Origin of the sequence: Streptomyces sp. IBSBF 3136 (assembly GCF_036815105.1) — a bacterium.
GTDB lineage: Bacteria > Actinomycetota > Actinomycetes > Streptomycetales > Streptomycetaceae > Streptomyces.
Window position 1 is genome coordinate 1 of record NZ_JAJSZC010000005.1, and the last position, 115343, is coordinate 115343.

At 70.2% G+C, this 115343-nt stretch carries 95 protein-coding genes and 15 pseudogenes (1 of these 110 running past the window's edge); 49 read left to right on the plus strand and 61 right to left on the minus strand.

Annotated elements, in window-relative coordinates; all coding sequences use genetic code 11:
- Window positions 1-291 precede the first annotated feature (291 nt).
- The 4 genes from V7E45_RS01765 to V7E45_RS01780 form a co-directional block, all read right to left on the minus strand.
- Window positions 292-1227: a M56 family metallopeptidase gene (locus V7E45_RS01765; protein ID WP_333772251.1), complete on the minus strand. Its 936-nt coding sequence runs from the start codon at window positions 1225-1227 to the stop codon at window positions 292-294.
- 15 nt (window positions 1228-1242) lie between these two features.
- Window positions 1243-1620 (minus strand): BlaI/MecI/CopY family transcriptional regulator, encoded by a 378-nt coding sequence (locus V7E45_RS01770; protein WP_333772252.1) that lies wholly within the window; start codon window positions 1618-1620, stop codon window positions 1243-1245.
- 229 nt (window positions 1621-1849) lie between these two features.
- A complete protein-coding gene (locus V7E45_RS01775) occupies window positions 1850-2491 on the minus strand; it encodes a class I SAM-dependent methyltransferase (RefSeq protein WP_333772253.1) in 642 nt (213 codons plus the stop codon).
- Window positions 2492-2576: 85 nt separating this feature from the next.
- A complete protein-coding gene (locus V7E45_RS01780; protein ID WP_333772254.1) occupies window positions 2577-3779 on the minus strand; it encodes a permease in 1203 nt (400 codons plus the stop codon).
- 208 nt (window positions 3780-3987) lie between these two features.
- On the opposite strand from V7E45_RS01780, the gene V7E45_RS01785 reads away from it, so the two are divergent.
- Window positions 3988-4641: a hypothetical protein gene (locus V7E45_RS01785; RefSeq protein WP_333772255.1), complete on the plus strand. Its 654-nt coding sequence runs from the start codon at window positions 3988-3990 to the stop codon at window positions 4639-4641.
- 589 nt (window positions 4642-5230) lie between these two features.
- On the opposite strand, the gene V7E45_RS01790 is transcribed toward V7E45_RS01785, so the two are convergent.
- On the minus strand, window positions 5231-6058 hold the full coding sequence (locus tag V7E45_RS01790; protein WP_333772256.1) for a ZIP family metal transporter: 828 nt from the start codon (window positions 6056-6058) through the stop codon (window positions 5231-5233).
- 566 nt (window positions 6059-6624) lie between these two features.
- Between V7E45_RS01790 and V7E45_RS01795 the strand changes: the two genes are divergently transcribed.
- Complete coding sequence (locus tag V7E45_RS01795; protein WP_333772257.1) at window positions 6625-7065, plus strand: hypothetical protein; 441 nt, start codon at window positions 6625-6627, stop codon at window positions 7063-7065.
- Window positions 7066-7208: 143 nt separating this feature from the next.
- On the opposite strand, the gene V7E45_RS01800 is transcribed toward V7E45_RS01795, so the two are convergent.
- The 6 genes from V7E45_RS01800 to V7E45_RS01825 form a co-directional block, all read right to left on the minus strand.
- Window positions 7209-7421, minus strand: coding sequence for a hypothetical protein (locus V7E45_RS01800; protein WP_333772258.1), 213 nt, complete (start codon window positions 7419-7421; stop codon window positions 7209-7211).
- A 439-nt stretch (window positions 7422-7860) separates the two neighbouring features.
- Window positions 7861-8796 (minus strand): YcxB family protein, encoded by a 936-nt coding sequence (locus V7E45_RS01805; protein ID WP_333772259.1) that lies wholly within the window; start codon window positions 8794-8796, stop codon window positions 7861-7863.
- A 213-nt stretch (window positions 8797-9009) separates the two neighbouring features.
- Window positions 9010-9351, minus strand: coding sequence for a hypothetical protein (locus V7E45_RS01810; RefSeq protein ID WP_333772260.1), 342 nt, complete (start codon window positions 9349-9351; stop codon window positions 9010-9012).
- 143 nt (window positions 9352-9494) lie between these two features.
- A complete protein-coding gene (locus tag V7E45_RS01815; protein ID WP_333772261.1) occupies window positions 9495-9893 on the minus strand; it encodes a hypothetical protein in 399 nt (132 codons plus the stop codon).
- Between the two features lie 16 nt (window positions 9894-9909).
- Window positions 9910-10239: a helix-turn-helix domain-containing protein gene (locus V7E45_RS01820; protein WP_333772262.1), complete on the minus strand. Its 330-nt coding sequence runs from the start codon at window positions 10237-10239 to the stop codon at window positions 9910-9912.
- Window positions 10240-10385: 146 nt separating this feature from the next.
- The gene (locus V7E45_RS01825; RefSeq protein ID WP_333772263.1) at window positions 10386-11180 is read right to left on the minus strand and encodes a carbon-nitrogen hydrolase family protein; all 795 of its coding nucleotides are present in this window, start codon (window positions 11178-11180) and stop codon (window positions 10386-10388) included.
- 509 nt (window positions 11181-11689) lie between these two features.
- Between V7E45_RS01825 and V7E45_RS01830 the strand changes: the two are divergent.
- Window positions 11690-12004, plus strand: a pseudogene (locus V7E45_RS01830) (transposase); the annotation flags it as partial.
- Here the strand turns inward: V7E45_RS01830 and V7E45_RS01835 are convergent.
- The 6 genes and pseudogenes from V7E45_RS01835 to V7E45_RS01860 form a co-directional block, all read right to left on the minus strand.
- Complete coding sequence (locus V7E45_RS01835; RefSeq protein WP_333772264.1) at window positions 12001-12336, minus strand: hypothetical protein; 336 nt, start codon at window positions 12334-12336, stop codon at window positions 12001-12003. The pseudogene V7E45_RS01830 and the gene V7E45_RS01835 sit on opposite strands and share 4 nt — an antisense overlap.
- A 174-nt stretch (window positions 12337-12510) precedes the next feature.
- Window positions 12511-12916 (minus strand): annotated as a pseudogene (locus tag V7E45_RS01840) (IS701 family transposase); the annotation flags it as partial.
- Window positions 12917-13626: 710 nt separating this feature from the next.
- A complete protein-coding gene (locus V7E45_RS01845) occupies window positions 13627-14118 on the minus strand; it encodes a DUF1877 family protein (protein ID WP_333772265.1) in 492 nt (163 codons plus the stop codon).
- Between the two features lie 80 nt (window positions 14119-14198).
- On the minus strand, window positions 14199-14984 hold the full coding sequence (gene istB / locus V7E45_RS01850; protein ID WP_333772266.1) for an IS21-like element helper ATPase IstB: 786 nt from the start codon (window positions 14982-14984) through the stop codon (window positions 14199-14201).
- Window positions 14981-16610, minus strand: a pseudogene (gene istA, locus V7E45_RS01855) (IS21 family transposase). The gene istB and the pseudogene istA overlap by 4 nt, the downstream one beginning before the upstream one ends.
- Window positions 16611-16764: 154 nt before the next feature.
- On the minus strand, window positions 16765-17259 hold the full coding sequence (locus V7E45_RS01860) for a polysaccharide deacetylase family protein (protein WP_333772267.1): 495 nt from the start codon (window positions 17257-17259) through the stop codon (window positions 16765-16767).
- A 128-nt stretch (window positions 17260-17387) separates the two neighbouring features.
- Between V7E45_RS01860 and V7E45_RS01865 the strand changes: the two genes are divergently transcribed.
- From V7E45_RS01865 to V7E45_RS01885, 5 genes and pseudogenes are all read left to right on the plus strand, one after another.
- A complete protein-coding gene (locus V7E45_RS01865) occupies window positions 17388-17816 on the plus strand; it encodes a hypothetical protein (RefSeq protein ID WP_333772268.1) in 429 nt (142 codons plus the stop codon).
- A gap of 288 nt (window positions 17817-18104) precedes the next feature.
- Window positions 18105-21530 carry a choice-of-anchor D domain-containing protein gene (locus V7E45_RS01870; protein WP_333772269.1) on the plus strand — a complete coding sequence of 1142 codons (3426 nt, stop codon included), beginning with the start codon at window positions 18105-18107 and terminating at the stop codon, window positions 21528-21530.
- Between the two features lie 286 nt (window positions 21531-21816).
- A complete protein-coding gene (locus V7E45_RS01875; protein ID WP_333772270.1) occupies window positions 21817-23034 on the plus strand; it encodes an alpha/beta hydrolase in 1218 nt (405 codons plus the stop codon).
- A gap of 483 nt (window positions 23035-23517) precedes the next feature.
- Window positions 23518-23612 (plus strand): annotated as a pseudogene (locus V7E45_RS01880).
- Between the two features lie 270 nt (window positions 23613-23882).
- Window positions 23883-25025, plus strand: a complete 1143-nt coding sequence (locus V7E45_RS01885; protein WP_333772271.1) for an acyl-CoA dehydrogenase family protein — start codon at window positions 23883-23885, stop codon at window positions 25023-25025.
- A 301-nt stretch (window positions 25026-25326) separates the two neighbouring features.
- Here the strand turns inward: V7E45_RS01885 and V7E45_RS01890 are convergent, their stop codons facing one another.
- The 14 genes from V7E45_RS01890 to V7E45_RS01955 all read right to left on the minus strand — a co-directional run bounded on the left by V7E45_RS01890 (window position 25327) and on the right by V7E45_RS01955 (window position 36742).
- A complete protein-coding gene (locus V7E45_RS01890; RefSeq protein ID WP_333772272.1) occupies window positions 25327-26088 on the minus strand; it encodes a 3-oxoacyl-ACP reductase family protein in 762 nt (253 codons plus the stop codon).
- 58 nt (window positions 26089-26146) lie between these two features.
- Complete coding sequence (locus tag V7E45_RS01895; protein ID WP_333772273.1) at window positions 26147-26788, minus strand: HAD family hydrolase; 642 nt, start codon at window positions 26786-26788, stop codon at window positions 26147-26149.
- Window positions 26785-27771 (minus strand): AfsA-related hotdog domain-containing protein, encoded by a 987-nt coding sequence (locus tag V7E45_RS01900; protein WP_333772274.1) that lies wholly within the window; start codon window positions 27769-27771, stop codon window positions 26785-26787. The genes V7E45_RS01895 and V7E45_RS01900 overlap by 4 nt, the downstream gene beginning before the upstream one ends.
- Before the next feature lie 128 nt (window positions 27772-27899).
- Window positions 27900-28262, minus strand: a complete 363-nt coding sequence (locus V7E45_RS01905; protein WP_333772275.1) for a hypothetical protein — start codon at window positions 28260-28262, stop codon at window positions 27900-27902.
- 57 nt (window positions 28263-28319) lie between these two features.
- Window positions 28320-28736 (minus strand): nuclear transport factor 2 family protein, encoded by a 417-nt coding sequence (locus V7E45_RS01910; RefSeq protein ID WP_333772276.1) that lies wholly within the window; start codon window positions 28734-28736, stop codon window positions 28320-28322.
- Window positions 28737-28841: 105 nt separating this feature from the next.
- Window positions 28842-29603: an enoyl-CoA hydratase/isomerase family protein gene (locus V7E45_RS01915; protein ID WP_333772277.1), complete on the minus strand. Its 762-nt coding sequence runs from the start codon at window positions 29601-29603 to the stop codon at window positions 28842-28844.
- Between the two features lie 45 nt (window positions 29604-29648).
- Entirely contained in the window at window positions 29649-30236 is a 588-nt protein-coding gene (locus V7E45_RS01920) for a biotin/lipoyl-containing protein (protein ID WP_333772278.1), read from the minus strand.
- Between the two features lie 8 nt (window positions 30237-30244).
- Window positions 30245-31267, minus strand: a complete 1023-nt coding sequence (locus tag V7E45_RS01925; RefSeq protein WP_333772279.1) for an alpha-ketoacid dehydrogenase subunit beta — start codon at window positions 31265-31267, stop codon at window positions 30245-30247.
- On the minus strand, window positions 31264-32295 hold the full coding sequence (pdhA, locus tag V7E45_RS01930; RefSeq protein WP_333772280.1) for a pyruvate dehydrogenase (acetyl-transferring) E1 component subunit alpha: 1032 nt from the start codon (window positions 32293-32295) through the stop codon (window positions 31264-31266). The genes V7E45_RS01925 and pdhA overlap by 4 nt, the downstream gene beginning before the upstream one ends.
- 140 nt (window positions 32296-32435) lie before the next feature.
- Window positions 32436-33395 (minus strand): beta-ketoacyl-ACP synthase 3, encoded by a 960-nt coding sequence (locus V7E45_RS01935; protein WP_333772281.1) that lies wholly within the window; start codon window positions 33393-33395, stop codon window positions 32436-32438.
- Complete coding sequence (locus tag V7E45_RS01940) at window positions 33392-34456, minus strand: AfsA-related hotdog domain-containing protein (protein WP_333772282.1); 1065 nt, start codon at window positions 34454-34456, stop codon at window positions 33392-33394. Before V7E45_RS01940 ends, V7E45_RS01935 begins: the two co-directional genes overlap by 4 nt.
- A gap of 2 nt (window positions 34457-34458) precedes the next feature.
- Window positions 34459-35655, minus strand: a complete 1197-nt coding sequence (locus V7E45_RS01945) for a beta-ketoacyl-[acyl-carrier-protein] synthase family protein (protein WP_333772283.1) — start codon at window positions 35653-35655, stop codon at window positions 34459-34461.
- Complete coding sequence (locus V7E45_RS01950; RefSeq protein ID WP_333772284.1) at window positions 35652-35915, minus strand: acyl carrier protein; 264 nt, start codon at window positions 35913-35915, stop codon at window positions 35652-35654. Before V7E45_RS01950 ends, V7E45_RS01945 begins: the two co-directional genes overlap by 4 nt.
- Window positions 35916-36133: 218 nt before the next feature.
- Window positions 36134-36742 (minus strand): TetR/AcrR family transcriptional regulator, encoded by a 609-nt coding sequence (locus V7E45_RS01955; protein WP_333772285.1) that lies wholly within the window; start codon window positions 36740-36742, stop codon window positions 36134-36136.
- Between the two features lie 87 nt (window positions 36743-36829).
- On the opposite strand from V7E45_RS01955, the gene V7E45_RS01960 reads away from it, so the two are divergent.
- Window positions 36830-38263, plus strand: a complete 1434-nt coding sequence (locus V7E45_RS01960; RefSeq protein ID WP_333772286.1) for an MFS transporter — start codon at window positions 36830-36832, stop codon at window positions 38261-38263.
- A 652-nt stretch (window positions 38264-38915) separates the two neighbouring features.
- Here the strand turns inward: V7E45_RS01960 and putP are convergent.
- Window positions 38916-42500, minus strand: coding sequence for a sodium/proline symporter PutP (putP, locus tag V7E45_RS01965; RefSeq protein ID WP_333772287.1), 3585 nt, complete (start codon window positions 42498-42500; stop codon window positions 38916-38918).
- Between the two features lie 865 nt (window positions 42501-43365).
- Window positions 43366-43965: a hypothetical protein gene (locus V7E45_RS01970; protein WP_333772288.1), complete on the minus strand. Its 600-nt coding sequence runs from the start codon at window positions 43963-43965 to the stop codon at window positions 43366-43368.
- 44 nt (window positions 43966-44009) lie between these two features.
- Between V7E45_RS01970 and V7E45_RS01975 the strand changes: the two are divergent.
- The 3 genes and pseudogenes from V7E45_RS01975 to V7E45_RS01985 all read left to right on the plus strand — a co-directional run.
- Window positions 44010-44683 (plus strand): annotated as a pseudogene (locus V7E45_RS01975) (IS5 family transposase); the annotation flags it as partial.
- A 1-nt stretch (window position 44684) separates the two neighbouring features.
- Window positions 44685-44858, plus strand: a pseudogene (locus V7E45_RS01980) (IS701 family transposase); the annotation flags it as partial.
- Window positions 44859-44910: 52 nt separating this feature from the next.
- A complete protein-coding gene (locus V7E45_RS01985; protein WP_333772289.1) occupies window positions 44911-45102 on the plus strand; it encodes a hypothetical protein in 192 nt (63 codons plus the stop codon).
- Between the two features lie 307 nt (window positions 45103-45409).
- Here the strand turns inward: V7E45_RS01985 and V7E45_RS01990 are convergent, their stop codons facing one another.
- The 7 genes from V7E45_RS01990 to V7E45_RS02020 form a co-directional block, all read right to left on the minus strand.
- Window positions 45410-48547, minus strand: coding sequence for an FG-GAP-like repeat-containing protein (locus V7E45_RS01990; protein ID WP_333772290.1), 3138 nt, complete (start codon window positions 48545-48547; stop codon window positions 45410-45412).
- Window positions 48548-49210: 663 nt separating this feature from the next.
- The gene (locus V7E45_RS01995; RefSeq protein WP_333772291.1) at window positions 49211-49540 is read right to left on the minus strand and encodes a hypothetical protein; all 330 of its coding nucleotides are present in this window, start codon (window positions 49538-49540) and stop codon (window positions 49211-49213) included.
- A gap of 40 nt (window positions 49541-49580) precedes the next feature.
- Window positions 49581-50117, minus strand: coding sequence for a hypothetical protein (locus tag V7E45_RS02000; protein ID WP_333772292.1), 537 nt, complete (start codon window positions 50115-50117; stop codon window positions 49581-49583).
- 219 nt (window positions 50118-50336) lie between these two features.
- A complete protein-coding gene (locus V7E45_RS02005) occupies window positions 50337-51338 on the minus strand; it encodes a DUF6424 family protein (protein WP_443055903.1) in 1002 nt (333 codons plus the stop codon).
- Window positions 51339-52023: 685 nt separating this feature from the next.
- Window positions 52024-53583 carry a hypothetical protein gene (locus tag V7E45_RS02010; protein WP_333772294.1) on the minus strand — a complete coding sequence of 520 codons (1560 nt, stop codon included), beginning with the start codon at window positions 53581-53583 and terminating at the stop codon, window positions 52024-52026.
- Between the two features lie 135 nt (window positions 53584-53718).
- A complete protein-coding gene (locus tag V7E45_RS02015; protein WP_333772295.1) occupies window positions 53719-55851 on the minus strand; it encodes a hypothetical protein in 2133 nt (710 codons plus the stop codon).
- A gap of 435 nt (window positions 55852-56286) precedes the next feature.
- Window positions 56287-57174, minus strand: coding sequence for a helix-turn-helix transcriptional regulator (locus tag V7E45_RS02020; RefSeq protein ID WP_333772296.1), 888 nt, complete (start codon window positions 57172-57174; stop codon window positions 56287-56289).
- A 125-nt stretch (window positions 57175-57299) separates the two neighbouring features.
- Here V7E45_RS02020 and V7E45_RS02025 point away from each other — a divergent pair, with 125 nt between their 5' ends.
- Both V7E45_RS02025 and V7E45_RS02030 read left to right on the plus strand, forming a co-directional pair.
- Window positions 57300-58685 (plus strand): MFS transporter, encoded by a 1386-nt coding sequence (locus V7E45_RS02025; protein ID WP_333772297.1) that lies wholly within the window; start codon window positions 57300-57302, stop codon window positions 58683-58685.
- A 440-nt stretch (window positions 58686-59125) separates the two neighbouring features.
- Window positions 59126-59899, plus strand: a pseudogene (locus V7E45_RS02030) (IS701 family transposase); the annotation flags it as partial.
- Window positions 59900-60061: 162 nt separating this feature from the next.
- Here the strand turns inward: V7E45_RS02030 and V7E45_RS02035 are convergent.
- On the minus strand, window positions 60062-61513 hold the full coding sequence (locus V7E45_RS02035) for a PucR family transcriptional regulator (protein ID WP_333772298.1): 1452 nt from the start codon (window positions 61511-61513) through the stop codon (window positions 60062-60064).
- Window positions 61514-61616: 103 nt separating this feature from the next.
- On the opposite strand from V7E45_RS02035, the gene V7E45_RS02040 reads away from it, so the two are divergent.
- From V7E45_RS02040 to V7E45_RS02070, 7 genes and pseudogenes are all read left to right on the plus strand, one after another.
- On the plus strand, window positions 61617-63149 hold the full coding sequence (locus V7E45_RS02040) for a purine-cytosine permease family protein (protein ID WP_333772299.1): 1533 nt from the start codon (window positions 61617-61619) through the stop codon (window positions 63147-63149).
- Between the two features lie 80 nt (window positions 63150-63229).
- Window positions 63230-63631, plus strand: a complete 402-nt coding sequence (locus V7E45_RS02045) for a nuclear transport factor 2 family protein (protein ID WP_333772300.1) — start codon at window positions 63230-63232, stop codon at window positions 63629-63631.
- A gap of 16 nt (window positions 63632-63647) precedes the next feature.
- Window positions 63648-65087, plus strand: a complete 1440-nt coding sequence (locus V7E45_RS02050; protein ID WP_333772301.1) for a gamma-aminobutyraldehyde dehydrogenase — start codon at window positions 63648-63650, stop codon at window positions 65085-65087.
- Between the two features lie 976 nt (window positions 65088-66063).
- Window positions 66064-66189 (plus strand): annotated as a pseudogene (locus tag V7E45_RS02055) (acyl-CoA dehydrogenase family protein); the annotation flags it as partial.
- 16 nt (window positions 66190-66205) lie between these two features.
- Window positions 66206-66818, plus strand: a pseudogene (locus V7E45_RS02060) (acyl-CoA thioesterase); the annotation flags it as partial.
- Window positions 66819-66823: 5 nt separating this feature from the next.
- Window positions 66824-67804, plus strand: a complete 981-nt coding sequence (locus V7E45_RS02065; protein WP_333772302.1) for a cation diffusion facilitator family transporter — start codon at window positions 66824-66826, stop codon at window positions 67802-67804.
- 40 nt (window positions 67805-67844) lie between these two features.
- The gene (locus tag V7E45_RS02070; protein ID WP_333772303.1) at window positions 67845-67982 is read left to right on the plus strand and encodes a hypothetical protein; all 138 of its coding nucleotides are present in this window, start codon (window positions 67845-67847) and stop codon (window positions 67980-67982) included.
- Here the strand turns inward: V7E45_RS02070 and V7E45_RS02075 are convergent.
- A pseudogene (locus tag V7E45_RS02075) lies at window positions 67961-68162 on the minus strand (phosphatase); the annotation flags it as partial. The gene V7E45_RS02070 and the pseudogene V7E45_RS02075 overlap by 22 nt on opposite strands.
- A 426-nt stretch (window positions 68163-68588) precedes the next feature.
- Here V7E45_RS02075 and V7E45_RS02080 point away from each other — a divergent pair.
- A complete protein-coding gene (locus V7E45_RS02080) occupies window positions 68589-69431 on the plus strand; it encodes an MBL fold metallo-hydrolase (protein ID WP_333772304.1) in 843 nt (280 codons plus the stop codon).
- 242 nt (window positions 69432-69673) lie between these two features.
- Here V7E45_RS02080 and V7E45_RS02085 read toward each other — a convergent pair whose 3' ends face one another.
- A complete protein-coding gene (locus V7E45_RS02085; protein ID WP_443055905.1) occupies window positions 69674-70243 on the minus strand; it encodes an MmyB family transcriptional regulator in 570 nt (189 codons plus the stop codon).
- Between the two features lie 68 nt (window positions 70244-70311).
- Between V7E45_RS02085 and V7E45_RS02090 the strand changes: the two genes are divergently transcribed.
- Window positions 70312-70491: a hypothetical protein gene (locus V7E45_RS02090; protein WP_333772305.1), complete on the plus strand. Its 180-nt coding sequence runs from the start codon at window positions 70312-70314 to the stop codon at window positions 70489-70491.
- Between the two features lie 112 nt (window positions 70492-70603).
- Entirely contained in the window at window positions 70604-70933 is a 330-nt protein-coding gene (locus V7E45_RS02095; RefSeq protein WP_333772306.1) for a hypothetical protein, read from the plus strand.
- A gap of 305 nt (window positions 70934-71238) precedes the next feature.
- Here the strand turns inward: V7E45_RS02095 and V7E45_RS02100 are convergent, their stop codons facing one another.
- From V7E45_RS02100 to V7E45_RS02115, 4 genes are all read right to left on the minus strand, one after another.
- Window positions 71239-72276 (minus strand): LacI family DNA-binding transcriptional regulator, encoded by a 1038-nt coding sequence (locus V7E45_RS02100; RefSeq protein ID WP_333772307.1) that lies wholly within the window; start codon window positions 72274-72276, stop codon window positions 71239-71241.
- A gap of 91 nt (window positions 72277-72367) precedes the next feature.
- Entirely contained in the window at window positions 72368-73198 is an 831-nt protein-coding gene (locus V7E45_RS02105; RefSeq protein WP_333772308.1) for an ATP-binding cassette domain-containing protein, read from the minus strand.
- The gene (locus V7E45_RS02110) at window positions 73195-74208 is read right to left on the minus strand and encodes an ABC transporter permease (RefSeq protein WP_333772309.1); all 1014 of its coding nucleotides are present in this window, start codon (window positions 74206-74208) and stop codon (window positions 73195-73197) included. The genes V7E45_RS02105 and V7E45_RS02110 overlap by 4 nt, the downstream gene beginning before the upstream one ends.
- Window positions 74209-74348: 140 nt before the next feature.
- On the minus strand, window positions 74349-75371 hold the full coding sequence (locus V7E45_RS02115; protein WP_333772310.1) for a sugar ABC transporter substrate-binding protein: 1023 nt from the start codon (window positions 75369-75371) through the stop codon (window positions 74349-74351).
- 227 nt (window positions 75372-75598) lie between these two features.
- Between V7E45_RS02115 and V7E45_RS02120 the strand changes: the two genes are divergently transcribed.
- The 4 genes from V7E45_RS02120 to V7E45_RS02135 all read left to right on the plus strand — a co-directional run bounded on the left by V7E45_RS02120 (window position 75599) and on the right by V7E45_RS02135 (window position 80087).
- Entirely contained in the window at window positions 75599-76564 is a 966-nt protein-coding gene (locus V7E45_RS02120; RefSeq protein WP_333772311.1) for a carbohydrate kinase family protein, read from the plus strand.
- A 226-nt stretch (window positions 76565-76790) separates the two neighbouring features.
- Window positions 76791-79352: a GH32 C-terminal domain-containing protein gene (locus V7E45_RS02125; RefSeq protein WP_333772312.1), complete on the plus strand. Its 2562-nt coding sequence runs from the start codon at window positions 76791-76793 to the stop codon at window positions 79350-79352.
- A 35-nt stretch (window positions 79353-79387) separates the two neighbouring features.
- Window positions 79388-79681: a putative quinol monooxygenase gene (locus V7E45_RS02130; RefSeq protein ID WP_333772313.1), complete on the plus strand. Its 294-nt coding sequence runs from the start codon at window positions 79388-79390 to the stop codon at window positions 79679-79681.
- A 262-nt stretch (window positions 79682-79943) separates the two neighbouring features.
- Window positions 79944-80087, plus strand: coding sequence for a hypothetical protein (locus tag V7E45_RS02135; RefSeq protein WP_333772314.1), 144 nt, complete (start codon window positions 79944-79946; stop codon window positions 80085-80087).
- Window positions 80088-80235: 148 nt separating this feature from the next.
- Here V7E45_RS02135 and V7E45_RS02140 read toward each other — a convergent pair whose 3' ends face one another.
- From V7E45_RS02140 to V7E45_RS02150, 3 genes are all read right to left on the minus strand, one after another.
- A complete protein-coding gene (locus V7E45_RS02140) occupies window positions 80236-80379 on the minus strand; it encodes a hypothetical protein (RefSeq protein WP_333772315.1) in 144 nt (47 codons plus the stop codon).
- Between the two features lie 147 nt (window positions 80380-80526).
- Entirely contained in the window at window positions 80527-80811 is a 285-nt protein-coding gene (locus V7E45_RS02145; protein ID WP_333772316.1) for a hypothetical protein, read from the minus strand.
- Between the two features lie 536 nt (window positions 80812-81347).
- Window positions 81348-82004: a class I SAM-dependent DNA methyltransferase gene (locus V7E45_RS02150; protein ID WP_333772317.1), complete on the minus strand. Its 657-nt coding sequence runs from the start codon at window positions 82002-82004 to the stop codon at window positions 81348-81350.
- A gap of 279 nt (window positions 82005-82283) precedes the next feature.
- Here V7E45_RS02150 and V7E45_RS02155 point away from each other — a divergent pair.
- Window positions 82284-82388 (plus strand): annotated as a pseudogene (locus tag V7E45_RS02155) (adenosylcobinamide amidohydrolase); the annotation flags it as partial.
- Between the two features lie 202 nt (window positions 82389-82590).
- Here the strand turns inward: V7E45_RS02155 and V7E45_RS02160 are convergent.
- Both V7E45_RS02160 and V7E45_RS02165 read right to left on the minus strand, forming a co-directional pair.
- A pseudogene (locus tag V7E45_RS02160) lies at window positions 82591-82779 on the minus strand (CU044_2847 family protein); the annotation flags it as partial.
- Window positions 82780-83033: 254 nt separating this feature from the next.
- Window positions 83034-83225, minus strand: coding sequence for a peptidase inhibitor family I36 protein (locus tag V7E45_RS02165; RefSeq protein WP_333772318.1), 192 nt, complete (start codon window positions 83223-83225; stop codon window positions 83034-83036).
- A gap of 354 nt (window positions 83226-83579) precedes the next feature.
- Between V7E45_RS02165 and V7E45_RS02170 the strand changes: the two genes are divergently transcribed.
- The 10 genes from V7E45_RS02170 to V7E45_RS02215 all read left to right on the plus strand — a co-directional run bounded on the left by V7E45_RS02170 (window position 83580) and on the right by V7E45_RS02215 (window position 93905).
- Window positions 83580-83747: a hypothetical protein gene (locus tag V7E45_RS02170; protein ID WP_319145885.1), complete on the plus strand. Its 168-nt coding sequence runs from the start codon at window positions 83580-83582 to the stop codon at window positions 83745-83747.
- Between the two features lie 195 nt (window positions 83748-83942).
- Entirely contained in the window at window positions 83943-85526 is a 1584-nt protein-coding gene (locus tag V7E45_RS02175) for a radical SAM/SPASM domain-containing protein (RefSeq protein ID WP_333772319.1), read from the plus strand.
- Window positions 85527-85690: 164 nt separating this feature from the next.
- Window positions 85691-87574 (plus strand): carbamoyltransferase C-terminal domain-containing protein, encoded by a 1884-nt coding sequence (locus tag V7E45_RS02180; RefSeq protein WP_333772320.1) that lies wholly within the window; start codon window positions 85691-85693, stop codon window positions 87572-87574.
- 34 nt (window positions 87575-87608) lie between these two features.
- Window positions 87609-88511 carry a phytanoyl-CoA dioxygenase family protein gene (locus V7E45_RS02185; RefSeq protein WP_333772321.1) on the plus strand — a complete coding sequence of 301 codons (903 nt, stop codon included), beginning with the start codon at window positions 87609-87611 and terminating at the stop codon, window positions 88509-88511.
- Window positions 88504-89787, plus strand: a complete 1284-nt coding sequence (locus V7E45_RS02190; RefSeq protein WP_333772322.1) for an MFS transporter — start codon at window positions 88504-88506, stop codon at window positions 89785-89787. The genes V7E45_RS02185 and V7E45_RS02190 overlap by 8 nt, the downstream gene beginning before the upstream one ends.
- Before the next feature lie 3 nt (window positions 89788-89790).
- On the plus strand, window positions 89791-90726 hold the full coding sequence (locus V7E45_RS02195) for an NAD(P)/FAD-dependent oxidoreductase (RefSeq protein ID WP_333772323.1): 936 nt from the start codon (window positions 89791-89793) through the stop codon (window positions 90724-90726).
- A gap of 43 nt (window positions 90727-90769) precedes the next feature.
- The gene (locus V7E45_RS02200) at window positions 90770-91687 is read left to right on the plus strand and encodes an Inducer of phenazine A (RefSeq protein WP_333772324.1); all 918 of its coding nucleotides are present in this window, start codon (window positions 90770-90772) and stop codon (window positions 91685-91687) included.
- A gap of 11 nt (window positions 91688-91698) precedes the next feature.
- Window positions 91699-91887, plus strand: coding sequence for a hypothetical protein (locus tag V7E45_RS02205; RefSeq protein ID WP_333772325.1), 189 nt, complete (start codon window positions 91699-91701; stop codon window positions 91885-91887).
- 1 nt (window position 91888) lies between these two features.
- On the plus strand, window positions 91889-93754 hold the full coding sequence (locus V7E45_RS02210) for a carbamoyltransferase family protein (protein ID WP_333772326.1): 1866 nt from the start codon (window positions 91889-91891) through the stop codon (window positions 93752-93754).
- On the plus strand, window positions 93732-93905 hold the full coding sequence (locus V7E45_RS02215; protein WP_333772327.1) for a hypothetical protein: 174 nt from the start codon (window positions 93732-93734) through the stop codon (window positions 93903-93905). The genes V7E45_RS02210 and V7E45_RS02215 overlap by 23 nt, the downstream gene beginning before the upstream one ends.
- Window positions 93906-93925: 20 nt before the next feature.
- On the opposite strand, the gene V7E45_RS02220 is transcribed toward V7E45_RS02215, so the two are convergent.
- A complete protein-coding gene (locus tag V7E45_RS02220) occupies window positions 93926-94549 on the minus strand; it encodes a class I SAM-dependent methyltransferase (RefSeq protein WP_333772342.1) in 624 nt (207 codons plus the stop codon).
- Window positions 94550-95978: 1429 nt separating this feature from the next.
- Here V7E45_RS02220 and V7E45_RS02225 point away from each other — a divergent pair.
- The 8 genes and pseudogenes from V7E45_RS02225 to V7E45_RS02260 form a co-directional block, all read left to right on the plus strand.
- Window positions 95979-96182, plus strand: coding sequence for a thiazolylpeptide-type bacteriocin (locus V7E45_RS02225; protein WP_319145826.1), 204 nt, complete (start codon window positions 95979-95981; stop codon window positions 96180-96182).
- Window positions 96183-96229: 47 nt separating this feature from the next.
- Window positions 96230-96409 carry a thiazolylpeptide-type bacteriocin gene (locus tag V7E45_RS02230; protein ID WP_319145827.1) on the plus strand — a complete coding sequence of 60 codons (180 nt, stop codon included), beginning with the start codon at window positions 96230-96232 and terminating at the stop codon, window positions 96407-96409.
- 232 nt (window positions 96410-96641) lie between these two features.
- The gene (locus V7E45_RS02235; protein ID WP_333772328.1) at window positions 96642-99491 is read left to right on the plus strand and encodes a lantibiotic dehydratase; all 2850 of its coding nucleotides are present in this window, start codon (window positions 96642-96644) and stop codon (window positions 99489-99491) included.
- Entirely contained in the window at window positions 99488-100651 is a 1164-nt protein-coding gene (locus V7E45_RS02240) for a hypothetical protein (protein WP_333772329.1), read from the plus strand. The genes V7E45_RS02235 and V7E45_RS02240 overlap by 4 nt, the downstream gene beginning before the upstream one ends.
- Window positions 100648-102807: a hypothetical protein gene (locus V7E45_RS02245; protein ID WP_333772330.1), complete on the plus strand. Its 2160-nt coding sequence runs from the start codon at window positions 100648-100650 to the stop codon at window positions 102805-102807. Before V7E45_RS02240 ends, V7E45_RS02245 begins: the two co-directional genes overlap by 4 nt.
- Window positions 102804-104780 (plus strand): YcaO-like family protein, encoded by a 1977-nt coding sequence (locus tag V7E45_RS02250; RefSeq protein WP_333772331.1) that lies wholly within the window; start codon window positions 102804-102806, stop codon window positions 104778-104780. The genes V7E45_RS02245 and V7E45_RS02250 overlap by 4 nt, the downstream gene beginning before the upstream one ends.
- A 7-nt stretch (window positions 104781-104787) precedes the next feature.
- On the plus strand, window positions 104788-106536 hold the full coding sequence (locus tag V7E45_RS02255; RefSeq protein ID WP_333772332.1) for a thiopeptide-type bacteriocin biosynthesis protein: 1749 nt from the start codon (window positions 104788-104790) through the stop codon (window positions 106534-106536).
- A gap of 463 nt (window positions 106537-106999) precedes the next feature.
- Window positions 107000-107196, plus strand: a pseudogene (locus V7E45_RS02260) (IS481 family transposase); the annotation flags it as partial.
- A 152-nt stretch (window positions 107197-107348) separates the two neighbouring features.
- On the opposite strand, the gene V7E45_RS02265 reads toward V7E45_RS02260, so the two are convergent.
- From V7E45_RS02265 to V7E45_RS02275, 3 genes are all read right to left on the minus strand, one after another.
- A complete protein-coding gene (locus V7E45_RS02265; RefSeq protein ID WP_333772333.1) occupies window positions 107349-107840 on the minus strand; it encodes a hypothetical protein in 492 nt (163 codons plus the stop codon).
- 92 nt (window positions 107841-107932) lie between these two features.
- Window positions 107933-108397 (minus strand): hypothetical protein, encoded by a 465-nt coding sequence (locus tag V7E45_RS02270; RefSeq protein WP_333772334.1) that lies wholly within the window; start codon window positions 108395-108397, stop codon window positions 107933-107935.
- Between the two features lie 28 nt (window positions 108398-108425).
- The gene (locus V7E45_RS02275; protein ID WP_333772335.1) at window positions 108426-108584 is read right to left on the minus strand and encodes a hypothetical protein; all 159 of its coding nucleotides are present in this window, start codon (window positions 108582-108584) and stop codon (window positions 108426-108428) included.
- Between the two features lie 1151 nt (window positions 108585-109735).
- On the opposite strand from V7E45_RS02275, the gene V7E45_RS02280 reads away from it, so the two are divergent.
- The gene (locus V7E45_RS02280) at window positions 109736-110626 is read left to right on the plus strand and encodes a hypothetical protein (RefSeq protein WP_333772336.1); all 891 of its coding nucleotides are present in this window, start codon (window positions 109736-109738) and stop codon (window positions 110624-110626) included.
- Between the two features lie 1045 nt (window positions 110627-111671).
- On the opposite strand, the gene V7E45_RS02285 is transcribed toward V7E45_RS02280, so the two are convergent.
- From V7E45_RS02285 to V7E45_RS02295, 3 genes are all read right to left on the minus strand, one after another.
- Window positions 111672-112058 (minus strand): fic family toxin-antitoxin system, toxin component, encoded by a 387-nt coding sequence (locus V7E45_RS02285; protein WP_333772337.1) that lies wholly within the window; start codon window positions 112056-112058, stop codon window positions 111672-111674.
- Complete coding sequence (locus tag V7E45_RS02290; RefSeq protein WP_333772338.1) at window positions 112055-112351, minus strand: DUF1778 domain-containing protein; 297 nt, start codon at window positions 112349-112351, stop codon at window positions 112055-112057. Before V7E45_RS02290 ends, V7E45_RS02285 begins: the two co-directional genes overlap by 4 nt.
- A gap of 381 nt (window positions 112352-112732) precedes the next feature.
- Window positions 112733-113599 (minus strand): hypothetical protein, encoded by an 867-nt coding sequence (locus tag V7E45_RS02295; RefSeq protein WP_333772339.1) that lies wholly within the window; start codon window positions 113597-113599, stop codon window positions 112733-112735.
- Between the two features lie 298 nt (window positions 113600-113897).
- Here V7E45_RS02295 and V7E45_RS02305 point away from each other — a divergent pair.
- Window positions 113898-114362: pseudogene (locus tag V7E45_RS02305) on the plus strand (glycosyltransferase); the annotation flags it as partial.
- A 171-nt stretch (window positions 114363-114533) separates the two neighbouring features.
- Here the strand turns inward: V7E45_RS02305 and V7E45_RS02310 are convergent.
- Window positions 114534-115205 (minus strand): enoyl-CoA hydratase-related protein, encoded by a 672-nt coding sequence (locus V7E45_RS02310; RefSeq protein WP_333772340.1) that lies wholly within the window; start codon window positions 115203-115205, stop codon window positions 114534-114536.
- Between the two features lie 119 nt (window positions 115206-115324).
- Window positions 115325-115343 (minus strand): annotated as a pseudogene (locus tag V7E45_RS02315) (hypothetical protein); its annotated part runs 345 nt beyond the window's last position; the annotation flags it as partial.

A 115343-nucleotide genomic window follows, 5' to 3' on the forward strand; every position in this document is an offset into this window, starting at 1 on the left:
GCCCCCCCCCCCCCCCCCCCCCCCCCCCCCCCCCCCCCCCCCCCCCCCCCCCCCGGTTCGTCTCTCCTCAGCCTTCCCCGCCTTGACCAAGGGCCGGACCGGGCCCGCGCTGCCGGCCTCATACCCGGCGTCATCCCTCAGCGGTCGCGCCGTTCCTCGGAGGGACCGGCCATGGGCCGTTCCGCAACGGCATGCCCAGCGAGGTCAGACACCGCCCCGGACACGACCCCGTCGGGCCGGCACTCATGCCGAGCCGCCTGGGACCATTAGACGGTTCCCGACGGAGAGCGGTCAGCGCGTAGACAGCTGCGAGGCGGCGGTCCGGGCGTGCATGGCGGCCTCGAACAGCCGCTCCGTGTCGTGCGCTGTGACAGCCAGGCTCGCGCAGCAGGCCGCCATGAGGACGGCGAACACCGCTATCACACCGTGAGGGGAGCGCATCGGCGGAGCCAGCAACGCCTTGACACGCTGGGGCACCGGTCCACCAGTGGCGGCCAATGCCGTCTCCCGGATCCGGCTCGACGCCAGTGCTGCCCGGGCGATCGCCTTGGCGACGACCCGGCGGTCCCCCACCACGGCGCCGGCTTCCTCATCCGCCCACCGCTCCACTGCATAAGCTCCGATCTGCTCCACCGGCCGCAGCAGCGGGTTCACCACCGCCGTCAGGTGCAGTACCAGAGAGAACAGATGGTGCCGATGCCGTAGATGCGCCCGTTCATGAGCGAGCAGGGCCCGCCGCTCCGGTCCGTCCAGCAGCTTCAGCATCCCGGAAGAGACGACCACCCGCCCAGGCATGCCGAGCACGGCGTATGCCGCCGGTGTCGGATCGTCGACCACGGCCAGGTCGCCACCCGCGGCGATGTGCCGGCACTCCCGCCAGGCATCCACCAGCGCACGGCCCCGGCGCCATGACGCCACGGTCAGGCTCACCACTACGAGAAGCACCACTGCGGCACACACGGCGGCGACCTTCCGGCTCACCGGGTCCTCCGCCGCCAGCACTCTCACCGACCAGGCCCCTTGCGCCGCCACCAGCGGCACCTGACCTACCGCGGTGAAAGCCAGAATCGCAAGCTCCGTCACCCATGTGCCCGCAGCCACGAACGCCGCGCACACCATCGCCCACGCACCAAGGCGTGGAGGCACCCGACGCCCCACCCAGGGCGCCACCAGCGCCAGGGCGGTGCTCACCAACAGCGGCAGATACATCGGCACCGGCCAGAACACGCCTCACCCCCCGGGTCAGTCGCCGTGCAACAGTTGGTCGAGCAGCTGCTCGTCCTCCGGCGACAGGTCCGACACGAACCGCGCCAGCACCGCGGCACGATCCCCGCCCTCGGCCAGCAGCGAGTGCATCCCAGCCGCCACATGTCCGGCCTGGTCGTCCACGGGCACATACACGTGGCTACGCCCCTCCCGCTGCCGGGTCACCATGCCCTTGTCGCACAGCCGCGTCAGGATCGTCAGCACCGTCGTATAGGCGGCGCCGGGCACCTGTTCCTGAACCACAGCCGCGGGCACCGGACCGCCGGCCGACCACAAGGCGGCCAACACCTCAGCTTCCAGCTCGCCGCGTGCACGCCGCCGGGCCTCCCCCCGGTCGTCCTTACCGCCGCTCACCTGGCACCTCCCTCATTGCTTCGGCCAGGTTGTCCTCGATCCCACAAACTACTACGAGACGTAGAGAAGCAGCCATCCGGATCGCGAGGCGCCTCCGATGAAAGCCGCACCCGCCGAGGCGCCAGAGGTCAGCCGTCCACCGGTACCAAGCGCCAGACGTCGCGCGGGAAGCTGCCCGGCGGAGCGCCGCAGACCTCGCCCGAGAGGGGCTGCGCGCCTCTGGTGTGTGTCAGCGGATGCGGCGCAGGACGGCCCAGGTACCCCAGCCGGCTTCGGACTCGGTCGCCTGCCAGGTGCCGGGCAGGGCTGAGGCGACGTCGGGCGCAGGCAGGTAGAGCGGGCCGTCGCTGCCGAGCTGGTTGATCCAGAGCAGTGCTCCGTCGTGCGCCAAGACGCGGGCGGTCTCTGCGGGGAACAGCAGCATGTCGATCGCGGCGATGACGGTGACGGAGGAGTCGGGCAGCGGCAGGGTGCTTGCGTCGGCCTGCACGCGCGCCGGTGAGCGGCCGTGGGCTTGCTGCAGCATGCGCAGTGACAGGTCCGCACTGATCACCTGCGGGAAGGTGGTGCTCAGCAGGGGGGTGAACAGGCCGGTGCCGGAGCCGAGTTCGAGGCAGGGGCCCGTAGGCAGTGGTCCGCCGCGGGTGAGGGCGTCGCGCAGGGGGTCGTCGCGGCCGGTGGCGCGGGTGGTGTCCCAGTCGGTGGCAAGCTGGTCGAATTGCGCGGCGATGAACTGGGCGGTCTCGGTCGTCCAGGGCCGCCGACCGGCGGCCAGGTCCTGGGCGAAGGCCCGGAAGATGTCGGCGGTGCCGGGCGGCGGGATCGGTTTGCCGTCTGGGCTGGGCAGGACGCGCGGCAGGGTGGCAGTCACGGAACTACTCCAGCACGCCGGCGGTGGTTCACAAATCGGCCTGTGGGCAGAACTGGTCCTCCACCCACGGGTGGAGAGCCACGCTTCATTGGTGGTGCCCGCGGTGCGCGTTCCCTGCTTGCCCGTGTTGCAGGTGCCTGGTGTGATCGTGGCCGTTGTCGGGTGAGCCGCCCATCATGCGGAGCATGGACAGTCCGCCGGTGCGCAGGAAGCGCACCAGGAGCACCGCTGCCAGGAGGAGGAAGGCGATGTTGAGCCAGGTGGTGTAGTTCCAGCTCACGCCCTCCATGGGGATCTTGGCGTCGGCCCGGTCGGGGATCAGGCCGAGCCCGCCGAAGGCGAATTCGACGATGTACCCGGCGATGACCATCGCGAGGTAGAAGGTGCCGAGCAGGAAGGCGGCCGTCTTGGCGCCGTAGTACTTCCGGTAGATGTTGAGGATCGGCAGGATCAGCAGGTCGGCGAAGATGAACGCCACCACGCCGCCGAAGCTGATGCCGCCCTTCCACAGCACCACCGCCAGCGGCACGTTGCCGATGGAACACACGAATGAGGCGATCGCTACCAGCGGGCCGACGATCGGGCCCCACAGCTTGGCGGCGAGAGGGTGGCCGTCGAAGAAGAAGGTGCGCCAGAAGGAGTCGGGAACCCAGGCGGCGATGGCGCCGGCGATGAGCAGGCCAACGACCAGGTCGCGCAGGATCGCCGCCCACTCCATGACGAAGACGTGCGAGGTCGAGGTGAAACCCTCGCGGGAGAACAGACGCCGGGCGAAGGAGCCCTCACGGTGAACGGACATGTCCATCGCGGCGTGCCCCTCCATCGAGCCGGCGACTCCGCGTTCAGCCTGCTCGCGGGCACTGCGGAGGAGCTTGTCACGCAGGAAGATGCGGAACAGCACCGCCAGCAGGACGATCATGATCGGGCCGCCGACGAATTCGGCGGCGGTGAACTGCCAGCCCATCAGCAGGGCAAGGATCACGCCGAGCTCGACGACCAGATTGGTGGACGCGATCTCGAAGGCCATGGCGGCGGTGAAGTTCGCGCCCTTGCGGAACAGCGAGCGGGCCAGCGCGACGGCCGCGTACGAGCAGGATGAGGACGCCGCGCCCAGGCCGGCGGCGACGGCAAGCGTGCGGGGCCGGTCGTCGCCCAGGAGCGAGACCACGGTGGACTTGCGGACCACGGCCTGGACGACAGCGGACAGGGCGAAGCCCAGAATCAGGGCCCAGGTGATCTCCCAGGTCATGGACCCGGCAATCGACAGTGCGTGCAGTACGGCGTGCATCTGTGAAGCCTTCCTCCAAGGGGGCGGCCCCCTGCCCGCAGACACGCCCTCGGTGGGGTGTGTGTCCGTCGGGCCGGGTGCGGGGCGCCTCCGTGTGGGCGGCGCCCCGCCGGGGTTCAGCCGACGCGCAGGGTCAGGGCGGCGGTGCGGAGAGACGTGCAGCGCACCGGTCTCCTGGATTGTCAGGGGCGGCTGCTTTCATGACGCCATGAGTACCGTGCGCGAGACCGCTGCTCTCCTCCCCGACCCCGCCCGGCTTCGTACCCATCTGCGTGCCCTGGCCGCCCTGGACGGGGCGATCGGTGACGATCCACAGTTCTGCCAGTACACCTTCCACGCCGATTGGAGCCCCGGTGTCGAGGCGGCCCTGATGGACAACGGCTCCGGAGACGACTTCGCCGTCCTCTTCACCCCGGCCGGCGTGCTCATACGCGGCTTCGACCACGAGTCGCAGATGAGTCCGTACGCCACGGACGACGAGCAGGTCTGGCCCGGTGTCATCGACGAGGTGCCCACGGCGCTGCGCCCGCTTCTGGACGAGCCCGCCTTCCACGACGAGGGCCTCGACGCCCCTCGGGTCACCGCCTGCCTGTGGCAGGCGAACGGCGACACCGCCTGGCGCACCGGCTCGGTCATCGCCTTCCCCACGGGCAGCGAAGACCCGGACGGCTCCGGCTTCCTCTTCCACCTCCTCACCGACCGCTCCCCTGAGACCGTTCAGGCATGGTTCGAGGACTACTACGAACGCCCCGTTCCCCTCGACGCCGTCCGCCACGTCCTCGCCGGACACCCCCTCACCCCTGCGGTCGCCAAGGCACTCAACCCGGCCGCCCACCTCCCGGACAGCGCCGCCGCACAGTGACCATGGAGCGACGACGACACTGAACGAGAGGGTCAAGCTTGCCGCCCCCGCCATCATTCAGGCCCGTGCATGCTGCCCGCCGCCTGCGCAGCAGCGTGGAGCCTGTCGGTGACGGCATCGGCCCGGGCCAGCGCGGCGCGCGTGGCCTGCCGGTGCCGTGCCGCCGCGCGTGGAGGGCGCGGCGGATGGTGCCCACCCGGATTCGCGGCGGCCATGGCCCGCTCGCGCTGGCAGTCGTCGCGGGCCGCGTCACGCCAGTGCAGAGCACGGCGCAGCTGGGACTCACGGATGATCGCCGCCGTGCTCGGCACCGTTACTGTCGCCTCGGAGGGCCCGGGGACGGCCCAGGATGATCACTTGCCACTCATCGAGGCGGACCCTGACCTGGTGCTTGTCCGCGTGCCAGAAGACCTCACCCGTGACGATGACCCGAGGACCGGGAGGTCCATGCCCTGCGGCGTGGATGTGATCTCCGCCGGCGCTATGGCGTTCGGCACGCCATCTGTACGGAAGAAGACGCCGAAGGGCTGCCAACCGATGACCTCGCCGGTGGGCTGCGCAGAAGGCATTGGGGGTGAGACTTCGCGTCTCAGGCGCCTGCGGCCGTGACGATCGCGTCGGTGGCGAAGCCGAGCAGGAGGCCGAGGAGGATGCACCATGTGGTGAGGGTCTTGAGTCCGGTCTTGCGGGCGACAGCCAGCAGTTCGATGACGACGTAGAGGATGGAGCCCGCGGCAAGGCCGAGGAAGGCGATCGAGAGCGTGTCGTTGACCAGGTGCTGGCCGACGAGAGTGCCCAGGAAGGTGGGACCGCCGCCGATCAGGCCGAGCCACAGCAGGCTGACCCAGGAGGGGCGTTCGCCCTCAGCGGCGAGCGGGGCGACGATCCCGAAGCCCTCGGTAGCGTTGTGCAGGCCGAAGCCAATGATCAGCAGCAGGGCGAGGGAGAGTTCCCCCTGGGCGGCGGAGTTGCCGATGGCGATGCCCTCGGCGAAGTTGTGCAGGCCGATGCCGGTGGCGATCATCAGCGCGAGCGATGCCGCCTGGCTGCGGGTCTTCGGCGCCAGCTCGATGGATGCGGCGGCACCCGGACCCGCGGGCCGGACGGTGGCCTCGCGGCGGCGGGCGATCCAGCCGTCGTAGTGAACGAGCCCGGCAAGTCCGATCGTCAGACCCGCCACCAGGGTGAAGCTCCCGGACGCCACGGTCCCCCAGGCGTGGTTGCCCAGCGCCTCGTCGACGGGCTCCCAGGCGTGGGTCAGTACGTCCCAGACGAGGAAGATCAGGATGCCGATGGCGACGGCATTGAGGCCGGCCTTGAGTCGGGGTGTGGGTGTGCGGAGGCGTCCGAGAGGGAGGCCGAGGTAGATGGTGAAGCCTGCGATGGCTCCGAGCAGGGCGATATTGCCGCTGGACATGGAAACTCCGGTCTGACGTGCACAGGATGCCCTCAGAAGTTAAGACAGGCAAGGCTTACCTAACAAGCGGCAGGTGATGGGCTTCAGCAAAACTTGGGGAAGTCATTGCGCGTTCCATTCCGTCGAAGCACGAGCAATCCCGCCAAGCTCCGCTTGCGTATCTCCTCCGTGGAGGACACACCTCCCGGGAAAACAGCATCCGAGGGGTTTCGCCCATGTGGATGGGCGATGTTCTTCCCCGGCGGGACTGGATCACGCTTCGCCGACCGGCTTGGGGGCCCTCGGCGACGCCTTGCGGAGCCGCGCGTTCGAGTTCACGGAATTCGAGCTGTGGCCGGTGACGCGCGAGGAGGCGGCTGACACCCTCGGCACCTCCCGTAAGCTCCCGACATTCCGGCTGGACACATGGGTGGTCGTCTGCCTGTTACAGGCTGGCCCCGCCCTCATTGAGGCCGTACTCACCGAGAAGGACAGCCAGGGAGCGACAAGACCACGACGGCGCTTCCCCCCCCAGCGGCCGGCGCCCCGACCGGTCTCCTCCACGCATGAGAACAGCTGGAGTCACCATGAACTCCACATCCGTCACCGACGTCAGTTTGCGAGGGCTGGGAGTCTGCTGCGCCATCGGCAACGTGGTGTTGCACGGTCTCCTCGTGCCCGACCACCTTGAGGAGAAGTTCTACATCGGTGTCCTGTTCGCCTTGGGCAGTGCTGTCATGCTGGTTGTCGCGGTGGGGCTGGTGGCCATGAGGCGCCCGATGGTTGCCTGGCTGACGGGGGCCGTCGTCAGCCTCGGCATGATCGTCGGCTTTTTGCTGTCACGTACCGTCGGCCTTCCGAACGGCTACTACGAGTCAGGCTGGGAACCGCCGTACGGCCCCCTGTCCTTGATTGTCGAGGGTCTGTTCGTCGTCGTCTTCCTCGCCTGGCTGAGGGAGGTGGGGACGCGCCGTACCGCCTTGCGGCCGCCGAAGGCAGCGGACCGCGTGCGCACCGCACCCAGGTAGCGGGAGTGGATGCGGTGACCTTGAGCGTCGTGTGGTCGTTGCTCCTGGGCCAGGTGTGCTCAGTCGGTGATGGCGGGTCGCCGGCCACCTGCCCGGCATGACCCCCACGCGCTCGGCCAAGGGGGCTACGGCCACCATCACCCTCACCATCGGCCCCGATCTGCTGCCAGGGGCCGTCCTGTCGTGCTGGTGCCGTTCAGGACGGTGATGTGCACGGTGCTCGCGGGAGCGGGCAGCTGGGCCGTGAGGTGCTTGAGATCGGCTTTGGTCGTCTCCTTGTCGTGGTTGATCGCGGTGGACAGCTGTCTTGCGGCGGGCTCCTGCCAGGTGACGTCGGACAGGCGCCTGACCACCACCCGAAGCAGAACAGACTGACACTCGTCCCCTCGAGCTTGCGGCTGCGTTCCAATCGCGCACAGCGGTCTGCGGATGCAGTCGCGCCGACGACCCTCCCGGAACGCGAACGCGCTGCGTCATTCGCGTTCGACGTTTGGAGATGTGCCGGACTTCTTGGACGGGTCTGACACGGGGCGCCGGGCTCCGAGAGACTGAAGCTGCTCCCGGCAGCGGGCCTGAGCGAAATGCCAGCCGCCCGGGCCCATCAGCCAGTAGGCGATTGAGGAGTTCAGATGCCCTTGCGCAAGTGATGGGGATTCCTGAAAACGACCAGGGGCTCACTCGGTCCGGCTCTCAACGGAGGTTCAGTGAGCGGCGGGCCGCACAGCTGACTGCGCGGCTTCTGCGGCCCGCCGCCGAGAGATGATCTCCGGGCCGGCTTGGAAACCGTGGCCCCGCTCAGAGGTGGTAGCAGACGTAAGAGCCCTCGGGCCCGCGGGCGATCCGCTCCGAGCCCCAGCAGTGGAGCATCGGCCCAACGCGGTACAGGACGGCGCCACCGGCCAGCAGGACAAGGACGGCGAGCACGGCGGTCACGATTCGCATGGCAGGCATCCGCCGTACGAGCCACCAAGCCCCTGCGGCCGCAAGCGCCCCCAGCCCCAGCATGACGGCCGATACCGGGGCGGTGTTGTTCTGGATTCCGGGAAAGCGGTCCGGGTGCGCGGCATGTTGGACGGCGACGAAGGCGAAGAAGAACAGCAGCAGCCCCAGCAGCAACAGTCCCACAGAGCCGACCCCGCGGCCGACGGCCCGCCCCCGGCTCCGTGGGACTCCGGGCGCCTCGGCGTCGTCCGCGCGCACGAGCCGCCGGTCGAGGACCGCACGGAGCCGGTCCACGTCCTCCGGGCCCGCCACGGCCCGCTTGGGCAGGACGGCGAAGCCGACGGCGGACTTGTCGGCGCTGAGAAGCACGAACAGCTCCGGCGTCTCGGCATAGCGCGAGTAGAGGTGCCAGTCGTGGCTGGCCGAGCTGTGCGCGGTGGTGAGCCGGACCCCGGTGTCGTCGACCGTCCCGCAAATGTCCCCCTGCCGTTCGGCGAGCCGGTGAAGGCGGCGCGCCTGCAACCACGGCACCGCAGTCATGAAGACGCCGAAGACCACCACCCCCGCATACAGCGGCCACGGTGTGTCCCGGTGGCCGGAGCCAGCCGACGACAGCAGGGCGCCGACGGTCGTGACCGCCACCGTCCAGACCAGCGCCCCGCGCTGAAAGCGTCCCGCGCCGGTGCTCCTCGCGCGTGCCCGCAGCGCGGACGCCAATTCGCCGGCGGTCGGCCGGTAGGCCAGCTCCACCGGTCTCTCGGCCGCGTCCGTTTCCCGGCCCTCGGTCATGTTCCCTCCCCGGTTCGGTGATCAACCGGATCGTAGAGGCTTTCCCAGCCGCTCCGGCGACCTGGCGGTGGTCGGCGTCCGCGGTCGCAATGTCCTGACCGCTACTTTGCGGCTGGTGTCTGCGGTAGGACCCCGGGGCTGTGATCCCCGTGGGTTCAGGAAAACCGAAGGCCCTTCAGCCTGAACCCACGGGTCCACCGATGTGCTTCAGGCCTAGCGGCTGGACCACTCCAGCAGCACCGGCTGGATCTCCCCCAGGTAGGCCCATGCCGTGTGCCGGGAGCGAGGCTCGGACCGCGGGCCACTGTCGAGGAGAGTGCGGATCCAGGCGTCGACGGCGCGATGGACGCCCGGGGGCATCCCGTCGAGTTTCCGTTCCAGCCACCGGTCGATGGCGGGGGCCCTGTCGTCGGTGAACAGGCCGAGATGGTCGAGGACTTCGGCGGTCCTCACGACGGGAAGCCCGCGGACGCGCAGGGCCGGGAAGAGCTCGGAGTACCGGATCGGCTCACCTTCCCGGAAGCCGGACAGCACGATGACCAGGGCTCGGTTCACGTCGCTGGCGATCCAGCGGCTCCAGCCGCGGGCCTCCCCAAGCGCCCGAGCAGTCTGCCGGGCCCGGACCAGCCAGGGGTTGGCCAGGTCGGCATGGAGTTCCCGGTCGAACCGGCGGAAGTCCCGAGTGGCAGTGAACAGCGTCAGTTGCGTCGAGTCGACGTGGTGATCACGCGGTGTGGTTCGGGAACCGGCGGCGGCTTCAGTACGCGCCGGCCGGCCTTGCCGACCCGGGGCCCGCCGTTCTTGGGCCGCTGAAGGTTCACGAAGAACAGCTGCTGGCAGGTCACCCGCCGCAGGTACGGCTTGATCACCGACGCCTTGCCGCCGGCCTTGATCGCCCAGGTCGCCTGAGCCCTGCAGAGGCGGCAGTAGCCGTGCTTGCCATCGACCGGGACCTGCCGCCGGCAGCCGACGCACTCGCCGACGGCGTGCAGCTGGCCGTAGGTATAGCAGCCGCGGCAGAACCGGCCGGGCAGCTGACCCCAGGCGAAACAGCCCGAGCAGGAGGCCGCCGGCTTGTTCTCGCTGATCTTTCCCATGGTGATGGTGACCAGGTCACATCGGCGGCAGGGATCGGCCGTCGCGGCGCTTGGGCACGACGGCCGGGGCCACCACCGAGCCGGTCGTGGCCTCCTGGATTCCAGCCTGCTGACCTGGGCGGCCGACCTTCCCGGGCTCGGGAATCAGCAGATCGCCGATCTCGCATCCGAGCACGACACAGATCACGTCCAGGTCCTCCAGCTTGAGGGAGACCGGATGGCCGGACCACAGGCCGGACATCTTCCCGGCCGAGATCACCAAGCCGTGCTCGGCCAGGCTCCGCTGGAGCTCGGACGCCTTCCAGATCCCCTTGTTCGCGGCCGTCAGCCGCACGTTCCACTTCATCCCATCAGTCCTTCCAGCCGCCTCGCGGCCCGCTGCTGCCCGGACACCCAGGCGTCCTCGACCCGGGTCTGCTGGACGTCTAGTGGTGGGCTCGGGTATTGGAACCCCCCGAATGCCTGCCTGCGGGCAGCCGCCCTTGGGCCGGTCTAGATTGGTATGCCCTGTCCTTCGTAGGCCAGCCTTAGCAGGTCTTGCCGCCGCTGGCCGAGGTACCAATTGGCAGCCTGGTCAAGGTCGATGGTTGTTCTGATGACGGCGGTGCTGCCGGAGGTCACCTCCGCGAGGACCTCTCCTCGCGGCGAGATGATCATGCTGGGGCAGTGCTGGTGAGGGTCCGCGACGTTCGCCGCCAGGACGAACCGCTGGTTCTCTGCTGCGCGACTGATGAGGTGGCTTCTCCAGACTCCTGTTGGCTCGGCTGTATTGACTGCGTGGGTGAGGTAGATGAACGCCTGTGCCCCGCTGCTGGCAAGGTGCTGCCATTGCTCGGGAAAGCGGATCTCCCGGCAGATCTGGACACCGAGGCTGACTGGCCCGCCGGCCATCGGGATGGAAAGCGTGGAAAGGTGCGTCCCGGCTTCCAGCCTGCCGCGTTCGTTCATCGCGAGGTTGATCTTCCGGTAGATCCACCTCTCGCCGTTGGGTGAAAAGTAGACGGCGGCGTTGCTCCAGACTCCCCGGTCAAAGAGCAACGTGCCGCAGAACAGATGCACGGCGTTTTCCTGTGCCAGGACAGCAACTCGGTCTGTGGCGTGCGACAGGGCCAGAATGTCGAGGTTGCCCAGGGCTGAGAGGTCCGACCCGTAGCCGGACAGTGCGCCCTCGGGCAGGACGACGATGTCGTCGGGCCGGGCCTCGGCCAGGACCTCGGAGATCAATTCCAGATTCCGCTCGACGTCCCACGTGATAGGGAACTGTGCGACCGTTAGCGATACCTTCATGAATCCTTCTTCCGGCGGCTGACCTCGGCTGCGTAGGCAGCCCAGTCTCCTGCGGCGGCTCGCTGCCGTTTGACGGCGACGGCGATGTCGATGCCGAGCGTGCGTGCGAGGACCGCGGTGGGCAGTTCGGTGGCGAGTCGGAACAGGGCAGTTGAGCGGGTCTCTGCGAGCCGGATGCCGAGTTTGCGGAGACGTTCGCCCGTGGCCCAGACCCTGATCGGGCGGCCGGGCTGACCGCCGGGGAAGGGCCAGGGTGAATCCGTCCGAGCGAGAGCGGCATGGCTGCGTCGGACAGAGACTTGCTGAAGGGCCAGGTCGGCGACAGGGCCGGGCAGGTCGACGGGGACGGCGCCGAGGCGGAGGCGGACGGCTCCGTCGGTCTCCTCGATGTGGTCGACGGTGAGCCGGGAGATCGCAGCGGGCCACTGGGCACAGAGGAGCAACAGCAGGCCGGCGAGGCGGTCTTCGGACTTGAGGGTGTTGTCGTGGAGCAGACGGCGGGCGGTGCGCCCGTGCGAGGCAAGCGCGGCCGGCCCCGGCACTGCCCTGATGTGGTGCTGGCCGACCGCGGCTACGACCATGACAAGTACCGCCGCCTGGTCTGGGACCTCGGCGCGAAGCCGCAGATCGCCCGCCGCGGGACCGAGCACGGTTCCGGCCTGGGCACCCAACGGTGGGTCGTCGAGCGAGCGTTCGCCCACCTGCACTGGTTCCGCCGCCTGCGCATCCGCTGGGATATACGCGATGACATCCACGAAGCCTTCCTCAGCCTCGCTTGCAGCATCATCTGCTGGCGACGGCTGAAGAAGCTCCGGCCGCGTTAACGTGCGTTGTCCTGGGCGGCCCTGAAGCCGCGATCTTGGACCACCGGGAAGACTTGCTGTGTGGTGGTGATCCAGGCGTCGATGTCGGCATGGGACGACCTGATGGCGTTGATCAGCGCCTCGATCACGTCCAGCTTCGGCTTGCCGACGTTCAGGCTGAGCTCGTCCATCGACACCTCTTGGTACGACATGACCAGCTGCCACCAGAACCGCATGAGGAAGCGGCATTCCTGCGGGTCACGGTCGTCTGCGAGGCGATCGTGAACGACCCTCTGGACGCGCCGCCGCTGCTCATTGTCACGAAAGCCGTGGTTGAGGTCGGTCAGGGTCACGTCCGTACAGTAGCAACCGCGTTCGTTCACGGCCCCTGAGTTAGCTCTCAAGTGCTCGCAGAGCATTCCGTCAGGAGTTCTAATACTCCAGCAGCGGTTCGTGTCCTGAGCTGCCTTTTCGGTAGTGGCAGTGGCGGGCGATGGCTTGGTGGCGTCTTCTCCAGGCCGACCACTTCAGTGCGTGGGTGACGGGATCGCGGTCGGCTCGTGGGTGGGGTAGGAGAGCGTCCAGCAGTCGCCGTATCTCTGCCACGGTGAGCGGGATGAGGGCTGATCCGTTTCTGCAGCCCCCTTTGCGGTCTCGTTGTCGGCCTGGGCCGCGAATGCTGTCAGGAAGGCGTGGGCGAGCATCACCAGGGTGATGTGCCGGTACCAGCCGATGTAGCGGCGGACCTCGTACTGGTCCAAGCCGCATTCGTTCTTCGCGGCCTGGAAGCACTCCTCGATCGCCCCCGGAGCCGGCGATCCGGACCAGCTCGGCCAACTCGATGCCGACGGGCGCGTAGGCGAGGCAGTAGGCAAGCTCGCCGCGGTCGGACAGGCTGCGGGGGGCCATCACCCAGCGGTGATGGGTCGGCGGATCGGGGTCGAAGATGAGGTCGGCGGGCAGCTTGATGGCGGCCCAGTCGTAGACGCGCGGGCCTTTGGCGCCGTCGCCGCAGGACAGTCGCTGCCAGGCATCGGCAGGGGCGTTCTCGATCGAGCTGCACCACCGTGACGCCCCGCCTCTCGCCGGACGACGGCCGCCCGCTGGGCCTACCAGCTCCCCTCGCGCCGGACGGGACACTCACGGCACCAACGCGGGGATCGCTGCCTCCGGCGCGCTCCGCCCTGGTGCGCACCGGGCCAGACCCAGCGCGGCACTCGGCGAACGCCCCGCGCGCGCGGCGCCACCGGAGCCAGCCGACAGTAACTTTGACGCAGCAGCCCCACCGGGCTGCCCTTCGAGCGCATCCCGCGCCGCTCCGTCGGCCCATCTCTCCCCCGCGCCCGAGGACACGGCAGCCCGCCCTGCGGGTGCCCCCGGCCCACCCGCTGCCCAGAATCCGGCCGACCTCGCAGCGGATGCGCCAACTGGGCCGCAGCGCCGAGCAGGTGGTCGCCCCCGGCATCGTGAGCCTGTGCCGTCAGGCCTGGGGCTAGCGCTCCGTGTCGCGGCGTGAAACCGCTTGGCGTTATCGGCGCGAATTGGCCCCACTTCTCCGGCCCGAGTTGGCCCCAGCGAGAAGAAGCGACGGGGAATCTTCCGGCCTGAAGTGGCCCCGGGTTCCGGCTTGAGCTGGCCCCGGCCTACTGGTCGACGGTGAAGATCGCAGCATGGCCGTTCTGTGCTGCTGTGCGGTAGAAGTTCTTCAGTCCAGGCAGGAAGGCCTGCGTGTATGCGAGGTCCTCGGCATCAGCCACACCCTGGTAGTCGTCGAACGTCAGCGTGGCGTATCGGTCACTCAGCCACTGGTTGTCCAGGGCTTCCAGGGCTGCCGCGACCTCGCGAACCTGGTCCGCGGCGACATAGCAGACGATGTAGTCGTCGCCCTGATGCAGGGGAACTCCTCCGAGAATCACGTGCGACAACGGGTACTGGCCGTTCTCGAAGGCAAGGTCGCCGTCGGTGAAGCACCGGTGCAGGGCATCCCAGGACTTGTCGAGCTCGAAGAGATGGTCCATGTCCCATCGCTCTTCAACCTCTTCGACCAGTGCGATGACCTCGTCATCGCCGTGGCAGGCCAGGACGCGTTCGGCGTCCTGGGCATCCAGGGCGAAGATCACCGCGCGAGCTGCCATTGTGTCCTCCCACCGCCGCGACGATTTCGCTGGGCGTGATCCAACCACACGACGGCCCCCGGGCTTGCATGCACGTTCTGCTATCGGCCGGCCTGCTGCTTGGCCCTGGTCTGGGCGAGGCGGTAGGACTCGGTGCCGGTCTCGATGATGGTGCCGTTGAAGGTCAGGCGGTCGACGATGGCCGCGCAGAGCCGAGGGTCGGTGAAGGTCTTGGTCCAGCCTCCGAACGATTCGTTCGAGGCGATCGCAACACTGTTCTTCTCCTCCCTCTCCGTCAGGACCTGGAACAGCATCTCTGCGCCGCGGCGGTCCAGTTCGAGATAGCCAAGTTCGTCGATGCAGAGCAGGTCGACGCGCCCGTAGCGGGCGATGGTCTTGGTCAGCTGCTTCTCGTCGGCGGCCTCGACAAGCTCGTTGACCAGGCGGGCGGCGAGCGCGTAGCGGACCCGGAAGCCAGCCATCGCCGCGGCAGAGCCGAGTCCGATCAGCAGGTGGGTCTTGCCGGTGCCGGAGTCGCCGATCAGGCAGAGCGGCTCGCCCTTCTTGACCCACTCGCAGGTGGCGAGGTTGTTGACCAGGGCCGGTGTGACGTTGGGATTTGCCGAGTAGTCGAAGTCGGACAACCACTTCGACCGCGGGAAGCCGGCCGCGCGGATGCGCCGCTCGGAGCGGCGGCGGTCGCGGTCCTCGCACTCGGCCATCAGCAGTTCGGCGAGGAAGCCCCGGTAGGACAGGTGCTCGCGTTCGGCTCGGTTGACGGTGTCGGCGAACTGGGCCCGCATGGTCGGCAGCCGTAGGACGCGGCAGGCGGTGTCGATGGCGGCATCGGAGGCGGGCTCGGTCAGGGTGTGGTGCGGGCCGGTCATCGCGGGTCCCTTCCGGGTCGGTGTTGCAGGAGCTGGTCCCAGCGCTCAAGCGCTGGGAGGGGACGCTGGTCGGGTGGCAGGCGGGCGGTTCTTCGTTCGGTCAGGCTCGGCAGCGGCAGCTCGGGTGGGGTGACCGGTTCGGGCAGCGGGACGGAGACCGTGACGGTCGGGGACCGGCCTTCGCTCTCGGCGGCCTTGCGTGCTTCCAGCGCGACAACGTCCGCGGTGCAGGCTCCGGCGGCGAGGGCGGCCTGGATGCCGGCGACGACGTCGCGGTGCTGCAGGTGCCGGTGCAGCAGCAGGACGTGGACCAGGGCTTTCGTGCCGTCGCTCTCGCCGAGGGTGTGCTTGGCCGCCGACCAGAACGCCTCGTGTGCGGGGGTGAAGGTGCCCGCGCGGCGGGCCTGGTCCAGGGCTTCGGAGCCGGCCAGGGCTCCGGGCTTGGCCAGCAGGACCTCCAGGAAGTGGTCCAGCACGACCCGCTCGGCGCCCTTCGTGGTCAGACGCGGGTGGCGGGCGATCTCGGTGCGGCCGTGGAAGACGACGACCTCGTTCGAGCGGAGCAGGACGTGGACGGTGCGGCCGATGTAGCGGACTGGGACCGAGTAGCGGCAGACCCGGACGGCGACCATGCCGTAGCGGTCGACGCGCGGGTTGAAGGCCAGACCGGTCTCGAACGCCTCGCCTGGCAGGGGCAGCAGGAGCGGGGCCTCGTGGGTGAAGTCCTGGCCGATGGTTCGGATCCGCATGCCGATCCGCCGGTTCTCCTCGGCCTGTTCGAACGCGATGAAGGCCTCGTTGAGCTCGCCGAGGGAGTCGACGCGCGGGACCGGGGTGAGGTAGTTGCGGCGCCAGTAGCCGACCTGGCCCTCGACGCCGCCCTTCTCGTGGGCGCCGCGAAGTCCCGGCTCGCAGTAGAAGGGGGTGATCGAGTAGTGCTGGCGGAAGTCGTGCCAGCGCGGGTGCTCGTCCCGTGAGCGGCTCTTGCGGATCACCCGGGAGACCGCTGGTGAGAGGTTGTCATACCGTATTTGGCCTGCGGGTATGCCGCCCAGGGTGGAATGCGTGGACGTGGCCGTCGAGGAATGCCTCCTGTCCGCAGGAGGTTGTGATCCGGTGGATGGCCTTGCCGGAGTAGGCGAGCCGGAGCGCGAACAGGTAGCACTTGGTGCGTTCACCGGCCAGGTCGACCCATGCCTCGCCGAAGTCGACCTCCGCGTCCATGCCGGGCTGGTTATGCCGGATCACGAACCCCGCAGCCGGTGCGGCCCCGGCGGCCTCGGCGATCTCCTGCCGTCGCTGATGGACGTAGTCCCACACGGTCGAGTAGGCGATATCCGCCCCGAGCTCCTGCTGCAGCCTGGCTAGGATCCGCTGGACCGTGTGCCGCTGCTTCGGCGGAGCCTCCAGATCGTCCAGCAGCCACTGGTCGATCGTCTTCTTGAACGGCTCCAGCCGCGGCGAATGCCGACGCGGTGTGCGCCGCGGCGGCGGCACCGCCGAGCACAGGGCTTCGCGCACCAGCCGCCGGTGGACTCCGTACTTCCGCGCGAGCGCGCGGACCGACAACCCCTCCCGCCACGAGTCCCGGCGGATCAACAGGAACAGCTCTTCCTTCGAGGACACCACCCGGCATCGCCCCCTCACGGAGACCTACACCGAGCGTCCCAGCCCCACGTCGAGGGTGGGGCCAACTCAAGCCGGAACAACCCCCGAACGCTCCCACGCGCCCCGCCGGTGGAGCCAACCCGGGCCGGAAAACTGGGGCCAACTCAGACCGCTAACGCCAACCGCTGCTCATGGGCACGGAGAAGGCCGCTGGAGCTTCGTTGGTGCCGAGAATAGGTGTCGGTCCAGGGGCACCGGATGGGGCCCGACCGCACGGCAATTCTTTCGGCGGCCGGCGTTGGGGTGGCCGCTCTTGGTTGCCAAGGCCATGACCCGCGGCCGCGATCCTCTTGACCGCCTCGGGGTGCCGGTCGGCGAACTCGCCGGTCAGGAAGAAGGCGGCAGGCGTGTGCCGGCGGGTGAGCTCGCCCAGGACGCGGTCCAGGCCGGCGTCGTTCCAGGCCGCGTTGAACGTCACCGCGACAACCCGCTCACCGGTGTGGAAATCGCGGTTCTCCGAGCCGAACAACGCCCGTACGCCGTCCCCGTCCGCAGGTGCCGCAAGGCGCTGCGAGACAGGCTCGGCCAGAGCGGCCGCGGGCCCCGGCACCACTTTCCACCGGACGGTGAACAGCCCGGCGGCGACCATGAGCAGGCGGCGGGACACACGACGGCGTGAGACGGCCAGAGAACACATTTCCATGCCACCGCCATCGGCCGTCCAACGCCCGCCCCTGAGCCCGACCCCTTGGAGCCCGCGCCTCACCCGTGTGCGGGCGGGCGGCGTCTTGAGATGTGACCGCTGTGGTCGACGGCCGGGTGTTCCCGAAGCCCGACTTCGCCAAGCAGTCCTCCGGCATGACCGACTCACCGACCGCGGCCGTCGACGCCGCAGGGCGAGTGCAGTTCTTCTACCGGGGCACGGATCAGGCGGCCTGGCGTGGAGGCCAGACCGAGGACTACCAGACCTTCACCACCGCCGCCTCCCTCGCCGGGCAGATCCTGAAGCGGCCCACCGCCGCCCTGGGCTGGGACTTGCATCCCTTGGGGGGCGTCGGCCCCGCTGCGGCGTCCGCAGGGGACGACGGAAGGACAGCCGCCATCACCGCGCACGCCACCAACCACCTCCACCAAGAACCCACATCGAAACCCTCACCTCCGGCGGCGGCCAGAACGGCGGCCGCGAGACCGGCGGTGAGGGCGAAGGACACCACCTGCGGCTAGGGCGCGGCGCAGGGCCAACCCGAGGTTGGCCTGGGCTGTGGCTTCCAGACGGCGGTCACCTGTTTGCTCGAAGCGGATCACCGCGGCGAGGGCGTCGGGATCCTCGGCTGAAATCGACACCTGGTGTGGCGCGGTGACGAGAGACTGCCTGGTGCCTGGCTGGGCACACTGCGCTGCGGCGCAGTCGTGCCGGAGCGTGGCCTCCGGTGGCGGTGGTCCTTTCCGAGCGTCACGCTGGAGGTAAGGCCGTCGTGGCGGACGGCACATGATGCCCGTAGCCACGCGGATTTGGGCGAGTATGGCGGAGGGCATGCCATGACTCAGCATGCGGCCATCGAGATTGCCGTCAGCAAGCGTTTGCACGAGGTGCGCGGGCTGGCGAAGATGAGAACAGACGGGGTGCTCGACCGTGAGGGCTTGCTGGAGGCGCTCCTGCAGATCGAGACACTGGAGCGCGACGCCCTGCGAATCGCCGGCTTCGGTGGTGGCGGCGCCGGCAGTGCTCCGCTGGTTGCAGCGCAGTGGCAGCAGGTGGGACCGGCACCGATCCGCGAGAACCTGGGCACCGGACTGACCCCGGTGGCGGGCCGCGTCTACGACATAGCCATCGACCCGCGCGGCAGCAGCGATCAGACCATCTACGCTGCCACGGTCGGGGGCATCTGGAGGAGTCTCGACAGCGGCGCCACGTGGGCGCCCAAGACCGACCGCCTGCCGTGGAACCAGATGGGAGCGGTGGCCCTCGACCCTGTCAATCCGGACATTGTGTATGCGGGAGGCGTCTTCACGCCTGGCCCGTCGCTGTTCCGCTCGGTCGATGGCGGTGAGACCTGGAGCACGATCGGCGGTAGTGCCATGCTGGGGGCCACCGTGATGCGGATCGTTCTCCCCGCCCCGGGGGTGGTTCTGGTGGGCACCTTCATCAACGGGCTCTACCGCTCCGTCAACGATGGTGCCACCTTCGGCAACAACGCGGGCAGCTTCAACAACAACGCGCCCATCCTGGGAGGCGTGCTGTCGGACCTGCATCTCGACACCACGTCGCCGAGCACGGTGTATGCGTGTATGAGGGGGGTGGGCATCTTCAAGTCCACCGACTCGGGCGTCACCTTCCCCACCAATCTGTTCGCCAACCCGGGTGCGCCGGCCGCAGGGACCTACGCCACCGTCACCATGGCGCAGTCGAGGAAGCCCAACAACAACACCCTCTATGCCACGGCCTCCACGTCGAACTCCTGGGTGGGGTTGTTCAAATCGACCAGCGACGGCCATACCTGGGCGCTCAAGCCGGCCGCCGCGGCGGCCGCCGCCGGTGGACAGTTCGGCTTCGACCAGACCATCGGCGTCGACCCGCAGGACGCCAAGCGGCTCTACCTCGGACTCCAGGAACTGCACCTGTCCGCCGACGGGGGCGACAGCTTCGCGCCGGCAGCGGTGACCGCGGGCAAGGTGCACGTCGACCACCACGCCATCACCTTCAGCCCGCAGTCCCACTGGGGCCCGTCGCCCACCCGCCTGTATGTCGGCACCGACGGCGGCACGGCGGTCAGCGGCGACGGCGGCAGCACCTGGACCAACCTCAACGAGGGGGTCGCCACGCTCCAGGTCGTCATGGGCGGCCTCGACATCGGGCGGCACTCGGCGGTCAACAGCGGCTACAGCTACGCCGGCTCCCAGGACAACGGCACCACTCAGCGCGCGCCCGGCATGCCGGGCAACGACTGGGTGCATCGCCTCGGCGGCGACGGCGGCTGGGTGGCCGTAGATCCCTACGCACCACTCTCCGTCTTCGGCGCCGTCAACGACGTTTATCAGCGCAGCACCGACGGCGGCATGACGTGGACCAGCGCGGCGGGCATCACTCCTGGGGTCAACGCCATCGCTGTCGACCCCAGGGACGGCAGCCGGGTCTACGTCGCCGGCGGACCGCGGGGCGACTGGGGCACGCAGTTGCTGCAGAGCACGGACCACGGCGCCAGCTTCACCAGCATCCACACCTTCCCCGACGGCATTCTGAGCATCGCACCCGTGTACGGCAGCAACGGCGAAAGCGTGTGGGTGGGGCTGCTCAACGGCTCAATGTGGCGAACCGACAACGCCCTGACGGGTGCCGCGTCGACTTGGACCTCGTACTCGACCGGGTTGCCCACCGGACGCGGCCCCACCAGCATCGTGGTCGATCCCTCCAACACGCGGCGCGTGATGGCAGGTTACTGGGGCGCCTCGGGGATCGCGCCGCCCAACCGCAGCGGGCACATCTACCTGACCACCGACAACGGCACGACCTGGACCGACGCCAGCGGCACCGACGGCGGCCCCGTGGCCACCAACCTGCCCGACCTGCCTGTCTTCAGCGTCGCCATGGACCCGGGCTCGAGCAACGGCCTGTTCGGCATCACCAACTCCCCCAGCCTGATCATCGCCGTCGGCCTGTCCGGGACCGTCATGACATCACCCGACGGAATCACCTGGACGGCACGGGCCTCGAACGCCTACGACACGCTGGCCGACGTCGTCTGGACGGGCTCCCAGTTCGTCGTGGTCGGCCTGGGCGGGACCATCCTCACCTCGCCGGACGCAATAAGCTGGACCGCACGCAAGGCGGGACCCTCCTGGGAGGCGCTGCAGGGCGTGGCCTGGTCCGGCACGGTGCTGGTGGCCACCTCGGCATCGGTCGGTACGGTCTACCGCTCACCCGACGGCGTCACCTGGACGCCGGTCACCAACGCGGCCCCCCAGGCGCTGCTCGACATCACCTGGGGCAACGGCCAGTTCGTCGCGGTCGGCTATTCCGGCACCGTGGTCACCTCGCCGGACGGTCTGGCCTGGACCGCGCACGCCACCCCGACCGCGGCCGACCTCGTCTCCGTCGTCTGGTCGGGCACGCAGTATGTGGCCACCGGCATCGGCACCATCCTGACCTCTCCGGACGGCAACACCTGGACGGCACGCGTGTCACCGACCCCCAACGAGATCAACCAGGTGGCATGGTCCGGTGCGCGCTTCGTCGGCGCGGTCAACACTGGTGAGGTGGTCACCTCGCCGGACGGGAACACTTGGGCACTGCTGGCAACCGGATCGGACAACCGGCTCAACGCGATCCTGGCAATGGGCTCGCAGTTCATCACTGTCGGCGACTTCGGCACCGTGCTCACCTCCGCCGACGGGTCGGCGTGGACGGACCACAGCATTCCCCTCGTGCCGCCCACGCTGATCTGCGGAAACCAGACCGGCGTGCTGTTCAGCACCGATGACGGTGCGACCTGGCGCGTGCTCGGCGTCGGACTGCCCACCACGCCCTGCGTGTCGCTCGCCCTCGACTCGTCGCGCACGCCGTCGCTGCTGCGGGTCGGCACCGAGGGCCGCAGCGTCTTCGAGCTGGTCGCATCCCTGGGCCCCCGGGTCGCCGTGGTCGCCAATCTCGGCTTCGCGAAAGTGGCGGTGGGCAGCTCGGCCACCCTGGTGGCCAGGGCCTTCAATGCAGGATCGGCACCCCTCAGTGTCACCGGCTTCTCGAGGGCGTCGGGCAGTCCAGCCTTCTCCCTCAGCGGCGGACCCGGCTTCCCCTTCACCCTGCAGCCCGGCCAGGAACAGGACCTCACCGTGCGCTTCCAGCCCACCGCAACTGGGATCGCCACCGCGATCTTCCAACTGGCCAGCAGCGATCCCGGCAACCCCACCGTGTCGGTCCGCATGAGCGGCACCGGAGTCTAGACCCCTCGTGCGCCCCGGGAGGTGACGCGGCCGAACACTCCGGCTCCTCGTGCAGGCGCCGAAGCACCCACCGATCCCCTACGAGCACGGCAGCGCAAGGCCCGCGCACCGCCGGCTGCAGCCACCGCCATGAGGCATTCCAGACACTGCCCGGACTGGTTCCCGGCCTGCATCGCAGCCGGCCCGACCAGCAGCGCTTGACGATCTACCGCACCCACTCCCCCTACCACCCGGTGGCGGCAAGTGACGCTCCCCCACCGGACAACCGCCCTCCCAGGGCGAACACATGTCGGAGGTGACCATGCCGAACATCAACCCCGTCCACCCCACGGTCCATCACATATCGACGATCCCAGCGAACGCCACCCAGCCGGTGAACCTCTTCGTGCGGGAATACAAGGGCACCGGATCCGGCGGCACCTCAAAGCCGGTCCTGATGCTCCACGGCAGGAGCGTCCCGGCCCTCCCCGGCTTCGACCTCGTGCTCCCTCCGCACGGCGGCTCAGCACAGCCGGACACCAGCTATAGCTGGGCACAGGCCCTGGCGGGCAAGGGCTACGACGTGTACATCATGGACCTTCAGGGATCCGGACTCTCCCCCCGCCCGCAGATGGACGACCAGTGCAACGCCAACCCTGCCCAGAGGGGCCTTCTGAGTCCCAACCCCGGAACGGGAACTTGCTCATCGACGGCCACCTACGCCCATCAGCTGGGCAACTCCCAGAGCGAGTGGGACGAGTTGGGCACCGTCGTCAAATTCATCCGGGCACGGTGCAACAACCAGAAGGTCGCGTTTATCGGCTGGTCCGCGGCTTCGTTCGTCATGGGCCCGTACGCCCTGCAGAATTCCGGCGACGTGACGAGCTTGTTCCTTCTCGCGCCCATGTTCCCCCCGGACGGCCGATGGTCGAAAAACACCGCCGCACCCTTCGCGCCCCCGCCCGGCACGGGCCTGCCCACACAGCCTGAGTCCACCCCGCCGGCCGTCTTCGGCTTCCCGATGAACCTGACCAGCAAGGCAGGACTCCAAGCCACCATCAGCGACAAGGACCTGGCCGACCACGTGTGGCAGGCCATCATGGACTGCGACAGCATCGGTCAGAAGTGGGGCGGCCCGATCGCGGGATCACCCGAGGGCATCATGCGGTGGCGCAACTCCTACTGGTGGGGCTGGAACACCAGCACCGTGCCGCACGACTCCACGCTCGGCAACGCCATACCCGTGTGCATCGTCTACGGAGATCAGGACAAGACAGCCAACACCCCGGCGGAGCTGGGGTCGAATCTGCACTTCTCCGTTCCCAAGCTCTACGAGGGGATCCCCGGCACAGACAAGTTGATGTTCCGTGTCGAGGGCTGGGACCACAACCCGGTCTGGGACCGTCAGGGTGCCAAGATCCTGCAGCACATGTCCTGGAAGTGGCTCGACGACAAGAAGGTGTACGGCGTCGACAGCGGAAGCTGGTTCAGGGACGCGGACGGAGTGCTGGCGCAAGTGGAGTGAGATCCGGGACACGGTGATCGCCGGGGACACCCGCGCCGCTCCGGTGCCGGAACCTGGCCCACGGTTGACTTCCTACTACCCGAGTTGCCGCGACACGGCTGCTGCCTCCTCATCGAAGGCTGCGGCCTTGTCGTTTTGGCCGTCCTCGCGCAGGAACTCACCCACCGGCCAGTGCGTTCAGGAGACGAACGTGGGCCCGTAGACTGCAGCTCATGCGCGAGCATGGCCGGCCGGTGCGCAGAGAGCAGAGTGCGGCTGCCTCCGATGTCAGTGAGCGTTTGATTCTCGGTTGTCTGTTTCATTTGGCTTAGCTGTCACGCCAGGTGGGGGTGTTCTCGTGGGTGAGTCGGCGGGTCATGAGGTTGATGGCGGAGCATCACTGTGCCTACTGCGTGAACACCCTGCCGTCAGCGCCGCGTCAGCGCTGCCTGCCAGTCTTTTCCGTGTGAAGGCAACGGGGCACCAACCCGGGGCCGGAAACGAGGAGAGGTGCCCGGAGTGGTTGATCGGGGACCAGCGAGCGCGTCTCAAGGTCGGACCTTTCGAGGTCCACGCAGGTTCGAATCCTGCCCTCTCCGCCGACCGGCCCGTCCAGCCCGCCGTGTCTGCACGACTGCCCCGTCCAATGGCCTGGTCTCCGGCGCAGGTTCCGGCGGTGCGCACGCCGAGCATCAACGACGTTGATGGATGGACTGAAGAACTGCTCCAGGACGTGCCGTACCTCCGGCGAGGCCGACTCTCCGATGCTCAAGACCTCCCGCGTCCAGGGAGTGAGCCGCGACGTCAGCCGTACGAAGCGGTGTTCGGCAGGTGAGGCCGGCTCCGCACGTCCTTTCCGGAGGTTTCCCGTGCGTTCACTCGACACCGCCCGCTCCGTGTGCGAGCGCCTTCACCCCTGGCTGCTCAAGGAGCTTGAGCAGAGCCCCTACCTCGAACGCGAGCGGCCCGGCAGCCCGGCCGTCGACCTGTTTCGCATGCATGGCGGAGTCGGCCTGCTGATACCCGGGAGGTACGGGGGCCACGAAGCCGACCCGCTGGACGCGCTCCGGGTCCAGCTGGCGCTCGGCTCGGTGTCGCCCTCGCTCGTCGCAGCGGTCTCCATGCACCACTTCGCCGTCGCGATGCTCTCCTCGCTCGCGGCCAAAGAGGGTCGGCTCACCGACGAACAGAGCGCGCTGCTGCACCGGATCGTGCCAGAACAGTTGGTGCTGGCCTCGGGCTGGGCCGAGGGCCGCAGCGCCCGGAACGTCCACGAGCCCGCCGTGGTCGCACGCCCCGTGGAGGGTGGGTTCCTGCTGTCCGGCGCCACGAAGCCGTGCAGTCTGTCGCGTTCGATGAACCTGTTCGTCACGAGCGTCGACATCCGTGGCGGCAGGGGCTCCGGGCCCGAGCCGGCGCTCGCTCTGGTGGCCGCGGACGCGCCCGGATTGAGCGTGCGCCCGTTCTGGGCCAACGCCCTGCTGGGAGGCGCGGAGAGCGACGAGGTGCGGCTGACGGGCGTGTTCGTGCCCAGCGGCCTCATGGTGCGGGCAGGTGCCGACGCCCCCACCCTCCTCGACGACCTGCGGTCGGCCGGGTTCGTGTGGTTTCAGATACTGATCTCGGCCGGCTACGCGGGTGGCGCTATGTGGCTCGTGGAGCAGGTCCTCGACCACCAGCGCGGCACCGCGGCGGAACGGGCCAGGCTCACCGTCGACATGGAGGCCGCCGTCGCGCTCCTCGAGAGCGTCGCCCGGGCGACGGACCCCGCTCCCGGCGACGAGGACTCGATGGCCCGCATCCTCGTGGCCCGCTACACCGTCCAGAACGCCCTGCCGGACATCGCGTCGCGCGCCCTGGAACTGCTCGGCGGCATGCCGTTCATCTGTGGCAGCGAGCAGGCCCAGGTCGCGGGGGCCATGCGCGCCCTCGCCTTCCACCCGCCGTCCCGCTCCGCGAGCGCGGAGTCGCTGCTCAGGTACTTCGACTGCGGCTCCCTGGGGCCGGCCTGACCCGGCCGGCCCCAGGGAGCCGTGCCGGCCCCACCACTGCCGCCGGGTGTCAGGCACCACGGTGGGCGTCCCCGGCGAGCCCCCGGTTCCGGCAGCCGCTTGTCGAAGGCGCTGCCCTTGGCGGTGCCGGGAGCGGTGCGTCGCCACCTCCTGCTGCACCGCTTTTCAGGGTGCGTGGTGTGCCGTTCGACGTGCCGGCGACGGGGCCCGTGTGCGTGGCGAAGCCAGGCGGCGGCTTCCCGGACGGTGACGGGCCGTCGCGCGGGACCACCCGATGGAACTCGCGCCGCCTGCCTCCGCGTCACGTGATGCTGAACGCCGACGCCGCGATGCCGCCGTCCACCGTCAAGGTCTGTCCGGTGACATACGACGCGTCGTCGCTCGCCAGGAACCGAACGCAGGCCGCGACCTCCTCGACGCGTCCAGGTCGTCTCATCGGTACCTTCGTGCGGGCCGAATCCTCGAAATGCCCTACTTCACGCGTGAGGTCGGTGCGAATGAGCCCGGGAGCGACCGCGTTCACCGTGATTCCCTTGGGTGCCATTTCGACGCCCAGGGCCCGGGTCAGGCCGGCGAGGCCCGACTTCGCCGCGGCGTAGTTCGCGGCGCCGGGCAGGGCCTGCTGGGCGAGGATCGAGGTGACGTTGATGATGCGGCCGTGCCGAGCCCGCACCATCGGTCCCAGGGCGCGCGCCGAGGCATGGTAGGCGGCCGTCAGGTTCACGTCGAGCACCTGGCGCCATTCGTCGTCGTCCATGGCGAGCAACAGGCCGTCGGCGCGGATACCGGCGTTGTTCACCAGGACGGCCACCCGCCCGAAGCGTTCTTCCAGCGTCCCGAAAGACCGGTCGAGCGCCTCGGGATCCCGTAGATCGCAGGCCACTTCGATCGCCGTGCCGCCCGCGCCCCCGATGTCGGACACGACCGATTCCGCGGCTTGGCGATTGCGGAGGAATCCGACCGCAACCGGCCGCCCGGTGGCGGCGAGTGCGCGTGCCACGGCCGCGCCGATGCCTCGGGAACCGCCGGTCACGAAGGCACAGCCGACGTGCGGATCGACCACTTCCTGCTCTCTTTCCTCAGCTCTTCGGGTCACGGGTGGGCTCGACGTCACGTGCCGCTCACTTCGGCTGCTCGCCGATCAGCCGCGCCAGTTGTCCGGCGGCCGATCGCGCGTCGGTGAAGTGAATGGCGTGCCAGCCCGCGGCCTGTGCGCCCGCGCAGTTCTTCTCCGCGTCGTCGATCAGCACGCAGGCTTCGGGCGGTACCCCAGCCCGGCTCGCCGCCAGCTCGAATATCTCGGCACCCGGTTTGCGGCATCCCACTTCGAAGGAGAGGACGACGTGATCGAACAACTCGTCGACGTCGACCATGCGGCGCCACCGTTCGTCCCAGCTCGGGACCATGTTCGACATCAGGCTCACCCCGACACCGCGCCGGCGTAGCGTGCGCAGCGTCTGGACCCACTCGTGGTTGGCCGGCCGGCCGTCGAACCAGGCTTCGCCGAAACTGCTCACTCCGACTGGCCTGCCGAGCGCTTCGGAGACCATGTGCAGCCATGCCGGTTCGTCGATCATCGGCGTGTCCAGCGGCTCAAGGAGGTCCGAGGTGCCGAATCGGGCGCTGACGGTCCGTACCGCACCCATGAACTCCTGCGTGGTGAGGCCGTTGTCCACGCAGAACTTGGCGAGGCTTTCCTCGATGGGAGGGGTGAGGACGCCGCCGAAGTCGGTCCACACCGTCTTGACCGGGTAGGCGCTCATGATTCCTCCACACCGCGGGTCAGGGTCACGCCGATCTCGGCGACCCTTTCACCCCCTTGCTCGATGGCAACAGGGATCTCGTATGCGCCGGTCCCGGACGCGGGCAGCGCGGCACGGACGGATACCGGCGCGTCCAACTCCACGAACTGGGTGAACCGTCCGGCGAGCCGGGTGAGGTGCCGGCCGCGCAGGGCGTGTCCGGGGGTGTCCATGGCCGACGTGATCAACTGCCGGGCGGCCTCGGTGAGTACGGACATGGTGACGTGGTCGTAGGGGTGGTCGAAGAGCGCACGGTTGGCCAGCGGCAGCGCAACCCGCGCCGACATCTCCCCCGCGTCGTGCGCCAGGTCGGCGAGGACCACGTTCAGGGGGTCGCGCCGGCCCACGATGTGCGGCTGGGCCAGCCCGGGATCCGGCCGGTAGACCAGGTCCGATGTCCACGGCGGTGGGGTGCCGCGCTGCGCCGTGCGCAGCATTTCCTGTTCCGCGTGGTCCAGGAATCGGCCCTTGGCCTGGAGGGTCGCGACCTGCCGGTCGCCGGCGAAGACGCGCTGTTTGCAGATCCCGGCGCGCGGGCGGCCGCGGCGCACGCGGGTGAAGGGGAACTCGCCGGCGATGCGCAGATCGGTGATGGGCTCGTCGCTGGGCCACGCGGCCGGCTCGGCGACGTGCAGATGCCAGTCCTCGGGGATCGCGACAACGTTTGCGTCGACGCCCAGTTCATGGGCCGTCGCGGACCCCGCCTGCCTGCAGATCTCCATGATGAGCAGCGGGTCCACCGTCATCGCCGGCTCGTGGTCGTTGTAGTACGCGTGGTAGGCCGGGAGTTGTGCGGCCAGGGCCACGCGGCCGTCTCCCAGTGCGCGGACGTCGGTGATGAACACCTCGGACACCGCTGACCGGTGCACTCGACGGCGATCGATCGTGCGGTCGAACGACAGGGCGACATCCTCGTCGAGCCGCCACTCTGCTGGGTCTTTCACGACACTGACTTCCGTCACGCCCGGTGTCACCTCTCACGCTGCTGGAATCGTAGGAATCTCGACACGGCACGGCGCCGCGCATGGGAGGGGGAGCCCCGCCGCAGGCGCGCTGCGGCGGGGCTCACGGATCACACGCCGCCGTACATGTAGAAGGCGGTGATCCGCCCCTCGTCGTCACGGACGTAGAAGTCCCGGCCGGAGCGAAGGACGTTCCCGTTGGGGGCCGTGATGGTCCACTCCTGGTAGATGCCGTTGTCGTTCTCCACGGTTTTCCCGTAGTTGAAGGCGACACCGGCCCCCTGGATCTGATCCCGATTCACCCGGGCCATGTTCGCCACGATCTCGTCGCGCCCGGTGAACTTGAGGTTCTCCCCCGCGATTCGGTGGACGGCGGACGGCGCGAAGACCCTTTCCGCCAGGGCGCGGCGCTGCTCGTCGTCGTGCGTCTGCCAGGCCATCAGCAGGGTGTCCATGAGCTCTTTGACGTCCATTCGGTTTCCTCTTCTTGTGGTGTGCGTCTTCCTCGTACTGCGGCGAGTTCGGCTGCCTCAGGCTGTGGCCGCGTAGAACCGCTCGAGCATCGGGACGTCGGTCAGGTGGGTGTCGATGGTGGTGATGCGCCCGGACCTGACCGTGAAGACCAGCGCCAGCCATTCGTCGAGCAGGAGGGGCTTCTCGGCCGTGTTGTGGATGGTCGCGACGATGCTGCGGCTGCCGATGTGCAGGTGCTGCGGGTCCGTGGTGAGCTGTGCGGCCTCGATGGCCTGGGCCCGCTCGACCACCGCCTTCGGCCCTACCGCGTCGCCGGAGATGCGCGAGCTTCCGGGCAAGGACCAGACCACCTCGGGGTCGAGCAGTTCGGCCACCCGGTCCCAGTCCTTCCGCCTCGCGGCGGCCAGCATCTCCCCGACGACCGCGGCGTCCTTGTCGGTCACGACGGCGTCGTTCTCAAGGTTGTGCGACATGCGCAGCGCCCCTTCTGTTCATCACTTGTTCACTGGATTCGTTTCCCGCGGTGCTGCCGGCGGGTCAGATGCGCCGGCGCGTCAATGGCGCCGGGGGTCGGGTCATCACGCGCTCCCGAAGGTGGGCAGTTCGCCGCGGCGGCGGGCTGCCAGCGCATGGCGCATGTCGTCGGTGAGCATTCCTTCGGCGAACACGCGGTGTTCGTTCCTCATGTGCTCGGTGAGCGTCGCGAAGGCCGAGTCACGCACCAGTCGTTTGGCCGCTGTCACGGAATGGCGGGCGCTGCGGGTGAGGCCCGTGGCAACCTCAAGGGCGTGCTCGTGCAGGTCCGCGGCCGGAACGACCGTGGTGACGAGCCCCTGGGCGTGCGCCCGCGCCGCACGGATGACGGGCTGCTCCAGAAGCAGCTCCAGGGCCTTTGCGGGGCTCAGCACCCTGGGCAGCAGCCAGCTCATCCCTCCGTCGGTCGACGAACCCAGCGCGCCGTAGCCGAAGTTGAACTTCGCCCGGTCGGAGGCGACCCGCACGTCGCAGGCCAGGGCCAGGGAGAATCCGGCGCCCGCGGCCTGGCCGTGCACGGCGGCGATCACCGGGCAGGGCATCGTGTACAGGTTCTCCACGAGCGTCGCCAGCACTTCGGTGCGGCGCAGCCAGTGTGCGCGGACCGCGTCGTCGGCATCGCCGAGCACTGCGTCGAACTCGTCGAGCGGGCCGCCGAGCGAGAAGTGCGGGCCCGCACCGGTGAGGATCACCGCGCCGACCTTGTCGTCTCGGGCGAGCGCGGACGTCTCGCTCACCAGCGCGTCCGTCATCTCGATGTCGAGGATATTGTGACGCTCCGGCCTGTTCATGGTCAGCACGACCACGTCGCCGAACGAGTCACGGCGCACGGCCGACCCCTCAGTCATGGCTCACCACGACCTGGTGCGCGGTGAAGGCCTGGTTCGTGCGCAACTCGTTTTCTCCTGACCTGCGGTGGCCGCGGCGGCACGGACGTCGTCCTTCGTGATCACACCGCCGTCGCCGGTGCCCGTGACGTCCCTGAGCTCCACACCCAGCTCACGGGCGAGCCGCCGTACGACGGGAGCCGCTGTGACGCGCCCACGCTGCTGCCCCTTCGCGGGCAGCCGGCGGGCCGGGGGGTCGGCCTCCCCGGTGGCCGGTGCCGGGATCTGACCGACGAGGTGGGTGGTGCCGCCCGCGGGCGGCTGCTGGCCCCGTGGCCCGATCACGGACACCAGCGGTGCGCCCACCGGGACCATCCCGGTGACGTCGGCATGCAGCACGGTGATGCGTCCCCGGTACGGCGAGGGCAGTTCCACGGTCGATTTGACCGTCTCGACCACCACCACCGGCTGGTCGATCTCGACCATGTCACCGACCGCGACCAGCCACTCCACGATCTCCGCTGAGACCAGGCCTTCGCCGAGGTCGGGCAGGAGGAACACACACTCGGTCGTGGCCTCGCTCGCCGTCCCGGCCGTGTCACGTGTCGTCATCGGGGCGCTCACGCATCCTTGAATGTGGCCGCGACCGCGTCCAGGACCCTGGCGACGGTCGGCAGGTGGAACCGCTCCAGTTGGGGAGGCGGGTAGGGGATGTCCAGGCCGGTGACGCGCCGCACCGGCGCCTCCAGGTAAGCGAAGCAGCGTTCGGTCACGCGGGCGGCCACCTCGGCGCCGAAGCCGCCGAAGCCGGACGCTTCGTGCACCATCACCGCGCGGCCGGTACGCATCACCGCCTCGCACACGGTGTCTTCGTCGAACGGCACGAGTGAGCGCAGGTCCACGACGGAGAGGTCGTAGCCGTCGGCCGCCGCGGCATCGGCTGCCGCGAGTGCGATCGGCAGCGCGGGCCCGTAGGCGATCAACGTGGCGTCGGTTCCGGTACGGCGTACGACCGCCCGGCCGATGGGCTCGACCTCGGCGGTGAGGTCGACGTGGGCGGTCTCCCAGTACAGCCGCTTGGGTTCGAAGAACAGCACGGGGTCGGCGCCGTCGATCGCCTGCCGCAGCATGCCGTAGGCGTCGGCGACGGTGGCGGGTGTGAGCACATGCAGGCCCGGCGTGTGCGCCGCGTACGCCTCGGACGAGTCGCTGTGGTGTTCCACGGCGCCGATGCCGCCGCCGTAGGGGATGCGAACGACGACCGGGGCCGGCAGGGTGCCCCGGGTCCGGTTCCGCATCTTCGCCAGATGGCTGACCATCTGCTCGAAGGCCGGGTACGCGAACGCGTCGAACTGCATCTCCACGACAGGCCGGGCGCCGTAGAACGACATCCCGATCGCCGCGCCGAGGATGCCCGCTTCGCAGATCGGGGTGTCGAAGCAGCGGTGCTCGCCGAACTCGGCCAGTAGACCGTCGGTCGCGCGGAACACACCGCCCAGGTGCCCGACGTCCTCGCCGAAGACGACCACGCGCTCGTCGTCCCGCATCGCGTCGCTCAGCGCGGAGTTGATGGCGGTGACCATCGAGACGGCTGGTGCCGTCGCCGGCGCCGTGGCGATCTGGGCTGTCGTCTCGGTCGTCATGCGATCCCCCTCTCGGCGAGTTCCCGTGCCTGCTCCAGCAGTTGAGGCGTGGGCCGGGCGTAGACGTGCTCGAACATCTCGGCGGGCGCAGGCCTCTCGTAGCGGGTGACCTCCTGCCGGGTCCGTGCGGCGAACTCGGCGGCTTCCTCGTCGATCGCGCGCTGCGCGGCGTCGTCGAGGAGGTCGTGGGCGCGCAGCGTCGAGGCGAGGCGGGCGACGGGATCCTTGTCCCGCCAGGCCAGGGGCTCGGCGGGGTCGCGGTAGCGGGAGGGGTCGTCGGCGTTGGTGTGCGGTGCCATGCGGTAGGTGAGCGCTTCGATCAGGGTCGGTCCACGTCCCGCCCGGGCCGCGTCGACGGCGTTCGCCACGGCCCGGTGGACCGCGCCGAAGTCGTTGCCGTCGATCTGCAAGCCGGTGATCCCGTAGCCCGCGGCCTTCGCAGCCAGCGCTTCGGCTCGGGTCTGCTTGGCAAGGGGCACGGAGATCGCGTAGCGGTTGTTCTGCACGAGGAAGACCACCGGCGTGTCGTACACCGCCGCCAGGTTCACGGCCTCGTGGAAGTCGCCCTCGCTGGTGGCCCCGTCGCCGCACAGCACCATCGCGACCACGTCGTCCCCGCTCAGCCGCGCGGCCATCGTCAGTCCGACCGCGTGGGCGGCCTGTGTCGCCAGTGGCGTGCAGTGCGGTGCGGTGCGGGTGACCTTGGGGTCGTAGCCGCAGTGCCAGTCGCCGCGCAGCAGCGTCAGCGCCTCTCCGGGTCCGACACCGCGGCTGACGACGGCCATCGAGTCACGGTAGGTGGGAAACAGCCAGTCGGTGTTCCGTAACGCCGTCACGGCGCCGACCTGGCAGGCTTCTTGACCCAGCGACGACGGGTAGACGGCGAGACTGCCCTGCTTCGCCAGGTTCGTCGCCTGCTGATCGAATCGGCGGCCGATGACCATTTTCCGGTAGCCGCGCAGCAGCACGGCGTCTTCTTCACTTGCCGGCGGCGACACCATGGTGGTGGCCGCGTTCGAGCTGGTCATTGCACTCCACTCCTCGATGAGGTTGGACGCAACACGGATCCCCCGTGTCTGTACGGAAATCGATGGGCCTCGGGGCCAGGGGCGTGCAGGGGGTGAGGAGCCGGTTCCGCAGAACCGGTGCCGGACAGGGGCCGTGCAGGTCACACGTGCCTGCACGCCTTCCACCCGATCACACCGGCGCCCCAGGTGAATCCGGCACCGAAAGCGCCGAGCACGACGGTGTGTCCCGGCTTGAGCCTGCCGTCGTCCTGCGCTCGGCGAAGGGCGAGCGGAATCGAGGCCGCTGATGTGTTGCCGAATTGATCGACGTAGGAGGCGGCGCGCTCGGGGCTGAAGCCCAGCTGCCGGACGACCGCCTGGAGGATTCTGCTGTTCGCCTGGTGGCAGACGAGCAGGTCGACGTCGTCCTGGGTGATGTCGTGCGCGGCCAGGGCCGATTCGACCTCGTCGGTCATGGCCTCGACCGCGGAGGCGTAGACCTGGGCGCCGTCCATGCGGACGGCTCTGTCCTCATGGTCGACGTACAGGGCGTCGGCGTACTCGGCCGCGGACCCGAACGACAGGAACGGGAGGCAGACGTCGCACACGGCACCGCGCTGCGCCTCGACCAGGACGGCTCCGGCGCCGTCGCCGAACAGTACGGCGGTGTTGCGGTCGGCCGGGTCGGTCAGGCGGGACATGGCGTCCGCGCCGACGACCAGGATGCGGTCCGCCGAACCGTGGCTGACCCGCGAGATCGCGTAGTCCAGTGCGTAGAGGAACCCGGTGCAGGCGCCGTTGACATCGACGGCGCCGGGCGACCCGGCGCCGATCAAGTGGCCGACGACCGGTGCGAGGCCGGGCGACAGCCGGTCGGGCGTGCTGGTCGCCGCGACGACGAAGTCCACGTCCGAAGCGCCGATGCCGGCGTCGTCGAGCGCTTGCGTGGCCGCGGCGGCGGCGACTTCGGCGAGCCGTTCACCCGGCTGGAGGTGGTACCGGCGGCGCACGCCGGTCCGGTCGAGGATCCACTCGTCCGAGACCCCCAGGTCCGCAAAGGCAGCATTCCCGACCGCCGTGGCAGGCAGGGCCGCACCCACTCCGGAGACGACGACGCTCATGGCAGCCTCCCTTCCGGTGAGTTCTCGGTCCCGATGGACACCCGGAACGTGCATGTCGATGTGATCCGCGCGCCCTGACGTGCTACGACGGTGATCTCGGCGCCCGCGTCGCCGGCGCCCGCGGTCTCGGCCGCGGCCCACGACACGATCCGCAGGGCGGGCGGCGTGTCCAGCTCCGCGAAGCTGGTGAAGTCCAGTGCGGCGTCATGCGTGTGGACGCGGTCGACGGGAGTACCGGAGACTTCGGCGAAGGAGAGCACGGCCAACTGCCGGGCGCCCTCCGCGATCATCATGCCCGGATAGTGGTCGAGCGGGCGGTCGAAGAAGGTGGGGGGCGTCCGCGGTACGAGCAAGCAACTCGCTTCACGCGCAGGCCCGGTGACCTGACCGATGAAGACGTTCTCCGGGCATCGCCTGCCGACCCTCTGCGGCCGCTCAGGAATGACGCGGCCCACGGGCGCGTCAGGTCGTCTCCGCCCGTCCTCGCCCCTCATCGCGCTGTACGTCTCCGGCGCCAGGAATCCGACCAAGCCGTCGCACCGGGCGAGGGGCCGGCCGTCCACGACGCAGTGGACCGGCCCCGCTGCGGCATAGGGAACACCGGATACGTTACGACGAACCAGTTCCTCGGAGAAGACGATGACCGCATGCTCGGCACTGACGGCCGCAGCCGGTTCGCTGATCCGGAGGTGCACGGTGCGCAGCACGAACTGGTGGGTCAGCGGAACGCCGAGCAGGGTGTGCGCGATGACTTCGACGCCTTGCCGCATGAACTCGGCGAGGTGCAGCGCGTCGTACCGGTCGATCACCGAGTCACTGAAATAGGGGTGCGCCCTCGGCAGGGTGCCGACCGCGGTGAGCATGCCGGTGCCCTGGTGGCGAGCGACGTCGTTGATGAAGACGTCTTCGCCGGACTCCTTGTGCGCGTACCTCCGGTGGACGGTCGTGGTGGTGTTCAGGCCGAGCTTGTCGGGTGTGTACGCCGGCCACGGGGGTGCGGCGGTCGCTGCGCGGCCGGGCACCCGGTGGGCGGGGCGAGTGATCTGTCGAGTGGTCTGCACGTTCAGGCCCCGATCACGATGGTGACGTTGTGGCCGCCGAAGCCCATCGAGTTAGTGAGCCCGATGCACCCCTTGTCGGACGGTTTCAGCGCGAGCGCGGCCCGCACGTGCGTGAGCGGGCCGAGCTCCTCGTCCGGCTCGGTGAGTCCGTGGGTCGGCGGTGCGGTCCGGTACCGGAGCGCCTGAAGGGTCGCGATGGCCTCGACCGCGCCCGCGGCACCGAGCAGATGCCCGACGTAGGACTTGGTGGAGGAGATCGGGATACCCGCCAGAGCGTCCCCCAGTGCGCGGTGCAGCGCGGTCGACTCCGCGGCGTCGTTCAGCCGGGTGCCGGTGCCGTGCGCGTTGATGTACGCCACGTCCCGCGCGTCGATCCCGCTGTCCGCGAGCGCCGCGCGGACAGCGGCCGCGGCGAAGGCGCCCGACGGTTCCGGGGCCGTGACGTGGTGGTGATCACTGGTCACGCCGTAGCCGAGGATCTCCCCGAGCACCGGGGCGCCGCGGGCCCGGGCGGTCTCCGCCTCTTCGAGGACGAGGGCGCCCGCGCCTTCGCCGAGAATGAACCCGTCCCGTGTGCGGTCGAAGGGCACCGACGTCCCGGTCGGCGACAGTGCTCCGCTGGAGGTGAACATCGCCTGGGTGAAGTCGCTCGTCGCTGCCTCGGCACCACCGACGATGGCGGCGTCGGCCTCTCCTGAGCGGATGACCCGGGCGCCGGCGACGATCGCCTGTGCTCCGCTGGAACAGGCGGTGGCCAGGGCGGAAGTCTCGCCGGCGAGACCGAAGCGCATCGACAGGTGAGCCGGTGCGGCATTGGCCATCAGCAGCGGGACCGTCAACGGCGAGACGTACTCCGGGCCTTCTGTCCGTAGGACATTCAGCTGGGCCTCCAGCGTGTGGAGCCCGCCGATCGCGGTGCCGACGACACAGTGCACCCGCTCGGCGGGGGCGGGCGGAGCCTCGCCCCAGCCTGCCTGCCGGACGGCCTCGTCCGCGGCCGCGACCGCGAGCTGGCAGAACCGGTCCATGCGTAACGCCTCGCGCCTGCTCAGCACCTTCATGGGGTCGAAGTCGGCGCATCGGCCGAGTCCGTCGGCGATACCGCTGTCCCCGCGTACGGCACCGTGGTGGAGTGCTTCGGCCCCGGCTCCGAGAGGGGTGACCGCTCCGATTCCGGTGACTACGACGCGCCGCCTCACACTGTTTCCGCGCGCTCACAAATCACGGACAGCACGTCCGAGATCGTCACCGTGTCGACGAAATCACCGGGCTTGACGGGTATACCGAGCTTCTTCTTCACGGTCTGGCTGAGTTCCACGACGTCGAGCGAGTCGAGGCCGAGGGTGTCCAGGGTGTCGTCGAGGGACACGTAGTCCTTTTCGACGCCGATGGATTCGATCTGGTTGATCACGAACTCTTGGATGCGCTTGCGGTCGTGCGTGTGGGAATCGGTCGGCACAGTACTCTCCCCGTAATTCACCGTGTGCTCGGAGCGCGCTCTGCGGCGCGCTCTTACTGGAGCCCTGATCCGCGAATGAGGTGCCGCCCGGCAGCTGAGGTGCCGTCGGCGACTGAGGTTGACAACGTCAACCAACATCCACTGTGACGCTCGGGGTTGACATCGTCAACCAGATGCACTGTGACGCTCGTCACTCACTCGGTGGCGAAAGGGAGCCCTCAGCCCTTCACGGCGACCCAGTTCCGCAGGGCCAGCGCGACCAGGTCGGGCATGCCTTCGACGCCGTCGACCGTGCGCGGCTCACGGAGGCGGCGCGAGAGCGTGAGGTCCACCAGGCCGTGCAACGCCGCCCACAGCAAGGTGCCGGCCTCCCGTACGCCACCGGCGGCGAGTACGCCGTCACCCTTCGCCTCGATGACGAGGGTGCAGAGAACCTTCGCGCACGCGTCGGTGGCGCGCTCGAGCTCCTCGCTCGGAGTGTCGATCGCGATGTCGCCGAACATGAGGCGATAGTGGGCCGGCATCTCCCTCGCGGCCCGCACGTAGGCGATGCACGCCCGGTACAGCCGCGTCCCCCCTGCGGCCTCGTCGTCCGCCCCGTGCCGCATCGCCTGGGTGAGACGGTCCATGCTCCGCGCGGCCACCGCGCTCAGCAGATCGTCCTTGTCGGAGAAGTGACGGTACGGCGCGGTCCGTGACACGCCCGCCGCCGCGCCCACCGCACGCAGGGTCACATACTCCGGGCCCCCGCGCGTCAGCAGCGCGCTCGCCGCCTCGACCAGCGCGGATCGGGCACCACCCGTGCCGCCTCGACTGATTGTTCCCACGCGGCGAACTTTACCCAGGTTGACGCTGTCAACTTAACGGTCCTACAGTGGCGCTCCCGGCCTCGACCACTGCAGGAAGGGCTTTCTATGAACACCCCTCAGGGTCACCCCCGTCGGTGGGTCATCCTCGGCATCATGTGCTTAGCGCTGGTGATCGCGTCTCTGGACATGCTGATCATCACGATGGCAATCCCGTCGATCAGAACTGAACTCGGCGCGACGCCAGGGCAGTTGCAGTGGACGGTGGACGCCTACTCGCTGGCCTTCGCCGCCCCGATCCTTTTCGCCGGTGCGCTCGCGGACCGGTACGGCCGCCGGCGCGGCCTGCTCACCGGGCTGCTGGTGTTCCTCGCCGCCTCCGCGGCGGCCGCATTCGCCGGTTCCGCGGAAACACTCATCGCGGCCCGTGCGGGCATGGGCCTGGGCGCGGCAATGATCATGCCCTGCACGCTCGCGATCCTGGGCCAGGTCTTCCCGCCCCATGAGCGGGCCAAGGCGATGGGGATCTGGGTCGGCGTCGCCTCGCTGGGCATTCCGCTCGGCCCGATCGTCGGTGGCCTCCTCCTGGAGAACTTCTGGTGGGGCTCGGTGTTCCTGATCAACATCCCGATGATCGCCGTCGCGGTCGCCGGATGCCTGATGCTCATCCCCGAATCCCGCAACGAACGCCACACCGGCCTCGACCTGCTCGGCCTCGTACTCACGGCCGTCGGCTCGCTCGCGCTCATCGACTCCATCATCGAGGCCCCTTCCCACGGCTGGGCCTCGCCGCGCACACTGACGCTCCTCATCGGCGGCGTGGCGGTCCTGGGTGCCTTCATCTGGTGGGAGCGGCGCACCAGCAGCCCGATGCTCAGCCATGCCGTCTTCCGGGACCGCCGGTTCGGCGGACCACTCGTGACGATCTCGACCGTCTTCTTCGGGGTCTTCGGCAGCCTCTTCGTCGTCACGCAGTACCTGCAGTTCACCCTGGACTACCGTCCGCTGACGGCGGGCCTGCACATGCTCGGGATGTGCACGGTCATGTTCATCGCGCCGATGGCGCCGAAGCTGGTGCAGCGGTTCGGACTGGGACCGGTGTCCGCGTTCGGCCCCTTGCTGGTCGCCGTCTCCATGGCGGTCCTGGCGTTCGGAGGCGAACCGTCCAGCCTGCGGATCATCATCTCGCTCGGACTTGTCGGCTTCGGCATCGGCTTAGGCGCCCCGACTTCGGTCGACTCGGTCGTCGGTGCCGCTCCGCCGGAGCAGTCGGGCGCGGGCTCGGCGGTCGCCGACGTAGCGATGAACCTCGGCGGGGCCCTGGGCATCGCCATCATGGGCGCCGCGGCGAGCACGACGTCGACGGGGGCCCTGAAGGACGTGACGCCACCGATGATCGCCGGTGCGTGCGTGGCCGCGGCCGGTTCGCTCGTCGTGGCCGTGATCCTCCCCCGCGGCCGTATGCAGACGGCGGCCCCCACGGAGGCCGTCCCGACTCAGGCCGAGCACGGCGAGACGCCGCTCATCGCCGACCAGGCTTGAACTCCATAGGGGGTGGCCCGGGCGTTCGCCACGGCGAACGGGACCATGCGCAGGGTGAGTCAGCGGTCAGTCAGAACCGTTCAGCAGTTCCTCAGCCCGGTCCCTGGCCGCGGCCACCTCTCCATGGCAGATGCCTCTCTGGGTGCTTGGCTGAAGCCGGTCATGCTGCCAGAGCGGCGGGGCTCGACGAGTTGGCCGCGCAGAAGTACCGCATGGCCGGGTCTGAGTGGGCACCTGCGTATGAGACCCGCGACGGTGGACAGAACGGACACCTGCGGTCGAGGCTGGATGCATTGCCCTGGCTGGACCCCAGCGACAGCCCGGTCCCGCTTGCGGCACCCTTGAACGAGTGCGGACGGTCCCCGCCGGAGGCGGCGGGGAGACGCCGTTCCTACATCACTGCGTCTGAGCAGAGTGCCATGTTCAGAAGGTCAGCCATGAACGCGGAGCACGCCCGATGCATCCCTTGCTCGTTTCTCTGCCTCGACTGCAGACGCAGCTGGGACGGTACGTACGACATCGACGTGATCGTGGACGAGCATGGCAGGATCGCCCCCGTCTACCACCTTGACGGGAGGCAGTCGCCTCGCTGCCCCGCCTGCCGGGGCCATCAGATCCGCGTTGAGCGGCGAAGGCCGATTCGTCCGCCGGGCTAGCTCGGCGGTCCAGCCGTAATGATCTGTTCCGTCCAAATGATCTTCCCGGTTTTCGTGTACCGAGTGCCCCACCGGCGGGCCATCTGGGCGACGATCAGCAGGCCCCGTCCCCCCTCGTCGGTGGTCCGCGCGTGGCGCAGCCGTGGAGCGGTGCTGCTGGCGTCGGACACTTCGCAGATCAGGCCGCGGTCCCTGATCAAGCGCAGGCAGACCGGTCCAGCCGCGTGGCGGATCGCGTTGGTCACCAGTTCACTGACGATGAGTTCCGTGGTGAACCTCAGATCGGGGATGCCCCACTCGGTCAGCTTCTGCGCCGCGAGGTCGCGGGCGTGCGCGACGGCAGCCGGGTCGGTGGGAAGGTCCCATGAGGCGACGCGGTCCGGGGCCAGGATGCGGGTGCGGGCGAGGAGCAGGGCCGCGTCGTCGGCGGGCGGGCCCGTCAGCAGGCTGTCGATCACTCGTCGGCCGGTCTCCGCCAGGGTGGGCAGGGGTGCCGCGACAGCATCGCCCAGCAGTGAGAGTCCGTCGTCGATGTCCCGGTCGACGGATTCGATGAGGCCGTCGGTGTAGAGGGCGATGAGGCTGCCCTCTTCCAACTCGGTCTCGATGGCCTCGAAGGGAAGGTAGCCGAGGCCGAGTGGGGGTCCGGCGGGCAGGTCCAGGACCCGGGCGGCGCCGTCCGGAGCGACGATCATCGGGGGAAGGTGACCGGCCCGAGCCATCGTGCACAGCCTGCTGACCGGGTCGTAGACGGCGTACAGGCAGGTGGCGCCCAGGAACGCGGTGCCCGTGGCCTCGCCCTCGGCCTCCATGGGGGCATCAGTGTCGTGTGCTCCCATGAGGCCGATGACCAGGTCGTCCAAATGTGCCAGCAGTTCGTCCGGGGAGAGGTCGAGATTGGCGAGCGTGCGTACGGCGACGCGCAGGCGTCCCATGGTCGCCGCCGCGTTGATTCCGTGCCCCGCCACGTCCCCGACGACCAGGGCGACGCGTGCTCCGGAGAGCGGAATGACGTCGAACCAGTCGCCGCCCACACCGCTCGGGGCATCGGCCGGTAGGTACCACGAGGCCACGGCGAGAGCGGACCCTCCGGACAGGTCTTGCGGCAACAGGTAGCGCTGCATGGAGCGGGCGGCAGTGCGCTCGCGGGTGAAGCGGCGTGCGTTGTCGATGCACACCGCCGCGCGCGAGACGAGTTCCTCGGCGAGGCGGACGTCACCGTCCTCGAAGGGGCCCAGCCGCCGTGACCGGGCGAACGTCGCCACCCCCAGGGTGACGCCGCGCGCCCGCACGGGGACCACCATGACCGAGCGGAAGTCGTAGTCCAGGAACGAGGCGCCCAGCGTCTCGTCCACGGTCACCCACGGACTGTTGGTGCGGTCAAGGATCCGTTCGACCAGGGTCCTGCTCTCGAGCAGACAGCGGGTCACGGGCGTCGCGGGCGCACGTCGGACTGTCTCCCCCACCGCCAGTGACGCCTCGGGGCAGCCCTCGCGGACCGACTGCTGGGCCGCTCGGCGAATCACGGGCGCCATGCCGATCGGCCCGGGTGTCGGCTCCTCGCCCCTGATGACCGCGTCCAGCAGGTCGACGGCGACGAAGTCGGCGACGGCCGGCACAGCATCGTCGGTCAGTTCCTGAGCGGTCCGCGTGACGTCCAGGGTGCTGCCGATGCGCGCGGCGGCGTCATTGAGCAGAGCCAGGCGTTCCTGCGCCCGCCAGCGCTCGGTAACGTCGATGATCATGTACCAGATGCCGACGTTCCGGTCGTGGCGGTCCTTCATCGCGAAGAAGGAGGCGGAGATCGCGCGGCTTCGGTCGTGCACCGTGTAGCCGGCACCGCGGTACTCGTAGTCCATCACCGGCGTGCCGGTCTGCAAGACTTCGCGCATCTTCTCCTCGAAGGCGTCAGCCTCGGCCTGTGGCAGGATCTCGGCCATCCGCCGCCCCAGCCGCCGCTTCAGCGGGATCTGGCGGTCCAGTGGCTCGTTCACCCAGACGTAGCGCAGATCCGTGTCGAGGACGGCGATGCCGACCGGTGCGTGGCTGAGGAATGGGGTGAGCATCAGCTGGCTCACCCCGCCGCCCGGCATCCGCCAGAAGGCTCGTTTCGGAGGCCGGCCGACGAACCTGCCGAAGATCAGTGCCGCGGCTGTGGCGACCAGGACGCCCGGAATCATCTCGTAGATGCCGGACCAGAAGGGGCCGTGCAGCGGCTTGACCACACGCCACAGGAGCACCGTGACCGCGCCGGACACGATCCCGGCCATGGCCCCCGCCCAGGTCATACGCGGCCAGTACAGCGACAACAGGACCACCGGGCCGAACGCGGCTCCGAAGCCCGCCCAGGCATAGCCCACAATGCCCAGCAGCCCGCCTCCCCTCAGCGCGATCAGGGAGGCCACCAGGGTCACGAGGACGACGGCGGCGCGCCCCACCCACATCAGTGCCTCGTCCGGGGCGCGCCGCTTGAGGAACGCGTGGTAGAAGTCCTCCGTGAGGGCGACCGACGACACAAGTAGCTGACTGTCCGCAGTCGAGATGATGGCGGCGAGGACCGCGATCAGCATCACACCGGCGCCCCACGGGCTGAACAGGGTCCGGCTGAGAGCGATGTACACCGTCTGCGGGTCATGGAGCGGCGTGCCGAACTGCGCGATGCCCAGCAGGCCGACGAGCGTGGCGCCGGCCAGCACCACGACCACCCAGCCGGTCTCGATACGACGGGCAGCGGGTACGGCACCGGTGCTGCGGATGCCCATGAAGCGGGCAAGGATGTGCGGCTGCCCGAAGTAGCCGAGGCCCCACGAGAGCAACGAGATGATCGCGACGGCGCCGAGCGACCCGCCGCCTCCCGACCACCGTCCGTTCGCGAAGTCGACCTTGGCGCCCATGTCCAACAGGCCGGGTGTCTTGCTGTTGAGGGAGTCACGAAGCGCTGCAAAGCCACCGAACGTCGCGATACCGACGACGGGGAGCACCAACAGGGCGAGGAACATCAGCGTGGCCTGCATGACGTGCGTCAGGCTCACGGCCAGGAAGCCGCCCAGGCACGAGTAGACGACGATCACCAGGGCGGTAAGGGCCACCCCGAGCCTGAACCCGGCACCGAAGATGTGTCCGAACAGCAGCCCGCCGGCCACCAGCCCACTGGCCACGTAGACGGTGAAGAACACCAGGGTCACCGCTGCGGAGACCATCCGGAGCATCCGTGTGCGGTCCTCGAACCGCTCCTCCAGATAGGCCGACAGGCTCACCGCGTTCCCGGCGCGCTCGGTGTAGGTACGCAGCCTCGGCGCGACGAACAGCCAGTTGAAGTAGGTGCCGAGCACCAGTCCGACCGCGATCCAGCTGGCGCCGACGCCTGCTGCGTACACGGCTCCGGGGAAGGCGAGGAACAGCCAGCCGGACATGTCGCTGGCCCCTGCGGACAGGGCGGCGACGAATGCGGGGAGCCTGCGGCCCCCCAGGGCGAAGTCGGCGAACGTGCGGGTACGGCGGTACGCCCAGACACCGGTTCCGACCATGACGGCCACGTATACGAGGAACGTGGCCACGATCGGCGCACTCAAATCGGACATACTGCCTCGCCTGCGAGGTTCATGAGCACGGGCGCCGCCGATGCGCGCCCGACAGTCGCGGCCCTCCAGGGGTAAATGTACAGATTCCGGTTATCGTCGGCGGCCGGTGCTGCCCGCGCTGTCACGGCCACTCCGTCACTCCGAGGTCGACCCTCAACATAGGCAGCCCGATCAAGAGCAGTGTCGTCGTTATGTATGCCCATGTCCGGTCGGAGTGTCACTCCATACCGTCGCCAAGGCCGTCACCTGCTGGGCACACACTGGGCCGGCGCGCATAGACGGCGGCACGGTCGCTGGAAGCGCTCGCACGGGGCGGCGCGCCTGATGCTCAGCCGCCGCTGAGCCCGGCTACCTTCTCAGGCCCCCAGCCCGGCGGTACGCCCTTCGACAACAGCCCGAGGGCCGGGTGGCCCCGGGGTCGACGGCCTTCCTCGTGGTGGCAGAGGCGCTCATGATCGCGGCGGTGCTGCTGGGGCCTCGTCGTCGAGCGCATCACCGCGTTGCAGAGCGCCGCGCTCGGCGCCCCCGTCCCCGTCACACCTCTCGCCCAGGCGTGAGGCAGTGCCCCCGTCGGTAGTCTGTGAGCGGGGAAGAGGCCCTGGGGCGCGGACGAACGCAGGGCGGTCCCCCGGCGCCTTGACTGCCGGGGGGAGCCTTAATGGAGCCGAGCCCCCATAGGGCTGCGCCGCAGACCTCCCCTGCAGTCCTGAGTCCATGGGCCAGCCTCCCTGACGCCCGTCCATCAGGTGAGCACCCGGCCAGGAAGCGCGGCCGCGGACGGGCGCGGCCCGCTCATGGCTCCGGCTGATGGTCAGCCCAGGTCCTCAGGGTGCCTCGGCGCGGGCAACCGAGGCGTGAGATGGTCTCACGGTCGTCCAGGGGCGGTCGGCTCTGGGGCGTCGGCGGCGGGTAGACGTATTGCTTGGGAGAGTGCGACAGGCTGGGCCGGTAGGAGGGGCAGCGGGTCGACGCCGTCTGTCGGCTCGCTGTTCGAGGGTTCTCCCTGGGGCTGGACCGACATGACGACGACCACCTGGTAGTCGCCGGGGTGCTTGTCCACGTCGGACCATGTGGTGCCGGGGCAGAGGCCGTCGATCGGCAGGGTCCCCGTGTACGGCCGTCGGCCGACGGGATACCCGAGGGCTCCCCTGCCGTCCGGGTCCTTTTCCGCTGCGGGCTTGTGACGGCCGACGATGACGCCTTGCTTGAGCAGGAGGGCCGTGGGCGGGACCTCACCGATCGGCAGGCTCAGCATCTGCTTCCGGTCGTCCGAGGTGATGCTGTAGCCGGTCTGCAGCTCGGAGCCCTCGCGTCGCAGGGATGTGACCTTCAGTTGCAGAGGCTCGTCGGGGCCACTGACGACGACGGGGCGTTCGACGGTGCTGCCGCAGGGCAGGGAGCGGTCCTGTTCTTTCAGTGACGGGCTGGTGGTGGTCGGGGCAGGGTGGGCCGGATCGGCGTTCACCGCGTCCGACTGGCTCCCGCATGCGGCGAGGGCGAGCAGCAGGGCGGGGACGGACTGGCGTGCAGTGGCGTGACCTGCCCGAACGGTTCGGCCCGTGGAAAACCGTCTACGAACGCCACCGCCTGTGGTCGGGCGACGGCACCTGGGAACGCCTTCTCCAGGAGGTCCAAGCTGCGGCAGATGCAGCGGGCGAGATCGACTGGGACATCTCGGTCGACTCCACCAGCGTCCGCGCTCACCAACACGCGGCCGGCGCCCGCACCGATCGGCCCCCGGCACCGTCATCAAAAGGGGCCGAAATGGTGGAGCACCAGGGCGATACAGCGTGGCAGAGCCTTCTGGGCCGCCTGGTGGAGGTGGTGCTGGAGGTGAGGCACTGGGCCGCTCGCGCGGCGGGTTCACCAGCAAGCTCCACCTGAGCGCGGACGGACGCTGCCGCCCCCTTTCCCTGATCGTCACGCCAGGTCAGCGGGCGGACTGCACCCAATTCATCGCCGTGCTGGAGAAAATCCGTGTTCCCAGACCTGGCCTGGGACGACCACGCAAGAAGCCGGACAGCCTCACTGCCGACAGGGCATACAGCAACGGCCCCGTCCGCAAGTACCTACGGCGCCGGGGCATCCGCCACACGATCCCGGAGAAGACCGACAGCCAGGCCGCCCGCCTGCGCAAGGGCTCACGCGGCGGACGGCCACCTGGCTTCGACGAAAAGCAGTACGAAGATGCGCCGGCGGATCGAGCACGACTACCGCGAACTCAAACGCGGCCTGGGCCTGCACCACTTCGAAGGCCGCACCTGGCGCGGCTGGCACCACCACGTCACCCTCGTCACCGCCGCCCAGGCATTTCTCACCCTCCGGCGGCTCGACCCAAAAGCCCAGATGCCGGCCTGACCCTCTACCAGGTCCTCGACGTCCTCGATTACCTCCCGAGGGGGACGAAGCCATGGCCAGTTGGAACCGGTACATCTCAGGCAACGCAGGGCGCTCCAGCGAGCGGCGGCAACAGGTATGCGCTGGTCACGCGCTCAAGTTTGCCGAGAAGCACGATCTGAAGCTCACCGAAGAGGTGCGGCGTGCGGCCGAGGGCAAGTGGGACGACACCACAGACAGTTCGCGCCCGCATTGCGGCGAATAGACGATAGCGCCCGAGCGGCCCGCAGGAGCTTGAGCAGCAGCCGGTGACGGAGTCCCCGGCGGGGGTCCCGACAGCCGGCCATTCCGTGGATCGAGCCTGCATGTGTCCCACCCGACACGCGGGACGGTGTCTGGGCAACCGGCGGAATGCGCTGGTCAGCAGGTACACCGGACTGTCAGAGATCATTTCCCGCGATAAGAGCGGTCGTTTCCCGCCTCGCATGTCAGGCTGCTCCGGGCTCGGCCCCGAGCACGGCGTCGCCCGGCACCCGATGATGCCGGGCCGACCGTGCGGGGCTCGGGTGTCGTCACACGACGGCCTTGTAGCCCTTCCAGCCCGTGGCGATCTTCGTGCGGCTGCCGAACGAGCCCTTGCCGTTGCCGTTGTAGCGCCACACGGTCCCGGAGGTGTCCCGGGCCACCAGGTCCGCGTGACCGTCGCCGGTGAAGTCGCCGACGCCGACGACCGCGTTGTAGGAGGAACCCCAGTCGCTGAACACCTTGACCCGGGCTCTGAAGCCGCCCGTGCTCGTGGTGTTCGCCTCATACCGCCACAGCTCGTCGGACTTGTCCTGGACGAGGAGGTCACCGCGACCGTCGCCGTTGAGGTCCCCGACGCCGACGATCTTCTTGTAGCCGGTCCAGTGGGAGGCGATCTTCGTGCGGGCGGAGAGCTTCCCGTTCTCCAGGCCCTTGAAGAGGTAGACGTCTCCGGTCGAGGACTGGCGGCCGATCAGGTCGGGACGGCCGTCGCGGTTGACGTCGCCAGGGGAGGTCAGGACGTCGTACGCGTTCCAGCCGGAGGTGCCGAGCGAGGTGTACGGCGTGGTGGGCGTCGCGGCCTTGCCGCAGGCCGGGCGGTAGGCCCGCAGAGCGGCGCCGGTGCGGACCAGCACGTCGTTGCAGTGGTCGCCGCCGAGGTCGCCGAACGGCACGAACTGGGCGGTGGACGGCCAGCCGGCTCCGGAGACCTTGCCGCCCAGCGTGCCCGTACCGGTGCCGCGCTGGATGGTCAGGGAGCCGGAGGAGCTGAGCGTGAGAACGTCACCGACCCCGTCGTTACCGGCGTAGTCGCGCGGTGCCGCGGCTCCGGCCGTCACCTTGACGTCTCCGGAGAGGGTGAGAGCGGCACCCTGGCCGTCGGCGGGCCGGGCGGTGAGGGTCCAGGTGTAGGTGCCGTTGGTGACGAGGCGGCCCGCGCTGTCCTTGCCGTCCCAGGCGGCCGTCAGCAGACCACGGGCGGCGGCGCCGGACAGCGTGCGGACGGTGACGCCGGACGCCTTCTGACGGATCGTCACCTTCCAGTCGGCGGCGGGCTTGGACAGCCACCAGGTGCCGGACCAGTGCGCGGCTCCTGAGGCGACCGTGGCGTCGACGGCCGTGAGCGGGGATGCCGGAACACCGGTCGGTACGACGTGCACGCGCTGGTCGCGGTCGGCGTAGGCCACGCCGCCGCCGAATCGGTCCACGGTCCAGCTGGTTCCGGCCTCGGTGTAGTCCCGGCCGAGGTCGGTCCAGTCGGCGAGCTTGCGGCTCGGCAGGTCGGTGTGACTGCCGTCGGCCGGCAGCCCGTTGTGCAGGTCGAGCAGCGTCAGCCCGCTGTCCGACTGGGTGCCGGGAACGCGCTCGACCAGGTATCCGTCACCGAGCAGGACCTGGCCGTCCGGGGCGGTGGAGGTGCGCTTGGTCGTGCGGTCATACAGGCCCAAGCCGTGCACATCCCCCCAGGCGTCCTCGCAGACCCAGTACACGAAGCGGCCCACGGCCTGGAGGTCGGACGGGGTGCAGCCGTTGCGAGTGGTGAAGGACTCGACGGCGGTCCCCGCGGGCAGCCGGGTGCCCGTGACCTTGCCGCCGCTCGCCGCGCCGCTCCACAGGGTGTTCCCCCACACCGCCGCAGCGACCCGGTCGCGCTTGAGCAGGACCTTGCCCGCCCCGACGGTGGCGAACTCACCGATGTACTGCTTGCCGGAGGAGGCGCCGTCGACGACGGCGTACCGCCCGGAAAGGTCCGCGAGCTGCGGGGAGTCGTCGCCGGTGTCGAGGGTCGGACCCCAGTCGGCGACGCCGTTGGTGCGGAGCATGGTCAGGCCGGACTCGGTGGCGTCGCGGCGGCCGTGGTGGCCGGTGCCGTCGGCGAACATCCGGATGCAGCGGGGCGTGGTCTCGTCGCAGAAGCCGTCCCGGCCGCTGACCAGCCCGTCCACGGTGGTCCGGGTGGGGCTCGGGGCGCCGCTCGTGGTGAGCCAGGTGCTGCGGTAGGCGCCGAGGATGGTGTTCGGCTCGTAGAGCGTGCTGTTGTCGGCCGTGCTGAGGATGCCGCTGCCGAGGGAGAGACCGTGGATCTGCGCGGGCATCGGCTGCACGGCGGTCAGGCGGCTGCGGGTGACCGAGCCGTCGGCGCCCTGGGCGACCCGGTACACGCCCCAGTCGAGGTCGCCCTGGTCGACGTGGTTCGCGGCGCCCGCCACGAGGACGGAACCGTCCGGAGCTTGGACGAGCTGATGGGCGGCCGGGTCCATGACCGTGGTCGAGGCTGTGTCCGAGCCGTCGGAGGTGAGCGCGAACAGGGGCTGGCCGCGATACTTGTTGTCGCCCGGCGCCATCGGCTCGACGCCCAGCAGTACAGAGCCGACGACGCCGTAGGTGGCCTCGTACGACAGCGAACTCGTCTCGAGGGTGCGGGGCTCCGCAGCCAGGTCGGCCCGGTCGAACACATCCGCCTTGCCGCGTCCCGGGCGCAGCCGCAAGACCGAGCCGGGGCTCAGCCGGAAGCCGGTCACCTCCCAGCCCTCCTGTGGGCTGGGACGGTCGGGCAGCGGGTCCGACGCGCCGGTGGCGAGGTCGACGATGCTCCAGTGACTGCCGTCGTCCGTCTGATAGCGCAGGATGACGGACCGTGCGTCGCCGTCCTCTACTCGGATGTCGGCGGCGCCGCCGGGAAGTCCCGTCACCGGCGTCTCCCGGACCTCGCCGTTCTCGATCCGCCGGAGCTGATAGGCGTCCGGGTTGCCGGTGACGTTGCTCGTGCTGGTGAGGACGGTGTCGCCGAAGGTGCCCTGGTACGCGTGGTACTCGGGCACGGGTACCACGACGGTGCCGCCCGAGGTGCCGGCGCCCCAGCTGAGCGTGACCTGGCCGTTCTCCTCCGAGTAGAGGGCGACGGTGTCCGATCCGTCTCCGTAGTAGCCGGGTTGGAAGGAGACATCCCCGCGGTAGGAGCCGTTGTCGATGTCGTACTGGAGCGGGACCGGCATGCGCTGTTCTAGCGCGGTGGTGGTGCCGGTGGCGTAGTCCGTCCACAAGAACCGGTCGTCGTCCTCCTGCGCCCACAGGAAACCGCTGGTCCCGGCGTTGAGTATCCGGGTGAACCGGGGGACCGCCCGCGCGGCGGCGGGCAGGACAACGCCCTGGGCGGAGGCCGTGGGCGCAGCCGGCGCCGCCACCGCAGGCGTCTGGGCGAACGGGAGGCCGAGGCTCAGCGCCGCCACGAGGACGGCCGCGGTTCGTCGTGCCGAGCGTGGGCCGAGGTTGGGTCTGTGCTGACGTGGGCCGAGTTGGGCCACCGTTCCTCCAGAGGGCAGGGGAGGCATGGGCAGGAGGTACGGCAACGCCCTGGCATCCCCTCCGGCCCCCCGGCCGCTCCCCCCACGCGTGTGCGAGGAGGCTACCAGCATGGACATGACGTTCTGATCTCGCTTCCGTGGAGCGGTCCAGTTCCCGGCGGCGTTGAGCCGGGCAAGGCCCAATGGCCGCCGCCCTGTGCGCGCTCCTGCTCGCGGCCCGCACCACGCCCGCATCGACACTGGGGCGGGCCGTAGCAGGGCCTCGGCGTCTTCACGGTTCCCGTCTCTCTCCTGCCACTTGGCCAGCTGGGCCAGGGCTCGGCCGTGGCCGGCGTCGGCGGCGGGCCGTAGCAGGGCCTCGGCGCCCTTTCGGTCCCCGGCCCTCTCCCGTAATTGGGCCAGCCGCACCAAAGGGTTGTAGTTGCCGGCGTCCGCAGCTCGCAGGCCCAGATGGTGTTCCCACTGGAGACCGTGTTTGTAGTGGGCTGCTTCGGCGAGATGGCCGAGGTCGTCGCCACTGGTGAGGTGGGTGTGGGCGGCGTGTCAGAAGGATGCGGGCGGGCAGTGGGGGTTTACGGAGGGTGCGGCCGTGCTGTTCGAGGTAGTCGGCGAGCCGGAAGAGCTGACCTGTCGGCGTCGCCTTCGGCACGGCGGTCGGCGGCGGGGTTGCGGGCGGGCGGTGCTGGGGACGATCGCGGATACGGGTGAGGGGGCTTGTTTGCCATGGACCGGTCGGGCCAGTTCGGCGTAGGCAGTCTCCGCCCAGTCCTCGTTGAGCTGCTGGTAGTCGACCTCGGCCAGGTAGTCGAGCGCGGCATCGCTCAGGAAGGCCTGGGGCAGATGCAGGCCGACTCCCAGGCGCCGGGCGTCCATGGCCGCCTCCAGGATGGCTCTGGCACCGGGTGAGCCGTCTTCATACCATCGAAGTAGCAGGGGCGCCGGCCAGATCCTGAGCCACACGGCCATGATCGTCGGCTCGGGACAGGGCATCAGCCAGCAGAGCCTCGCCCGCCTCCGCCAGGGCTTGCGCAGTGGCCAGCGCCTCCTGGTCGAAGGTGTCCGGGACCCGAATACGCCGTCCGCTGAGCAGTTCGCGGACGCGGCTGTGCGGATCGGGCCGGCCAGGTTCGGGAAGGGCGGTGTAGCGGTCGGCGTACTCCGGCCACAACGCCCCCAGGACCAGGACCGGCGCCCGCTCCTCGATGCTGAGCAGGTGGTGCACGGCGGCCGCGATGCGCTCACCACAGGCGGGATCGCCGAGGTAGTGCTGGGCTTCGTTCAGCCAGACCATCGTGCGTGGTCCGACCCTGTGCAGCTCCTCCAGCGCGGCGTCCGTCCGGGTCGGGTCGAAGGGATGCCACAACCGCCACCCTCGCGCGGCCAGCGGCTGCACGGCCTCCCAGCACGCCCGGGTCTTGGCCGTGGAGGACGTACCGACAAGCACCACCATCCGGCTGCTTCCCGAGGTCGCCTCCCGGACGGCGTCGGCCAGCACCCCATCGTGCTGTCGCGGCACATACCCCGAAAAACACCCGCCCCGGACAAGGCCGTCGGGACGGCCGGCAGCGGCCGGCAGGATACCGGTGCGTCAGTGCGTCAGTGCGTCAGTGCGTCAGTGCGTCAGTGACCCGACCCCGGTGATCCGATGACCCGGTGACCCGGTGACCCGCTAGGGGGAGCTTCGGCCGGCGTGCCGTCGTGCGGGGGGCGACAGCGGGCCGGAGGCGGTGCGCCGGCCGGGGGCGACCTGCTGGGCGAAGGCCTGCAGGGCCACGTCGCTGTTCGCCGGCAGGACGGCCATCAGGCCCCGGTCCTGGGCCTCGGCTACCGTGGGGGCGGCGGCGCTGCCTTCCGGGACGAAGGTGAGCCGGACGTGCCCGTCACCGGAGCCGCGCCGATCCACCGGCGCGACGGCGCCGTGGGTGCCGTCGGGCAAGGTCACCCACAGCTGGAAGTCGTCGTATCGGACGAAGTCGGCGCCCTTCACCGGCCAGGGGTAGTGGTGTTCCCCGGGCACGCTCGGCAGGATGCCCTGGTGGTTGCCGTGGCTCAGCGGCACGCACGAGTTGAACAGGGAGTCGGTCCACGCCTCGACCCCGTCGGCGTCCTCGATCGGCGTGCGCAGCAGGTCCTCGGCGCGCTCGTAGCCGAGGTCCGCGAGCGCGGGCAGGGTGAGCGGGAAGGCGTCGACCAGATCGGCGGCGTCCTGCCGCAGCCGGTCCACCTTCGCGGGATCGGCGCAGAACTGCATGCTCCACTCGATGCCGACCCGGGCGCGGTACATGAGCCAGCTCCGGGATCCCTTGACCCACAGACTGCCGCCGTGGTGCATCTCCCAGCGCTCGGAGTTCTTCGCCCCCTGCTGCGCGTCCACGGGCCTCGGCCCGTACGGCAGGTCAGTGTCCTCCACGGCGTGGAGGATCTTGTGGGCCGTCTCCTTGGCGGCCCGGAATTGTGACGATTCAAACCGCTTCGGATGTTCGACGAGGCGGATCTTCCACGGATGGTTCTCCGATTCGAAGCCGCCCGGCCGGGGTTCGGGGTGGCCCATGGCTGATCTCCTTGGCTCGGCCTCACGGGCCGGCCGCCGGCTCGCGGGGCGGAATCCCCCTGCGTCCATCGTGCTCCTCGCACCGGCCGGCCGCGACCCGGGCGACGCTGCTTCCCGCACAACTCATCTACCCACAACTCTTGTTGACGCTGTGTGACTTCCCATCGCGGACGGTCGTGGAAGCCGGACGCGACCGGCGCCGGCAGTCCGGTTGCGGGGCATTCCGGGCGAAGTAGCCTGGAGTTGATCGGCCCTGCCTGATCTCGAGGTAGGCGATGTTTCTCCGATTGCTGCGGCGTCGTGAGCCGCACCGGCTGGTCCTTCTCGGCAACGGCCGTCTGATCCGGGGCTTCAGCGGCGAATTCTACGACGGTCACGGTTACCAGTCCTGACTCCGGTCACGGCGAACCCTTGGAGGAAGTGCGGTGACAGAGGACGCCGATGCCCTGACAGCCATGGCGAGGACCCAAGTTCGACGAGGCGCAGTTAGGCGAAGGCGCGTGCCGTGTCGCCGGCGTCGAGGAGGGCGGGGGCGGTATCGGTGGCGGCGCTCGGCGGTCAGTTCGGTCACCACGTCCCGAACCTTCTCTGAGCCACCGCGGCGAAGGTCGCCACCCCCGGCACGTAGGTGGTGGCCGCACCGAGCCGACGAGCGAGCCCCGCGTGCCGGCACACGCAGGGACTCCCCCACCGGGTCGTCCAGTACGGCGGCGTCATCGGTGCGCGCTGTGCCGTTCGCCGCCGTTTCCTCTGCGCTCTTGGCCCCAGAGTGTCAGGAGCACTCGCGCGCCAGACACCGGGTCCTTTACCGCGTCGTGTAAAGCGTCGGGTGGGGGACGGAGTCCTTGGGGACGACCGTGATCGGGACGGGCTTGTGGATGGGGCAGCCATCGCGGATGTGAGGATCGGTGAAGCTGAAGTGGCCGCTGGCGGCGTCGACGGCGTAGAAGTCGGTCAGGTTCGGGATGCGCGCGGCCACATCGGCGGTGCTGGGGACCAGAGCCTGGGTCCCCTGCCTGGCCGGCTTGGGCTGCGCCGATCCGCCGGGGGCGCTGTCCAGGGCGAACCTGGTCGCGTAGACGGCGGTGAGGAACGCGTCGTGGTTCAGGATCGCGTAGCCGGTGACCAGTTCGTCCGGGTCGAATTTGAGGGACAGGTACGCCTGGTGGAAGGGCTTGAATCCGGCCGGTGTTCCGACGGTGTTCCGGATCCAGGACGCGGAATCGGTCGCGGAGGCGTCCACGATGGTGATGCCGTGGGCGCTGAGATAGTCAGGGAACTTTTTGTCCTGGCCTGCGCCCCAGAGTCCGGTCGAGCAGGTGAAAACGATGATGGGGCCGTCGGATGCGCAGACGCGTCCGGCGAGTGCTCTTGCCAGGGCGGGCAGGTCGCGGCTGCGTCCGGCGTAGAAGATGGACTTGGCGTGAGTGCCACAGACGTTGGTGACGGCCGCCCTGAAATCCTGCTCGGTCCCGTCATCTGTTGCGATGGTCTTGCCGATGAACGAGACGCGCCGCCCGTCGATCTGCTTCCTGAACTGGGACTCCATGCCCTCGGCCAGGGTCCTGGAGAAATTGTCGTTCTTGCTGTCGAAGACCAGGTAACCCTTCTCCAGTTCGGGACGTTTTTGGGCGAGGAGGCTGAATTCCGCCTTCAGCGCCTTGGCGGAGTCCTCGTTGGAAGGGGAGATCTTGTAGAAGGAGGCAGCCTTCATGTCCGTCGCGGAGATCACTCCGCCGATGGTCGGAATGTGCCGGTCGGAGAGTGCCTGTGCGGCGTCCCTGGTGGCCTTGACGCTGATGCCGAGTCCGGTGACGGCGACGAGCGGATGGTCCCCGCCCGTCATCCCGGCGAGCTGGTCGACGACCTTGTTCCAGTGGGTCTCGTTCCTGCCCTCACTGGCAAGAACGAGCTGGAAGTTCGGGCGGTGGCTGCCCGCGATGTCGACCCGCTGGTTGTTCGGAAGACCTGGGCACTCATTGGCGCGGCACTGAGCCGTGTAGGCGCCTTCGAGGCTCGCCCTGATCTGGTCGATGGGCAGGGCGGTCGAGTCGTCTCCCTGCATCGGCGTCAGGAGCGCGACCTTCACGTAGGGCACATGGTCGGGACCGTCCCAGAGGGCGGCGACCCGTCGGTTCTCCTTGGCGATCTTCGCGACGATGCTCGTCAGTTGGTGGTCCGGCCGGCCCTTGGCGTCGAGTTGGTCGTCGAAGGGGTACGCCGCGGTCTCCATGACCCCGACGCATTCACGGTCGCTGTCCGGGCCCACCCAGTGAAGCCCCGGAGTGTTCGTGGCGCAGAGATTGTCCGACCGCGTCACGAAGTACACCGCGACACCGATGACCATCACGAGCACCGTCGTCATCGCGATGTACTTGGGGCGTTTCCACCAGGGTGGAACCGGAGTGATGGATCCACTCGGAACGAAATCCGGCTCGGGGCGAAAGGGCATGGTCGTGCCTCCTGCGTGGTTCAGGGAACAACAAGCCGACGGAGCGGGTCAGTTGAATTTTTCGGCCTCTACCGAGAGGCTCCCGTGGCCCGAACGGTCGGCGACCGCTGTGAAGCCGTCCGCGATGAGATTCCTCAGAGAGTGCGGTCCGGCGACCGGGATTCTGTTGCGGGCGTCGCCCGCGAGGCACAGTGCGGACACGAGCAGCGCGAGAGCGTACTTCAGAGAATCGGGCCGGAACCCGGTAGTCTCGGCCAGTGTCCGGGCTCGCGTCGACGCCGTCTCCCCCGCCGTCGAATACCGCAGCGGCGCGCCGGTGATCGTGTACAGCTCTCGCATCCACTCGTCGAGAGCCACGGGCTGAGCGATCAGACCAGCGGCCAGGTGGTCGACGACGGGTTTCACCTGCTCCTGCGCAAGTGCGTGGTACTGCACGTCCAGCGTCCGACGGTTGTCTGTCGCCTTCTGCTGCAAATACGTATGGACACTGTCCCAGCTGTCCAGACCGGCAGGCATATGTGCGGTGCCTGGCCGTGCGTCCGCAAGCCGGGTCAGGAGCAACAGCCGCAGCCATGGGTGCAGCACGCGCCCACGAGCGGCGGCCGCGCCGGGGCCGCCCGCTCCTCCGGGACCGCGGACTCCACCGCGGGCAGCCGCGTCCTGCGCTTCCGCGTCGACGACCCACAGGCGCGGCTCGAGCGCTCGCGGAAGTCCGTGACGGAACTCGGGAGAGAAGGAGTTCAGCAGGCCCGAATCCCAGGCCGTGGGGTAGTCCCTTGCTGCCGCCCACAAGGTCAGCGCCGCCTGCTGTTCGTCGTCAAAAACGTCGCGCATCAGATGCGCGAGAGCCGCCTCGGCGGTCACTCCGGTCGGTGCCGGGCCGGGATCGCCCCCGGGTGGGCGCAGCAGGCTGCGGGTCACTTCGGTGAGGGTCCAGCGGGCGGTCGCCTCGCCGGCCACGGCTCCGAGGAGCAGGGCGGCGCCCTGCGCGTGGCCGCCGGTAAGGCCGTGGACGAGGGCGGGAATGTCGGGGAGTTGACCCCTGACGACCGGTTTCATGTCCTCCACGACGTCGGGCCCGAGGTCTCGCAGGCGAACGCAGTAGAAGTCCCACTCCGTCTGGTCCAGCGGTTTGCCCCGCAGAGGGAACCAGTTGTCGAACGACGCCTCGTCCGACCACCGCATCTGCACTCTCTCGAAATCCTGCGACGAGGGACCGGGAACGGCGTTGGAGTCCGACGCCGTCCCGAAGACGACGAGAGGGTCGGCGACGGTGCGGTCCTCCGCCCGTATCCCGGCCAGCAGATCGAGGAAGTAGCGGCCGCCGGGGTGGTCGACGTCGTCGAGCAGGGCCGCGGGTCGTGTGGTGTCGTACGCGCGTGGATACGCTGCCCGCAGGTCCGCGAGGAACGCCTTGATCATGGTCACTTCGACGTGTTCCTGGTCCTCCTCGAAGTCGCTCCGGCTGCGGTCGTGCAGCATCCTGAGTTCCGAGAAGGGGTCCCCGCCGTTCCCGTACCAGGTGAGCGGGGACCATCTCGTCAGCGGAACCGGGACCAGCGGGGCCAGCCGCAGCGCACTGTTGATGGCGCCCAGGAAGGGGACCGTGGAGAAGAAGACCCGGATGAGGGTTTCGACGAGTTCGCTGATTCCGGGGACGCGCGCGTCCAGTTCGCGGGGCTTGAGCAGCGCGGTCCGCAGTTGCCGTTCCGCGGCCCTGGCGTCCAGGGGCAGGGCATCGAGGGCCAGAGTGACCAAGCCGATCGCGAGCCGTGGGAAGTACAGCCGTGGAAGTCTGGGAACCGGACGGCACAGCTCTCCGGCAAGCTTGGCGACGATGTCACGAGGCTTCATGTCGCCGATGGCGGGCAGTCGGACGAGAGCGGTGGGGCGCTCCTTGCCGCTGTCGGCGAGCCGGCGCAGAAGATGGCTCTTCCCGCTGCCGCGCGATCCGAGGAGAAGGACGACGGGCAGGTCCCGTTCGGGAAGGGTGCGCGGGGTGGGCCGCTGATAGGGCACGCTTCGAAACTGGTCGAACAGCGCCTTCGCGCCGGTGCGTTGTGGCGCGTGGTGTTGCTGCACATGATGTTGCCGCACGTTCTGTTGTTCCCCCGGTTCGCGAACTGTCCGGTGCTGCTGCCTGGGCAGACGATCTCTGCCCAATCCGCAGTCGCCGTGCACCGCCCAACCACATTGGGCGGCAAGGGATTTGGGAGTTGGGGGGAAACGCCCAAGTCCTGTGCGGGACGCGTGGTTGGTCGCTAAGGTACCCGTGCTTCGATCAGCGGTCGGGGGGCGGGGCAGCGTGCGGGAGAGGTGCGGCGGCCGGAGGCCGGTCCTGTTCGCCGCCGGCCGCCGCCGAACGCTACGGCCGGCCGGCGAACGCCCGAAGGCCGGCGGCGGTCGGGCGGACTGAGAACTCCGAACGGGAGCCGGGTCCTATCCTCGGGCGGTACCCCCACTCAGCCGCCGGATCGACGCACCAGGAACGGTCGCTCCGCGGTCGTGGCAGGCCACGGTCAGCGGCTGCGTTCGCTCATCGGCCGCCCGTTGACTCATGCCTGGCTGGTCTGGGACGTTCAGGACAGCGAGTGGTTCTCCGACTGCCCAGTCCTGCTAGCTGTTCTGTCTCCGAGAGGGTGAGACGGGCGCCGTCTCGCCGGATCCGACGGACGGGCCGGAGGCGAGGTCGAGGAGCGTCATCTTGTCGTGGTCCGGGCTGCCCGTCGGCGCCATGTAGATGATGAGGCGCTGGCCTTGTGCCCGGTTGAGGGACAGCCCTTCGTGCGAGAGCGTCATCGTGCCGACCTCCGGGTGTCGGAGCATCTTCTCGCCGTCGCCGATCGTGTGCACCTCGTACCGCTCCCAGAGCCGGTTGAAGTCGGGGCTCTTGACGATTAGCTCACCTACGAGTGCGGCGAGATCCGGGGCATCCGGATCGCTGCCGGCGATCGCCCGCAACTGGGCGACGCACCCCTTGGCCTTCTGTTCCCAGTCCACCCACAGCTCGCGGGCAGCTGGGTGCAGGAAGATGTACCGTACGGTGTTCCGCTGCCGCTCCGGCCAGTCGGCGATGCCGTGGAGCAGCCGCAGCCCGCCGGGATTGGCCGCCAGCAGGTCGTTGGTGCGGCTCACGACGTACGCCGGGTTAGGCCGGAGCGTCTCCAGAAGCTGCGTGACGGTCGGACGGACCCGCCGTGACGGCAGGGGACGGGGCTCGGGTGCACGCCGCGCCGCGCGCACCGCCAGCTCGTGCAGGAAGCCGCTCTCCTCCTGGCTGAGGCGGAGCGCGTCGGCCAGCGCCTCGACCACGGAGGGGCTCGGATGGGTCTCCTTGCCGCGTTCCAGACGTATGTAGTAGTCGATGCTCACCCCGGCCAGCGCCGCCACCTCCTCCCGGCGCAGACCCGGCGTACGGCGCGTGCCGGTTCCGGCGGGCAGCCCGACGTCTGCCGGGCGTACGTCGCCACGGCGAGCCCGCAGGAACTTCCCGAACTCGGTCATGCCGTCATTCTGCCAGCGTGTGATCAGGGGTCCAGCCCGAAGCCTGGCCCTGTTGCACCCACCTCTGGCGCACCCCGGAAGATCACGGTCTGCCTCGCCCTCGCGAGCCTCACCAGCCTGGACGGATGACCACACTTGAACCAGCCCGCCCTTCACAGGACGCCCGGCAACGCACGGCCGCACCGAAGCTGATCCTGGCGACCACGTTCATGGGCATCTTTCTGCTCAACCTCAACACCATGGCGATGAACGTGGCGCTGCCCGGGATCGGGCGGAACTTCGGCGGCAGCACGGCGGGACTGCAATGGATCGTGGACGCCTACACGCTGATGTTCGCCGCACTCCTGCTTTCCGCGGGCGCGCTCTCCGACCGCATAGGGGCGAGCCGCGCGTTCGGCGCCGGCGTCGCGGTCTTCACGGTCGCCTCGGCGGCCTGCGGACTGGCGCCGGGGCTGGGCGAGCTGATCGCCGCCCGCCTGATCCAGGGGAGCGCGGCGGCGATCATGCTGCCCTCCTCGCTGGCCCTCGTCCGGCAGGCCTTCCCGGATGCGGCCGAACGGACACGGGCCATCGCACTGTGGACCGTTGGCGGAGCCGTCGCGGTTGCCGCCGGCCCGGTGGCCGGCGGGGTGCTGTCCAGCACTCTGAGCTGGCGGGCGATCTTCGTCGTCAACCTGCCCGTCGGCATCGCCACCCTCGCGGTGTTGACCCGCGCGGAGCGCTCGCCGCGCCGTGCCGCGCCGCTCGATCCGTACGGCCAGCTCACGGCGATCGTCGCGCTCGCGGCGCTCACCTCCGCGGTGATCGACGGAGGGGAGAACGGCTTCGGCGAGCCCGTGGTGCTGGGCTGCCTGGGGCTCGCCGCAGTGGCGGCGGCCACGTTCATCATGATCGAGGCACGTACCGTCGCGCCGTTGGTCCCGCTCGACCTCTTCCGTTCGCGCACGGTGACGGTTTCGGTCGCGATCGGCTTCGTCGTCAATGCCGCGTTCTACGGGCTGGTGTTCGTGCTGAGCCTGTTCTTTCAGGACGTTCTGAACCTGTCCGTCATGGCCGCGGGGCTGATGTTCCTACCGATGATGGCCGTGATCGCCGGAGCCAACCTGGCCTCGGCCAGGGCTGCGGCACGCTTTGGGCCGCGGATGCCGATCGCCATGGGACAAGCGATCTTCGCGCTGGCGATGTTCGGCCTGCTCTGGATCGACGAGGGCACCAGCAGACCAGTGATCGCGGCGATGCTCATCCCGGTCGGCCTCGGCCTAGGTTTCTTCGTACCTTCCCTGACCGCCATCCTGCTGAACGACATCGCCGCAGATCGGGCCGGAATGGCCGCCGGGATCCTGAACTCCTTCCGGCAGACGGGCGGCGCGCTCGCCGTGGCCGTCTTCGGAGCCTTGGTCGCGGACCGGGGTGAGTTCATTGTGGGTCTGCGGGTCGCCTTGTGCGTCGCGGCTGTGATGCTGATAGCCACCACGGCCGCGGCCCTCATGCTGCCGCGCGGCCGTAGCTGACGGGATGGTGACGGGGATGTCTGGCGCGGGGCCCGGTAATGAACTCAGCCTAGGGAGCCGGGCGGCGCACGGCGTTAGCCTCGATGTTTCGTGACGGGGCGCGTGAGCAGCATCAGGTAACGATCTACGGTCGGCGGCCCCGTTGCCGGCCAGGGCGAGGAGCAGGACCCACCACACCGAGATCGCTGGCATCCTCCACCCCTGTCTGCCGTGCGCCAGCTCGCCACCGCGCCCGTGTTTGCCCCGCTGACGACGGGGGGAATCGAGCATGCCAATGATGGAGCCGGCCCACCGCCGGCCCTTCCTGGATCGGGAGATCCATCGGCGGCCTCGGTTTCGACACAGGTTCGCGGACGGCGTCCCGCTCAACCGTAGGGAGCTGCCCCTAGTACTCCAGTCAGAAATCGTTGCCTGAGCTGGTCGGTTTCGTTGTGCAGGTCATGGTGGGGACGGATGAAGCTGGTTTGGGGGCTAGGGAGTTGGAACTGGTCTTTGCGCGGGTTGCGGGCCGGTTCTCAAGGGTGGACCTGCGGCGGCGGATGCGGGACTACGTGCGTGGTCTGCTGGCTCCGCTGGAGAGAAAGAACGGCCGGCAGCTTGCCGAGTACGCAGGTCACCGTGGGCCGGCAGGCTTCCAGCATCTGCTGAACGGTGCGGCCGGGGACGTCGACGCGGTCCGGGACGACGTGCAGCACTACGTCGCCGAGCGCCTCGGCACCCCGGACGGGGTCCTGATCGTGGACGACACCGGCTTCCTGGAGAAGGGCACCGCGTCCGCCGGGGTGCAAAGGCAGTACTCGGGAACGGCCGACCGGACGGAGAACTGCCAGATCGGTGTATTCGCCGCCTACGCGTCGGCCAAAGGCAGGGCACTGGTGGACCGGGAGCTGTATCCGCCCAAGTCCTGGACCTCGGATGCGGACCGGTGCCGGGCGGCGAAAGTCCCTGACAGCCGCGCCTTCGCGACCAAGGGCGAGCTGGCCCGCGCGATGATCCTGCGGGCCCTGGCCTCACCCCTGCCGATCGCCTGGGTGACGGGCGATTGCGCCTACGGACAGGAATGGCGCATGCGCCGCACCCGGGAAGAAGCCGGTGTCGGCTACGTTCTGGCCGTGCCGAAGTCACAGCATCTGCACGCTCCCTTCGGCCGTATCGACCCGGCCATCGCCGATGCCCCCGGCGAGGCATGGGAACGCCACTCCTGCGGCGACGGTGTCCGATTGACCGTGATCGCCACAGCGGGATCATGCCATCCACCTGGCACGACACCTCACCCGCTATCACGCACCAACTCGTAAGGCGGCCATCACACCCACCATCCATCCCCAGCACACCGAACACCCAACCCGAGGACCACTCCCCCCATCCGGGCTTGTTCAGTCGGTGAGGCCCAGCGCCCCCGCTGCCTGAATCGCCAGCCAGACCTCGGCCAGGGCCTCCGTCGATGTCAGATCGCGGTCGGCAAGAGCACCGAAACGGCGCAGCCGGTAGGCCAGGGTGTTGGGATGGATGTGGAGCGCCGCCGCGGCCGTCTCGGTACGGCGGTCGCGTTCCATCCACGTGCGGGCGGAGACGAGCAACCGCGAATCATGGGCCTCGTCATAGCGCAGCACCTCGCCGAGCACATGCTCGACCAGCGCGGCCAGGGCAGCGGGGTCGTCCGGCAACCACCGACCCGTCGAGTCATCGCCGTAATGGACGACGGGGCGGCCCGACTCCACGGCCTTGGCCACCGCCCACAGCGCCTCGCGCTGGGCGACCTTCAGCGCGGCGCCCGGCAGGAAGGGGCGGCTGATCCCGGCTGCGACGGCGGGCAACCCACCCATGGCCGCTGCCAGTTCCGGTGCCCCCAGGACGTAGCGGTCCTCCCCCCGGGTGAGCAGCAGATGGGGTTGGTCCTGCAGACAGGACAGCAGCGCCGCGTCGGTGGTGTGGCGCACCACGAGGAGTACGGTGTCCCCCTCGATCGCATGCCGGGCGAGCCGGCGGCGCGCCGCCTCCGGGTCGAGCACCTCCTGCAGTAGTTCGGCCAGTGTCTCCGCGCCCTCGCGGCGCAGCGTCTCGCGCTCGTTGCGTACCATCGCCAGCCGCAGCGCCGCCACCGTGGCGATGTGTTGGACGACGGCGAGTCCCGCGGGCTGGGCGCCCTGACGCTCGTATGCGACCAGAAAGCCCGCCGGGCCGCCGGGCGCGGGCACCGGGAGGACGAATCCGCCGGGGATCGTCGGCGGGGCGTCGGTGGAAGCGGGCAGGACAGCGGGATCCGGCACGGGAACGCCGGGCAGGAGCGGGTGGCCCTGCGGTGTACAGAGATAGACGTCGTAACCCGACAGGCCTTCGAGACGGCGGAGAAGTGTCGGCGTGTCGAGATCCTCGGCGACCAGCCAGCGCAGCGCGCCGAAGACCTGGAGCTGCGCGCCCAGCCGGTGCCGAGCGTCCTCCTGGGCCGCGGCCGCGACTTCCTGGGCGACCGCGATGAACGGGACGGCGAGCGGCACTTCGAGGACCGGGAAGCCCCGCTCCTCCGCCGCCTGGAAGAACGCATCGTGCAGCGGGGGCATGTGCAGCTGCGCGGAGAGGGCGAGAGCGGATACCCCGGCGTCGTCCAGCCGCTCCAGGTAGGCGCGCTGACCGGCCGCAGTACGGGGGACCGCCAGACCCGCCGTCATGATCACCTCGGCGCCCAGGAGCCAGGGCGTCGGATCGGCGAGCTCGCTTGCGTGCGCCCAGGAGACGGACCGGTCCAGACCGGCGCTGCCGGCCTTCACGGAGAGCTGGAGCGCCGGGAAGGAGAGCAGATCGCCGACGGTGAGTTTGTTGTTCGCCACACAAAACAGCGTACGGCTCTGTGGCAAACACAATTGTCGCTGGTCATCCGCAGGCCCCACACTGTGCACCCTCGCCCCTGCATGACCGGAAGGTGAAGCACCTATGACGACCTCGGTAACCGAGATAGAGACCTATGGTGTCGAGCGGATCCCGGACCAGGACCGTTCAGCCCGCCCGATCGATCTGTTCCGGCTCGCCTTCGGCGGTGCCAACACTTTCGCGACCTGTGTGCTGGGCGCCTTCCCGATCCTTTTCGGCCTCTCCTTCTGGCAGGGTCTCGCGGCGACCGTCCTCGGTCTCGTGGCGGGTGCGCTTCTACTGGCCCCGATGGCGCTGTTCGGCCCCGCCAACGGCACGAACAACGCTGTCTCCTCCTCCGCGCACCTGGGCGTGCACGGCCGGGTCGTCGGCTCGTTCCTCTCCCTGCTCACCGCCATCGCGTTCTTCTCGATCTCGGTGTGGTCCTCGGGGGACGCGCTCGTCGGCGGCGCGCACCGGCTCGTCCACGTCCCCGAGTCGGACGTGACCTACGGCATCGCGTACGCGATCTTCGCCGGGCTCGTCCTGGTCGTCTGCATCTACGGATTCCGGTTCATGCTGCTGGTCAACAAGATCGCGGTGCTGGCGGCGTCGGCCCTCTTCGTGCTCGGCGCCTTCGCCTTCGCGGGCGACTTCGACCCCGGTTACGCAGGAGCCTTCGCCTCCACGGCCGACCCGCTGTTCTGGCCTTCGTTCATCGGCTCCGCGCTGATCGTGCTCTCCAACCCGGTTTCCTTCGGCGCGTTCCTCGGTGACTGGTCCCGCTACATCCCGGCCGGGGCTCCGCGCCGCCGGGTGATGGGGGCCGCGTTCCTCGCCCAGATCGCCACCCTGCTGCCGTTCCTCTTCGGCCTGGCCACCGCGTCGATCATCGCATCGAAGGCCGAGAGATACGTCGACCCTGCCGCCCCCAACTACGTGGGCGGACTGCTCGCGATCTCACCGGGCTGGTACTTCCTGCCGCTCTGCCTGATCGCCCTGATCGGCGGCCTCTCCACCGGCACGACGTCCCTGTACGGCACGGGGCTCGACTTCTCCAGCGTCTTTACGCGCTTCAGCCGCGTCCAGGCGACCTTCTTCATCGGTGCCCTGTCCATCGCGTTCATCTTCGCCGGCCGCTTCGCGCTCAACCTCGCGCAGTCCATCTCCACCTTCGCCACGCTGATCATCACCTGCACCGCACCGTGGATGATCGTCATGACGCTCGGCTATGTCACCCGGCGCGGCTGGTACGACGCGGAGGCACTGCAGGTCTTCAACCGCCGCCAACGCGGCGGCCGCTACTGGTTCACGCACGGCTGGAACTGGCGCGGCATGTCCACCTGGCTCGTCTCCGCCGTCGTGGCGCTCCTCTTCACCAACCTGCCCGGCCAGTTCGTCGGCCCGCTCGGCGATCTCGCGGGCGGCACGGACATCTCGCTGCTGGTCGGCCTCACGCTCGCGATCGTGCTGTACCTCGCCCTGCTCGCCGTGTTCCCCGAACCGCGCGCCGTGTACGGACCGGCCGGACCCCGATTCGTGCGGGCGTCGGATGCCCCGGTGCCGCCGATCACCGGCACCGAGGAGACCGTCACCGAGCCCGCCGTGGCCCGCTGAGGCCTTGCCGTCACTTACCGTAACCGAACGCCTGGCGTTCCGGCCCCCGACCGCCGAACGCCCGTGACCAGGAGCCGTACATGAGCACCACCACTGTCCAGGAGGTCCGGACCGCCGCAGACGCGCTTGTCGCCGCCTTCGCCGAGGGCCGTCTCGACGACTACTTCGGCGCCTTCTCCCCCGATGCGACCTTCGTCTTCCACACCACCCCGCAGCGGCTCGGCTCCACGGCCGAGTACCGGGCGCTGTGGCAGCAGTGGGTGGAGCAGGACGGCTTCCGGATCCTCGGCTGCACTTCGTCCGCACAGCTGATCCAGCACTTCGGCGACACCGCCGTCTTCAGTCACAACGTCGAAACCCGGATCGCCACCCATACCAGCCAGGAGACGGTCCACGAACGGGAGACCATCGTCTTCACCCGCGCCGACGACGGCCGCTGGGTCGCCGTCCACGAGCACCTGTCCGCGCGTAGCGCCGCCTGACCAGGAGAGACGTTCCATGAGCACGACCTTCCGCAACTTCATCGACGGTGCGTTCGCGGACGCCTCCGACGGCCGCACGCTCGACGTGGTGGACCCCACCACTGGTGACGTCTACGCGACTTCCCCGCTCTCGGGGGCCGCGGACGTGGATGCTGCGATGGCGGCCGCGGCCTCGGCGTTCCCCATCTGGCGCGACACCACACCGTCCGTACGGCAGCGCGTACTGTTGAAGATCGCCGACGTGATGGAGGCACGGGCCGACGAACTGGTCGCCGCGGAGAGCCGGGACACCGGCAAGCCGCTCCACCTCACCCGCAGTGAGGAACTCGCCCCCGCAATCGACCAGATCCGCTTCTTCGCGGGCGCGGCACGCATGCTGGAGGGCCGCTCGGCCGGCGAGTACATGGAGGGGATGACCTCCATCATCCGCCGCGAGCCGGTCGGTGTGTGCGCCCAGGTCGCGCCATGGAACTACCCCCTGCTGATGGCGGTGTGGAAGTTCGCCCCGGCTCTCGCGGCGGGCAACGCCGTGGTCCTCAAACCCTCGGACACCACCCCGGCCTCCACGGTTCTGATCGCCGAGATCATCGGCGGTGTCCTGGAGGAGTTGTCGCTGCCCCGCGGAATCTTCAACGTGGTCTGCGGTGACCGTGAGACCGGCCGTCTGATGGTGGAGCACCCGATCCCCGCGATGGCGTCCATCACCGGTTCTGTACGCGCCGGCATCCAGGTCGCCCAGAGCGCGGCCAAGGACGTCAAGCGGGTGCACCTGGAGCTCGGAGGCAAGGCCCCGGCGGTGATCTTCGAAGACGCCGATCTGGCGAAGGCGGTCGAGGACCTGGTGATCGGCGGCTTCTTCAACGCCGGGCAGGACTGCACGGCCGCGACCCGCGCCCTGGTCCACGAGTCGGTCCACGACGAGTTCGTCGCCGCCCTCGCCAAAGCCGCGGCCGACACCAGGACCGGGTTGCCGGACGACGAGGACGTGCTGTACGGACCGCTGAACAACGCGGGCCAGCTCGCCCAGGTCAGCGGCTTCATCGAGCGCCTCCCCGAGCATGCCAGGATCGAGGCGGGCGGCCACCGGGTCGGCGAGCAGGGCTACTTCTACGCCCCGACCGTGGTCTCCGGCCTCCGACAGGACGACGAGATCATCCAGAACGAGGTCTTCGGCCCGGTCATCACCGTCCAGTCCTTCACGGACGAGGCCCAGGCCGTGCGATACGCCAACGGCGTTGACTACGCGCTGGCCTCCTCGGTGTGGACCAGAGACCACGCGCGGGCGATGCGGATGTCGAAGAACCTCGACTTCGGCTGTGTGTGGATCAACACCCACATGGTCCTCGTCGCCGAGATGCCGCACGGCGGGTTCAAGAAGTCCGGCTACGGCAAAGACCTCTCCGCATACGGCTTCGAGGACTACACCCGGATCAAGCACGTCATGACGTCGCTCTGACGTCCAGCAACACGTCGGCCGCCCCGGTCCTGCCCGGAGCGGCCGACGTGCCCACACCAACCGACCCGGTCTCCAAGAGCAGGTCACGGTGCTCGGAGGCCACATGGGGCGTCGCGCCGTCCCCGCGGTGGATCAGCAGCGGCTCCATGCGCTCGATCCACATCGGGTGAGCGCGCACCGAGCGCGGCACCGACACCCGGATGCCCGTCTGCGCCGTGGCCAGCGGCGGCAGCCAGCGCAGGCCATCGCGAAGCGGTCCGCGAGCGCGCCAGCGGCCCGGATCGGAACGAGGGACCGGCTTGGCGGGCCCTCCCCGACTCCCCCCGAGTAAGCACGCTCGCCTAACCCTGGACTCCTGGACCGCCACCATCGACGATCAAGGCCTTGCCGCTTCGGCCCCGCTTCCAACGCGGCGAGGAGGGCTGGTATCTCACCAGCGGCGGACATGCCTTCAACCGCCGCGCCTCCTGCTGAGCGGACGCCAGCGCAGGCGGCCGCAACCGATCACTTCCCGTCAATCCCCGTACGCGGGCGAATGGTGCCGAGTAGGTGGGAGTTGTCGTCCCGGTGGTCTCCCCCGTTCCACCGGGACGCTTTCGTGTCGGCAGCCGCGCCTCTGCTGGATGCCGCCGACCGGTTCAGAGCCAGTCGCTGCATCTCCCCGCGATGTACGTGCGAATGATGATCCGGTTCCGTACGGTTTCAGTTCCCGGCTCTGACGGGGCGACCGGGACTCGGCGGTCCGACGCTCCGATCACAAGCCGCGCGGGACCGCCATCGATGGTCGCGGCGAGGGGCCGTAGGCTGGCCATGCCGATGCGCCAGGTACAACGCCTGGCCCTGTGGGGCCCGGCGAGCTGAGGCTGGGCCCCACGCCACTTCTTCAGGCCGGGGCTTGTCGCGGGCGTCGCCCTTCAGCCTGCCGACGTCGGCTGGAGCCCCAGCCGCTGCCTGCGCCCCGAGGCCGTCCGTCCAGCTCCAGCTGCACGGCGGCTACGGCTACATGAACGAGTACCCGATCGCCCGTCTGTACGCCGACAACCGCGGCAACCGCATCTACGGCGGCACCAGCGAGATCATGAAGGCGATCATCGCCAAGGACCCGTGGGCCGCATCCGCGCCGGGTGGTCGCCGTCCAGCACGGGCAGCCGATCTTCCATCTCTCGGCGTCCTTCCAGACATACGGGGATGGCCTTGACCACCGGGCCCCCATGCCCTCCGCGCCGGACCCGGCGACCCTGCCCACCTCCCAGGAGCGGCTGCGCGGCTACCACCATCTCGCACCCGAGGTGGTGGAGCGGTTCCTGGAGGTCCGCGAGGCGGTCGACTGCGCTGGTCGACGAGCCGCCGTACGGCAGGTTCGGCGAGCCGCGCGAGCCGCACTCCCAGGTCTGGTTCCGCACCAACGGCAGGCTCGAAGGCGCCATCGACGAACCGCTGCTGCACGTCGTCCTCGCCACGTACGTCTCCGACATGACACTCCTCGACTCGGTCCTGCTCGCCCACGGCCGCGGCGGCCAAGCGGTCGGCGACGTCGTCGGGGCCTCGCTCGACCACGCGCTGTGGTTCCACCGGCCGTGCCGGGCCGACGAGTGGCTGCTGTACGACCATGAGTCCCCGTCGGCATACGGCGGCCGCGGCCTCGGTCAGGCCCGCATCCACACGCAGGACGGGCGCCTGGCCATCTCGGTCATCCAGGAGGGCGTGATACGGGTTCCGCGGGAACACTGAGGGACATGGCGAAAGCTCTGCACTCGGACCGGCGGGACACCGACGTCGGAAGTACTTTCACGGTCGTCGTCGCCGCCCTCGCCAACCTCGGCATCGCTTTGGCCAAGGTGGTGGCCGGCCTCATCAGCGGCTCCAGCGCCATGCTCTCCGAGGCCGCGCACTCGCTCGCCGACACGGTCACCGAGGTGTTGCTACTGACGGCGCTCAAGCGCAGCCGGAAACCCCCCGACGAGGACCATCCCCTCGGATACGGCCCCGAACGCTACGTCTGGGCGCTGCTCGCCGCGGTCGCCACCTTCGTCGGCGGCGCGGTCTTCTCCCTCTACGACGGCATCCACACCCTGACGAGGGGCGAGACGCTCGGTGACCCGCGGGTGTCGTACATCGTCCTCGCGGTCGCCTTCGTGCTGGAGGGCTTCTCGCTGCGGACCGGGGTGCGCCAGGCGCGCGGTGACGCGGACCGCCGCGGAATGTCCTTCCGGCTCTATCTCCGGCACACGCCCGACACCGCCGTGAAGGCGGTGGTTCTGGAGGACTCGGCTGCGCTGATCGGCCTGGTGCTGGCGGCGGGCGGTTTGCTGGGCGGGCAGCTCACGGGATCCGGGGTCTGGGACGGCATCGCCTCCCTGTCCATCGGCGTGCTGCTGCTGTTCGTCGCCTGGGTGCTCGGCCGGTCGAACGTGGAGCTTCTCATCGGGCGGCCGCTGCCCCGGCCGGTGCGGGAGCGGATCCGGGCGGAACTCCTGCAGGTGGAGCACATCGAGGCGGTACTGGAGCTGACGACGCTGGTGCAGGCCCCGGGAGAGGCCCTGGTGGCGGCCAAGGTCGACTTCCGTGACCTGTCGACCGCCGCCGAGGTCGAGTGGGCCTGCGAGCGGGCCGAGCAGCGACTGCACGAGGCGTTCCCGGCGGTGTGCCGGGTGTATCTGGACCCGACGCCCGGGTATGCGCAGCGGCGCTCCGAGGGCCTGAACCCCGGTTCGTGAAAACGGCTTGGAAGCGCTAGGCGCGCACGGGGATGAGGCCGTGACAGTCATCGCGGAGCCGTGGAACTGGCAGGGCGGGCGAATTCGGGACGCCTTCCTGGACGCCGTGCGGACGGTCGCCGACCTCGCGGCCGACCCCGCTGTCGCCGCCGCGTGGGGGTCGTTGCAGCCCGCGTAGCCGACGGAGTCGACGCCGTGCCGCCCCGCGGGCCCTACCCAGCCGTGGCCGGCGACGACCAGGTCGGGCAGCGGGCGGCCCTCGCGCTCCCGGCCCGTGAGGATGGCACGCATCGGCTCGCCGGAATGGGTGGTGCCACAGCGTGGCCCCGTGCTCCAGCATCGGCACGTCCGCGAAACCACGACCCGTCGAGCGAAGCGGAGCATCTCCAGGCGGGACGATTCATTCATGGGTTCGATTGGAGGAGCCGAGTAGAGCTGGCTTCGATTGCGGAGCCGAGGCAGCGTCGTAGTCGCGTTCAGTGGTACCGATGCTGCTCGTGCCGTGGTGGTGACCGTGCGGAGCCCTGGGAGGCTATGGGGGTCGGTGAGCTTCGTCGTGATCACGGGACCCTCTGGCGTTCCGGATTGGCTGGCGAGCAAGATCGTGTGTAGGTCAGTGCCTCCTTGGAGATCGGCGATGCAGGGCACAGTGGTACCTCCGCTGGGACCCAGCTACTGTCGAAAGCGCCTGAAGTTCGAATTCAGAACATTTCGGGACCGTGGCCCCGGCCTCATTTTGTTGGCTGGCCTGGCCGCTGTACGCGCCGAGACCGCGGGAGTCGTGATGACCGCACTCGCCTACACCGTCCACGTCGCTCCGTCGAAGCCGGCGGTGTCCGACGACCTCCCACCGGGCGAAGAGCGGCGGATGTGGTCACCGACATCGTCGACGCTCATCCACGGCGAACGCGACGCGGTGCTCGTGGACCCGTTGCTGACCGTGGACGAATCGCGCCGCCTGGCCGACTGGGTCGTCGCGAGGGGCAAGAACGTCACCACGATCTTCGTCACGCACGCGCACGGCGACCACTTCTTCGGGGCGCCCGCAGTACTCGACCGCTTCCCACAGGCTCGGCTTGTCGCCGCACCGGACGTCGCGGCCCACGCGGGGGCGCAGTGGGGATCCGCCTGGTTCGACGGTGTCTGGCAGCCCCGCTTCCCCGACCAGCTCCCCGACCGGCACCTCGTCCCCGAGCCGCTGCCCGACGGCCGGATCGAGGTGGAGGGCGAGGAGCTACGCGCGATCGAACTCGGCCACACCGACACCGACGGCACGAGCGCCCTGCATGTGCCATCTCTCGGCCTGGTGGTCGCCGGCGACGCCGTCTACGGCGACGTCCACCTGTACCTCGGTGAGGCCAAGGGCAACGGCACGGCGCACTGGCTGCGCGCCCTCGACGTGATCGAGGCACTGCGCCCGAGCGCCGTAGTCTCCGGCCACAAGCGCGACGGCGATCCAGACAGCCCCGACGACGTGGGGCGGACCCGCCGCTACATCGAGGACTTCACGGCCGCGGCGGCGACGGCCAAGGACCACACCGACCTTTACACGTCGATGCTCCGCCTCTATCCCGACCGCGTGAACCGCGGCGTGCTCTGGAACTCGGCCAAGACCGCGCTCTCCTGAGGATTCCCGGCGCCGCCCTCATCCGGAAACGGGTACGTGTGCGTCGTCAAGGCGCCACTCATGGACCCGTGGCGTCCGCGTGCATCTGTTGCCGAGCGGCGCTTCGCAACTGGGCGGGATCATTCGGTCGAGAGTCAGCTGACCGGTCGGCGTTAACGGGCAGTCAAGGAACAAACGAGGGGGACGCAGAGCCGGCCGCTTCGGACGGCGAGCGGCTCCCCGTTCAAAGTGTGCAGCGCAGTTCACGTCCAGCGCGTGCGTTGCCACCGTTGTTTACGCGAGGCGTTCGTGAAGGTCGGCTTGCGACTGGTTCGGAGTGGCGGCCCAGGTGGCCAGGAGGCGGAGGGCGTCGGCGCTGGGCTGTTGGGAACGGCGGTGTAGATCACGAGGGTGAGGCTGGGGTCGGAGTCCAGGGACATGGTCTCGAAGTTCAGCTCCAGGTTTCCGACGGCCGGATGATGGATTTTCTTGGGTCCGGTGCGGTGTTGCCGGACGCTGTGCTCTGCCCAGTGTTTCCGGAAGATCTCGCTGCGGGTGGACAGCTCCCCGATGAGGTTGGTGAGGTCCGTGCTGTAGGGGTTTCGGTCTGCCTCCCCACGGAGCATTGCGGCGACGTCGTTGGCGGCCTTGTCCCAGTCGGGGAGCAAGTCGCGGGCGGCTGGGTCGAGGTAGAGGAACCTGGCGATGTTGGCGGGGCGGCGCGGGTCCGCGAGGAGTGGGGCATACAGGACCTGTGCCAGGTCGTTGGGGGCCAGCAGGTCCTGGCGGTCGTTGTGGATCCATGCGGGTGCGTCGGTGATGGCGTCCCACATGTTCTGCAGGGCGGGCCGGAGGCGCGCTTCGCCGCGGTGCGGCGGCGGGCCGTAGTGGGTGGGCAGGTGTGCCGGGCGACCTCGAACAGGTACTGGCGTTCGGCGTCGTCGAGGTGGAGGGCGCGGGCCACGCCGTCCAGGACGCTGCTGTCGGAGGCACCCGAGAGATTGCCTCTCTCCAGTCGCAGGTAGTAGTCGACCGACACACCGGCCAGCATCGCGGCCTCTTCACGGCGCAACCCAGGTGAAGCAGGGGCTGCTGGAGGTGGCTGTTCAGGGCGGCCGGCGCCGACGCATCGGCGATACCGCCAGCCGCCAGTCACCAGCGGCGGCGACCGCCTCCGACCCGGGAAAGTGATCATGAAGCAGACGACTCTTGGCCATTCCGAAGTCTCCGGCATCGGCCTGCGCACGATGGACACGTCTTCCCGCCCCGCCGACGGCGGCAGCGGCACGTGCTACATCGTCATCGGAGCGGGAGCGATCGGCAGGACCGCCCGGCGCGCGCCTGATGTCGGCATTCCGCACGGCTCGGCGCAGCGGTGCGCCGAGGCCATCCCTGACGAAGGCGGGTCCCGGTCGCGAGGCAGGTACTGGCGTTACCTGGAAGGCCAGGCACTGCCACCGGACAGCGAAACGAGATTCCCTGGAGACGGCTGTTCAGCCGGTGACATCCGGTGCAAACCATGACATGGGGTGTCCGAGCAGCAGCGCCGCCCGCGGCGTGCCGCAATCGGCGGCGGCCGTGTCCGCGGTTCGCTTGATCCGCTGCACAGGTGTTGTGAAAGCGCCCGCTTGGGGCGGTGGACACGAGACCGTGGTGGAGTGATCCGTAACCTCCAGCGTCTGCTCGCCCCTGCGTCCCAGCCGCCGCCACACCGAAGCGTCCCGCGCCGCGGCGTGGGACCCGCAGGTGCGGGGAGCACTCGTCGGGCTGGATCCGTGGCCGTCCTCGCCGACCGGCTGGACAGGGAGAAAAGAGGTAAGCGGGCTTGTTACCCCTCCTGCAGCAGCTGCGGGGCAAGCTGCTGCTCCCCCGACCCGCGCACGATCAGTCGGGTGGGGACGGTGATGGTGCGGACGCGGGAGCGGTCGCCGTCGAGGCGGGCCAGGGCGGTGGTCGCGGCTGCTCTGCCGATTTCTTCGGGGTCCTGGGCGACGACGGTCAGGGCCGGTTCGAGTACTTCGGCGAGCGGGACGTCGTCGAAGGCGACGAGGGCCACGTCCTTGCGTTTGGTGCGGGCGAGTTCGGTAACGACCCCCAGGGCGACGATGTTGTTGCCGGCGAACAGGGCGGTGGGGGGATCGGCCAGGCTCAGCAGCTCGGCGGTGGCGATGGCGGCCCCATGCTGGTCGTGCGCGTTGGTGAGCAGGGCACGGTCGTAGGGGAGGCCGGCTTCGTCGAGCGCCGCACGGTATCCGGCCAGGCGCTCGCGGCGGGTGTAGAGCCTGGTGGGGAGATCGCCGACGAAGCCGATGCGCCGGTGGCCGTGGTTGATCAGGTGGGTGACGCCGGCCTGGGCGCCGGCTCGGTTGGAGCTGACGACGCTGTCCGTGGACAGGCCCACCCCAGGCCGGTCAAGAAAGACGACGGGCAGGCCCGTGGCGCGGTGGGGCCTGAGGTGTGCGTGGTCGGCGCCGACGGACGGCACGACCATCAGGACGCTGACGCGGCGGGCGAGGAACTTGTCCGTCAACGCGCGTTCGCGGTCCGGGTCGTCCGCGGAGGAGCCCATGAGCAGGGTGAGGCCGCGGTCGCGGACGGTGTCCTCGATACTGCGGGCCACGGCGCCGAAGAAGGGGTTGCCGAGGTCGGGGATGACCAACCCAATGGTGGTGTCGGGTCCACCGACGCGGATGTTGCGTGCCATAAGGTTCGGCTGGAAGCCGAGCCTGGCCACGGCGGCGAGCACCTGCTCCCGGGTCTTGGCTGATGCGGGGCCGTCCTCATTGAGGACGCGGGAGACCGTCTTGGCGCTGACGCCCACTTCCCGGGCCACGTCTGCGAGGGTGGGGCGGCGATTCGCTGCCATGGAGTAAACAGTCTCCCCTGCTCGTCGGTTCCGGCCGCGGTGGCACGGTGTGTCGCCCCGGCCGGCCGGAACCCATGAGTGTGGTCGTAGGTCAGTTGGCCTTGACTCCCGCGGCCTTCGCCGCCTGGGAGTCCGCTACGACGGTACCTCCCGCCTCATCGACGGTGAGCGCTCCGGTCATGATGGCGACGACTTCGGCCATGGAGTAGTCGGAAGGCTTGATCACGGCCGCGCGCTTGCCGAGGCGGTGGACGTGGATGCGGTCGGCGATCTCGAAGACGTGCGGCATGTTGTGGCTGATCAGGACGACCGGCATGCCCTTGTCCCGGACGCGGCGGATGAGGTCGAGGACCTGTCCGGACTCTTTGACGCCGAGGGCGGCGGTGGGTTCGTCCATGACGACGACGCTGCGGGCCCAGGCGACGGACCGGGCGACCGCGACGGCCTGCCGCTGCCCGCCGGAGAGGGTCTCGACCGCCTGGGTCAGCGAGCGCAGCCCGATCTTCAGGTCGGCCATGTGCTCGGCGGCCTCCTGGCGCATGCGCTTCTTGTCCAGCATGCGGAAGACGCTTCCCAGGACGCCTGGTCGGAGCAGTTCGCGTCCCAGGAACATGTTCGAGGCGATGTCCATGGAAGCGGCCACGGCGAGGTCCTGATAGACCGTCTCGATACCGTGGGCGCGGGCGCTTTGCGGTCCGGAGAAGGTGATGGGCTGGCCGTTGAGGCGGATCTCGCCGGCGTCGGGGGTCAACGCGCCGGTGAGGGCCTTGATCAGGCTGGTCTTTCCGGCGCCGTTGTCGCCGATGACGGCGAGGACCTCGCCGGGCATCAGGTCGAAGTCGGCGCCGTCGATGGCGGTGACGTGTCCGTACCGCTTGACCAGGCCGCGGGCCTGCAGCACGGGGGTGGTGGTCGCGGTCATCGTGCCTTCTTCCGGGAGATCTGGTCGACGGTCACCGCCAGGATCACCAGGACGCCGGTGATCAGCGTCTGGTAGATCGAGGCGACGCCCATCAGTTGCAGGCCGTTGCGGAACACACCGACGATGAGGACGCCGATGAAGGTGCCCAGGACCGAGCCGCGGCCGCCGAAGAGGCTGGTGCCGCCGAGGACGACGGCGGTGATGCTGTCGAGGTTGTCGGTCTGGCCGGCCTGGGGGTCGCCGACTCCGGTGCGGGAGATGAGCAGGAGGGCGGCGATGCCGTAGAGCAGGCCCGCCACGGTGTAGACGCCGATGGTCAGGCGGGAGGTGCGGATGCCGTTCAGGCGTGCCGCTTCGGGGCTGTTGCCGAGCGCGTAGACGTGCCGGCCCCATCCGGTGCTGCTCAGGGCGTAGGCGAGGAGGAGGAACAGGCCGATGGTGACCAGCGAGCCGTAGGTGATGTCGGTGTTGCCGAGCGGGAAGGTCTTCCCAAGAGCTGTCAGGGGTCCGGGCAGGCTGGTGACGGTCTGTTCTTCGGAGTAGATGTGGGTCAGTGCGAACGCCACGTTGAGCATGCCGAGGGTGACGATGAACGGCGGCAGCGGGATCTTCTGCACCAGCGCTCCGTTGAGCAGCCCGAAGCCGCCGCAGACGACCAGGCCGAGCGCGATGGCGGCGAGCGGTGGCAGGGAGCCCTCGGCGGCCATTTTGGCGATCATGATGCTGCCGAACGCCATCACGGCCCCGCATGACAGGTCGATGCCCGCGGTGAGGATGATCAGGGTCTGGCCGATGGCGAGGGTGCCTACCACCATGACCTGCTGCACGATCAGCGAGAAGTTCCCGCCGGTGAGGAACTGGTCGGTCGAGAGCGAGAAGAAGGCGCAGGCCAGGAGAAGGGCGACCAGCGGGCCGGTGGTCGGCTGCGTGAGCAGTCTGCGGGCCGTGCTCGGTGCGGTGAGCCCGGCGTATGGCTTGGACGTGTCCGGGGGCGTGGTCGTGGCTGTCATGCGAAGTCCTTGTCGGAAGACAGATGTCCTTGTGCGTCCGCGTCGGAGGACAGGGGAACAAGGGGGCGGCCGTCCCCGGTCAGGGAAGGAGGGACGGCCGCCGCGCGGAGTCGTGCGGTGTCGTACGGCCCGGGGGCGGCTCAGCCCCAGCAGTGCTCCAGGCCGTAGCCGGTGTCCTTGGCCGTGACGCCGGTCTGCGTCTTGTCGGTGATCAGGGTGACGCCGGTGTCGGTGTAGCCCGACGCCTTCTTGCCGTCCTTGGCGTACGTCACGACGGCCTTGACGCCCTCGGCGGCCATCTTCAGCGGGTATTGCTGCGACGTCGCGGCGATCTTGCCGTCCTTGACCGCCTGTGTCCCGGTGCAGCCACCGTCGACGGAGACGATCAGCACGTCCTTCTCGCGTCCCTTGGCCTTCAGCGCGGTCCAGGCGCCCAGCGCGGCGGGCTCGTTGATGGTGTAGACGACGTTGATGTCCGGCTCCTTCTGGAGGCAGTTCTCCATCGCCGTCTGGCCCTTGGCCTGGTCGCCGCCGGTGTCCTGGGAACAGACGACGGAGGAGTCGCCCTCCTTGATGCCGAAGCCCTTCAGGAAGCCGTCGTGGCGCTGGACGCCGACGGACACGCCGGGCGCGAGGTCGAGGGTGGCTATCTTGGCGGCCTTGCCCTTCATGGCGGTCTTGGCGTACGCGCCGATCAGCTCGCCGGCCTTGAGGTTGTCGGTGGCGAAGAGGGCGTCGACCGCGCTCTGCGGGTCGGTCGGTGTGTCCAGCGCGATGACCAGGACGCCCTTGGCCTTGGCCTTCTCGATGGCCGGCACGATGGCCTTGGAGTCGCTCGGGGTGATCAGGATGCCCTTCACCCCGGAGGCGACCATGTTCTCGATGGCGGTGACCTGGCCGGCGTTGTCCCCGTCGAACTTGCCGGCCGCGGTCATGAGCTTGACGCCCTCGGCCTTCGCCTCCTTCTCCGCGCCCTCCTTCATCTTCACGAAGAACGGGTTGGTGTCCGTCTTGGTGATCAGGCCGACCTTGACGTCGCCCGAACCGGTGCTGGACGAGTCCGATCCGGAGCCGGAACCGCAGGCCGTCAGGGTGAGCGCCGCGACGCCAGTGACAGCGGCGGCTCTGAGGAGTGAGGTGGACAGGCGGGTGGTGCGAGACATGTTCGACTCCTGAGGGATAGCGAGCGGCACGGGGCGGGATCAGGACACATGCCGCCCGGGATGTCAGCGTTGACTTATGTCATCGTTGACACTGCTTGCCGAGGATGATGGACTCCGGCTCCCGGCAACGTCAATGCCTTGCGCGAGACACAAGTCCGTAACGGCCGCGGCGGATGCCCGGTCCGTGCCCGCTTCCCCGCCCGTGCGTTCGCAGAGAAGAGCCGCCCATGAGCAGCCCACGCCAGATCACCGTCCTGGGAGAGTGCGTCGCGGACGCGTTCACCGAACCGACGGGCACCTCGAGCGAACTCGCGCTGCGGGTGCTGCCTGGCGGCGGACCTGCGAACACGGCTGTGGCCCTGACCCGCCTGGGCACCCCGGCGCGTTTCCTCGCACGACTGTCCGGCGACGTGTTCGGCCGTCTGTTCCGGGCTCACCTGGAGTCCTCCGGGGTGGACCTGACGGGCGCCGTCGCGGCCGCGGAGGCCAGCACACTGGCCGTGGCGGAGCTGGACGAGCGGGGGCAGGCCGCGTTCTCCTTCCACGCGCAGAACACGGCCGACTGGCAGTGGACAGCCGAGGAGCTGGCGGGGGTGGACCTGTCCGGGACCGCCTGCGTGCACAGCGGTTCCCTGGCCCTGGTCCGGGAACCCGGCGCGGCGGTGGTAGAGGACTTCCTGGCCGCAGCGGCTCCCCGGGCCACCATCAGCATCGACCCCAACGTCCGGCCGCTGCTGGTGGATCCCGAGGTCTACCGTGGCCGGCTGGCGCACTGGTGCGCACTGACGGATGTGCTGCGGCTGAGCGAGGACGACCTGCAGCTCCTGCTGCCGGGCACACCGCCCGAGCAGGCGTGCGACACCTGGCACGCGGCCGGGGCACGGCTCGTCGTGATCACGTTCGGTGCCGACGGCGTCCTGGCCTCGCTCGACGGCGAACGCATCGTGGTGCCCGCCGTGCCCACGAGCGTCGTCGACACGGTAGGGGCGGGGGACTCCTTCACCGCCGGGCTGCTGCATCACCTGGCCGCCCGTGGACTCCTCGGCGGCAGGCTGACGCATCTCCGTCTCGGTGACGTCGCGGACGCCTGCCGGTTCGCTGCCAGGGTTGCGGCCCTGACCTGCTCGGTTGCCGGTCCGAATCCGCCGCTGCACAGCCAGTTGGAGCAGCTCGCCACCGCCGGCCGAGCATGAGGTACGGGCGTAGCGGCTGCAGGTGCCCTGGCGCCCGGACTGTTGACGCGCTGGCCAAATTGCCCCATCATCGGGCCACTCCATGTCATCGATGACACAAGTCAACGATGTCACTTCCTTGTCGGGCGCCGTAGACGTCGGCGCCCGGCGGGTCGTCAACTTTCGGCTGGTTCCGCGCCGGCACAGCAGGCTCCGCTGCGCGGACAGCCGCGGCACAGGAGACACCATGAGCTCTGGACGTATATCCCGGCGTGCCCGCACACGGATGATCGCGGCGGTGGCAACCGTCTGCGCCCTGTCCGCGGCCCCGCTCGCCCCCCAGGCCCTGGCCGCCGACACCCGGCCGTACTCCGAAACCTACCGGCCCCAGTTCCACTTCACCCCGCAGAAGAACTGGATGAACGATCCGAACGGTCTGGTGTACTACCAGGGCGAATACCACCTGTTCTACCAGTACAACCCCAACGGCAACTCCTGGGGCGACATGTCCTGGGGGCACGCGGTGAGCAAGGACCTCGTGCACTGGAAGGAGCTGCCGCTCTCCCTGTCGCACGACGACCAGGAGATGGTGTTCTCCGGCAGCGCGGTCGTCGACCGGAACAACACCACCGGGTTCGGCACGAAGAAGAACCCGCCCATGGTGGCGATCTACACCAGCGCCTACAAGAACGGCGGCAAGCAGGCCCAGTCGCTCGCCTACAGCACCGACCGCGGCCGCACCTGGACCAAGTACCAGGGCAATCCCGTACTCGACATCGGCTCCGGCGAGTTCCGCGACCCCAAGGTCCAGTGGTACGCACCCACGAAGAGCTGGCTGATGACCGTGTCGCTGTCCACCGAGCACAAGGTGCGGTTCTACTCGTCCAAGAACCTCAAGGACTGGGACCTGCTCAGCGAGTTCGGCCCGGCCGGCGCGACCGGCGGCGTGTGGGAGTGCCCGGACCTGTTCCCCCTCGCGGTCGACGGAGACCCGCACCACATCAAGTGGGTCCTCGTCGTCAACATCAACCCCGGCGGCACCGCAGGCGGTTCGGCCGCCCAGTACTTCATCGGCGACTTCGACGGCACGACGTTCACCGCCGAGGACAAGGGCACCTACACCCCGCCCACCGGGAAAGTCGTGCAGGACTTCGAGGACACCGGCTTCGGGACGTGGACGGCCACCGGCACCGCGTTCGGCGACGGACCGTCGGCCGGGGCACTGGCCGGGCAGGGCACCATCGACGGCTTCAACGGCAAGGGCCTCGCCAACAGCTTCCACTCGGGTGACGGCGCCACGGGCACCCTCACCTCCCCCGCATTCACCGTCGACAGCCCCTACCTGAACTTCAAGGTCGGCGGCGGACGCCACCCACACGAGCCGGGAACCGTCCTGGAGCAGGGACCGCCGCCCGCAGGCACGGTCCTCGCCGACTTCGAAGGCGGCAGCTACGGCGACTGGACGAAGGCCGGAGACGCCTTCGGCGCCGCACCCGCCACCGGCACCCTCCCCGGCCAGCAGGAAGTCTCCGGATTCCGGGGCAGCGGTCTGGTCAACACCTTCCTGAACGGCGACTCCACCACCGGCGCGCTCACCTCACCCGAATTCACTCTCGACAAGAAGCACATCAACTTCCTCATCGGCGGCGGCCATCGCCCCACCAGCGCCGCCGAACCCACCGCCGTAGAACTCCTCGTCGACGGCCACGCCGTGCGCAGCGCCACCGGAGGGGACGCCGAGGCCCTCAACTGGGCTTCCTGGGACGTCAGCGACCTTGCCGGTAAGAAGGCGCAGATCAGGATCGTCGACGACAACATCGGCGGCTGGGGTCACATCAACGTCGACCACATCATGCTGTCCGACACCAAGGCCCAGCCCGTCTCCCAGGAGACGTCCGTCAACCTGATCGTCGACGGCCAGGTCGTGCGCAGCGCCACCGGCTCCAACAGCGAGACCCTCGACTGGGCTTCCTTCGACCTGCGCCCCTACGCCGGCAAGAAGGCCCAGATCCAGATCGTCGACAGGAACACCGCCGGCTGGGGCCACATCCTGGCCGACCAGTTCACCGCCGCCGACAAGCCCGCCACGTCCGCCCTGCAGCGCGCCGACTGGGCCGACTACGGCAAGGACTACTACGCGGCGGTGTCCTGGGAGAACGCGCCCGGCGGCAAGCGCTACATGATCGGCTGGATGAACAACTGGGACTACGGCGGTGCCATCCCCACCTCCCCCTGGCGGGGCGCACAGAGCACCCCCCGGGAGATGGCCCTGCGCACCGTCGACGGCCGCATCCGCCTGACCAGCAGGCCGGTGAACAGCCTGAAGTCCCTGCGGCAGGAGCCCCCGGCGACCGCGGCCGGCATCACCGTCACGAGCACCACCAAGCCCCTGGCCGGCCCCGCGGCCAAGGGCAAGGCACTCGACATCGAGGCCACCTTCTCCCTCAAGGACGCCGAACGCTTCGGCCTGAAGGTGCGCACCGGCGCCGCGGGCGAGGAGACACTCATCGGCTACGACACCACGACGCAGGAGCTGTACGTCGACCGCACCCGCTCTGGCGCCGTGGACTTCAACAGCTCCTTCCCCGGCGTCCAGCGAGCGCCCCTCGAGGCGAAGGACGGCAAGGTGAAGCTGCGGATCCTTCTCGACTGGTCGTCCGTCGAGGTGTTCGGCGGCAGCGGCGAAGCAGTGATCACCGACCAGGTCTTCCCCGACCCCGCCAGTCAGGGAGTGCAGGTCTTCGCCGAGAACGGCTCGGTGAAGCTGGAGCGAGCCCATATCTGGCACCTCGGCTCCTACCGCGACTGACCCTCACACCAGACCCGACCGAAGGACATCACACCGTGAACAGGACCCTGCTCGCCGAGTTCACCGCACGCGAGGGAGCGCAGGACGAGGTCGCCGACCTCATCCGGAGCTACGCCGAGAAGGTGCGCGAGGAAGACGGCAACCTGGCCTTCGACGTCTACACCAAGGCGTCCAACCCGCGCGCCTACTGGATCTTCGAGACGTACCGGGACGAGGACGCCTTCCAAGCCCACCTGAAGGCTCCCTACGGCGGCCCCTTCAATGCAGCCCTCGCCCCGCTGATCGAGGAGGACGCCTCGGTGCTGACCTTCCTCGATCCGCTGGTCTGACCGTGGGCCTGCCCGCCGCACGAGCCTGCTGTCCCACGGTCTTGCGGGCGAATGCGTGCCGGACGGTGACTCCGCCCAGGGTGTGGTGGGTGAATCGGTGCCGCACGGTGGCGGAGGCGGGCAGCGCGCGGGACGACGGGGGCTCCGAGCAGGCACGACCTGGAGACGGTGGCAGCCGCCTTTTTCGAACTTCTCAGTCCCGGCGCCCTCCGCCGTTCCGGCGGACACCCGTCCCGCAAACGCCGCATGAATGCCGTTTGCGGTGTCCCGGACGGGGGACGAACTGCTCCTCTGCCAGGAGCGGGGGGAACGGTACGGCGCGGTGCTGGCCTGGGATCCGGCGGCGAACGACTACCGGAGGTGCTGGCCGGACCTGGCCGCGTTGTTCGAGGGCGTCGCACGGTAGCCGGGACAGGCGGGGGGGGGGGCGCGGGGGGGCGGGGGGCCCCCCCCGGGGCCCCCACCCCAAAAAAAACAAAANCCCCCCCCCCCCCCCCCCCCCCCCCCCCCCCCCCCCCCCCCCCCCCACGGCCGTTAGCCGACTCGTCAAAACCTCAGCACTCCCCCACCACGGTGGTGGTGGGCATCGCCCGCAGCATCATCCGGTTCCCGGCGAACGTCATCCCGTACCCCGACCACCCGGACACCGCCGACACCGGATCCGTGCCTATGGCAGAAGTCCCCGATGAGCTGATCATGCTGGAACGATCCGCCGAGTAGGAACGCGCGAAGCTTGCGGGCCTCACCGGGGCGGATCACGAAGCCCGCTGGCGCCGCTGTCGCTAGGCCTCCGAGGTCGTGCAAGCGGCCGTCACCGCGCAGGCCGAAGCCACCCGGGCCAGCCGCTATGAGCTGCAGTAGGCGGTGAAGAATGCGGTCCGGCACACGGAGGACCCTGCCATGCCGCGGACGAAGAAGAGGGAGCCCATGGCCCATGAGGGACGGCGACCGTGGTCTCGGACATCGAGCGAGCACGCGCTGACCCGCAGGCCGCTGTCGGGCATGGTGCCGGCGGAGCCGATCCAGCGCCGGCACTTGTCGCACGCCACCACCTCGTTCGACCACCAGCCGTGCTGCACGGCTCGGCTCTCGCTGGTCAGCAGCAGGTGGTAGCGGCCAGCGCCGCTCACGCGAGCCTAATCCCTCTGGATCGGCCGGCCCCTGGACGTCCGCGTCACCGGGGCCCTGGTCCGCCTCTTCGCGCTCCCGCTGACCCTCATCGTCGAACTCACCACCGACCACATCCACCACGACGCAAACCACACCTATCTGACGATCAGCCACCATCCGTTCGTCCTGCCGCCCAAGCTCGCCCACCTCATCGACGACCTCCTCCGCGGCACGCGTCAGCACAGCGGCGAAGCCACGAAGTACCTCCTGCCGGGACGCAGCCCCGGGCGCCCCCGCCACCCGGCGGGTCTGTCCGACCGGCTCAAGCGCTACGACCTACCCGCCCGAGCCGCCCGCAACACCGCCATGATGGAAGCCCTCGCCGACCTGCCTCCCATAGTCATCTCCGACCTGTTCGGCATCCAGCCCAGAACGGCAGCACGCTGGGCTGCCTTCGCAGGCGAGAACTGGTCGGACTATTTGGCAATCCGCCAGCCTCACAGCAGCACGGGGCCACCCGCCCGCTGACGGGTGATCTTGCTGCTGAACCCGCTCGTCACGTCGAAAGCACCGACTGACGGCGGGCGAAAAGGACCGCTCCTGGAACGCTCTCGTCGGGGTCAATCAGCATCTGGGCCTCGACCCTGAACCCGGCGGCCCGAAGCCACCCCGCCACTTTGTCGGGCTGACGACGGTGTACGTAGACGTTCATCGGGTGACCGCCATAGCCCTGCGTCTTCAGCCTTGAGCCGCTGCCAACGTGGAAGCCGAGCATCAGCGGTCCGCCGGGACGCAACGCCCGCCGGAAGTGAGCGAAGACCGTGGGCACCGCATCGTCGGGAATGTGGATCAGCGACCAGAAGGCAAGCAAGCCGGCGACCGAGGCATCGGCGAGGTCGAGGTCCGTCATCGAGCCCACCTCGAACCGGAGGCGGGGGTGCGCACGCCGAGCCACATCGATCATCCCGGGGGAAAGATCGATACCGAAAGCCTCCACACCCAGTCCCTGCAGGTGATCCGTGACGTGTCCAGGACCGCAGCCCACATCCGCCACCGGCCCGCCGCCGGAGGCCCGCACCAAGTCCGCGAACAACGCCAGAGCCGCCCGAAGATACGGTGCCTTGATCAGAGACTCGCGCAATTGGTCCGCGTAGCTGACTGCGACCGTGTCGTAGGAGGTCCGGGTATCTGCCAACCATTGGTCCGCGTTCATGGCCCGACACGGTACTCGAGTGATCAGGATGACGAACCGACGTTCCCGACGACTTCTTTGGTGAACCACCGGCCGATGAAGGGGCCGGGACGCTCGTAAGGGAAGAGCCGTCGCAAACGAAGGCCACTTCGTGTGGCTGAGCCACGTTGCTGGTAGCTGGCGGCACGTCACACCGCCTCAAACGACGCATGCACAGGGGGCGGGAGACGCGAACGCCGGGCTCACGCGTCCGGACAGCGCACATGCGCGACACCGCGGTCCCGCTGCGGGCGGGCACGGGTAAACATCGTCGTGGCCCTTCCCGTGGCGCTGTCCGGCGCGGCGCTGGTCAATGCGGTCGCCACGGCCACCGAGGCCAAGGTGCAGGCGCTGGTCGGGGCCGGCTGCTTCAAGGAAACAGCGGCAGGACTGATCGCCTTGTGACACCCTGGCCTCCGGATGGCAGGTCATCGAAGGCGTCAACCCGTTGTCTTGCCAGTGACCGCTTGCCAGTGACCGCACGAGAAGAGGAAAACAGCCGCGGCGTGCCGACTTCGTGGAGCGAACTCCACGTGCGCTAGGACCTCCCAACTGTCCGCGGCAAACGTCACGGTGCGGTCGGTTCCTCCCACTCCAACTCCACCGTGAAGGCCGACGCGGCACGTGCCTTGCCCACGACCGCCACGACGGAACCCGATTCCAGGGCGAACTCACAGCCGAACTGCACACGCGTGCGCGTCGCATGCGCCTCGCGCAGTCGGCCGACGACAGCCCGGGTCACCCCATCAATCCGTCCAGGGCATCCTCGAGACGCTGACGGCCTCCGCCGATCTCGCGTTCCGTCCCGGAGCGGTGACCGACTTCGTGCACGGCCACCTAGGGCCTGTTGCGAAAGTGGTCCTCTGCCGTGCGACGCCCGGCACGCGGCCGCCCTCCGGGCGACGAGGCCACTTTCGCAACAGGCCCTGGACCGCCAGGCCGTCGACCTCCATGGGCATCAATCGCTCCGCCACCGGAAACGGCCGCGCCTTCTCGACGAACCCGCCCGCGTCATGGTTGCGGAGGCTGTGGGTGGTGCCGTTGAGCTGGTAAGAGCGCAGGTCGTTGATGGTGCCGCCCTCGCGGCCGAACGCAGACGTGCCGGCCGAAGTAGTTGTCCTTCTGGTAGATACGCGCGGTGCGGCCGCTGTTGTCGATGAAAGAGCTGCCCTTGCCGCGGATGTAGTCCGGCAGGTGGCGCACAGACCCGTCGACAGCGCGTTCTGAGTGCGAAAGTGATCTTCCAGCGATTCGACCGTCGGCTCGACCTGGCGAGTGCGCCTGGCCCTCGACCGGCCGGGCCGGAGTGGCCGGAATGGATCCGGCGCGCGGGGATCACCCTGGCGCGTGGATATGCGCCCGAACACGTGGCGTCGTGCGGGGAATGCAGCTGAATCGGAGCACAAGTGCGGCGCACGCCGAACACATAAAGATCGTTTCCGTCGGGCGGTCCGACGGAAACGATCTCTCAATCATGACCGGTTGAAGCCTTATTGGTTGTTGCCTGCATCTGCTTCAGTGGAGCGCATTGTGAATCACACCCACTGAGGAGGTCACATGGCCGAAGTCAAGAAGGTGGTCCGTCCTGCGGTCACCGCGTCGTCCCGTCCGTGCGCGTTCGTGTCACCGGACAAGGGCAACGCTCCGACCATCACTCCGGTCCGCAAGCAGGTGGAGACCGTCACGGCCACCGCTGAGCAGCGGAAAGAGTGCGAGCCGGCCTAAGGGCTGAGGTATTCCGGGGCCCGCCCGCTGGCCGGGCCCCGGTCTGTCGCGCGGGCCGTGCCGGGAGTGGGAGCGGTCCGTGGCCAACGACTGCGCGTCGGGGTGCTTTTCGCCGACGCCTTGCCGTGCGCCGCGCACCGAGCCGCGATGCGCGCCGCGCCGGAATTCGTGACAGGCAGGGAGAAGTCTTCAGCCATGCAGAATTCGATGTACCAGTCCTCGCGCTACGTCCGCACCCTGCGCGCCGTGGACGACCGGGATTTCACGTCATTCGGAGGCCGACTCGATTCATACGCGGACGACGAGCGAACCATGGCCTTTCATTCACTCTTCGGAAATGCGCGGCTGATCGACCGTGACATCGTGGACCTACTCAAGGAGGCCTCCCGGGGCATGAGCTGGGACCGGCTGCGGGAGCGGGTCGACGACGCGTCGCTGCGGGACCTCGTCGAGGCTCGATTCCTGGTCGAGGCGGGCCACGACGAGGCCAGGGAGATCGACGCGCTGCTGGAGAGCAGGCAGGGCGCGCTCAGCACCGGCGTGTTCCACTCCTCCATCCAGCTCGTCCTCACCAACGCCTGCAACTTCTCTTGTCAGGGGTGTTTCGCGTACAACTTCGACGGTGGTGTCGAGGAGCGCAACACCTCAGGGGAGTCGGTGAAGCCGGGTCCGGTTCTGGTCGAACTGCGACGCTCGCGCGAGGACACGGCCCCCGTCCGTCAGGACTCGGGCCCGACCCTCGCCAAGGGCGACTGGAACCACGGCTCGGACGAGGGTCGCAACCCCTCGATGCACATGTCCCGCGAGGTGGCCGAGAAGACCGTCGAGGAGGCCATCCGACTGCGCAAGGCCAACGGCGGCGGCCACCTGACGGTGTCGTTCTTCGGCGGCGAACCCACCCTGGCGCGCGGCACCATCCTGCACGTGTTGCGCACCTTCGGCCACAGCCACGACGGGGTCACCCTCTCCTACGACCTGACCAGCAACGGCTCCCGCATCGACGAGGAACTCCTGGCCGCGCTCGCCGAGCACCACGTGGACACCACCGTCTCCATCGACTACCTGGTCCCGGAGACCGGCGAGTTCCGCGGCGGGCAGCAGCAGCGCACTCCGTGGGCCGTCGTCCGCAAGGCGATCCTCGACATGAAGGCGGCGGGCGTCCCGGTGAGCATCACCTCGGTGCTCTCCCAGTACACATGGGACAAGTGGGGCACCCCGCTCATCGACTTCGTCGCCGAGGCCGGGCTGGACAGCCTGGACGTCATCGTGTCGTTCCAGGCCAAGGAGTTCTTCCAGAAGCACAGCCCGCACGACGTGGCGCAGCGGCTGCTGGCCGCCGTTGACTACGGGCGCGAGCGCGGCGTACAGCTGAGCGGCTACTGGTACCAGACCTTCCAGATGATCATCGACGAGGCCAAGTGGGCCGAGCAGGCCGACTACAAGACCTGCCCGGCGGTCGGCCGCCAGCTCTCCATCGAGCCCAACGGCAGTGTCTTCGCATGCAAGGCGACCGCCCGCAAGCTGGGCACGATCGACGACTGGCGCGCCATCTTCTCCTCCGCCGCCTACCAGGATTACGGCATGCGGGCCTACACCAATGGTCCCGGCTGTCAGGGCTGTGAGCTGCAGGGCACCTGCTCGGGCGGTTCCGCCGGAGCGCTGGAGGAGGAGAACGGCTCCATCCAGCTGATGTCGCCCGGCTACTGCGCCTACATGCGCGAGGTGGTGCAGGGCCTCCTGGAGCGCCATCACACGCAGAGCCTCGCCACCCTGTCCTGACCCGGCCCCGACGCTCCCCGCACCGGGGGGGGGGGGGGGGGGGGGGGGCGGGGCCCCCCCCCCCCCCCCCCCCCCCCCCCCCCCCCCCCCCCCCCCCCCCCCCCGCCAAGCCACGACCCGGCCCCCGCGACCTCGGTCCGGGCCGAGGAAGGGTGACTGGTTCCATGGCAACGATCGGTATGCACTTCGGCCACGACGCCGGTGCCGCGCTCACCGAGGAGGGCGGGTATCACGTCATCGAGGCCGAGCGCCGCCTCGGCCTCCGCCATGTGTGCGGCGGCAACGGCGACTTCTCCCGGGCCGCCGGCGAATGGCTGGCGGAGCTGAGGGCGCGGGCGGCGGGTCCGGTGACCCGGATCGCGGTGGCGGACTGGTACACGCCCAGGTGCGAGGTGCTCCCGCCGGCCCTGGTCGAGCTGGTCAACGAGGACGCCCGCTGGACGGCCACCGGCGGCACGGGCCTCGCCGACGCGGTGACCCGGGTGATCAAGACCCTGGACTGGCCGCTGGCCGAGGAGTTCGACGACGTCACCCTGACCGCGGTGCGCCACCATTACGCGCACGCCGCCCTGGCCTACTACACCTCCGGGGCCCGCCAAGCGCTGGTGCTCGCCCTGGACGGGACCGGCAACTACGCCGAGTGCGGCATGGTCTGCCTCGGCGACGGCGACCAGCTCACCCCGGTGATGTCCTTCACGAACCGCACCGGGCCCCGCTTCGGCCTGGTCTACGAGGCGCTCGCCCGGCGCATCCACGGCAGCCAGTTCGACACCGGCAAACTGCTCGGCCTGACGGCCACCGGGGACACCGACCCCTCTCTGCTGCCGGTCCTGCGCGCCATGCTCGTCCCGCAGTCCACCCGGCGGGCCTCGCGGGACCTGTATGAGCGGCTCGACGAGGACCTGCTGACCGGGACAGCGCTGCGCTACGCCGACACCTGGTGGGAGTACGACCCGGTCAGCGGCGGATATCTGGACGCCGGCCTGGCCGACTCCTCGGACGACGACGTCGTGCACTCTTTTGGGTCGGTCTTCCCCGACGAGATCCGCACCGCGGACGGCCGCACCACGCCGGTCGGCACCTCCCCCGACGAGCGGGTGTGCCGGGACCTCGCGGCCACCTTGCAGACTGCCGTGGAACGGGACCTGACCCGGCTGGTCATCGGCATCAGCCGGCGCTTTCCCAGCTACGCCACGCTCTGCTACGCCGGCGGTTGCGCGCTCAACATCACGGCCAACAGCCTGCTCGCGGAGTCGGGCCAGTTCACACGGGTGTCCATCCCGACCTGCTGCGACGACTCGGGGATCGCGCTGGGCGCGGCGCTGGCCGTGGCCGACCCCTCCGACCGACCGGCCCTGCTGAGCCGCTCGGGGTGGGCGCCGCTGGCCTACGCCGGACCACCGCTGCAGGGCCTGGACGAAGCCGACGGCGGTCGCAGGCCCCGGGCCGACGACCTCGCCCGGCGGCTGACCGAGCTCGGGCTGGCCGTGCGCCGCACCGACGACGAGGAGGAGTTCCTGGAGAGCGTCGCCGAGTTGCTGGCCGGCCGGCGCTGTGTGGCGTGGCTGGAAGGCGGTATGGAGACCGGGCCGCGCGCGCTGGGTCATCGCTCGCTGCTGGTCTCGGCCCACTGGAGCGGCGCCCGCAGGTACGTCTCGCAGACGATCAAGCAGCGGGAGTGGTTCCGTCCGGTCGCACCGATCTGCCCGGAAGAGGTGGCGGATCAATACTTCACCGGGCCCCTGGACCACACCGAGGCCATGCTGTTCGCGGTTCGGGTGCGGCCCGACCGGGCTCGGCAGCTCGCCGAGGCACGGCACATCGACGGCACGGCCCGGCTGCAGACCGTACGGCCCGTCGAGCACCCCCTGCTGCACCGGCTGTGTCACGCGGTCGGCGCCCGCACCGAGCTGCCGGTGTTGATCAACACCAGCGCCAACGGCGGCGGACGCCCCATTCTCAACCGCCTGGACGAGGCGGTCGAGTTGCTCCTGGAGACCGAGCTGGACGCCGTGGTGCTGCCCGAACACCGCCTGATCGCCGAGTGAAACCCGCCCCCGTACAGCACCCTGGAGAGTGTCTGTGGCCGCCATCCAACTGCGAGACATCCACAAGAAGGAGCCGCTGCGCGTCCTGTCCCCCGCGGACTGGAAACAGTGGGTCACCCAGGGTTATGTGATCGTCCGCCAGGCGGTGCCGCCGGAGGCGGTGGCGGCCCTCGTCGACGGCCTGGGCTCCTTCCTCGACATGCGCCCCGACGACCCCTCGACCTGGACCTCGCCGCACACGGGCAACGACCGGCTGCCGGGCCACAGCGGACTGGTCGAGATGTACAACCACCAGGCGCAGTGGGACGTCCGGCAGACCCCGCGCGTCTACGAGGCGTTCGCCGACATCTGGGACCGCGCGGACCTGTGGGTCACCATCGACTTCGCGAACGTCAATCCGCCCAACCGGGGATCGCGCGCTTTCGACGGGTTCGTCCACTGGGACGTGGACACCTCGGCCGACCCGCTGCCGGTGAGCTGCCAGGCGGTGCTGTCCCTCACCCACGGTGACGAGGAGATCGGCGGCTTCCAATGCGTGCCGGAGATCTTCACCGAGTGGGAGAAGTGGGTCAGCGGCCAGCCCGCCGACCGCGACCCGTTCACACCGGACATCACCGGCTACTCGGTCACCACGCCCCGGGTGGCGCCGGGTGACCTGATCATATTCAACAGCCTGCTGCCGCACGGCGTGCACCCGAATGTGTCCGAGTCCCGCGTGCGCATGGCCCAGTACCTGACCATGGCGCCCGCCTGGGAGGAGAACGCCGAACTGCGCGAAGCGCGGGTGCGGTTCTGGCGGGACCGGATCCCGCCGCATCCGCCCGAGGGCGGGATGCGCAAGGACGAGTCCGAGCTGTACGGACGGGCGGCGCTGAGCGAACTCGGCGAGCGACTGCTGGGCCTGCGGACATGGTCCGAGGGGAGCATTGTTGGCTGACACCGCCAGACAAGGGACCGGTCGCGACCGCCGGGCGGACCTGGGCCGACCGTTCCGATGGCTGTGGGGCTCGGCCGCCGCCTCCAACGCGGGCGACGGCATCACCCGCACCCTGCTGCCGCTGCTGGTCGTCGCGCACCATCCCGAACCGGCGGCGGTCGCCGGGCTGACCACCGTCAACATGCTGCCCTGGCTGCTGTTCGCGCTCCCCGCCGGCGTCCTGGTGGACCGAGTGGACCGGCGCCGGATCGTGCTGGGCAGCAACCTGGTGCGCGCGGCGGCCCTGCTCGGCGCGATGCCGGTGCTCGCCGCCCACCGACCGCTTCCGCTCCTGTACGCGCTGGCGTTCGTGCTCGGCATCGCCGAGACCCTCGCCGACACGGCGGCGCCCGCCATGCTGCCGCGCCTGGTGGACGAGCGGCAGCTGGAGCGTGCCAACGGGCGGCTGTCGGCGGCCCAGATCCTGCTCAACGAGATGGTCGGGCCGCCCGTCGCAGGTCTGCTCGCCGGCCTGGCCGCCGCCGCGGCGCTGGCCACCGGCGGGATGCTGTACGCGCTGGCCGCGCTGCTGCTCGTCGGCCTCTCCCCGCTCGCCCGCGCCCGCCACCGGTCCGCTTCGGCCAGGCCGCACGGCGGCGTGTTGCGCGACATCCGGCAAGGCCTCCGCTTCGTCCTCGGCCATCGCACCCTGCGGCTCACGCTGGCCGCGAGCGCCCTGTACGGCCTGGTGTTCTCGGCGACCTTCTCGATGCTGGTGCTGTTGAGCGCGCGCGCCCTGGGGCTGAGCGGGACCGGATACGGGCTGCTGCTCGCCGCCGGGTCGCTGGGCGCCGTCGCGGGCAGCTGGCTGGCGCCCCGGGCCGCCGACCGGCTGTCCACCGTACGGCTGGCCCGGTGGTCCCTGGTGGCATCCGGGGCCGCGTACGTCGCGCTGGGTCTGGGACGCCAACCGGTCCTGGCGGCACTGGCGCTGGCCGCCAACGGCGTCTTCATGATGGGCTGGAACATCCCCGTGATGTCGCTGCGCCAGCGGCTGACACCGGAGGACCTGCAGGGCCGGGTGATGAGCGTGTCCCGGCTCTGCTCCTGGGGCTCCATGCCGATCGGTGCCACCCTCGGCGGCCTGCTCGCCGAAGCCCTCTCCGTGCCCGCCGTGTTCGAGGTGTGCGGGACCGTCCTGGCCGTCGGCGCGCTGTTGCTGCTCGCGCCGCTGCGCGAGGACCCGTCCCCGCTCGCCGATCCGCCGGCGAACAGCGACCTACTCGACAAGGGGTGACCATTGGACACACAGCTCTACGACACGGTGATCGTCGGAGGCGGCCCGGCCGGCCTCAACGCGGCCTTGTATCTGGGACGTTCGCGCCGCCGTGTGCTGCTGATCGACTCGGGCGACGCCCGCAACATGGCGGCCGGGGTCATGCACAACGTCCTCACCAACGACGGGTCGACGATCGCTGACTTCCGCGCCCGGTCCCGCGCCCAGCTCGCCTCGTACGACGTGACGTTCCGGGATGACGAGGTCGTCTCCGCCGAACCCGACGGCGACCGTGTGGTGGTCGGCACCAAGGAGTCCGGCACCTTCCGCGCCCGCACCCTCCTGTACGCGGCCGGTGTGCGCTCGGTGCTGCCGCCGGTCCCGGGCCTCGCGGACCTGTGGGGCAGGTCGGTCTTCGAGTGCCCGTACTGCCACGCCTGGGAGGTGCGTGAGCGCTCCTTCGCCGTGTACGGAGGCAACGTGCCCAGCGAATGTCTGGCCGCGACGCTGACGGTGTGGTCGGACACCATCGCCTATCTCACCGATCGGCGCGAGCTGCCGCAGGACGAGCGGGACCGGCTCGTCAAGGCCGGCGTGCCCGTCGTCGCCGACCAGGTCAGAGAGCTGAGGCCGCACCCCGAGGGGCTCGAGGTGGTGTTTGCGGACGGCCGATCCGCGAGCTACGGAGCCATGTTCCTGCACCTGGACATCGAGCCCCGGGTCGCCCCGCTGCGCCCCTGGCTGCAGGCCCCGGACCTGGAGTCCGTGCAGACCGACGAGCGCGGCCGCACCAGCCTGCCCCGGCTGTATGTGGCCGGCGATCTCGGCCGGAACATGCAGCAGGCCGCGATGGCCGCCGCCAGCGGCGGACTCGCGGCCATGGCCGTCAATGCCGACCTGATCCGGGAGGACCGCCCCGGCTCGCTGCCCGAGCCGCCGCCCCCGCCACCGGCTCGCTGAGCGCACGCCGCCCACCCACCCACGCCACGGGAGCCCCTTCGCGATGACCTCACCCCGCGCCGAGTTCACCCCGCACATGGAGCACTACACCTTCTTCCTCGAGGACCAGCCCTACCTGGGGTACTTCCAGTACGGCAACGAGAAGACACCCGTCTACACCACCGACCGGCACGGCTTCCGGGTGACACCGGGCCCCGGTGGGCTGCGGGCGACGGTCGGCGACGACCGCCCCGACGGCCCGGCACGGGTGCTCGCGGGCAGTTCGGCGGTCTTCGGCGTAGGCGCCACCGACGACACGGCCACGATCAGCGCGCGGCTGTGGCAGACCCACGCGCCCCGGCTGCCGTGGCTGAACATCGCCGGGCAGAGCCACAACTCGGCGCAGGAACTGATGTTGTTCACCCTCTTCCTGCACGAACTCCCGCCCATCGAGGACATCGTGCTGCTCTCCGGCGTCAACAACCTGGTGCTCAGTCGGCTTCCGGAGGAGAAACAGGGCCGGCACGGCGCCTTCTTCGACTGCGGTCCCGCCCCCGACGTCGTACCGCCCGCCGACCAGAGGGTCACGCACGCAGCCCAGTTGACCCTGCGGCACCTCGGCGGGTGGAAGACCCTGGCGGACGGGCTCGGTGCCCGGCTGACCTTCGTGCTCCAGCCGCTTGCGCCGTGGGTGCGCGAGAAGCCGCTGCCCCGGGAGAAGCTGCTCTTCGAGGAGCTGGACGAGGTCTCCAACTTCCGCCGTTTCCACAACGACATCTCCACCATGGCAGTGGGCCGCGCCTACGCGGACCGGCTGGCCGCCGGGTGCGCCGGACTGGACGTGCCGTTCCTGGACATGAACGTGGCCATGGCCGACGCCGCGGGGCCGGAGGACTGGCTGTTCATCGACCGCGTGCACTGCACCGACCTGGGCTACGACCTCGTGGCCCGGCAGCTGGCGGACCGCCTCGACCTGGCGTGAGGAGCCCCTCGATGCGTGACCCGAAGCACGACGACCGAGGCCCGGGACCCGCCTCGGCCGTCCGACGCCTGGCCTCCTGGCTGCGGCGCCGGAGCCGGCCCGAACCCTCCCACAGCGCCCCGCCGGACCCGCCCGCCGTCCCGCCGTCCCGGCTGCGGCCGCAGCCCGAGGACGACGCCTCCGTCTACCCGCTGTTCTGACATGGGGATCAGCCCGGTCGACGGCTCGGACGGACCGGTCCTCGGCATCTCCGCCTACTACCACGACAGCGCGGCCGCCCTGGTGGCGGGCGGCACCCCGCTCGCGGCGGCGCAGGAGGAGCGGTTCACCCGGCGCCGCCACGACCCGGGCTTCCCCGCGCACGCCGTCGGCTTCTGCCTGCGCGAGGCCGGGCTGCGCCTCGACGAGCTGGCGGCGGTGGCGTTCTACGAGGACCCGGCGCTGAAGTTCCGCCGCGTCCTGGCGACCTGGCTGGCCACGGCCCCGCACGGGTTCCCGGTGTTCCGCCAGGCGTTCCCGCAGTGGGCCGGATGGAAGCGGCGCGCCCTGGACGACGTACGGGCACGGCTCGGCGACTTGGCGAAGGGGCGCCCGCTGCCGCCGGTGGTGGCGCACCGGCACCACACCTCGCACGCCGCCTCGGCGTTCTTCCCGAGCCCCTACCCCTCGGCGGCGGTGCTGTGCGTCGACGGCGTGGGCGAGTGGGAGACGACGACGCTGTGGCATGGTCGGGGCACCGAGCTGGTCCCGCTGGCGCAACTGCGCTTCCCGCACTCGCTCGGCATGCTGTACTCGGCGTTCACGTACTTCTGCGGCTTCAAGGTCGACTCGGGCGAGTACAAGCTGATGGGCCTCGCGCCATACGGGACGCCGCGCTACGTGCCGCTCATTCGGGAGCGGCTGATCGACGTCAAGCCGGACGGCTCGTTCCGGCTCGATCTGCGGCACTTCACGTTCCAGTACGGGCGGACCATGGTCGGACGGGCCTTCGAGGAGCTGTTCGGGGGACCGCGCAGGGCCCCCGAAGGTCCGCTCACGGAGCGGGAGTTCGACCTGGCGGCCTCCGTGCAGCAGGTGACCGAGGAGGTGATGGCCCGGCTGGCCCGGACGGCCCTGGAGCGCACCGGGGAGCGACGGCTGTGCCTGGCCGGTGGCGTGGCGCTCAACTGCGTGGCCAACGGCCGGCTCCTGGCGGAGGGGGTCTGCGAGGAGTTGTGGGTCCAGCCGGCGGCCGGGGACGCGGGTGGGGCGCTCGGCGCCGCCCTGGCCGAGTCGCACCGCCGGGGAGCCCCCCGCGCCCATGTGACACGGGGAGTGGACGCGATGGCGGGGGCGCTCCTCGGCCCCGCCTGCTCCGACCGGGAGATCGAGGAGTTCCTGGCCCGGGGCGGACTCCCCGCCGTGCGGCTGCCGGAGCGCGAGCTGGTGGAGCGTGTCGCGGCGGAGCTCGCGGCGGGCCGCGTGGTGGGCTGGTTCCAGGGGCGGATGGAGTTCGGACCACGGGCGCTGGGCAACCGGTCCATCCTGGCGGACCCCCGCGATCCGGCCATGCAGTCCACGCTCAACCTGAGGACCAAATTCCGCGAGTCCTTCCGGCCGTTCGCGCCGGCGGTCCTCGCCGAGGACGCCAAAGACTGGTTCGACCTGGCGCAGGAGAGTCCTTACATGTTGCTGACCGCGCAGGTCGCCGCGGCCCGCCGGCGCGAGTGCGGAGCCGAGGCCGAGGGCGCGACGGGTCTGGAACTGTTGCGGGTGCCGCGCTCGACGATCCCAGCGGTCACCCATGTCGACGGCTCCGCCCGGGTGCAGACGGTAACGGCCGGGCACAACAAGCGGTTCCACGCGCTCCTCACCGCCTTCCGGGAGCGCACGGGCTGCCCGGTGCTGGTGAACACCTCTTTCAACGTGCGCGGGGAGCCGATCGTGCGCGACGCCGCTGAGGCATACGCCTGCTTCATGCGCACGCGGATCGATTTGCTGGTGCTCGGCGACTTCCTGCTGGACAAGCGCGACCAGCCCGAATGGCGGGAGGAGGACGACTGGCGTGCCGCGATCCCGATGGACTGAGCGGCTGGGGCGGACGGGTCTGGCCGTGCTGTACTTCGCGGTGGTCACGCCGGCGGGACTGTGCCTGCGGGTCGTGCGGGACCCGCTGCGCCGTTCCAGGGACGACCGCCGGACGAGCTATCTGACCCGCCCGGCGCCTCCCAGGCGGTGACTTCATGCCGGACTACGAGGTCAGCGTGCGTCCGGGCTCGTCGCCGAGGTCACCACCACGCGCCGCGTCCCGAGTACGAGGACGCGTGAGTCGGCCTCGGCGAAGCCGCATTCCGTCGCCCAGGCACTTGCCTCGTCCGCGGTGCGGGGCAGTGGCACATCACGGGCGACGTGCGTCGCGAAGCGCCCCGACGGGCGGAAGTGCGTGGCCAGCGGCAGCGTGAACCCCACCCGGCCGCCCGGCCGAAGGGCGCGCAGCCAGTCGGCCGGCGCCCGGCGCCCCAGGAAGTGCAGCGAGGAGGCGCAGAGCACGGCGTCCAGGGAGTGATCGGCGACCGGCAGCGGTACGGCGTCGGCGACCCGCCAGTCGATCGCCGAAGCGAGTCCCTGGCCGGCGGCGCGGGCCCGGCCCGCCGCCACCATTCCCGCGGACAGGTCGACGGCGAGAACGGCCCGGGCGGTGGCGGGTCGGGCCCGGGCGAGTTGCAGGGCGACGGCGCCCGCTCCGCAGGCCACGTCCGCTATCGCATCTGCCCTCCAGGGGGCCATCCGCTCGATCAGCGCCCGGGCGATCTCTTCGTGGTGCGGGTGGTCGTAGCTCTCGGCCAGTTCGTCGAACGCTCCGGCCAGCGTTGCACTCTCCATCACCGTCTGATCCTAGGTCAGGCCGAACTCCCGGTCGCACGCGTCGACGTCGGCGCGAACGTCGGCATGCCACGGAACGCCGTTACGGCGCTGTTCCGTAGCGTGTGCGGCGCACCGGGCGGGGTCGGCATGCGGTGGTCGCCAGACGGCCGTCAACTGCGGGCCGTTCACCCGAAGCCCCACCTGGCATGGGGCGGGTGCCCGAGACGCGTCGGGTCCCGCGTGCCGACGTAATCGGCCCCCCCCGGGGAGGCACACGAGAGAGCCGCCCGGCCACTCGGACCGCTACCTGGGACACGGTCGACCCGGGACGGGGCCTGCGCGTACCGAAGTGAACGTCAGCCGGTCACCGGCACCCACTCGGCCGCACAGGGGGGCAGGGGGCGGAGAACGCAGGAGACCGCGGACTCGGCGGCGCGGACCTGGCATGCGAAGGAGGCCACTTGCCCGAAGTGCCAAGCCGGTGCGAACTTCCCGTGCACGCCCCATGGCCCGCACCACGAGCGGGTGGAGTGGGCGAAGGAATTTACTCGGAAGCAGTAGGGCTGAGATACCGGCCAGTCAAGACGTTGCGCCGGGCGGGGCACCGGATCGCCGACCGGCGCCCTTGTAGGGCGAGTGCCCTATGCCGGGGCGTGTCCGAGCCGGAGAACGTCATGATTCGTGCACCGAAGTTCAGCGATCGTGGTCCTGGGAGGGCCACAGCGGGGAAGACGATGCTGCTGATCCCTCTGTTGGTTGCCCTGGTCGCCGAACGCTGTGCGGGCAGCCCCGTCCTGGTGCTGTTCCCACTCGCTTGAGGGATCGAGCCACAGACGCTGGGAATCCGCTGTAGGCGCCCTTCCTGGAACCGAACTCGGCGGACAGATCCATCTGGGGCGAACGATTCCGGTACTTCCGGCCGATGGTGTCGGTCACTTCCGGTGATCACGCCACCCCGCCCCGGAGGCTCCCGGCCTTCCCGGAACGGAGGTTGACCAATAGTGGCCCCTCTTGGATGCGACGTACGTCACCTCCGGGCGCCGACCCCGTACGCGGGCGCCAGGAGGCGCTGACACCCGGCTGACGGAGACCTGACGTCCCCCTGACAGGGCTCCGGCCAACTTGTGGGCAATCAGGGAAGATCCACCTTACAAAGGACACGTAACACCACGCCGTCTTCACCGTGCACCAGTCCAACCGTGACTGCACCACCGCGCTACAACGCTCCAAGACGCACCGAACCGTATGAAAGCAACAGGCCAATGTCCGGATTGGCCTTGCTGCCGGCCTGTCCCGGGACCCAGACTCACTGCTGTACGACGAACGACCGTTCGGGCTTTTTCTCCAGCTTCGAGCGGAATCCGTACATGCCCTTCTTTCGGCATGTTCCGCGCCGCCATCCCATCGGCGCGTTCCGATCTCCACCTTCATCTCAAGGGAGTTCGTCATGTCCCGTACCTCGAACCAGCAGGACGCCTTGGAGCTCCAGGACCTCGCCCTGGACACGGACCTGGACCTCACCGACCTGACCGTGACCTCGCTGCGCGACACGGCCGCGCTGCCCGAGAACGGCGCCTCGTGGGGCTCCTGTTCGTGCCAGGGCTCGTCGTCGTGCGCACAGCCGCAGGTCACCACGCCCGTCGTCCTCTGACGCCGCGCCCGCCCCGAACACCGCCCTCCACACCTGAGAGGCTCCGCATGTCCGACCACCGCGAGGACCTCCTCGCCCTCGAGGACCTCGACCTCGGCGAACTGACCGTCACCGCCCTGAGAGACACCGTCGCACTGCCCGAGACGGGCGCCTCCGGAGGAGCGAGCTCGTGCTCGTGCGGCTCCTCCTCGTGCGCTCAGCCCAGGCTGCCCGACCTGCCCTACTAGTCCGCCCTCGGTCTCACGTCCCACCGGGCTCGGTGAGCCACGGCTCCCGTGCGGCCGGCCGGTTCGTCCAGTCCTGCCCGGCCGGCCGTACCGCGCCGTGCCCACTCCGCCGACGCGGTCCGCTGATTGCACTCGGCCCGCATGCCCGGCCGGTCCGCTGAAGCGGTCCACGCATTCCCGCCCGCTCCGCCGATCCCGCCTGCCCTCCGAACCGTACGCCGGGAGCGCCGTCATGCATTACTTCGCCCCGCCGACAGCCCCGGCGAGTGTGCCGCCGCCCGACCAGGTCGCCCCGTCCGGCCAGACCGGGACACAGGGCCCGGCGGATCCGCACGACAAGAGCACCCCGTACGCCCTCGTCCGTACGACCGTGCTCCCGTACCCCGCCGAGTCCGCCACCGCCGCCGAGGTGCGGGCTCTGCTCGCCCGGCTCACCGCCCTGGCCGCCCAGGACGCCGCCCTGCGGGCCGCCCTGTCCGACGACCTCTTCACCGCGCGCGCCGGCCACGACGAGGCGTTCCACCGCCAGGTGGTCCTCCCGCTTCGCCGCGCCCTGTACAACGACCGCGAGCCGCGCCCCGCCCTTCTGGACCGACTCGGCGCCCTTCCCGACCGGGTTCCGCGGCTCGCCGACTGGCTCGCTTTGCGCGAGCTGCGCGCCCGACTGCTCGACGAGCTCGGCGCGGCCGTCCCGCGCGCCCTGACCGCCGAGCGCGCCGCGCTCGCAGACCTCTGTCGCTCCCCCGCCTTCACCCGGGCCATCGCTCTGACCAGCGCCGACCTGCTGCGGGCAGTCGGCAGGGCAGGCCGGGGCGAGGCTGGTCGGCGGGCGCGCAAAGAGGAGGCCTCGGTCCTGCGGCACGCCCTACGGGCGAGCACGAAGACCAGTCCGCTGTCGTGGTTCACCGCCGTTGGGTGGGCGGCCGAGCCGGTCGTCGGTGCGGCAGCCACCGCTACCACCGTGTCGGAGCCAGAGCCCGGCCCCACCGCCCCTGTGACCTCTGTCGTCAAGGAGAACCGCACCCTCGTCGCCGCGCTCACCGCGGCCCTCCTCGACGAGCCGCGCCGCCGCCGCGCCCTCCCCCACCGCATGACGAGCACCGCATGGGTGGCCGACGGACGGGCCCGCTTCGCCCGCGCCGAGGCACTGTTCGCCGGCGGCAGGTACCTGGTCAGCCGCGAGGACGAGGTCGAGGTGGCCGCCCGCCCGGCGCTGGACAGGCTGGCCGCCGCCCTCGCCGAAGGCCCGCTCGTCCTCGGTACGCTGACCGCACGGCTCGCGGCCGACCTGGGCCGCACGGCGGACGACTCTGCCGTCGCCGACTTCGTGGACCGGCTCGCCGACGCGGGGCTGCTCGTGCCCGCCGAGCCCGTCGACCCGCAGCATCCCGCCCCGCTCCTCGCGCTCGCCGACTGGCTGCGCCAGTGGCCCGCGGACGCCGCCCTGGCGGACCGGATCGCCCGACTCGCCAACGAGACACAGCGGTTCGCGGCCACCCCCGCCACCGAGCGTCCCGTCCTGCTCGCCGCCCTGGCCGGCTGCTGGCACGAGCTGCTCGCCGACACCGGCCGCCCCGTCCCGCCGGACGCGGCCCCGCTGACGGCCCTCACCGAGGACGCCGTCGCTCCCGTTTCCCTGTCCCCTCGCCGCCCGCCGACCTCACCGGATACGGGCGAGCGTGCCACGGGACTGCCGTACGAGGACCGGCCCGCCGGGTATGACCCGTTCACTCACGCCGACCACGCTGCGCTCAGCGAACTCACCGCCTTGGCCGAGCTGTTCGACCTCGGGCACGTGATGAGCCGGGTCGCCCGGGACCGCTTCGTCTCCCGCTACGGGGAGGGCGGCGTCTGCCGCGACCCGTGGGACTTCGGCGCCGACACCGCCGCCGCCTGGGAGGAAGCCGGCCGCCTCGTGGGCCGGCCGTCCGACGACCCCGAACAGCCGGTTGGACTGGTTGCCCTCGCCCGCGTTCGCGAGGAGTTCGTCGCACTGTCAGGGAAGGCGGCAGAAGCGGCCGGGGGCACGGCTCCCGAGATCGTCCTGCCGTCCGGCCCCGTCCGCGCCCTGGCCGCCCGGCTGCCCGACTGGACGGCTGCCCGGCCGCTCAGCTACTCCCACTTCGTCCAGCGCGATCACGACAACGGGCTGTTGTGCGTCAATCACGTCTACGGCGGCTGGGGCCGGTTCACCAGCCGCTTCCTCGACGCTTTGCCGGCGAGCGCTGCGGCCATGGTCGGCGAGCGGGTCCGGCGCGGCCTCGGCGGGGGCGAGCGGGCGGCCCAAGTCCGGCCGGTGGGCGGGTTCAACGCCAACCTCCACCCGCTGTTGCTCGCCGAGGAGATCGGCCCCGACCGCGGCCGGACCGCCCTCGCCGAGGCCGACCTCGATCTCGTCCACGACCCGGCCACCGACCGGCTGCGGTTCCGCGTGCGGTCGACCGGCGACCCGTTGGACGTGCTCTACCTGGGCTTCCTGGCCCCGATCATGCTGCCGCAACGGCTCGGGCCGTTCCTCAACGACCATCCCACGGGTGTGGTGGACTTCCGCCCGCTGTTGCCCCGGAACGCCCTGGCGGCGCCGGGCGGTCAGGTGGTCCGTACACCGCGGCTGCGCCACCGCCATCTGGTGCTGGCCCGACGCCGCTGGCACCTCGGCCCGGGCGTGCTCGACGCGCTGCGCGCCGACCTCGCCGCGGAGGAGCGGCACGTGCCGGCCGCCGCGGTGGCCCGCTGGCGGGCCCTGCTCGACCTGCCGGAACAGCTCTTCCTCCACCCCGTTCCACGGCCCCCGGCCGGGCGCGCGGTCGACGACTTCGTCGCGCGGCTGGGGGCGCCCAAGCCGCAGGCGCTCGACCTCGGCAATGCCCTGCACCTTCACTGCCTGGGCAGCTGGCTTGCACGCCATCCCCAGGGCGTCGTCCTGGAGGAGGCCCTGCCCGCCTTCGGCGGCCGGGACCAGCCCACCCGTGCCGTCGAGTCCGTCGTCGAGACGTACCGGCCGGCGCGCCGCCGCACGGCCGACCGGGCCGCGCCCCGGCCCGCCGGCCCGCCCCGACCCCGCCGAGGAGGCACCCGATGATCGCCGGCCCCGCCCCTGCGGCCGCGCCCGGCTCCGCCGCGGCCCTCGACGTCGTCCTGTACGACTACCGCGAGGACAAGGCCCCGCTGCTGCGCGAGGCGATGTTGCCGGCGGCCCGCCTGGCCGCCGCCGAAGGCCTGACCGCGCATGTCGAGCGCCACTGGTTGTACGGCCCGCACGTACGGCTCCGGCTGCGCGGCGCACCGGACCTGGCGGCCGCGGCGGCCGAGCGCACCGCGGCCGCCCTGCGGACCTGGGCAGCCGACCACCCCTCGGCCGCCCACGTCACCGAGGAGGAACTCCTCGCCCGGGCCGCGGTGGCCGGCCGCGCCGAGTTGATCGCTCCGCCGTACCGCCCACTCGTACCGGATGGCACGGTCCGCGTCGAGCCGGTGGACCAGTCTTCCCTGCGTGCCCTGATCGGGCCCGACGGGGTACGGCTCCGCGACGACCTGCTGGCGCTGGGCCTGCCGGCGCTCGAGACCGGGTGCGCGTTCCTGGGCGGGCACGGCGACACGCCCTCCGCCCGGGTGCAGCTCGCGGTGGCAGCGCTGGCCGCGCACGCCGCGGCGCACCCGGAGGGGTTGATCGGCGGCCACTACTCGTTCGTCTCGCACCTCGAGGACTTCCTGGTCTACGAGGACCCGGACGGGCGCCTGCGGGCGGCCTTCGAACGCCGCTGGAAGGCCACAGGGCCGGCCGTCACTACCCTGGTCGGGCGGATCACGAACGGCGGGGCGGCTGGCTGGGAACGCGCCTGGGCCGGCTGGTCCGCCGAGGCATGGCGTATCGCGGAGGAGCGGTTCGCTGCGGGCGCGGACTTCGCCGGCGTCCCCTTCGAGTACCGCGATCGGGCGGCGATGCTCGGCGACCAGACAGTGGCCGATCGCTGGAACCAGGACGTCCGCACCCGCTACAGCGAGTTCCACCGCCGGCTGCGCCGCTCTGACCCGCAGGGGGCGATGTGGAGTCGGCCCGACTACCTGATCTACCGAGCCTGCACGAACGCGCTCTACCGGCTGTTCGCGATCTGCGACGTACGGCCGGTGGAGCGGTACCTCGCCGCGGACCTGGTCGTGCGCACGGTGCCGGAGCTCACCGGCCACACCTGGCAGGGCCGCATCGACGAAGTGATCGCGGCGGTGGAGGGCTCGTCATGACCAACGCGCCCTCCGCCGCGGCGGCCACGGCCCCGGAGCCCCCGGACCCCGCACCGGGCGGGGAGCACGTTGCGTCGGCCCCCGAAGCCTCCGTCGCGCCCTCGCCGCGGCCGCAGCCGCGGCTCCGGTTGCGGCCCGGTGTGGCCGTCACTCCGCTGCTCGCCGGTCTGCACCTGCGCGGCCGCGGCGCCGGCGTCACGCTGGAGGGCAGCCGCGCGCTGCCTGCCCTGTGGCAGTTACTCTCGGACCGGCTCGCTCCGGACCGCGCGGTGCGGGGCGCAGGCGGCGCGCAGGCCGGTGCCGGGGCGCCGGCGGACGGCGACACACAGGCCGGTGCAGGGGCCCCGGCCAACGCCCGGGTTCAAGCCGGCGCCGGAGCCCAGACCGACGTCCGGATTCCGGCAGACGCCGGGGAAGCCAAGGCCGGAGCACAGACCGGTGCCCAAGCGCAGGCGCAGGCGCAGGCCGCCGAGAACGATCAGGCCGACCCGCGGGTGGAAGCCGCACTGGCCACGCTCACGGCACGACTGCGCGAGCACGACCTGCTGGTCGAGCACCCGGACGGCGTCGAACTCCCGCCCTGGCCGGGTTCGTCGGCCGCCCGACCAGCCGAGGCGGTCGAAGCGATCCGGAGCGCGCGACCCGTCGTCGCCGCACCGGATCCCGAGGGCCCGCTCGCCATGAGCCTCGTACGGGCGCTCCGCCGCGCGGGCGCGAGCCCGCGAGTCGCCACCGACAACCGGCTGCCGGCCGGCCGGGCCTTGATCACGGCCGATGCGCCGTCCGGGGCCGTGGCGCTGGCCGTTTCCTGCGACGCCGAAGGCGGCTTCGTCACCCCGCCAGGTCCCCCTGACCGCGCCCACTCCGATGCTGCGGCGATCGCCACCCGCCTCGGGAGTGGCACACCACCGTGGGCACCGAGCGGTCCTGCCACGGAGCAGTCGCGGTCCCGGACACCTGGCACGGCACCGTCCGAGCCGTCTGTCGGTGCCGGGGCGCCGTCGCAAGCGGCTGCCACTGCCGGGGCACCGTCCGGTACGCATGTCGCGCTGCTCGCCGGTGCCGCGGCCGGGCGGCTGCTCGCCGCCGTCGCCGACCTTCCGGACCCCGCCGCGCATGAGGACGCCCTCGGCACCGCGACGGCCGAGTATGCGGCCGTGCTGATCGCCCGGGCCGAGCCCCCGGAGGCGACGTATCACCCCTGGGCCGCGGCCCCGCGCGCCGCCCGCCGGGGGCCTGATGCCCCGCCCGCGCCGGACCTCGAGGAGGCCCTGCGCCGGGTCACGGCCCTGGGCGACCCGCGTCTCGGTGTGCTCGACGCGCCGCTGCCCGGGGACCTGCCGCAGCTACCCGCGTCGCTCGCATCCTGCCGGACCCCGGCGGGTCTGCTGGTGGCCGGGGCGGTACGGGCGGACCTGGCCCGGCTGGAGGCGGCCTGCCGAGCCGCCGAACTGGCCCTCGCCGACGGCCCGTCGGCCCCGGTCGTCGGAGTTAGCCCCGACCACGCCCGCGGCCGGGCACTGCGCCGCGCCGTCCTCGACGGCATCGAGCGGGACGCCGTCTCCACCACCTCAGAGGCGGATCCGGTCGCGGCCGGCGCCTGCGCCGACGGCATCGGTGACGACGTCTGGCGCACGCATCCTCAGGCCCGCCACTGGTGGACCGTGCTGACCGAACGCATGGGCCGGTCCGCCGATCTGACGGTCCGGCGACTCGGCTCCGAAGAAGCCCATTCCGCCCATTCCGCCGTCATCCGGGTGCGATCGACCTCGACCGTTGCCGGCGCCGCCCCCAGCACGGTAAGCCGCGCCGTCGAGGTCACCGCGGCCGACGCCGTGGCCTTCGCCGCCCTAGACGCGGTCACGCGCGCGATGGCGGCGGAGCACACGCCGGACGTGGCGCGGCACACCGCTCTCAGCGGCGCCGTGGCCCCGCTCGCCGCGGCCGGCGTCGAGCCGGCCGAATGGGCGGACGAGGGGTGGACCGACGCCTGGCTGGCCTCCGTCGCCGCCCGGGAGCCGGCCCTGCGCGCCGCCCTGCACCGCCTGACCGGCCTGCACCCCAGACCCTGGCAGGGCACTGGCCACCACCCCCTCGCCCACGCCCTGCGAGCATCCGGATTCACGGTCCTGACCGGATCGGGAGGCCCTCGATGAGCACCGCCGACCCTTACGCCCCCAGCGTCCCCGTCCTCGATCCGGCGGCGGCGCTCGCGACCGTCGGGGGCACCGCCGTCGTGCAGCTGACCGCGTGGGACCTCGGACTGGCCGAGCGGCTCAGCCGGCACGCCCTGGCCCACCCTGTGCGGTTCGTACCGGTGCGCGAGGACGGGGCGTTGACCGTGATCGGACCCGTACTCCACCCCGAGGCCCGGGCCTGCGTCGTCTGCGCGGAGTACCAGCGGCTGGCCACTGCGGGCGGCCGGGTGCCGTGGCAGAGCCCGCGGCTGGCGCTCGGCGGCGCCGGAACCCCGCCGCTGGCCGAGGCGGCGCTCCGGCTCGCGGCAGACCTGCTGACGGCCGACCCGCCCGCATCGGAGCCACCCGTTGCCGGCCGGCACGACCCGCCCGCAGCCGATCCGCTGCCACCCGACCCCGGCGCCTTCGACCCGGTCGACGACCGGGCCGTCGTCCACATCCTCCAGGGCGACCGGTACACCTGGTCCACCCACCGGCTCCGGCCGGTCGGCGGCTGCCGGGTTTGCCGGCCGCTGCCGGACGACTCGCCCGCCGGTGCCCGGTTACCGGCCGAGCCCCGGCCGCTGCCGGACCCGTCAGTGCTGCGCGGTCCCAACGCACGTACGACGCCCGCTCACTTGCGAGCCGAATTGCAGGACGAGCGATTCGGTCCGGTACGTCGGCTCTTCCGAACCGAGAACTCCGCGTTCGCGCTGACCACCGCCTGGGTGACGGACGGTCGCTCCCTCGACGACGGCGGCTACGGCCGGTCGGGCGACTTCCGCTCCAGCGAACGCGTGGCTCTCTTCGAGAGCGTGGAGCGTTTGGCCGGGATGCGGCCCACCGGCCGCCGCACCGTGCTCCGCGCCTCGTACGCCGACCTCGTCGCCGGGGGCGATCACGCCGTACTCGACCCCGTCCGGCTCGGCCTGCCGGATCCCGAGTTCGACGGCCACCCCGCTCGCCGGACCGTCCCGTACTCCCCGGACCTCGCACTCGACTGGGTGTACGGCTGGTCGCTCACCGATCGCCTCGCGCTGGCGGTACCCGAGCACGTGGCGTACTGGGACGTACCGGGGCCGGGCCGGCCGCGGGTGGTGTACGAGTCCTCGAACGGCTGCGGGCTGGGCAACAGCCCCCAAGAGGCCGCGCTGTACGGGCTGTTCGAGGTCGCCGAACGCGATGCCTTCCTGATGGCCTGGTATGCGCGCACCCCACTGCCCCGGGTCGCCATCCCAGTCGACGACCCAGACGCCACCGCCCTGGCCGACCGGGCCGCGCTGCTGAGCTACCGCCTGACCCTGCTGGACGCCACCAACGACCTGGGCGTGCCGACGGTGATCTCGCTCTGCCGCTACGAGGGCACGCATCCCGACGCGCCCCGCACGTTTCTGGCCGCCGGCGCCCACCACGACCCCCGGGTGGCGATCCGCTCGGCGGTGGCCGAGGTGGTCACCAACGTCCAGGAAGCCGCCCGCCGTTCGGCCCCGGGCGGTCCCCGGGACCCGGAGCGGCTGCGACCGATGCTGGACCGCCCCGAGCTGGTGTTGGACCTCGACGACCACGTCGGCCTCAACACCCTGCCGGAGGCACAGCCCCGGCAGGACTTCCTGTTCACCGATACCGTGGAGACGCCGTGGTACGAGCGGTGGCCGGGGGAGCCCGAGCCGGTGACCGACCTGACACGGCTGCTGGAGCAGACCGTGGAGCGGCTGGCTTCCGGGGGCTTGGAGGTCATCGCGGTCACGCAGGACGAACCGGGCGTACGGGACCGGCTGGGGCTGCACTGCGCCAAGGTGATCGTCCCCGGCACGCTTCCGATGACCTTCGGGCACGTCAACCGCCGCACCGCGGGACTGGACCGCCTGCTGGAGGTGCCCCACCGGCTGGGCCGTACCGCCCGGCCACCGCGCCGCGACGAACTGCCCCTCCACCCCCACCCCTTCCCGTGAGGACGCGATGACGACCGCCCGCCCCCGCCCCTACCCGGCCGCGTCCGAGGGCCTCGGCCGCCCCTGGCACAGCCTGCACGTCGCCCTGCACACCAACGGCGCGGAGACAGACGCGTTCGTCACCGACGATCTCGCCCCGCTGATGGACGACCTGACCGCCGATCCGGGCGCCTCCTGGTTCTTCATCCGCTACGGCGAGGGCGGCCCCCACCTGCGGATCCGCTTCCGATGTCCGCTGCCCGCCCGTGCGGCGGCCGGACTTTCAGCCACCCTGGCCGAGTTGGCGGCCGCCCGGCCCGCGGAGTTCACCGGCCCCTGGCCGTCCCGGCACGGCGAGGTGCGCGAGGTGCCGTACGTACCCGAGACCGAGCGGTACGGCGGCCCCGCCGCGCTGCCCCTCGCCGAGGAGGTGTTCGCCCACTCCACCCAAGCGGCCGTCGAGGCCCTGCGCTCGACCCCGAACCGCGCCGCCCGGCTCCCGCTCGCCCTCGACCTCGCCCACGCCACCGCCCACGCGCTCGGCCTCGACGAACTGGCGGCCTCAGGCTGGCTGCGCCGACACGCCGCCTCCTGGCGTTGGATCACCGATGTGGAGCCGCTGCCCGGAGCCGCCGTCCACTCCCGTGTGAACTCAGTGTTCGCCCTGCAGCGGCCGGGCCTGGTCCGACGCGCCCGGGCCCTGCATAGCGCTCTCGACGCGGGCAGCGCCGCGCCCTGGCTGGCGGAGTGGGTGCGCCGGGTCGGCGCTGCGGACGCCCGGTTGCGCAGCGCCATGCCCGCGGAGCAGGCCGCCCGCCGGGTGCCCTGGGTGTGGGCCTCCCAGCTGCACATGCTGTTCAACCGGCTCGGCGTGACCCCCGACGAGGAGCGGGCCGTCTGCCGCCTCGCGGCCCGCACGCTGCTGGAGACCGAGGACGACCCGGGGTTCTTCCCCGCCGGGCACCGCGCGGCCGACTACCAGTACCTGGAGCGCAGCAAGTTCCGGATCGGACGGTCCGAGGACACCGCGCTGCGCGACCTGCCCCCACCGTCGGCTCCACCGGCGGCGCAGCCGGCGGTCGAACTCCGCTTGCCCGCTGCCCCCTTGCCGGAACTGTCGCTCGCCGAGGCGCTGCGCCGGCGCAGCTCCGTGCGCGGGCCGCTGTGCGGGCCGCTGGACGCGGGGACCCTGGGCGGGGTGCTGTGGTCCGCGTATGCCAAGAGCCACGCGACCCACCGTCCGCTCGCCGACGGCACCGTACGCACCGTCCGGCACCGCCCCTACCCCAGCGCCGGCGCCCTCTACAGCGTGCGCGTGCGCCTGGTGGCGCTGGACGTCGAGGGGCTGGCCGCGGGCACGTACCACTGCGTGCCGGAGCGCCGGGCCCTGCTCCCGATCGGCCCGGCGCCGACCATCGCCGAGCTCAAGGCGCTGTCCTCGTACCTTTCGCGGCCGGCGGACGACCCGGACGCGGTGGGCATCGACGAGGCCCCGGCGGTGCTCACGGTCCACCTCGACCTCGGCCTGCTGCGCCGGCGCTACGGCCTGCGGGCGCTGCGGCTGGGCCTGTTGGAAGCCGGCCACCTCACGCAGACGCTGCTGCTCACGTCGGCGGCGTTCGGCCTGGCCACCGTCCCGCTCGGCGGCCTCCACGACGATCTGGCCCACGAGCTCCTCGGCCTCGACGACCTCGATGAGCCGGTCCAGTACCTCCTCCCCCTGGGCCGCCCCGCCCCACCCTTCTCGCCCATGCCGCAGAGAACCGCGCGGTCCTGAAGCTCGCGGGCTGCTGGGTCGGTCGCCTGCACCTGTCCTTGGTCTCGTCAGTGGGTTGAGCAGTCGAGCGGGTTTCACTGCGCTGCCTGCTCGGCAGCTCCTCCCGGAGGCGCGCGTGTGAGTCCGCGTAGCGGACGGCGTCCCTCTTCGATGCTGAGAACAAGGTCGAGGTGGAGCGGATCGGCGCCGTGGGTGAGCGCCTCTTCGAGTCGTCGGTCGACGCCGAGCCGTTCGAGGGGCGTGAACGGCGGCGTGCCGAGATCGGGGTTCTGGCGGCCAACCGATGCCCCCGTGGCCACGGTGACGTGGCGCGTGCAGGGCCGGAACGGCCTCAGGTGCGGATCGAGGCGCTGCAGAGGTCAGAACGCGCAGGCAGCGGCGGTACCGGGTGATGCTCCGCTCGATGGCCTTGCCCCGGTTGGAAGTTGCAGACCAGCCGATGCTCTCTGCGCGCACGCGGTGCCAACGAGGCATCGGCTACGACTACGTGCACGCCGTCGTGGACGACCACTCCCGCTTGGCCTGCGCCGAGATCCCCCCGGATGAGAAGGGTGCCGCTGCGCCGCCTTCCTCACCCGCGCCGCCCCGTTCTTCGCCCAACCGGGCATCACCCGCATCGAACGCGTGATGACCGACGAGGCCAAGAAGTACCGGCTCTCCCAAGCCACCCGCGACGCCTGCCAGAGCAGTGACGGTCGTGCGGCGGCCCGGTCCGCGGGGCTGCGTCGTGAACACCAGGTGCAGGCCGGTGATGGCCAAGCCTTCCCCGAAGGGGCGGTCGGTGATGCCGGTCGCTCGGCGAGCGAGGTGGCTCAGGGCGGCGCGTCGGGCAGGGTGCCGACCGTGTAGGTGTCGTAGATGTCGAGGAGGTCTTCCTCGGCGTCCAGCCACACACCCGGCGGCATCCTGCAGACCAGGGCGGTCAGCCGGACCAAGGCGGTCAGCGCAGGCAGCCGGTCGGCCTCCTCGGTCAGCAAGGGCTCCGTACCGGGCCACTCGGCGGTCAGGGCGCGCAGGCAGTCCTGCCGGGCACGGTCCTCGTCGAGGGCCGGACGGTCGTCCGTGACGTGCCAGAGGCCCGCCGTCGGAACCGGTCGGCACGCGGCGACGAGGTGCCGCCGCAGTGTCGGATCCGCGTCCTCCCACGAGGCGGGGAGGGCCAGGCCGGCCAGGCCCGCCGCGGCCTTCTCCTCCGCCTCGGTCAGCTGGTCCGGGGCGACGCCCAGTGCGGTCAGCCCGTAGGGGGGCTCACCGTGCCAGTGCAGCAGGCAGAGCACCCGTCGGACCATGGGTGACAGGCACATCTCGTCCCATCCCTTCAGGTAGTGCTTGTCAACGCCGGCGTCTTACCCGAACGTTGGTCAGGAAACTGTGAGCGAGACGCCACTCGCTGCGCTCAGGCCCCATCTGCTTGTCGATCCGGGTGAACGCAGCCGGGGACCACTGACTCGGCGGTGATGCGCGCAAGGGCCTCCTGGAGTTGGCGGACGGCGTCCTCCGCCTCCGCGTATTCCTCAGGGCTCGGGAGGACCGTGCCGAAGGTGCCACCATGGTCAGATGGCAGGGCACGCCAGCGCAGGACCGGTTCGAGCGCGTTCAGAGCACCGGAGAGAAACCAGGCCAGGCGGCCGTGAGTGCGCGCGAGGGCGATGGCCAGGACGGCGAGTGTTTCCCGCAGGTGTTCGAGCCGCTTGATCTGCGGCAAGGCCTCCTGGACGTCCGGCGGACCGACAACGTCGCGCAGCCCGGCCTCGGCCTCAAGGGCCAGTGCGCGGTCGCTCGGCGCCAGTTTCCACACCCGGTCTCGGATCTGCCGTTCAGCATCCTCGGCCAGCACTGCGACGATCCTCCGCATGTCCATGCAGGCCACTGTAAATTGTCACAGGTCTTCAGCGCGTCAAGGGATCGAGCAGCCGGTGGACGGCTGGGTCGCTGATCCGGCTGTAGACGGACTCCGTGGCCGTGATCGACCCTGGGCAGGTCATGTCGTCGCCGTCAAGCTCGCGTGAGGCGACCTTGCGATGTGTGCGCAATTCGTAGACGTCCATGACGTAGTGGGCGACATGGACGTAGTCGCGAACGGTGCACCCGCCGCACGGAGCCGAGCCCGGCCTCGGTCGCCTCCGCCTGCAGACCCCGGCGCCGACGCGACGCCAACCGGGAACCCCACCCCTTGCGTCTGTCACCTTCTTCGGTGCTCCGCGCCTGCTTCTGCGACCCTGAGTCCGTCACCCTGCACCCCCAATCGCCCCCGTGCACTGCGCACACCACAGTCGCACGCCCTTGCGAACTCCCGTGTTCGACAACGTAGTACTCGAGGCACGGCCTCCGTGCGCTCTGGCAGCACTCAAGCAGCCCAGCCCGAACAAGCCCAGATCAAATCCGGCAGCGGCTATCACCGCGGACGCCCCCGCTAGGCACCGGAGTCGGTCGCGTCCGCGGGCTAGGCGCTGGACGGGGCTGCCACATGCACACCCCGTGGCCGGAGGCGGCCGCTTGGCAGTTTTGCATTGCCGTTCAGCCGTTTCAGCCGGCGAAGGGGGCGTCACCGGCGGCGCCTCAGGCGGCTCCCTTTGAGCCAAGCACAACGTGCGCCGCCACTCTGCCGAAGCGCTGCCCGCGCAGCAGCGGCAACGACGCAGGCCGTGAACGCATAGCATGCCGCGGTGCCCCGGCTGGCCGGACGGGCACTGATCAAGATCGCGGACGTCCTCTTCGCCGCCACCAACAAGGGCCGGCAACGGGACCATCGACGCGGACGAGTACCGCACCCTGTTCCGCACCGCGTTCCACCACGACATGGACGCCGCCGACGGCATCGACGGCCGGAGCGCGTTCATCAACGACTTCCTCGCGTTGATGACGGGGCGGCACCGCTCAGCCCTCTCCGGTCCACTCCTCTCGGACGCGTGAGCGGCGTCCGGGCAGCCCTCCGTGGACCTGGTCCAGGCCGCCGCGCCCGTCCAGTGTGACAGCGGCGTACGGAACATGTCACAGGGCTCGTACCACCGGGCGCCGTCGCTTCCCTGCTGCTCCGCCCAGTGGGATCTTTACCGCCCTGAGCGGCCCGCGGGGGCCGCCGGGAGGAAACGGGGTGGACACCTTGACGTACCGACGACACCGCGACGGAAGACCCGTCGGAAGGGTTCGGAGCATCGGTGGAACCGGCGCGAGCGGCACGACACGGCGCTTCCGGGCGATGATCGCGGCCACGGCGCTCGCCATGGCCGTACCGCTGACCCTCGGCGGGGCGGCGGACGCGGGGGCGGCGACGGACCACTCGATCGCCTTCGCCCGCTACACCGCGACCGCGCCGGTCGAGGACCTGTACGCGATCTCCCCCAGTGGCGGGGCGCCCGTCGCGCTCACCCACACCGTCACCGTCAGCGATGTGATGCCCAGCTGGTCCCCAGACGGGAATCGGGTGGTCTTCGTCCGCTACGGATCCGGGGGCGCCGTCGACGGCATCTGGACGATGAAGACCACGGGCGGCGGGCTGAAAGCCGTTCCCGGCACCAAGGGCGCCTCCGACCCGGCGTGGTCCCCGGACGGCAAGCGCATCGCCTACGCCAAGCCGGTCGGCACCCAGCGCGAGATCTACGTGGCCGACATCGACGGCTCCCCGGCAGTCAGGCTCACCCACACGGCGGCGGACGATCTCCACCCGACGTGGTCGCCGGACGGCAAGTACCTGGCGTTCAACCGTGCGGACACGAGCGGGCACAGCAGGGTGATGCGGATCCGGCTGTCCACCCTGGCGCAGACACCGGTCACCGGGTCCGGCTCCCACGACTGGACGCCTGACTGGTCGCACGGCAACCGCATCGCGTTCAGCCGCGTGGACTCCTCCGGCTTCGCCCGTCTCTACCTCGTCCGCCCCGACGGCACCGGGCTGCACCGCATCACCGCGTCCCGCCGCAACGACAAGAACCCCTCGTGGTCGCCGGACGGCAACCGTCTGGTCTTCACCCGGGGCGGTGGCGACGACGCGGACCCCGAACACCTCTATCTGGTGCGGGCCGACGGCACCGGCCTGACCCAGCTCACCAAGACAGACTCCCACGACCTGGAGGCGGACTGGCGTCCGTAAGTCCCCCGTCAGGAGTATGAGCGCAACACCCGGGCATCATCCGGGTGTTGCGCTCATGGACGGGTCCGCCCCGTGGGTGTGGCCTGCCTCGCCGGGGCGGGCCACACTGAGCCCGTCGGCAGGGAAATCCGCGAGCAGGCCAGGTCTCCCCGACGGACCCGTACCTGGAGTACAACGCCACCACGCCCGTCGACCCACGGGTCGTCGAGGCGACGATCCCGTGCCTGACCGGCTGCTTCGGCAACCCCTCCAGCAGCCACCCCTACGGCGCCGAGCCCCAGCGCACGCTAGGTGAGGGCCGGGCCCAGGTCGCCGCCCTCGTGGGAGGTGCGGACCGCAGGCGACGAACGGTGCGGGAAGACCACCGAGGACGGATACGAGGGATCCCGAGGTGTGGGGCGAGCTGCTGGTTCTGGCGGCCGTGCCCGGGAGCGTCCTGCGGGTCGGGCAGCACCTTCCGCGCCGGCCTGGCCCTCCCGGCCGGGAAGAGCCCGGAGCGGCGCACGGACGTCGAGGTGCTCTGGTCCGGCCTGCCCGAGCCGATCGACCTGCACCTCGATGGCGACTGGCTCTCCTGGACCGACCGCGGCGCACCGCCGGACGGCAACACGCTCAACCGGGCCGCGATCCCAGCAGCGGGCGCACCGGGCGAGCCTCCCCAGATGCTGCCGCGTGGCTTCGCCGAGGCGATCGAGCCGGCTGCCGGCGACCAGGAGCAGGACCGCGGCCCAGATCCGCCACGAAGAGGAACGCGTCGCAAATGCTGCCACGCGGCAGACCGGTTGAGACTCCCCTTCACTCGCTCACCTGACGGTGATTCCTGCCGGCTCCGACGAACTGCACGCCGCCGACGACCGGCGGATACCGTCGATGCACCGTGAACAGGCCGTCCATGCCGTTCGGCATCGATCTGCCCACCGACCTCATCGGCTCGATCTCCAACGCCATGTCCCCCGGAGCGAACTGCGCGCGGTGACCCGCGCGAATTCACGTGCGGCGCGACCGTCGTCCCTCGACGCGAACCGCTTGATCACAGCCGCGGCGGTCAGACGGTGGTCCAGTCGCGTAGCTGACGGGCGATCCGTGCGATGCCGAGCGCGCCGGAGGCTGCGTCCCGCACGAGCGCGACGGCCGCCTTGGGCGGGTAGTCGAGTTCGCGTGCGTTGAGGATCAGGTAGGCCTCGGTCGCGTGCCAGGCGAAGGCTTCTCCCGAGTGTTCCAGGCAGGGCAGTTTCGCCAAGGTCTGAAGCAGCGCGGCAGCCTTGAGGTAGAGGGATCCGTAGATGTCGCGCTCCATCGCCCGGGCATTCACGCGGGCGACAGCGGCGTAGAGCGGTCCGTAGTCATCGACCTGCGGATCGCCGTCGAGCAGCTCGGCGGCGTGCAGCAGGAAGGTGACGTCGAGCGGATGGAGCGGTTCCGGCTGGGTCACGCGGCGTGGCCTCGCTCATGGTGCTCGATTTCTCGCTGCGCTTCCTGCTCGGCCGCACGCTGCTCGGCGCTGGGGTCCACAGTGCTGGGCTCGGCCGCGAAGGCCGCGCTGCTGCGGGCCATGGATGCCCTGAAACCGTCCAGGAACCGCTGCTCCACGGCGGTCGCACGATCATAGGCGGCTGACAGGATGTACTCCTGCATGCTGACCCCCGCCTGCTTGGCCGCTGCCGCGATCGCGGCCCGCTGTGCAGGGTCGGGGAAGCGCAGGCTCATCGCTTTGGGATCCGACATGGTATCTATGCTACCAGCGATACCATCACCCGTCTCGGACCTCCAGTTCCCCGCAGTGCTGGATGGTGCACCAGTGTCTGCTCGAGGCACCGGAAGGGGTCCGACGCGGGGCCGGTGCTCTGCCGACCTTTGCTCCTGCTCAGCCGCGGCCGGCTTGGACGGGCATCGCGGATGCGGAGTCGGAGGCGGGGACGAGGCGCGCTCCGGCACCCGGGGCCCGCCGAACGTGTTGGCCCGCCTGGACGGGGAGGGCCCCCTCGCCCGCCGCGCTCGGCGAAAGGGCCCCGCGTCACGTTCGGCCCGAGCGGGTCGGGACTCCAGCGGCGGGCCGCGGCGGCGCTGCGGGAGATCGCCGCCGGATCGCGGGGCCGAGTACGCGGCTCAGCCGACGCAGCCAGGCACGCTCGACGGGCTGCAGTTGGTCGGGGTGTTGCCCTGGATGACGGAGTGCTTGTTCACCACGGTGCTCCCGGCGCCGTTGAACACGCCTCCGGGGGCGTTCGCCGACCTGTTCTTGGTGATCAGGCTGCGGTTGAGGACGAGGACGGAGCCCGGGTTGACGTTGTAGACGCCTCCTGCCTGCAGACCGGCCCGGTTGTTGCGGATGGTGCTGCGGTTGAAGGTGGCCTTGCCGCCGCCCGCGTTCGTCACTCCCCCGCCGTGGTCCCTGGCGAGGTTGTCCTCGACCGTGCTGTCGTTGACGGTCATCTGCGCGTCGTTCCACAGGCCACCGCCGTCGCCTGCCGTCACCTCGTTCTTGGCGACGGTCGAGCGGCTGATCGTGACCGAGCCGCCGTCGTTGTACACGCCGCCGCCGGCGAAGCTGCCGGCCGTGTTGCCGTCGACCGTGGTGCCGGTGAGGTCCGCGGTGCCGCCGGGCTCGACGGCCAGGCCCCCGCCGAAGGCCTGTGCCGTGTTGTCGCGCACTCGGGAGTCGGTCAGTCGCACGGTGCCCTGGTCGTCGATGCCTCCGCCGTCGCCGCCCGCGGTGTTGCCCCTGACGGTGACGGACGTTCCTCGCAGGGTCCCCCCGGGCTGGACGAGGACGCCGCCGCCGGCTTCGGTCACGTCGCCGTTCTCGATCGTCAGACGGCTCAGTGTGGCCGTGCCGCCGACCGCGACGTCGAGCAGGCGGAAATGGCTGGTGGGCGCTGCTTCGCGGCGCAGGACGGCACCGTTGCCGAGGAAGGTGATCGGGACCGTGATGGGGGGAGTCGCGTCCTGGCCCGTGGAGGGGGCCCTGAACACGTAGACACAGCGTCCGGACAGGGAGATCGTGCCCCCGCCGTCGGCGTTGAGTCTGGTGATCGCGGCCGTGAGGGCCGCCGAGTCGCACCTGACGTTCGTGACGTCGTGGGCCGCGGCGGGGGTCGCGACGGAGACGAGCCCCGCCGTCAGACCGACGGCGAGGGCTCGAGCCGTACCCAGGGTGGGACGCGCCGATGCCGTCGCAGCAACGCCCGGGCCTGGCCGCCTATACGCGCAAGGCGGTTCACGCCAACGCGGCCCGCCACGCAGGTGACCGCACCGATTCCGAAGAGGACCAATGAGGATCCTGATCGCCGCAGCCGGATCGCGCGGCGACATCGCGCCCGACACGGGTCTGGGCGCCGAACTCTGCCGGGCCGGATACGACGTTACCCTCGCCACCACAGACACCTTCGCACCCCTCGTACGCGACGCAGGGCTGGAATTTCGCAGCCTCCCCGCCGACACACGGGTGCGTGGCAGCGTCACAGGCAAACGTGAACTTATGCGCACTGCTGCCGCGTTCATCACCGAACTGGGTCAGGGCTTCGCCGACGTGATGGACGATGGGACGGACCCGCTCCTGCTGTCGACCACCACGGCTCCGCTCGGCCGGCACCTCACCGAGGCCACGGGCACACCGAGCCTCGGCGTGTACCTCCAACCCACCGCACCGACCGGCGACTTCCCGCCCATCGTCACAGGCTCCCGCTCACTGGGCCGTCTCGCCAACCGAGCCACCGGACGCTTCGCACTGCGCATGGGCAGTGAGGCGATCGGCAAAACCTCGGTGACCAGCCAGAAGACTTCGCACTCGCAGAAGCCCTGAGTCGGCTGCCCTGCCGCGGTGCATCCGTACGGTGGCGATCACCGGCCGGCAGGGGGTGGGAACCCTCGTGCCCCGTCCCGGCCGCTGACTGCCCCCGACGCGGCGTCAGCCCAGCGGGGTGGCCGTGTCGCGGAGCATGGTGAGGACAGGGGCGTACATGCGCGCCTTGATGGTTCCGAGACTGTCGCCGGCCTTGCTCGCGTGAGCCTGGGCGAGTTCCAGGGCGGCGGTGCGCAGGGTCGCCTCGTCCGCGGCCTGATCGACGATTCCGGCGACGGCTGCTTCCTGGCCGCCGAAACGACGGGCGGAGACCATGGCATGGTGAGCCGTTTGCGGGGTCAGCCGGGACTGGATGAGGGCGGACATGCCAGGGGTGAACGGGATGTTGATGTCTGCCTCGGGCAGGCACCAGAAGCCTCGGTCGGCGCGCATGAGACGGAAGTCATGGGCCAGGGAGAACATCGCTCCGGCGGCGAACGTGTGTCCCTGCAACGCGGCGACGGTGATCAGCGGGAGGGACAGGAGCCGTGCGAACAGTCCGTGCACGGAAGTGACGTAGTCCTGGTGCTCGTCGCTGTGCGCGGCGAGCCATTCGAGATCGAGACCGTTGGAGAAGAACTTCCCGGTCGCAGCGGTCACCAGGGCGCGGGGACCTTCCGTTTTCTCCACTTCGTCCAGGGCCGCGTCGACCGAGGCGATCCAGTCGGGGTGGAAGCGGTTCTCACCGTCACCGAGGTCGAGAACGAAGACGGCGTCCTGGCGGTCGAGTGTGGGCACGATGGCTCCTCTGGAGACGTTTCGGTGGGGTAGGGCATGTTGGCCGCGGGGGGTCTGCTGGGCCGCGGATCGGCGCTGCGGGGCGTTTGGGATGCGTCTCCCCGCCGCCGCGGCGGAAGTCAGATGGGAAGTGCTCTC

Excerpts from the sequence above, each read along its gene's own strand:
- V7E45_RS02105 (WP_333772308.1), bottom strand. The coding sequence starts at position 73,198 with ATGACCGCGACCACCACCCCCGTGCTGCAGGCCCGCGGCCTGGTCAAG.
- V7E45_RS02265 (WP_333772333.1), bottom strand. The coding sequence starts at position 107,840 with ATGTGCCTGTCACCCATGGTCCGACGGGTGCTCTGCCTGCTGCACTGG.
- V7E45_RS01780 (WP_333772254.1), bottom strand. The coding sequence starts at position 3,779 with ATGCACGCCGTACTGCACGCACTGTCGATTGCCGGGTCCATGACCTGG.
- V7E45_RS02040 (WP_333772299.1), top strand. The coding sequence starts at position 61,617 with ATGACGACCTCGGTAACCGAGATAGAGACCTATGGTGTCGAGCGGATC.
- V7E45_RS02175 (WP_333772319.1), top strand. The coding sequence starts at position 83,943 with ATGCAGAATTCGATGTACCAGTCCTCGCGCTACGTCCGCACCCTGCGC.
- V7E45_RS02275 (WP_333772335.1), bottom strand. The coding sequence starts at position 108,584 with ATGGACGTCTACGAATTGCGCACACATCGCAAGGTCGCCTCACGCGAG.
- V7E45_RS02270 (WP_333772334.1), bottom strand. The coding sequence starts at position 108,397 with ATGGACATGCGGAGGATCGTCGCAGTGCTGGCCGAGGATGCTGAACGG.
- V7E45_RS02115 (WP_333772310.1), bottom strand. The coding sequence starts at position 75,371 with ATGTCTCGCACCACCCGCCTGTCCACCTCACTCCTCAGAGCCGCCGCT.
- V7E45_RS01820 (WP_333772262.1), bottom strand. The coding sequence starts at position 10,239 with ATGAAGTGGAACGTGCGGCTGACGGCCGCGAACAAGGGGATCTGGAAG.
- V7E45_RS02050 (WP_333772301.1), top strand. The coding sequence starts at position 63,648 with ATGAGCACGACCTTCCGCAACTTCATCGACGGTGCGTTCGCGGACGCC.
- V7E45_RS02220 (WP_333772342.1), bottom strand. The coding sequence starts at position 94,549 with ATGGAGAGTGCAACGCTGGCCGGAGCGTTCGACGAACTGGCCGAGAGC.
- V7E45_RS02085 (WP_443055905.1), bottom strand. The coding sequence starts at position 70,243 with ATGTGGGACGCCATCACCGACGCACCCGCATGGATCCACAACGACCGC.
- V7E45_RS01905 (WP_333772275.1), bottom strand. The coding sequence starts at position 28,262 with ATGGACGTCAAAGAGCTCATGGACACCCTGCTGATGGCCTGGCAGACG.
- V7E45_RS02000 (WP_333772292.1), bottom strand. The coding sequence starts at position 50,117 with ATGGTGGTGCTTGTCGGTACGTCCTCCACGGCCAAGACCCGGGCGTGC.
- V7E45_RS01875 (WP_333772270.1), top strand. The coding sequence starts at position 21,817 with ATGTCGGAGGTGACCATGCCGAACATCAACCCCGTCCACCCCACGGTC.
- V7E45_RS01790 (WP_333772256.1), bottom strand. The coding sequence starts at position 6,058 with ATGTCCAGCGGCAATATCGCCCTGCTCGGAGCCATCGCAGGCTTCACC.
- V7E45_RS02235 (WP_333772328.1), top strand. The coding sequence starts at position 96,642 with ATGCATTACTTCGCCCCGCCGACAGCCCCGGCGAGTGTGCCGCCGCCC.
- V7E45_RS01825 (WP_333772263.1), bottom strand. The coding sequence starts at position 11,180 with ATGAAGGTATCGCTAACGGTCGCACAGTTCCCTATCACGTGGGACGTC.
- V7E45_RS01985 (WP_333772289.1), top strand. The coding sequence starts at position 44,911 with ATGGCCAGTTGGAACCGGTACATCTCAGGCAACGCAGGGCGCTCCAGC.
- V7E45_RS02250 (WP_333772331.1), top strand. The coding sequence starts at position 102,804 with ATGAGCACCGCCGACCCTTACGCCCCCAGCGTCCCCGTCCTCGATCCG.
- V7E45_RS02045 (WP_333772300.1), top strand. The coding sequence starts at position 63,230 with ATGAGCACCACCACTGTCCAGGAGGTCCGGACCGCCGCAGACGCGCTT.
- V7E45_RS01910 (WP_333772276.1), bottom strand. The coding sequence starts at position 28,736 with ATGTCGCACAACCTTGAGAACGACGCCGTCGTGACCGACAAGGACGCC.
- V7E45_RS01815 (WP_333772261.1), bottom strand. The coding sequence starts at position 9,893 with ATGGGAAAGATCAGCGAGAACAAGCCGGCGGCCTCCTGCTCGGGCTGT.
- V7E45_RS01935 (WP_333772281.1), bottom strand. The coding sequence starts at position 33,395 with ATGAGCGTCGTCGTCTCCGGAGTGGGTGCGGCCCTGCCTGCCACGGCG.
- V7E45_RS02110 (WP_333772309.1), bottom strand. The coding sequence starts at position 74,208 with ATGACAGCCACGACCACGCCCCCGGACACGTCCAAGCCATACGCCGGG.
- V7E45_RS02210 (WP_333772326.1), top strand. The coding sequence starts at position 91,889 with ATGGGGATCAGCCCGGTCGACGGCTCGGACGGACCGGTCCTCGGCATC.
- V7E45_RS02180 (WP_333772320.1), top strand. The coding sequence starts at position 85,691 with ATGGCAACGATCGGTATGCACTTCGGCCACGACGCCGGTGCCGCGCTC.
- V7E45_RS02280 (WP_333772336.1), top strand. The coding sequence starts at position 109,736 with ATGATCGCGGCCACGGCGCTCGCCATGGCCGTACCGCTGACCCTCGGC.
- V7E45_RS01995 (WP_333772291.1), bottom strand. The coding sequence starts at position 49,540 with ATGGACGCCCGGCGCCTGGGAGTCGGCCTGCATCTGCCCCAGGCCTTC.
- V7E45_RS02240 (WP_333772329.1), top strand. The coding sequence starts at position 99,488 with ATGATCGCCGGCCCCGCCCCTGCGGCCGCGCCCGGCTCCGCCGCGGCC.
- V7E45_RS02230 (WP_319145827.1), top strand. The coding sequence starts at position 96,230 with ATGTCCGACCACCGCGAGGACCTCCTCGCCCTCGAGGACCTCGACCTC.
- V7E45_RS02065 (WP_333772302.1), top strand. The coding sequence starts at position 66,824 with ATGGCGAAAGCTCTGCACTCGGACCGGCGGGACACCGACGTCGGAAGT.
- V7E45_RS01960 (WP_333772286.1), top strand. The coding sequence starts at position 36,830 with ATGAACACCCCTCAGGGTCACCCCCGTCGGTGGGTCATCCTCGGCATC.
- V7E45_RS02225 (WP_319145826.1), top strand. The coding sequence starts at position 95,979 with ATGTCCCGTACCTCGAACCAGCAGGACGCCTTGGAGCTCCAGGACCTC.
- V7E45_RS01925 (WP_333772279.1), bottom strand. The coding sequence starts at position 31,267 with ATGACGACCGAGACGACAGCCCAGATCGCCACGGCGCCGGCGACGGCA.
- V7E45_RS02095 (WP_333772306.1), top strand. The coding sequence starts at position 70,604 with ATGAAGCAGACGACTCTTGGCCATTCCGAAGTCTCCGGCATCGGCCTG.
- V7E45_RS02100 (WP_333772307.1), bottom strand. The coding sequence starts at position 72,276 with ATGGCAGCGAATCGCCGCCCCACCCTCGCAGACGTGGCCCGGGAAGTG.
- V7E45_RS02205 (WP_333772325.1), top strand. The coding sequence starts at position 91,699 with ATGCGTGACCCGAAGCACGACGACCGAGGCCCGGGACCCGCCTCGGCC.
- V7E45_RS02140 (WP_333772315.1), bottom strand. The coding sequence starts at position 80,379 with ATGATCAGCTCATCGGGGACTTCTGCCATAGGCACGGATCCGGTGTCG.
- V7E45_RS01920 (WP_333772278.1), bottom strand. The coding sequence starts at position 30,236 with ATGACGACACGTGACACGGCCGGGACGGCGAGCGAGGCCACGACCGAG.
- V7E45_RS02200 (WP_333772324.1), top strand. The coding sequence starts at position 90,770 with ATGACCTCACCCCGCGCCGAGTTCACCCCGCACATGGAGCACTACACC.
- V7E45_RS02245 (WP_333772330.1), top strand. The coding sequence starts at position 100,648 with ATGACCAACGCGCCCTCCGCCGCGGCGGCCACGGCCCCGGAGCCCCCG.
- V7E45_RS01805 (WP_333772259.1), bottom strand. The coding sequence starts at position 8,796 with ATGACCGAGGGCCGGGAAACGGACGCGGCCGAGAGACCGGTGGAGCTG.
- V7E45_RS02170 (WP_319145885.1), top strand. The coding sequence starts at position 83,580 with ATGGCCGAAGTCAAGAAGGTGGTCCGTCCTGCGGTCACCGCGTCGTCC.
- pdhA (WP_333772280.1), bottom strand. The coding sequence starts at position 32,295 with ATGACCAGCTCGAACGCGGCCACCACCATGGTGTCGCCGCCGGCAAGT.
- V7E45_RS02290 (WP_333772338.1), bottom strand. The coding sequence starts at position 112,351 with ATGTCGGATCCCAAAGCGATGAGCCTGCGCTTCCCCGACCCTGCACAG.
- V7E45_RS02025 (WP_333772297.1), top strand. The coding sequence starts at position 57,300 with ATGACCACACTTGAACCAGCCCGCCCTTCACAGGACGCCCGGCAACGC.
- istB (WP_333772266.1), bottom strand. The coding sequence starts at position 14,984 with ATGACCGGCCCGCACCACACCCTGACCGAGCCCGCCTCCGATGCCGCC.
- V7E45_RS02120 (WP_333772311.1), top strand. The coding sequence starts at position 75,599 with ATGAGCAGCCCACGCCAGATCACCGTCCTGGGAGAGTGCGTCGCGGAC.
- V7E45_RS02020 (WP_333772296.1), bottom strand. The coding sequence starts at position 57,174 with ATGACCGAGTTCGGGAAGTTCCTGCGGGCTCGCCGTGGCGACGTACGC.
- V7E45_RS02125 (WP_333772312.1), top strand. The coding sequence starts at position 76,791 with ATGAGCTCTGGACGTATATCCCGGCGTGCCCGCACACGGATGATCGCG.
- putP (WP_333772287.1), bottom strand. The coding sequence starts at position 42,500 with ATGTCCGATTTGAGTGCGCCGATCGTGGCCACGTTCCTCGTATACGTG.
- V7E45_RS01845 (WP_333772265.1), bottom strand. The coding sequence starts at position 14,118 with ATGGCAGCTCGCGCGGTGATCTTCGCCCTGGATGCCCAGGACGCCGAA.
- V7E45_RS02255 (WP_333772332.1), top strand. The coding sequence starts at position 104,788 with ATGACGACCGCCCGCCCCCGCCCCTACCCGGCCGCGTCCGAGGGCCTC.
- V7E45_RS02150 (WP_333772317.1), bottom strand. The coding sequence starts at position 82,004 with ATGAACGCGGACCAATGGTTGGCAGATACCCGGACCTCCTACGACACG.
- V7E45_RS02080 (WP_333772304.1), top strand. The coding sequence starts at position 68,589 with ATGACCGCACTCGCCTACACCGTCCACGTCGCTCCGTCGAAGCCGGCG.
- V7E45_RS01785 (WP_333772255.1), top strand. The coding sequence starts at position 3,988 with ATGAGTACCGTGCGCGAGACCGCTGCTCTCCTCCCCGACCCCGCCCGG.
- V7E45_RS01895 (WP_333772273.1), bottom strand. The coding sequence starts at position 26,788 with ATGAGCGCCTACCCGGTCAAGACGGTGTGGACCGACTTCGGCGGCGTC.
- V7E45_RS01795 (WP_333772257.1), top strand. The coding sequence starts at position 6,625 with ATGAACTCCACATCCGTCACCGACGTCAGTTTGCGAGGGCTGGGAGTC.
- V7E45_RS02010 (WP_333772294.1), bottom strand. The coding sequence starts at position 53,583 with ATGACGACGGTGCTCGTGATGGTCATCGGTGTCGCGGTGTACTTCGTG.